111 protein-coding genes and 1 tRNA gene (2 of these 112 cut by a window edge) are annotated in these 114,507 nt (G+C 66.9%); 33 read left to right on the top strand and 79 right to left on the bottom strand.

From position 1 onward, the window contains the following. The 7 genes from pheT to infC all read right to left on the bottom strand — a co-directional run. Positions 1–1,298: the 5' portion of a phenylalanine--tRNA ligase subunit beta gene (pheT, locus tag VZC37_RS19825; protein WP_330434927.1), read on the bottom strand. It extends 1,204 nt beyond the left edge of the window; only the first 1,298 of its 2,502 coding nucleotides appear in the window; it begins with the start codon at positions 1,296–1,298; the stop codon falls past the left edge of the window. Positions 1,299–1,367: 69 nt separating this feature from the next. Beyond that, positions 1,368–2,429 (bottom strand): phenylalanine--tRNA ligase subunit alpha, encoded by a 1,062-nt coding sequence (gene pheS / locus VZC37_RS19820; RefSeq protein WP_330434926.1) that lies wholly within the window; start codon positions 2,427–2,429, stop codon positions 1,368–1,370. Between the two features lie 100 nt (positions 2,430–2,529). After that, the gene (locus tag VZC37_RS19815; protein ID WP_330434924.1) at positions 2,530–3,855 is read right to left on the bottom strand and encodes an acyltransferase family protein; all 1,326 of its coding nucleotides are present in this window, start codon (positions 3,853–3,855) and stop codon (positions 2,530–2,532) included. Between the two features lie 215 nt (positions 3,856–4,070). Beyond that, the gene (locus VZC37_RS19810; protein ID WP_330434922.1) at positions 4,071–4,868 is read right to left on the bottom strand and encodes a TrmH family RNA methyltransferase; all 798 of its coding nucleotides are present in this window, start codon (positions 4,866–4,868) and stop codon (positions 4,071–4,073) included. A 29-nt stretch (positions 4,869–4,897) separates the two neighbouring features. Next, a complete protein-coding gene (gene rplT, locus VZC37_RS19805; RefSeq protein WP_330434919.1) occupies positions 4,898–5,278 on the bottom strand; it encodes a 50S ribosomal protein L20 in 381 nt (126 codons plus the stop codon). A 63-nt stretch (positions 5,279–5,341) separates the two neighbouring features. Beyond that, positions 5,342–5,536, bottom strand: a complete 195-nt coding sequence (gene rpmI / locus VZC37_RS19800) for a 50S ribosomal protein L35 (RefSeq protein ID WP_330434917.1) — start codon at positions 5,534–5,536, stop codon at positions 5,342–5,344. 104 nt (positions 5,537–5,640) lie between these two features. Continuing rightward, the gene (gene infC / locus VZC37_RS19795) at positions 5,641–6,276 is read right to left on the bottom strand and encodes a translation initiation factor IF-3 (protein ID WP_330434988.1); all 636 of its coding nucleotides are present in this window, start codon (positions 6,274–6,276) and stop codon (positions 5,641–5,643) included. A gap of 255 nt (positions 6,277–6,531) precedes the next feature. Here infC and VZC37_RS19790 point away from each other — a divergent pair, with 255 nt between their 5' ends. Beyond that, positions 6,532–6,957 (top strand): DUF1844 domain-containing protein, encoded by a 426-nt coding sequence (locus VZC37_RS19790; protein WP_330434914.1) that lies wholly within the window; start codon positions 6,532–6,534, stop codon positions 6,955–6,957. Between the two features lie 25 nt (positions 6,958–6,982). Beyond that, a complete protein-coding gene (locus VZC37_RS19785; RefSeq protein WP_431309454.1) occupies positions 6,983–7,297 on the top strand; it encodes a PspA domain-containing protein in 315 nt (104 codons plus the stop codon). A 21-nt stretch (positions 7,298–7,318) separates the two neighbouring features. On the opposite strand, the gene VZC37_RS19780 is transcribed toward VZC37_RS19785, so the two are convergent. Then, positions 7,319–7,936, bottom strand: coding sequence for a TetR/AcrR family transcriptional regulator (locus tag VZC37_RS19780; RefSeq protein ID WP_330434912.1), 618 nt, complete (start codon positions 7,934–7,936; stop codon positions 7,319–7,321). 70 nt (positions 7,937–8,006) lie between these two features. Between VZC37_RS19780 and VZC37_RS19775 the strand changes: the two genes are divergently transcribed. Next, positions 8,007–8,339: a hypothetical protein gene (locus VZC37_RS19775; RefSeq protein WP_330434909.1), complete on the top strand. Its 333-nt coding sequence runs from the start codon at positions 8,007–8,009 to the stop codon at positions 8,337–8,339. Between the two features lie 82 nt (positions 8,340–8,421). Further along, positions 8,422–8,676: a hypothetical protein gene (locus VZC37_RS19770; RefSeq protein WP_330434908.1), complete on the top strand. Its 255-nt coding sequence runs from the start codon at positions 8,422–8,424 to the stop codon at positions 8,674–8,676. 220 nt (positions 8,677–8,896) lie between these two features. Here VZC37_RS19770 and uvrA read toward each other — a convergent pair whose 3' ends face one another. Further along, positions 8,897–11,779 (bottom strand): excinuclease ABC subunit UvrA, encoded by a 2,883-nt coding sequence (uvrA, locus tag VZC37_RS19765; RefSeq protein ID WP_330434906.1) that lies wholly within the window; start codon positions 11,777–11,779, stop codon positions 8,897–8,899. A gap of 260 nt (positions 11,780–12,039) precedes the next feature. Between uvrA and VZC37_RS19760 the strand changes: the two genes are divergently transcribed. The 4 genes from VZC37_RS19760 to VZC37_RS19745 all read left to right on the top strand — a co-directional run bounded on the left by VZC37_RS19760 (position 12,040) and on the right by VZC37_RS19745 (position 17,055). Then, positions 12,040–12,723, top strand: a complete 684-nt coding sequence (locus VZC37_RS19760) for an MBL fold metallo-hydrolase (RefSeq protein WP_330434905.1) — start codon at positions 12,040–12,042, stop codon at positions 12,721–12,723. A 122-nt stretch (positions 12,724–12,845) separates the two neighbouring features. Continuing rightward, the gene (locus VZC37_RS19755) at positions 12,846–14,027 is read left to right on the top strand and encodes a DoxX family protein (RefSeq protein ID WP_330434902.1); all 1,182 of its coding nucleotides are present in this window, start codon (positions 12,846–12,848) and stop codon (positions 14,025–14,027) included. A 44-nt stretch (positions 14,028–14,071) separates the two neighbouring features. Next, the gene (locus VZC37_RS19750) at positions 14,072–14,755 is read left to right on the top strand and encodes a hypothetical protein (protein WP_330434900.1); all 684 of its coding nucleotides are present in this window, start codon (positions 14,072–14,074) and stop codon (positions 14,753–14,755) included. Then, positions 14,752–17,055, top strand: a complete 2,304-nt coding sequence (locus VZC37_RS19745) for a HelD family protein (protein ID WP_330434898.1) — start codon at positions 14,752–14,754, stop codon at positions 17,053–17,055. Before VZC37_RS19750 ends, VZC37_RS19745 begins: the two co-directional genes overlap by 4 nt. Positions 17,056–17,083: 28 nt before the next feature. Here VZC37_RS19745 and VZC37_RS19740 read toward each other — a convergent pair whose 3' ends face one another. Together VZC37_RS19740 and uvrB are read right to left on the bottom strand one after the other, a co-directional pair. Further along, a complete protein-coding gene (locus tag VZC37_RS19740; protein ID WP_330434896.1) occupies positions 17,084–17,527 on the bottom strand; it encodes a universal stress protein in 444 nt (147 codons plus the stop codon). Between the two features lie 129 nt (positions 17,528–17,656). Continuing rightward, complete coding sequence (uvrB, locus tag VZC37_RS19735; protein ID WP_330434894.1) at positions 17,657–19,813, bottom strand: excinuclease ABC subunit UvrB; 2,157 nt, start codon at positions 19,811–19,813, stop codon at positions 17,657–17,659. A gap of 71 nt (positions 19,814–19,884) precedes the next feature. Here uvrB and VZC37_RS19730 point away from each other — a divergent pair, with 71 nt between their 5' ends. After that, a complete protein-coding gene (locus VZC37_RS19730; protein ID WP_330434892.1) occupies positions 19,885–20,418 on the top strand; it encodes a ribonuclease FAU-1 family protein in 534 nt (177 codons plus the stop codon). A gap of 4 nt (positions 20,419–20,422) precedes the next feature. On the opposite strand, the gene VZC37_RS19725 is transcribed toward VZC37_RS19730, so the two are convergent. The 5 genes from VZC37_RS19725 to aztD form a co-directional block, all read right to left on the bottom strand. Further along, entirely contained in the window at positions 20,423–20,893 is a 471-nt protein-coding gene (locus VZC37_RS19725) for a hypothetical protein (protein ID WP_330434889.1), read from the bottom strand. Positions 20,894–21,111: 218 nt separating this feature from the next. Further along, positions 21,112–21,630 carry a hypothetical protein gene (locus tag VZC37_RS19720; RefSeq protein ID WP_330434888.1) on the bottom strand — a complete coding sequence of 173 codons (519 nt, stop codon included), beginning with the start codon at positions 21,628–21,630 and terminating at the stop codon, positions 21,112–21,114. Positions 21,631–21,767: 137 nt separating this feature from the next. Next, entirely contained in the window at positions 21,768–22,190 is a 423-nt protein-coding gene (locus tag VZC37_RS19715) for a hypothetical protein (protein WP_330434886.1), read from the bottom strand. Between the two features lie 311 nt (positions 22,191–22,501). After that, on the bottom strand, positions 22,502–23,686 hold the full coding sequence (coaE, locus tag VZC37_RS19710; RefSeq protein WP_330434884.1) for a dephospho-CoA kinase: 1,185 nt from the start codon (positions 23,684–23,686) through the stop codon (positions 22,502–22,504). A 109-nt stretch (positions 23,687–23,795) separates the two neighbouring features. Next, the gene (gene aztD / locus VZC37_RS19705) at positions 23,796–25,034 is read right to left on the bottom strand and encodes a zinc metallochaperone AztD (RefSeq protein WP_330434984.1); all 1,239 of its coding nucleotides are present in this window, start codon (positions 25,032–25,034) and stop codon (positions 23,796–23,798) included. A gap of 103 nt (positions 25,035–25,137) precedes the next feature. On the opposite strand from aztD, the gene VZC37_RS19700 reads away from it, so the two are divergent. Then, positions 25,138–25,623 carry a hypothetical protein gene (locus VZC37_RS19700; RefSeq protein WP_330434882.1) on the top strand — a complete coding sequence of 162 codons (486 nt, stop codon included), beginning with the start codon at positions 25,138–25,140 and terminating at the stop codon, positions 25,621–25,623. A gap of 74 nt (positions 25,624–25,697) precedes the next feature. Here the strand turns inward: VZC37_RS19700 and VZC37_RS19695 are convergent, their stop codons facing one another. After that, positions 25,698–26,117: a hypothetical protein gene (locus VZC37_RS19695; RefSeq protein ID WP_330434880.1), complete on the bottom strand. Its 420-nt coding sequence runs from the start codon at positions 26,115–26,117 to the stop codon at positions 25,698–25,700. Between the two features lie 188 nt (positions 26,118–26,305). Further along, positions 26,306–27,766, bottom strand: coding sequence for a 30S ribosomal protein S1 (gene rpsA / locus VZC37_RS19690; protein ID WP_330434878.1), 1,461 nt, complete (start codon positions 27,764–27,766; stop codon positions 26,306–26,308). A 189-nt stretch (positions 27,767–27,955) separates the two neighbouring features. Here rpsA and VZC37_RS19685 point away from each other — a divergent pair, with 189 nt between their 5' ends. After that, a complete protein-coding gene (locus VZC37_RS19685; protein WP_330434875.1) occupies positions 27,956–28,501 on the top strand; it encodes a 2'-5' RNA ligase family protein in 546 nt (181 codons plus the stop codon). A 66-nt stretch (positions 28,502–28,567) separates the two neighbouring features. Further along, the gene (locus VZC37_RS19680; protein ID WP_330434873.1) at positions 28,568–29,671 is read left to right on the top strand and encodes a methyltransferase domain-containing protein; all 1,104 of its coding nucleotides are present in this window, start codon (positions 28,568–28,570) and stop codon (positions 29,669–29,671) included. Here VZC37_RS19680 and VZC37_RS19675 read toward each other — a convergent pair. Beyond that, positions 29,658–32,591, bottom strand: a complete 2,934-nt coding sequence (locus VZC37_RS19675) for an ATP-binding protein (protein WP_330434872.1) — start codon at positions 32,589–32,591, stop codon at positions 29,658–29,660. The two genes, VZC37_RS19680 and VZC37_RS19675, sit on opposite strands and share 14 nt — an antisense overlap. A 154-nt stretch (positions 32,592–32,745) precedes the next feature. Between VZC37_RS19675 and VZC37_RS19670 the strand changes: the two genes are divergently transcribed. Further along, on the top strand, positions 32,746–33,036 hold the full coding sequence (locus VZC37_RS19670; protein WP_330434870.1) for a hypothetical protein: 291 nt from the start codon (positions 32,746–32,748) through the stop codon (positions 33,034–33,036). Positions 33,037–33,078: 42 nt separating this feature from the next. After that, positions 33,079–33,912 carry a class I SAM-dependent methyltransferase gene (locus VZC37_RS19665; protein ID WP_330434869.1) on the top strand — a complete coding sequence of 278 codons (834 nt, stop codon included), beginning with the start codon at positions 33,079–33,081 and terminating at the stop codon, positions 33,910–33,912. Between the two features lie 92 nt (positions 33,913–34,004). On the opposite strand, the gene VZC37_RS19660 is transcribed toward VZC37_RS19665, so the two are convergent. The 6 genes from VZC37_RS19660 to VZC37_RS19635 all read right to left on the bottom strand — a co-directional run bounded on the left by VZC37_RS19660 (position 34,005) and on the right by VZC37_RS19635 (position 40,881). Further along, positions 34,005–34,778: an amino acid ABC transporter ATP-binding protein gene (locus VZC37_RS19660; protein ID WP_330434867.1), complete on the bottom strand. Its 774-nt coding sequence runs from the start codon at positions 34,776–34,778 to the stop codon at positions 34,005–34,007. Further along, entirely contained in the window at positions 34,765–35,727 is a 963-nt protein-coding gene (locus tag VZC37_RS19655; protein WP_330434864.1) for an amino acid ABC transporter permease, read from the bottom strand. Before VZC37_RS19655 ends, VZC37_RS19660 begins: the two co-directional genes overlap by 14 nt. A 3-nt stretch (positions 35,728–35,730) precedes the next feature. Next, positions 35,731–36,648: an ABC transporter substrate-binding protein gene (locus VZC37_RS19650; RefSeq protein WP_330434862.1), complete on the bottom strand. Its 918-nt coding sequence runs from the start codon at positions 36,646–36,648 to the stop codon at positions 35,731–35,733. Positions 36,649–36,822: 174 nt separating this feature from the next. After that, on the bottom strand, positions 36,823–39,585 hold the full coding sequence (gene polA, locus VZC37_RS19645) for a DNA polymerase I (protein ID WP_431309453.1): 2,763 nt from the start codon (positions 39,583–39,585) through the stop codon (positions 36,823–36,825). A gap of 43 nt (positions 39,586–39,628) precedes the next feature. Then, the gene (locus VZC37_RS19640) at positions 39,629–40,201 is read right to left on the bottom strand and encodes a GNAT family N-acetyltransferase (RefSeq protein ID WP_330434860.1); all 573 of its coding nucleotides are present in this window, start codon (positions 40,199–40,201) and stop codon (positions 39,629–39,631) included. 59 nt (positions 40,202–40,260) lie between these two features. Then, on the bottom strand, positions 40,261–40,881 hold the full coding sequence (locus VZC37_RS19635; protein ID WP_330434858.1) for an ANTAR domain-containing response regulator: 621 nt from the start codon (positions 40,879–40,881) through the stop codon (positions 40,261–40,263). A gap of 140 nt (positions 40,882–41,021) precedes the next feature. Between VZC37_RS19635 and VZC37_RS19630 the strand changes: the two genes are divergently transcribed. Continuing rightward, positions 41,022–41,098: transfer RNA gene (locus tag VZC37_RS19630), tRNA-Leu, on the top strand. Between the two features lie 141 nt (positions 41,099–41,239). Here the strand turns inward: VZC37_RS19630 and VZC37_RS19625 are convergent. The 3 genes from VZC37_RS19625 to VZC37_RS19615 all read right to left on the bottom strand — a co-directional run bounded on the left by VZC37_RS19625 (position 41,240) and on the right by VZC37_RS19615 (position 44,095). After that, positions 41,240–42,154 carry a hypothetical protein gene (locus VZC37_RS19625; RefSeq protein WP_330434856.1) on the bottom strand — a complete coding sequence of 305 codons (915 nt, stop codon included), beginning with the start codon at positions 42,152–42,154 and terminating at the stop codon, positions 41,240–41,242. After that, positions 42,151–42,777, bottom strand: a complete 627-nt coding sequence (locus tag VZC37_RS19620) for a DUF6932 family protein (protein ID WP_330434854.1) — start codon at positions 42,775–42,777, stop codon at positions 42,151–42,153. Before VZC37_RS19620 ends, VZC37_RS19625 begins: the two co-directional genes overlap by 4 nt. A 478-nt stretch (positions 42,778–43,255) precedes the next feature. Continuing rightward, positions 43,256–44,095 (bottom strand): hypothetical protein, encoded by an 840-nt coding sequence (locus tag VZC37_RS19615; RefSeq protein WP_330434852.1) that lies wholly within the window; start codon positions 44,093–44,095, stop codon positions 43,256–43,258. A gap of 137 nt (positions 44,096–44,232) precedes the next feature. Between VZC37_RS19615 and VZC37_RS19610 the strand changes: the two genes are divergently transcribed. After that, positions 44,233–45,099: a hypothetical protein gene (locus VZC37_RS19610; RefSeq protein WP_330434851.1), complete on the top strand. Its 867-nt coding sequence runs from the start codon at positions 44,233–44,235 to the stop codon at positions 45,097–45,099. A gap of 222 nt (positions 45,100–45,321) precedes the next feature. On the opposite strand, the gene VZC37_RS19605 is transcribed toward VZC37_RS19610, so the two are convergent. Next, a complete protein-coding gene (locus tag VZC37_RS19605; RefSeq protein ID WP_330434849.1) occupies positions 45,322–45,849 on the bottom strand; it encodes a hypothetical protein in 528 nt (175 codons plus the stop codon). Continuing rightward, positions 45,846–46,664, bottom strand: coding sequence for a class I SAM-dependent methyltransferase (locus VZC37_RS19600; protein ID WP_330434847.1), 819 nt, complete (start codon positions 46,662–46,664; stop codon positions 45,846–45,848). The genes VZC37_RS19605 and VZC37_RS19600 overlap by 4 nt, the downstream gene beginning before the upstream one ends. Before the next feature lie 196 nt (positions 46,665–46,860). Here VZC37_RS19600 and VZC37_RS19595 point away from each other — a divergent pair, with 196 nt between their 5' ends. Beyond that, the gene (locus tag VZC37_RS19595; protein WP_330434981.1) at positions 46,861–49,338 is read left to right on the top strand and encodes an ATP-binding protein; all 2,478 of its coding nucleotides are present in this window, start codon (positions 46,861–46,863) and stop codon (positions 49,336–49,338) included. Between the two features lie 61 nt (positions 49,339–49,399). Then, positions 49,400–50,035, top strand: coding sequence for a GNAT family N-acetyltransferase (locus tag VZC37_RS19590; RefSeq protein ID WP_330434846.1), 636 nt, complete (start codon positions 49,400–49,402; stop codon positions 50,033–50,035). Here VZC37_RS19590 and VZC37_RS19585 read toward each other — a convergent pair. From VZC37_RS19585 to VZC37_RS19555, 7 genes are all read right to left on the bottom strand, one after another. After that, positions 50,028–51,530 (bottom strand): amino acid permease, encoded by a 1,503-nt coding sequence (locus VZC37_RS19585; RefSeq protein WP_330434844.1) that lies wholly within the window; start codon positions 51,528–51,530, stop codon positions 50,028–50,030. The two genes, VZC37_RS19590 and VZC37_RS19585, sit on opposite strands and share 8 nt — an antisense overlap. Positions 51,531–51,600: 70 nt before the next feature. Next, complete coding sequence (locus VZC37_RS19580; RefSeq protein WP_330434842.1) at positions 51,601–51,819, bottom strand: hypothetical protein; 219 nt, start codon at positions 51,817–51,819, stop codon at positions 51,601–51,603. After that, positions 51,820–53,193, bottom strand: coding sequence for an ammonium transporter (locus VZC37_RS19575; protein ID WP_330434841.1), 1,374 nt, complete (start codon positions 53,191–53,193; stop codon positions 51,820–51,822). It abuts the gene before it with no gap. Between the two features lie 187 nt (positions 53,194–53,380). Then, positions 53,381–54,127, bottom strand: a complete 747-nt coding sequence (locus VZC37_RS19570; protein ID WP_330434840.1) for a succinate dehydrogenase/fumarate reductase iron-sulfur subunit — start codon at positions 54,125–54,127, stop codon at positions 53,381–53,383. 55 nt (positions 54,128–54,182) lie between these two features. After that, the gene (locus VZC37_RS19565) at positions 54,183–56,105 is read right to left on the bottom strand and encodes a fumarate reductase/succinate dehydrogenase flavoprotein subunit (RefSeq protein ID WP_330434838.1); all 1,923 of its coding nucleotides are present in this window, start codon (positions 56,103–56,105) and stop codon (positions 54,183–54,185) included. A gap of 58 nt (positions 56,106–56,163) precedes the next feature. Next, positions 56,164–56,988, bottom strand: a complete 825-nt coding sequence (locus tag VZC37_RS19560; protein WP_330434837.1) for a hypothetical protein — start codon at positions 56,986–56,988, stop codon at positions 56,164–56,166. Next, on the bottom strand, positions 56,985–57,275 hold the full coding sequence (locus VZC37_RS19555) for a hypothetical protein (protein ID WP_330434836.1): 291 nt from the start codon (positions 57,273–57,275) through the stop codon (positions 56,985–56,987). The genes VZC37_RS19560 and VZC37_RS19555 overlap by 4 nt, the downstream gene beginning before the upstream one ends. 280 nt (positions 57,276–57,555) lie before the next feature. Here VZC37_RS19555 and VZC37_RS19550 point away from each other — a divergent pair, with 280 nt between their 5' ends. Next, on the top strand, positions 57,556–60,147 hold the full coding sequence (locus VZC37_RS19550; protein ID WP_330434834.1) for a non-ribosomal peptide synthetase: 2,592 nt from the start codon (positions 57,556–57,558) through the stop codon (positions 60,145–60,147). Between the two features lie 4 nt (positions 60,148–60,151). Here the strand turns inward: VZC37_RS19550 and VZC37_RS19545 are convergent, their stop codons facing one another. Then, positions 60,152–60,928 carry an alpha/beta fold hydrolase gene (locus VZC37_RS19545; protein WP_330434832.1) on the bottom strand — a complete coding sequence of 259 codons (777 nt, stop codon included), beginning with the start codon at positions 60,926–60,928 and terminating at the stop codon, positions 60,152–60,154. Between VZC37_RS19545 and VZC37_RS19540 the strand changes: the two genes are divergently transcribed. Both VZC37_RS19540 and VZC37_RS19535 read left to right on the top strand, forming a co-directional pair. Next, complete coding sequence (locus tag VZC37_RS19540) at positions 60,929–61,570, top strand: MarR family winged helix-turn-helix transcriptional regulator (protein ID WP_431309452.1); 642 nt, start codon at positions 60,929–60,931, stop codon at positions 61,568–61,570. Positions 61,571–61,574: 4 nt separating this feature from the next. Then, positions 61,575–61,997 (top strand): DUF1801 domain-containing protein, encoded by a 423-nt coding sequence (locus VZC37_RS19535; RefSeq protein WP_330434830.1) that lies wholly within the window; start codon positions 61,575–61,577, stop codon positions 61,995–61,997. Between the two features lie 46 nt (positions 61,998–62,043). Here the strand turns inward: VZC37_RS19535 and VZC37_RS19530 are convergent, their stop codons facing one another. Beyond that, positions 62,044–62,820, bottom strand: coding sequence for a glutamine amidotransferase (locus VZC37_RS19530; RefSeq protein ID WP_330434828.1), 777 nt, complete (start codon positions 62,818–62,820; stop codon positions 62,044–62,046). A 249-nt stretch (positions 62,821–63,069) separates the two neighbouring features. Here VZC37_RS19530 and VZC37_RS19525 point away from each other — a divergent pair, with 249 nt between their 5' ends. The 4 genes from VZC37_RS19525 (at position 63,070) to VZC37_RS19510 (ending at position 66,662) form a co-directional block, all read left to right on the top strand. Continuing rightward, positions 63,070–63,213: a hypothetical protein gene (locus tag VZC37_RS19525; RefSeq protein WP_330434825.1), complete on the top strand. Its 144-nt coding sequence runs from the start codon at positions 63,070–63,072 to the stop codon at positions 63,211–63,213. Between the two features lie 102 nt (positions 63,214–63,315). Beyond that, entirely contained in the window at positions 63,316–65,091 is a 1,776-nt protein-coding gene (locus VZC37_RS19520; protein WP_330434823.1) for an ABC transporter ATP-binding protein, read from the top strand. Next, positions 65,088–65,921, top strand: coding sequence for a serine/threonine-protein kinase (locus tag VZC37_RS19515; RefSeq protein WP_330434822.1), 834 nt, complete (start codon positions 65,088–65,090; stop codon positions 65,919–65,921). Before VZC37_RS19520 ends, VZC37_RS19515 begins: the two co-directional genes overlap by 4 nt. Positions 65,922–66,068: 147 nt before the next feature. Then, positions 66,069–66,662 carry a hypothetical protein gene (locus VZC37_RS19510; protein WP_330434820.1) on the top strand — a complete coding sequence of 198 codons (594 nt, stop codon included), beginning with the start codon at positions 66,069–66,071 and terminating at the stop codon, positions 66,660–66,662. Between the two features lie 16 nt (positions 66,663–66,678). Here the strand turns inward: VZC37_RS19510 and VZC37_RS19505 are convergent, their stop codons facing one another. Further along, positions 66,679–67,113, bottom strand: coding sequence for a DoxX family protein (locus VZC37_RS19505; protein WP_330434818.1), 435 nt, complete (start codon positions 67,111–67,113; stop codon positions 66,679–66,681). A gap of 106 nt (positions 67,114–67,219) precedes the next feature. Next, positions 67,220–68,839 carry an SLC13 family permease gene (locus VZC37_RS19500; protein WP_330434817.1) on the bottom strand — a complete coding sequence of 540 codons (1,620 nt, stop codon included), beginning with the start codon at positions 68,837–68,839 and terminating at the stop codon, positions 67,220–67,222. A 105-nt stretch (positions 68,840–68,944) separates the two neighbouring features. On the opposite strand from VZC37_RS19500, the gene VZC37_RS19495 reads away from it, so the two are divergent. Then, positions 68,945–69,445 carry a hemerythrin domain-containing protein gene (locus VZC37_RS19495; RefSeq protein ID WP_330434815.1) on the top strand — a complete coding sequence of 167 codons (501 nt, stop codon included), beginning with the start codon at positions 68,945–68,947 and terminating at the stop codon, positions 69,443–69,445. A 15-nt stretch (positions 69,446–69,460) separates the two neighbouring features. Here the strand turns inward: VZC37_RS19495 and VZC37_RS19490 are convergent, their stop codons facing one another. Further along, on the bottom strand, positions 69,461–70,123 hold the full coding sequence (locus tag VZC37_RS19490; protein ID WP_330434813.1) for a phosphoribosyltransferase: 663 nt from the start codon (positions 70,121–70,123) through the stop codon (positions 69,461–69,463). 136 nt (positions 70,124–70,259) lie between these two features. On the opposite strand from VZC37_RS19490, the gene VZC37_RS19485 reads away from it, so the two are divergent. Continuing rightward, positions 70,260–70,886, top strand: a complete 627-nt coding sequence (locus tag VZC37_RS19485) for a DUF2461 domain-containing protein (RefSeq protein WP_330434812.1) — start codon at positions 70,260–70,262, stop codon at positions 70,884–70,886. A gap of 3 nt (positions 70,887–70,889) precedes the next feature. On the opposite strand, the gene VZC37_RS19480 is transcribed toward VZC37_RS19485, so the two are convergent. After that, positions 70,890–71,297: a YchJ family protein gene (locus VZC37_RS19480; RefSeq protein ID WP_330434811.1), complete on the bottom strand. Its 408-nt coding sequence runs from the start codon at positions 71,295–71,297 to the stop codon at positions 70,890–70,892. A gap of 90 nt (positions 71,298–71,387) precedes the next feature. Here VZC37_RS19480 and VZC37_RS19475 point away from each other — a divergent pair, with 90 nt between their 5' ends. Together VZC37_RS19475 and VZC37_RS19470 are read left to right on the top strand one after the other, a co-directional pair. Next, positions 71,388–72,206, top strand: a complete 819-nt coding sequence (locus VZC37_RS19475; protein ID WP_330434810.1) for an SDR family oxidoreductase — start codon at positions 71,388–71,390, stop codon at positions 72,204–72,206. Positions 72,207–72,380: 174 nt separating this feature from the next. Further along, positions 72,381–74,519, top strand: coding sequence for a glucose PTS transporter subunit IIA (locus VZC37_RS19470; RefSeq protein ID WP_330434809.1), 2,139 nt, complete (start codon positions 72,381–72,383; stop codon positions 74,517–74,519). Between the two features lie 2 nt (positions 74,520–74,521). Here VZC37_RS19470 and VZC37_RS19465 read toward each other — a convergent pair whose 3' ends face one another. Genes VZC37_RS19465 through VZC37_RS19455 form a run of 3 tightly spaced genes read right to left on the bottom strand, consistent with a single transcriptional unit; the run spans position 74,522 to position 76,918 of the window. Next, a complete protein-coding gene (locus tag VZC37_RS19465; protein WP_330434807.1) occupies positions 74,522–75,412 on the bottom strand; it encodes a ferredoxin family protein in 891 nt (296 codons plus the stop codon). Continuing rightward, entirely contained in the window at positions 75,409–76,656 is a 1,248-nt protein-coding gene (locus VZC37_RS19460; RefSeq protein ID WP_330434977.1) for a cupin domain-containing protein, read from the bottom strand. The genes VZC37_RS19465 and VZC37_RS19460 overlap by 4 nt, the downstream gene beginning before the upstream one ends. 10 nt (positions 76,657–76,666) lie before the next feature. Further along, the gene (locus VZC37_RS19455) at positions 76,667–76,918 is read right to left on the bottom strand and encodes a BatC protein (protein ID WP_330434805.1); all 252 of its coding nucleotides are present in this window, start codon (positions 76,916–76,918) and stop codon (positions 76,667–76,669) included. Positions 76,919–77,120: 202 nt separating this feature from the next. Between VZC37_RS19455 and VZC37_RS19450 the strand changes: the two genes are divergently transcribed. After that, the gene (locus VZC37_RS19450) at positions 77,121–78,758 is read left to right on the top strand and encodes an MFS transporter (protein WP_330434803.1); all 1,638 of its coding nucleotides are present in this window, start codon (positions 77,121–77,123) and stop codon (positions 78,756–78,758) included. A 6-nt stretch (positions 78,759–78,764) separates the two neighbouring features. Here the strand turns inward: VZC37_RS19450 and VZC37_RS19445 are convergent, their stop codons facing one another. The 29 genes from VZC37_RS19445 to nadA all read right to left on the bottom strand — a co-directional run bounded on the left by VZC37_RS19445 (position 78,765) and on the right by nadA (position 109,961). Further along, positions 78,765–79,073: an SHOCT domain-containing protein gene (locus VZC37_RS19445; protein ID WP_330434801.1), complete on the bottom strand. Its 309-nt coding sequence runs from the start codon at positions 79,071–79,073 to the stop codon at positions 78,765–78,767. Between the two features lie 63 nt (positions 79,074–79,136). Further along, entirely contained in the window at positions 79,137–79,565 is a 429-nt protein-coding gene (locus VZC37_RS19440; protein ID WP_330434799.1) for a DUF6325 family protein, read from the bottom strand. Positions 79,566–79,676: 111 nt separating this feature from the next. Beyond that, positions 79,677–81,512, bottom strand: a complete 1,836-nt coding sequence (locus tag VZC37_RS19435) for an AMP-dependent synthetase/ligase (RefSeq protein WP_330434797.1) — start codon at positions 81,510–81,512, stop codon at positions 79,677–79,679. A gap of 143 nt (positions 81,513–81,655) precedes the next feature. Then, on the bottom strand, positions 81,656–83,506 hold the full coding sequence (locus tag VZC37_RS19430) for an ABC transporter ATP-binding protein/permease (protein WP_330434795.1): 1,851 nt from the start codon (positions 83,504–83,506) through the stop codon (positions 81,656–81,658). A gap of 96 nt (positions 83,507–83,602) precedes the next feature. Further along, complete coding sequence (locus VZC37_RS19425) at positions 83,603–84,085, bottom strand: hypothetical protein (RefSeq protein WP_330434793.1); 483 nt, start codon at positions 84,083–84,085, stop codon at positions 83,603–83,605. Between the two features lie 75 nt (positions 84,086–84,160). Further along, entirely contained in the window at positions 84,161–85,036 is an 876-nt protein-coding gene (locus VZC37_RS19420; protein ID WP_330434792.1) for an acyl-CoA thioesterase, read from the bottom strand. Between the two features lie 119 nt (positions 85,037–85,155). Further along, a complete protein-coding gene (pyk, locus tag VZC37_RS19415) occupies positions 85,156–86,589 on the bottom strand; it encodes a pyruvate kinase (protein WP_330434790.1) in 1,434 nt (477 codons plus the stop codon). 83 nt (positions 86,590–86,672) lie between these two features. Continuing rightward, positions 86,673–88,178 carry a glutamate synthase subunit beta gene (locus VZC37_RS19410; protein WP_330434789.1) on the bottom strand — a complete coding sequence of 502 codons (1,506 nt, stop codon included), beginning with the start codon at positions 88,176–88,178 and terminating at the stop codon, positions 86,673–86,675. Next, entirely contained in the window at positions 88,171–92,742 is a 4,572-nt protein-coding gene (gltB, locus tag VZC37_RS19405) for a glutamate synthase large subunit (RefSeq protein ID WP_330434788.1), read from the bottom strand. Before gltB ends, VZC37_RS19410 begins: the two co-directional genes overlap by 8 nt. A 211-nt stretch (positions 92,743–92,953) precedes the next feature. Further along, entirely contained in the window at positions 92,954–94,456 is a 1,503-nt protein-coding gene (gene lgt, locus VZC37_RS19400) for a prolipoprotein diacylglyceryl transferase (RefSeq protein WP_330434975.1), read from the bottom strand. A gap of 40 nt (positions 94,457–94,496) precedes the next feature. Further along, positions 94,497–95,321 carry a tryptophan synthase subunit alpha gene (trpA, locus tag VZC37_RS19395; protein WP_330434787.1) on the bottom strand — a complete coding sequence of 275 codons (825 nt, stop codon included), beginning with the start codon at positions 95,319–95,321 and terminating at the stop codon, positions 94,497–94,499. Continuing rightward, entirely contained in the window at positions 95,318–96,637 is a 1,320-nt protein-coding gene (trpB, locus tag VZC37_RS19390) for a tryptophan synthase subunit beta (RefSeq protein WP_330434786.1), read from the bottom strand. The genes trpA and trpB overlap by 4 nt, the downstream gene beginning before the upstream one ends. A gap of 46 nt (positions 96,638–96,683) precedes the next feature. Then, positions 96,684–97,502 (bottom strand): indole-3-glycerol phosphate synthase TrpC, encoded by an 819-nt coding sequence (gene trpC, locus VZC37_RS19385; RefSeq protein WP_330434785.1) that lies wholly within the window; start codon positions 97,500–97,502, stop codon positions 96,684–96,686. Positions 97,503–97,579: 77 nt separating this feature from the next. Continuing rightward, the gene (locus tag VZC37_RS19380) at positions 97,580–98,467 is read right to left on the bottom strand and encodes a TIGR02234 family membrane protein (protein WP_330434783.1); all 888 of its coding nucleotides are present in this window, start codon (positions 98,465–98,467) and stop codon (positions 97,580–97,582) included. After that, complete coding sequence (locus tag VZC37_RS19375) at positions 98,464–100,050, bottom strand: anthranilate synthase component I (RefSeq protein WP_330434782.1); 1,587 nt, start codon at positions 100,048–100,050, stop codon at positions 98,464–98,466. Before VZC37_RS19375 ends, VZC37_RS19380 begins: the two co-directional genes overlap by 4 nt. Next, a complete protein-coding gene (locus tag VZC37_RS19370) occupies positions 100,047–100,226 on the bottom strand; it encodes a tautomerase family protein (RefSeq protein WP_062393159.1) in 180 nt (59 codons plus the stop codon). Before VZC37_RS19370 ends, VZC37_RS19375 begins: the two co-directional genes overlap by 4 nt. 37 nt (positions 100,227–100,263) lie before the next feature. Then, complete coding sequence (gene hisI / locus VZC37_RS19365; RefSeq protein ID WP_330434776.1) at positions 100,264–100,656, bottom strand: phosphoribosyl-AMP cyclohydrolase; 393 nt, start codon at positions 100,654–100,656, stop codon at positions 100,264–100,266. Beyond that, positions 100,656–101,429 carry an imidazole glycerol phosphate synthase subunit HisF gene (hisF, locus tag VZC37_RS19360; protein WP_330434774.1) on the bottom strand — a complete coding sequence of 258 codons (774 nt, stop codon included), beginning with the start codon at positions 101,427–101,429 and terminating at the stop codon, positions 100,656–100,658. Before hisF ends, hisI begins: the two co-directional genes overlap by 1 nt. Continuing rightward, positions 101,426–102,304, bottom strand: coding sequence for an inositol monophosphatase family protein (locus VZC37_RS19355; protein ID WP_431309451.1), 879 nt, complete (start codon positions 102,302–102,304; stop codon positions 101,426–101,428). Before VZC37_RS19355 ends, hisF begins: the two co-directional genes overlap by 4 nt. Positions 102,305–102,318: 14 nt before the next feature. Continuing rightward, the gene (gene priA, locus VZC37_RS19350; protein ID WP_330434772.1) at positions 102,319–103,062 is read right to left on the bottom strand and encodes a bifunctional 1-(5-phosphoribosyl)-5-((5-phosphoribosylamino)methylideneamino)imidazole-4-carboxamide isomerase/phosphoribosylanthranilate isomerase PriA; all 744 of its coding nucleotides are present in this window, start codon (positions 103,060–103,062) and stop codon (positions 102,319–102,321) included. Further along, positions 103,055–103,384, bottom strand: coding sequence for a hypothetical protein (locus VZC37_RS19345; protein ID WP_330434770.1), 330 nt, complete (start codon positions 103,382–103,384; stop codon positions 103,055–103,057). Before VZC37_RS19345 ends, priA begins: the two co-directional genes overlap by 8 nt. Beyond that, entirely contained in the window at positions 103,381–104,025 is a 645-nt protein-coding gene (gene hisH / locus VZC37_RS19340; RefSeq protein WP_330434768.1) for an imidazole glycerol phosphate synthase subunit HisH, read from the bottom strand. Before hisH ends, VZC37_RS19345 begins: the two co-directional genes overlap by 4 nt. After that, positions 104,025–104,651 (bottom strand): imidazoleglycerol-phosphate dehydratase HisB, encoded by a 627-nt coding sequence (gene hisB, locus VZC37_RS19335; RefSeq protein WP_330434766.1) that lies wholly within the window; start codon positions 104,649–104,651, stop codon positions 104,025–104,027. The genes hisH and hisB overlap by 1 nt, the downstream gene beginning before the upstream one ends. Then, on the bottom strand, positions 104,648–105,787 hold the full coding sequence (locus VZC37_RS19330; protein ID WP_330434764.1) for a histidinol-phosphate transaminase: 1,140 nt from the start codon (positions 105,785–105,787) through the stop codon (positions 104,648–104,650). The genes hisB and VZC37_RS19330 overlap by 4 nt, the downstream gene beginning before the upstream one ends. Beyond that, positions 105,784–107,124 carry a histidinol dehydrogenase gene (gene hisD, locus VZC37_RS19325; RefSeq protein ID WP_330434762.1) on the bottom strand — a complete coding sequence of 447 codons (1,341 nt, stop codon included), beginning with the start codon at positions 107,122–107,124 and terminating at the stop codon, positions 105,784–105,786. Before hisD ends, VZC37_RS19330 begins: the two co-directional genes overlap by 4 nt. 101 nt (positions 107,125–107,225) lie before the next feature. Further along, the gene (locus VZC37_RS19320; protein ID WP_330434761.1) at positions 107,226–107,642 is read right to left on the bottom strand and encodes a PIN domain-containing protein; all 417 of its coding nucleotides are present in this window, start codon (positions 107,640–107,642) and stop codon (positions 107,226–107,228) included. Then, positions 107,639–107,875: a DUF6364 family protein gene (locus tag VZC37_RS19315; RefSeq protein WP_330434759.1), complete on the bottom strand. Its 237-nt coding sequence runs from the start codon at positions 107,873–107,875 to the stop codon at positions 107,639–107,641. Before VZC37_RS19315 ends, VZC37_RS19320 begins: the two co-directional genes overlap by 4 nt. 120 nt (positions 107,876–107,995) lie before the next feature. Continuing rightward, the gene (gene nadC / locus VZC37_RS19310) at positions 107,996–108,898 is read right to left on the bottom strand and encodes a carboxylating nicotinate-nucleotide diphosphorylase (RefSeq protein ID WP_330434758.1); all 903 of its coding nucleotides are present in this window, start codon (positions 108,896–108,898) and stop codon (positions 107,996–107,998) included. Beyond that, positions 108,891–109,961: a quinolinate synthase NadA gene (gene nadA / locus VZC37_RS19305; RefSeq protein WP_330434755.1), complete on the bottom strand. Its 1,071-nt coding sequence runs from the start codon at positions 109,959–109,961 to the stop codon at positions 108,891–108,893. Before nadA ends, nadC begins: the two co-directional genes overlap by 8 nt. Positions 109,962–110,216: 255 nt before the next feature. Here nadA and VZC37_RS19300 point away from each other — a divergent pair, with 255 nt between their 5' ends. Together VZC37_RS19300 and VZC37_RS19295 are read left to right on the top strand one after the other, a co-directional pair. Then, positions 110,217–110,819, top strand: coding sequence for a response regulator transcription factor (locus tag VZC37_RS19300; protein ID WP_330434754.1), 603 nt, complete (start codon positions 110,217–110,219; stop codon positions 110,817–110,819). A gap of 67 nt (positions 110,820–110,886) precedes the next feature. Then, on the top strand, positions 110,887–111,603 hold the full coding sequence (locus tag VZC37_RS19295) for an NUDIX hydrolase (RefSeq protein ID WP_330434752.1): 717 nt from the start codon (positions 110,887–110,889) through the stop codon (positions 111,601–111,603). 7 nt (positions 111,604–111,610) lie between these two features. Here the strand turns inward: VZC37_RS19295 and map are convergent, their stop codons facing one another. After that, complete coding sequence (gene map / locus VZC37_RS19290) at positions 111,611–112,372, bottom strand: type I methionyl aminopeptidase (protein ID WP_330434751.1); 762 nt, start codon at positions 112,370–112,372, stop codon at positions 111,611–111,613. Positions 112,373–112,471: 99 nt separating this feature from the next. Between map and VZC37_RS19285 the strand changes: the two genes are divergently transcribed. Then, on the top strand, positions 112,472–112,732 hold the full coding sequence (locus tag VZC37_RS19285) for a helix-turn-helix transcriptional regulator (protein WP_330434750.1): 261 nt from the start codon (positions 112,472–112,474) through the stop codon (positions 112,730–112,732). Between the two features lie 26 nt (positions 112,733–112,758). Here VZC37_RS19285 and VZC37_RS19280 read toward each other — a convergent pair whose 3' ends face one another. The 3 genes in view from VZC37_RS19280 to bioB are tightly spaced (at most 16 nt apart) and all read right to left on the bottom strand, a layout consistent with a single transcriptional unit that may run on beyond the window. Beyond that, positions 112,759–113,394, bottom strand: a complete 636-nt coding sequence (locus tag VZC37_RS19280) for a DUF2567 domain-containing protein (protein ID WP_330434748.1) — start codon at positions 113,392–113,394, stop codon at positions 112,759–112,761. Further along, entirely contained in the window at positions 113,391–113,675 is a 285-nt protein-coding gene (gene bsaP, locus VZC37_RS19275; RefSeq protein ID WP_330434971.1) for a biotin synthase auxiliary protein BsaP, read from the bottom strand. Before bsaP ends, VZC37_RS19280 begins: the two co-directional genes overlap by 4 nt. Positions 113,676–113,691: 16 nt before the next feature. Further along, positions 113,692–114,507, bottom strand: partial view of a biotin synthase BioB gene (gene bioB, locus VZC37_RS19270; RefSeq protein WP_330434746.1) — the 3' portion only. Its footprint extends 225 nt past the window's final position; the window shows 816 of its 1,041 coding nt (coding positions 226–1,041); its start codon lies off the right edge, out of view — the gene reads right to left on this strand; it ends in the stop codon at positions 113,692–113,694.

Here is a 114,507-nt window from a genome sequence, read left to right as displayed (position 1 = left end):
GTGCGGTCCGGTTCGTCGGCAGGGATCAGGATCGGGGCCGGCGCCGCGACCCGCACCTGGGCATCACTCAGCGGCGACGATACGGCGCCACCCGCGATGTCGACGATCAACTGCGCGGCCCGATCCGAGGCCACCGCGGTGATCTGTGGATCGACGGTCCGTTCGAAACGCTTGCTCGCCTCCGACGTCAGCTTGTGCCGCTTCCCCGTGCGGAAGACACGCACCGGGTCGAATGTCGCGGACTCCAGCAACACGGAGGTCGTCACGTCACCGACTTCGGTTGCGGCACCACCCATCACGCCGGCCAGCGCGATAGGCCCGGTCTCGTCGGCGATGACGACATCCTCCGGGTCGAGGATCCGCTCGACATCGTCGAGGGTGGTCAGTTTCTCGCCGGCGCGGGCCGAGCGCACGGTGATCGTCCCGGTCAATTTGTCGGCGTCGAACGCATGCAGCGGCTGGCCGAGTTCGATCATCACGTAGTTGGTGATGTCCACGATCGCCGAGATCGGCCGGATTCCGGCCACCATCAGGCGCTTCTGCATCCACCACGGCGACACGACGGACGGATCGACACCGGTGATGACACGTGCGGTGTAGCGGGTGGCGGACGAGTCGTCGTCGATGGCGACCGGCCACGCGTCACCGGTCGCGACTAGAGGTGGCTCGGAGTGTGCCGGGTCCGCCTGCGCCCCGAAACCGAGACCCAGATCCACGAACGGCACTCCGAAGCTGCCCGCCAGCTCCCGCCCCAGTCCGCGAACCGAGAACGCGTAACCACGGTCAGGGGTGACGTTGACGTCGATCGCGGTGTCGTCGAGGCCCAGGACCTCACGCGCATCGGCGCCGGGCTCGGCGGTGCCCGGCGCGAGCACCAGGATGCCGCTGTGGTCGGTGCCGATCCCCAACTCCGACACCGAACAGATCATGCCGTCGGAGATGCGGCCGTATGTCTTGCGGGAGGCGATCTCGAACGGCCCCGGCAGGACCACGCCCGGAAGCGCCGCGACGATCAGGTCGCCCTCGGCGAAGTTGCGTGCACCGCAGACGATCCCGCGCGGCTCGTCCTCACCCACGGCGACCGTACAGAAGCGGATCGGCTTCTTGAATTCGGTGAGTTCCTCGATTGTCTCGACCCGGCCGATGACCAAAGGCCCGGTGATCGTGGGGAATTCGTCGATGTCCTCGATCTCGAATCCGACCCGGACAAAGGCGTGGTCGATGTCCTCCGCGGTCGCCGACCACTGCGGGTCGCCTTGCCGGAGCACCTCGGTGTACCAGGACTGGGGGGCACGCACGTCAACCAACTACTTTCATCGCTCGAGCTCTTCGCGAATATGGGATTGCGGGAGTGGGCATGTCGGCGGTCAGACCGCCGGGCCGAACGGGACGGTGAATCGGATGTCACCCTCGACCATGTCGCGCATGTCGGAGATGTCGTTGCGGAACTGCAGAGTGCGCTCCAGCCCCATCCCGAAAGCGAATCCCGAGTACACGTCCGGATCGATTCCACTGGCCCGCAGGACATTCGGGTTCACCATGCCGCAGCCGCCCCACTCGACCCAGCCGGGTCCGCCCTTCTTGCCGGGGAACCAGACGTCGACCTCGGCGGAGGGCTCGGTGAACGGGAAGTAGCTGGCCCGCATGCGGGTGGTGGTCTCCGGCCCGAACAGTGCCCGGGCGAACACCTCGAGGGTGCCGCGCAGATTCGCCAAGGTGAGTCCCTTGTCGACTGCCAGTCCTTCGATCTGGTGGAAGACCGGGGTGTGGGTGGCGTCGAGTTCGTCGGTTCGGAAGGTCCGGCCCGGGCACGCGACGTAGATCGGCAGGTCGCGCGTGAGCATGGACCGCACCTGCACCGGCGAGGTGTGGGTCCGCAGCACCTGCCGGGATCCCTCGGGGGCGATGTAGAACGTGTCCTGCATCGACCGGGCCGGGTGATCCGGGAGGAAGTTGAGGGCGTCGAAATTGTGGTGCTCGGTCTCGACCTCCGGTCCCTCGGCGATCTCCCAGCCCATACCGACGAAGACGTCGGCGACCTGTTCGGCGATCACCGTGATCGGGTGGCGGGCGCCGATCCTGCGGCGTGCGCTCGGCAGGGTGACGTCGACGGATTCGGCGACGAGGACCGCGGCGTCGCGCTCGGCGTGCAGCGTTGCGGTGCGGACGTCGAGTGCTGCGCTGACCCGGCCGCGCACCTCGTTGACGAGCTTGCCCGCCGCGGATCGCTGATCCTTCGGAAGGCTGCCGAGGGCGCGGCGCGCCAGCGCGATCGGTGAGCGGTCGCCGAGATGCGCGGTCTTGGCCTGCGCGAGGTCGTCGAGGTCACCGGCCGCCTCGAAGGCCGCGACGGCGGCCGCGGCCGCGGCATCGAGTTCCTGCGGTTCCGGGAACCGGATCTCTGGGGCGTCGTCGGCGGGGGTGGCCACGGTCGGCGGTCTCCTCGGTTGAAAACAGGCGTCTAGGTGCGGCTACAACAGTAGACGAGCGCGTCCCGACGCCACGGCGCAGGTTGACCGCACGCACCGCTCACGGCGACGACCGAACCGCTACCGACCTCGCGATGACGGCTCCGCCGACCGACAGGCCGGCCCAGACCAGCCCGTCGCCGAGGAGCCCGTCGCGCGCCATCATCAGTGTCGCGACACCGGTGACGACGAGCGCCGCGACGACGACGCGGTCACGGGCTCGCCCGGCGTTCCGGCCGACCGGGCCGTCCCACCACAGCAACTCGCGGTTCTCCAGCGGGGAGAGTGCCGCCACGACCGGCACCATCAGCGCGAGCAGCACGACGGTCTGCGTGCCGACGACCACCGTGAACAACACCGGGTGCTGACCCGGGTCTCGAGACAGACCGATCAGCTCGCCGGCGCCGATGAGGAAGGCGAGTACCGGCAGATGCCACAGATACAGGGTCATCGCACCGCGGTTTCCGACGGCCACCCACCACCACACCCGCGCGCGCCCCACGATCGAAGCGAGCATCCGGGCCGCTGCGATGGCGATGCCGCACAGCACGATCGCGTGCCCGGCGAGCAACAGGCTCGGCGGACTCATGTTCGACAGTTCCTGCCCCGGCACCGTCACCAACGACAGCTCATACGGCCCCGCCGCCACCAACATGATGTCGAGAACGAAGAACACCGCGGCGACCGACGCTGCTGCGATCGGCGTCACCAAGCGTTTGGCGTATGCCACACCCAGGATCGCCGGGATCGACCAGACGGTGAGGAACGAGACGTAGCCGATCCCCTGCCAGCCGGTCGCGAACCTGATGACGTCGACCGCAGCCGTCGCGCCCCACGCAAGGCCGAGCGCCCCCACCACGTGCCGCGGCGTCGCGATGCGCTGCAGCGTCGGCACCACCGCGAGCACGAGCAGATAGGCGCCGAGAAACCACAAGAGTTGGACACCGAGGCGAGCGACGACATCGGCAGCCGCGTCGGCACCGAGAGCGACCGCGATGAGGGCCGTGGCGGCCACCGCGAGCAGATACCAGAACACGGGCCGCAGCAGGCGTTGCGCCCGCGTGAGCAGCCAATGCCCGGTGGAGGTCGTGGGTCTCGAGGAGAGCCCATAGGTTGCCGCGGCCGCGCCGGCGAAGAAGAACAGCGGAAGGACCTGCAGTAACCAGGTGACCGCCTGCAGGATCGGGATGTCGGCGAGCAGATTGCCCAGCACGAACCCCTCCGGCTCGACGACGACCGTGAGCATCACCGAATGGCCGGCGATGACGACCACGAGCGATGTCAGCCGGATCAGGTCGATCACCCGGTCGCGGTCACCGGTGAGGGCGTCGAGATCGGTCACCGAAGGCAGTGTTCTGCGGCGCGCGGGCGCGCTGTTGCTGGTCATGGCGCCAAGCCTCGCGTGTTCGGCCCGTTCGGGCCTGAGCACAACTACGCAGAAGCGGTGGGCAAATACCCGCCGACGACGGCTGCCCATCGACGTACCGGGCCCTTCGTGACGCTCGCAAGCTCGCTCCTCAGGGAGCGGGGGGTGCAACGGCAGGGAGGAGGCTCGCTCCTCAGGGAGCAGGGGCGCGAGGGTGCGCGTCTGGTCGCTGCCTGTTATGCCTCGCTGTGCCGGCGCGCACTCGCGTACAGGCAGATGGCCGCTGCCGCAGCCAGATTCAGGCTCTCCGCTCGACCTCGGATGGGGATGGCGACACGATTGTCGGCGTCGGCGGCGACGTCGTCGGGCAACCCGTGCGCCTCGTTGCCGAACAGCCATCCGGTCCGGTCGGAGAGGACGTCGTCGGCATCATCGAGGGAGAGTTCGCCGTCGGCGGCTGTGGCCAAGAGGGTGATCCCGGCTGCCCTGATGGCCTGCAGCCCGGCGGCGACGTCCCGGTGCCGGACCACCGGAACGTGGAAGAGGCTGCCCGCGGAGGCCCGTACGCACTTCGCGTTGTGCGGATCGACCGCGTCACCGAGCAGGATCATCGCGTCGGCGCCCATCGCGTCGGCGCAGCGGATGAGGGTGCCCAGATTGCCGGGCTCCCGCGGCTCGACCGCGATCGAGAGCAGCCATGGCTCGTTCTCGAGCACCGACGACAGCGGCTGGTCGAGGAGCTCGCAGATCGCGAAGATCCCGGGTGCCGTGGTCGATTCGGACAGCTTCGCCACGGCACGTTCGGAGAGCACCTCGACCGGGACATCGGATGCGCGCGCCTCGTCGAGCACCGATGCGTGCCGCGACAGGTCGGCCTCCCGGACGAGCAGGCGCTGCGCACGGCCGGTCTCCAATGCGGCGGTCACCGAGTTGGACCCCTCGACGAGGAACCGCCCTTCGGCTCGGCGGACCGTCGCGCGGTGCAGCTTTGCATACGACACGACCCGCGACGAACGTTCGGAGAGAACTTCCATCGCGGGTCGTGTGCGGTCTGATCCGTCGATCAGGCGGCCGGGGCGTTGATGTCGCCCGGCAGCGCCTTGCGGGCCACCTCGACCAGGCCGGTGAAGGCCTCCGGGTCGGTGACGGCGATGTCGGCGAGGACCTTGCGGTCCACCTCGACACCGGCAGCCTTGAGGCCCTGGATGAAGCGGTTGTAGGTGATGTCGTTGGCGCGGGCCGCGGCGTTGATACGCGCGATCCACAGCTTGCGGAACTCACCCTTGCGGGCGCGGCGGTCCCGGTAGGCGTAGGTCATCGAGTGGAGCTGCTGCTCCTTCGCCTTGCGGTACAGACGCGAACGCTGTCCGCGGTAGCCCTTCGATGCCTCGAGGGTCGAACGACGCTTCTTCTGGGCGTTCACCGCCCTTTTCACGCGTGCCATGTGTCAGTCCTTTGTTCGTCAGATGTCAGTGGTCGACCGTCGCCGGGGATGTCCCGGTGGGGGTCACTTGTTCAGCAGTCGCTTGATGCGCGGGGCGTCGTTCTCGCTCACGACGGTAGTGCCGTCGAGACGGCGGGTGCGCCGCGACGACTTGTGCTCCAACAGGTGGCGACGGTTGGCCTTCTGGCGAACGATCTTGCCGCTGCCGGTGACCTTGAATCGCTTCGCGGTGCCCTTGTGGGTCTTGCTCTTCGGCATGTTCTTCCTTCATTCGGGCGAGCGAGTGCACACCCGTGGTCGGACGGGCGTGCGTCTCGCGCGCTGGTGGTCAGTTGCGCCGGTCGGGCAGTGTGCCGTTCCGGTTACTGGCTGGTCTGTTCGTCTCTGGCCGCAGTCTTGCCGCCGCGATCGCGGCTCTGCTGCTGCGCCTTCTGGCGGGTCTTCGCGCCCTTGTGCGGTGCCAACACCATGGTCATGTTGCGGCCGTCCTGCTTGGCCGAGGTCTCGATGAATCCGTAGTCGGCGACGTCGTTTCCGAGGCGCTGCAGCAACCGGAATCCCAATTCGGGGCGGGACTGTTCGCGGCCGCGGAACATGATGGTCACCTTCACCTTGGACCCTGCTTCGAGGAACCGGATGACGTGACCCTTCTTGGTCTCGTAATCATGGTCGTCGATCTTCGGGCGGAGCTTCTGCTCCTTGATGACGGTCATCTGCTGGTTGCGACGCGATTCGCGCTGCTTCTGGGCGGCTTCGTACTTGAACTTGCCGTAGTCCATGATCTTGCACACGGGTGGCCGTGCGTCGGGCGCGACCTCGACCAGGTCCAGGTCGGCCTCGTAGGCCAAGCGAAGCGCATCTTCAACACGCACGATGCCCACCTGCTCCGAGTTCGGTCCGACGAGTCGGACCTCTGGGACGCGGATGCGCTCGTTGATGCGGGTCTCAGTGCTGATGGGGCCTCCTTGATCAGTTCTTCTCTGGTGACCGCCAGGAATTGTGACTGGGTGGCAGGGGGCCGCTCTCAGCAGAAGAGCCCCGGGACGCTGGTGGCATCCGCAGGGCTCCGTTACCGACCGGTTCGCCGACACACATGTCGAACCGACATGTCCGTGCTGCTCAGAGGCGTCGCGACTGTCGGCGTGAACCGGACCGTCCAACTGCGGTGAACCCGCGTCGTGACGGTGGGAGCGGAACTCCACTTGCGACCCCGGCGCAAACCGGGGCGGTCGTACTGTGGGAGTCTAACAGCCATGACCGAGAACTCCTATTCGTCACCTGCGCAGATGCCCGATACGGGTGCCGCGGCCGGCGATGACGGAGTGCCCGGTCTGGAGCAGACCGATATTGACAACATTCGCGATCTCGGCGATATTCCGGCGATCGAGGTCATCACCCGGGCGATCGTGATGTTGATGAGCGCGTCGGCGGAGAAGCTCGGTCTGGCCGAGGGCGCCACCGACGACGACATCGACCTCGACGAGGCACGCCGCCTGATCACCGCCCTCGCCGGCCTGGTCGACGCGTCGCGCCCCGACCTCGGAGTGCATGCCGCACCCATCCGGGACGGGCTCAAGCAGCTCCAGTTGGCCTTTCGTGACGCCAGCGCATACCCGGACGAGCCAGGCGAAGGTCCCGGCGAGAAGTACACCGGCCCGGTTCGAGATCGTCGCCGCTGACATCTCACCGACGTACGCTGGAGGGGTGACCAGCCAGACACCGCAGGACCCGGATCCGAACGTCGTCGAGGGTGAGATCGTGCCCGATCCGACGCCGCAGGGCGCGTCGACGCCACCGGGGTACATCCCGCCGGTCACCGACCCCCATTACTCCGAGACCGGCATCCCCACCTTCGACTTCGTCCGCGACAAGATCGAGAACCGGATTTCTACCGCGATCGGCAGCGAAGAACTCGCGCATGCGAGCCCGGAGGGCCAGAAGGTCGACGAGATGATGCGCAAACGCGACGAAGCGGCTCGCAAGAAGCTCGAGGAGATCAGGAAGTCGATGGGCAAGTAGCCCCGTCGGCGAGCGGTCTCGTCAGTCCGCCAGCAGCTCCCGGGCCACCATGTCCACGGTCCACTCGGCGATGCGGCCAGTCGACCACCCGCGCACCGCGAGGTGGTCCCAGAGTTCGAAGCTCATCGCCAGTGAGCACACGTCGAGCGCCTCCTGCAGCGTGAGACCGGCGCGCAGCACACCCGGCGGCCATGCCGAGAGCACGCGCCGTCGTCCGGCGTCACCACGGGACAAGCCCTCCCGGTAGGCGTCGGCGAGCTCCGGACTGGTGCGCGCGCCTTCATGCAAGATCCTCACGAGGTCAGCCGCACGGTCGTACATGCGCGCCTCGAAGTCCACCATCGCCTCGATCTGGCGGCGTGGACTCTCGGCAGCCGACAACTCGGCGACGAGGGTCGCGACATCCGCTTCGTCGTCGGCGGTGTCGGTCAACGCCATCGCCAACCCGGCCTTGTTGCCGAACACGGCGTACACAGTCGGTTCGGCCACCCCCGCCGCCTTCGCAATCGCCTTGAGCGTGGTGCCATTCCAGCCACCTTCGGCGAAGAGTTGCCGCGCAGCAGCGATCAGACGTGCCCTCGTCTCGGCCGCCTGCGCGGCCCGCGTCGGCGATCTATATGCCCGTTTCCCTTGCGCCATTCAGATGACCTCACCTATATTCATTGAGTCTTACTCATCCAATTCTACTCACACCCATCCGGGAGTCCTCATGCGGAACATCAATCGTGCCGGATTCGGCCTGGCCGTCGGCGGACTCCTGGTCTGCATCGGCGGACCTATGCACCCCAGGGGATCGATGGATTCACTTGACGCACACATGATCACGATGCTGGAGAGCCCGGTGTGGGTGGTGTCGCACGTCATCGCGATGGTCGGGACGGCCCTGATCGCGGTGTCTCTGATCGTCCTGTCACGGTCGCTCGAACCCCGCACGCTCCGACCGTTCGTCGCGGTGACGGCGGTCGGAGCGTGTCTCGCCGCGGTCGAATACCCTCCCCCACATCCTGGCGGTCACCGAACTGGATCTGCTGCGTGCCGGTGAACATGCGCCCATCACCCGGACCCATGAGCTGATCGCCGCGGTATCGGGCCCGGTCTTCGGGTTCGGCACCGCACTGCTGGCAGTGGCCTTCGCGGTGACGGCCACCCGTCGCCGACCGCTCTGGTGGTTGATCGCGATCCCTGCCGTCCTCGGTGGCGCGGCCGCGGGATCGGCGGTTCCGTTCGTGCTCGTCACCCGCGATGTCGACATGACCGTGCTGTTCCCCGGCGTGGCCGGGATGGCGATCTGGTTCGTGGTCGTCGGGATCGTCCTCGCGCGTCGCAGCGACAAGGCCACCACCCCGCCGCCGGTCCACGCGGACTTGGCCGTGGCCTGACCACGGAAAGTTCTTCGGCCAGAACGTGATCGCGCCGAGGTCGGCTATGGCGTGGGGCCCTTCGTGACGCTCGCAAGCTCGCTCCTCAGGGAACGGCGTGACCCTCCCCCGCCGACGTTTATGTCCGTCCGCATCACCGCAGAGCGTGCCCAACTGGATTATCCACTCGACGGCGACGAGGCGTGATGCTTGCGACCATCAGCGGCCGTATCGGGCGGGTCTAGCCTGCTGAGGCGACCGACTGGTCGACGTCGAGGATGTTCGCCAGGAACTTGCCGGTGTGACTCATCGGTTCGAGCGCGATGTCCTCGGGGGTGCCCTCGGCGACGACGAGACCACCGCCGGTACCGCCCTCGGGTCCCATATCGATGATCCAGTCGGCGGTCTTGATGACGTCGAGGTTGTGCTCGATGACGATGACGGTGTTGCCCTTGTCGACCAGGCCGTTGATGACGGCGAGCAGCTTCTTGATGTCCTCGAAATGCAGTCCCGTGGTGGGCTCGTCGAGGATGTACACCGTGCGACCGGTCGACCGCTTCTGCAGCTCGGCCGCGAGCTTCACGCGCTGCGCCTCGCCGCCCGACAAGGTCGGCGCGGGCTGGCCGAGCCGCACATACCCGAGCCCGACGTCGACGAGGGTCTTGAGATACCGATGGATCGACGTCACCGGTTCGAAGAACTCGGCGGCCTCCTCGATCGGCATGTCCAGCACCTCGGAGATGGTCTTGCCCTTGTAGTGCACCTCGAGCGTCTCGCGGTTGTAGCGCGCGCCGTGGCACACCTCGCACGGGACGTACACGTCCGGGAGGAAGTTCATCTCGATCTTGATCGTGCCCTCGCCGGTGCACGCCTCGCACCGGCCGCCCTTGACGTTGAACGAGAACCTGCCCGGCTGATAGCCCCGCACCTTCGCCTCGGTGGTCGCCGCGAACAAGGTACGGATCTTGTCGAACACACCCGTGTAGGTCGCCGGGTTCGACCGCGGGGTACGTCCGATCGGCGACTGATCGACCTGCACCAGCTTGTCGAGCTGATCAAGACCCTTCACCCGGGTGTGGCGGCCCGGCACCTGTCGCGCGCCGTTGAGTTTGTTGGCCAGCACGGTGGCGAGGATGTCGTTGACCAGCGTGGACTTACCCGAACCGGACACCCCGGTCACCGCGGTCAGCACGCCGAGCGGGAAACCGACCTCGATCCCCCGCAGATTGTGTTCCCGCGCGCCGACGACCGTCAGCTGCTTCTTGCGCGAGATGGGCCGACGGATCGCCGGGATCGGCAGTTCGTCACGGCCGGCGAGGTAGGCGCCCGTCAACGACCGACGGTTCTTCAGCAGATCCTTATAGCTACCGCTGTGCACCACCTCGCCCCCGTGCTCACCGGCCCGGGGACCGATGTCGACGATCCAGTCGGCGGCCCGGATGGTGTCCTCGTCGTGCTCGACGACGATCAGTGTGTTGCCCAGATCCCGGAGGCGCGTAAGGGTTTCGATGAGGCGACGGTTGTCGCGCTGATGCAGCCCGATGGACGGCTCGTCCAGAACGTACAGCACGCCGGCGAGCCCTGAACCGATCTGCGTCGCCAGCCGGATGCGCTGCGCCTCACCGCCCGACAACGATCCCGCGGCGCGTGCCAGCGACAGGTACTCCAGCCCGACGTCGAGCAGGAAGGTGATGCGCGCCTGCACCTCCTTGAGCACGCGGCCGGCGATCGCCGCCTGCCGCTCGTCGAGCTTGAGGCCGTTCAGGTAGTCGGCGCATTCGGCCACCGACAGCGCACACACCTGCGCGATCGACATCGCGCCGTATGTCGGATGGTCGAGAGTGACCGACAGGATCTCCGGCCGCAGCCGCGCACCCTGACACGCCGGGCACGGGACATCGCGCATGTATCCCTCGTAGCGCTCCTTCATCTGCTCCGACTCGGTCTGGTCCATCCGGCGGGCGAGGAACGACAGGACGCCCTCGAACTCGGTGTAGTAGGACCGGGTGCGGCCGTAGCGATTGCGGAACTTGACGTGGACCTGGTGATCGCTGCCGTTGAGGATCGCGTTGCGCGCCTTGGCCGGCAGCTTCTTCCACGGCGTGTCCACGGAGAAGCCCATCTGGTCGGCGAGACCGCCCATCAAGCGCAGGAAGTAGTCGGCGTTGTGGCCGCCGGACCAGGGCGCGATCGCACCGTCGGTCAGCGACAGCTCCGGGTCCGGGACGACGAGGTCCTCGTCGACCTCTTTGCGAATCCCGAGACCGTCGCACTCCGGGCACGCACCGTAGGGCGAGTTGAACGAGAACGACCGCGGTTCGAGATCGTCGATGGCGATGGGATGTCCGTTGGGGCAGGCCATCCGCTCGGAGAAGCGTCGTTCGCGGTGCGGGTCGTCTTCCTCGAGGTCCACGAAATCGAGGACCACGATGCCGTCGGCCAGGCGCAGGGCGGTCTCGATGGAGTCGGTGAGTCGCTGCTTGGCGGTCGGCTTCACCGCAAGCCGGTCGACGACGACCTCGATGTCGTGCTTCTCCTGCTTCTTGAGCTTGGGCGGATCGGTCAGCTGGTGGACCACACCGTCGATGCGCGCGCGGGAGAAGCCCTGCGTCTGCAGCTCGGCGAACAGGTCGACGAACTCGCCCTTGCGAGTGCGGACAACCGGGGCGAGAACCTGGAAACGGACACCCGCTTCCATCTCGAGCACCTGGTCGACGATCTGCTGGGGGGTCTGCTTGGCGATCAGCTCACCGCACTCCGGGCAGTGGGCGCGGCCGGCGCGGGCGTAGAGCAAGCGCAGGTAGTCGTAGACCTCGGTGATGGTGCCGACAGTCGACCTGGGGTTGCGGTTGGTCGACTTCTGGTCGATCGACACCGCCGGCGACAGGCCTTCGATGAAGTCGACGTCCGGCTTGTCCATCTGTCCGAGGAACTGGCGCGCATAGGCAGACAACGATTCGACGTAGCGTCGCTGCCCTTCGGCGAAAATCGTGTCGAAGGCCAGCGACGACTTCCCCGAACCCGACAACCCGGTGAAGACGATCAAACTGTCGCGCGGCAGATCGACGTCGATCCCTCGTAGGTTGTGTTCTCGGGCGCCGCGCACGATCAGACGGTCAACCACTGGCAAATCCTCGTTCGTTTCGCTGTCCGGCTGACGCCGGGATGCTGGCAGGTGAGCAGTGTGGATGCGTTCGGCCGACTGGGCTGGACCGCTCCGCGCGTACCTTATCGGCGGCCCCCGACAAGATTCTGCTGAGCAGACAAGTCTGGTGCAGAGCACACGAGATCGTCGCGACGGCCGTCGACCACTGCTCCACGATACTCGTGCTCGGTTACCGTCGATCGTCGCCGACCGTCACGGGTGTCACCTAGCCTGGCGTCATGAGCACTCAGGACGTCTCGGTCACCGACACCTACACCGGCGATCTCTCGGAGTCGCCGAACCCGCAGCGCCGGACCCTCGACACGGCAACGATCGTGAAGATGTCGGTCGGGCCGATGGACAACAACGTCTACGTCGTCACCTGCAGCAACACCGGCAAGCAGCTCATCATCGACGCCGCGAACGACGGCGATCGGGTGCTCGCGCTCGTGGACCTGCTTCCGGGCGAACCGGCCATGATCTTCACCACCCACCAGCACCCCGACCACTGGCAGGCGCTGGAGCAGGTCGCCGGGAAACTCGGCATCCCCACCACGACGGGGCGTCTCGACGCCGACCCGCTCCCGGTCACACCGGCTCGACTGATCGACGACGGCGACACCATCGACGTGGGCGACCTCACGTTCGACGCCATCCATCTGGTCGGCCACACACCGGGATCCATTGCCCTCGCACTGCGCGACGGGGACACGGTGCACCTGTTCACCGGGGACTGCCTGTTCCCCGGCGGCGTCGGCAAGACCTGGCAACCCGGGGACTTCGACACCCTCCTCGCGGACGTGACGTCGAAGCTCTTCGACCGCTACCCCGATTCGACGGTCGTCTATCCCGGCCACGGCACCGACACCACGCTCGGCGCCGAACGTCCCGCGCTCACCGAGTGGCGCGAGCGGGGCTGGTGACGGTTCGCGAAGCCCGCGAACAGGGCATCTGCGGGCTCCGGCGGTGACCGGTAACCTCGATAAGGTTCACCGCTCAAGCCTATGGGGGTGAGCATCCGCGTCATGTCACGAGGAGGCCGTCAGTGTTGATCCGCCGAATTGCCCGACCCATGCTCGCCACCGCGTTCGTTGCCTCCGGCATCGACGCCTTGCGAAGTCCCAAAGCCAAGGCGGAGACAGCGCGTGGTTTCGTCGACAAGTCTGTCGAGGCGCTGCCCGACGACGTCACGACCAAGGTCCCCACGGACCCCGAGACCCTCGTCCGTATCAATGGTGCCGTGCAGGTCGGCGGCGGAATCCTGTTGGCAACGGGGAAGTTTCCCCGCATCGCCGCCCTTGCTCTCGCCGGCTCAACGGTTCCGACGACGATCGCCGGCCACGCCTTCTGGGAGGAGACCGACCCGGAGCGACGCGCCCAGCAGAAGACCCAGTTCTTCAAGAACGTGAGTCTCGTCGGCGGACTTCTGATCGCCGCAGTCGACACCGAGGGCAAACCATCGCTGGCCTGGCGCGGTCGGCGCAAGGCCGCCGATGCGAGCCACGCGATCGCTGCCGCCATCCCGATCGGCGCCGCAACGTCCGGATCGACCTGGGAGGCACTGGCCGAACGCTCTCAGGAGGGCGCGCACGCGATCGGTGAACGCTCGGCGGAGGCCGCTGAGGTGATCAAGAACCGGGCGCCCGAGATCGCCGACGCCGCGCGCGAATACTCCAGCGAGGCAGCCGAAGTCATCAAGCACCGAGCACCTGAGATCGCCGAGGCCGCGCGCGGCTATTCCACCGAGGCAGCCGACTACGTCCGGCACCGTGCGCCGGAGCTGGCCCAGGCTGCACAGAAGCGCTCCGCGGACTTCGCCGAGGCCGCGCAGAAGCGCTCGGCCGACTTCGCCGACGCCGCCCAGAAGCAGTCCGACAAGGCCGGCAAGGCATCCAAGGCTGCGCAGAAGCGGACCGACAAGGCCGCCAAGGTTGCCCAGAAGCAGGCCAAGGTCGCGCAGAAACAGGCAAAGGTCGCGCAGAAGCGCGCCGAGGAACTGGCCGCCGAGGCGCAGAAGCGCTCGAGCAAGGCTGCCGACCGCATCAAGGATCGTGCTCCCGAACTGGCCGACGCTGCCCGGGAGCGGTCCACCGATGCCGCGGAGCGGATCAAGAACCGCGCCCCGGAACTGGTCGACGACGTCAACGCCCTCGCCGACACCGCACGCACCAAGGCCGCCGAAAGCGCCGAGGAGGGCCGACGTCGCTGGCGAGAGGTCCGCTCATAGCTCCTGCATCCGATACCCACCGGTCGGGTGCCCCGGATCGTCGCATGACACCCGCCCTCCCCGCCCACGACTATCCGTGGACGGCATCGGATCCTGTCGAGGATCTGATGCCGAGGCCGGAGACGATCGAGGGGCGCCGACTGGTGATCGGTGTGGGTTCCAACGCGTCCGCGGACGTCATGCGCGCCAAGCTGGCGACCGTGGCCACCGGGGAGCCGGGGCCGCCGATGATGCGGGTGTCGTTGGCACATCTGGCTGTCGGGCACTCCGCGCATGTCTCGGCCCGCGGGTACGTTCCCGCTGCCCCCTACCGCGCTCCTGGTGAGATTCTGGACGCCGTCGGCGCATGGCTCACCGAGGAGGAGGCGACGATGCTCGACCACACCGAGCCGAACTACCGTCGGATCGAGCTGTCCGCGGACGAGTATCCGTTCTTCTCGGCTGATAGCGCCCCGGACTCCTTCTCGCTGTACGCACCGCGTCACGGTGTGCTCACCGATCCGGATTCGACCACACCGGTCCCGCTCGGATCGCAGTCCGAGGTCATCGAGTGGCTTGCCGCCCGTCTGCCCGACCGTGCCCTGCACGGATCGGCAGACGAGGTGTGCCGGCGGCTCGGCGAGCCCCGGATCGGAGCACGGGTGTCGGCATCGATGCAGTCGGCCGGCCTGGCCCGACCGTCAGGCCTCCCTTCCCCCGAGCACGAGACAGGACCCTTGTCACGGTGAGTTCGACAGAGACCGACGTCGACACCCGCATCACCGAGGAACAGGAACACCTCGACCTCGTGTATGCGCGCCTCGACCGTATGCGCGCCAACACCCGCCGCCGCCTGTCATCGACGTTGCGGGAGAGCGGCGGCACCCCGCAGGCCCGCTCGGAACGCGAGTCCTACGAGCGGATGTACACCGAGGATCTGGCGAAGTTCGATGCGGCCGAACACAATCTGTACTTCGGTCGGCTCGACCTGGAGGACGGTGAAGTCCGACGGATCGGCCGTATCGGCGTCCTCGACGACGACGCCGCCGACACCACTCTCCTGTTGGACTGGCGGGCTCCGCTGTCCCGGCCGTTCTATCTCGCGACGCCTGCCGCGCCCGAGGACGTGGATCGCCGACGGCACGTCCGCACCCGGAGTCGACGGGTCCGCGAGGTCAACGACGAGTACCTCACGCTCGGCGACGCATCGCCCGATGACGTCGGGCATGGGGACGTGGTGAACGAGAACGCTCTGGTGGCGGCGTTGAACGCGGCGCGTACCGGCGAGATGACCGACATCGTCGAAACCATCCAGCGCGAGCAGGATCTGATCATCCGCTCGACCCATCGCGGTGTGACGGTGATCCAGGGCGGGCCGGGAACCGGCAAGACCGCGGTCGCTCTCCACCGGGCCGCGTACCTGCTGTACACCCATCGAGACATCTTGTCGCGCAGCGGAATCCTCATCATCGGACCGAACGACGACTTCCTCACCTACATCGGCCAGGTGCTCCCGTCGCTGGGCGAGTCGGGGGTGCTGCTGTCGACGATCGGCGACCTGTTCCCGGGCGTGCACGCCACCGCTGCCGAGGACCGGCAGGCCGCCGCGATCAAGGGCGACCTCCGGATGGTCGATCTGCTGAAGCGGGCAGTCCGCGCCCGCCAGTCGCTGCCGAAGCGTCCGGAGCCGGTGGAGTTCGACACCTATCAGGTGATGATCGACTCCGAGCTGATCAAGGAGGCCCGGGCCAAGGCCCGCAGCACCCGCAAGGCACACAACCTGGCCCAGCCGGCGTTCGTGCGCGCAGCCCTCGATGGTCTGGCGCGTGCGCACGCCCGCACCATCGGGTCGAGCCTGCTCGACGGGTCTCAGCTGTTGAGTGGCGCCGACATCGCCGACATCCGCGACGAGATGGGTCAGGACCCGGAGATCCGGCGGGCGCTGCTGCGCTTCTGGCCGACGCTGGGCCCGCAGGAGATGTTGCGCGACCTCTACGCCGACCCGGCCGCGGTGCGCAAGGCCAGTCCCGGCTGGTCCGATGCTGATCGGGCTGCGCTACAGCGTGATCCGAATGCTCTACCGGATGGCAGCGACTTCTCCCCCGCCGACGTCCCGTTGCTGGACGAGCTCGCCGAGCTGATCGGCTACGGCACCGACGACGCCGAGCGCGCGGAACGGGAACGCTGGCGTCGGCAGCTCGCGGACGCGCAGGATGCATTGGACATCCTCACCGGATCGGCACCTCAGGATCTCGAGGACGAGCTCGATCCGGAGATCCTGATGGCCTATGACCTCATCGACGCCGAACAGCTCGCCGCCCGGCAGACGGAGACGCAGCGGCTGACCACGGCCGAACGCGCCCATGGCGACCGGAACTGGGCCTTCGGCCACGTGATCGTCGACGAGGCGCAGGAACTGTCGGCCATGGCCTGGCGGATGGTGATGCGTCGCATCCCGAACCGCTGGATGACGATCATCGGCGACACCGCGCAGACGGGAGATCTCGCCGGTACCCGCTCCTGGGGTGACGTGTTGAGCCCATACGTCGCCGAGCGGTGGCAGCTGCGTGAGCTGACGGTGAACTACCGGACGCCGACGGAGATCATGACGTTCGCGACCCGGGTGCTGAGCCGGATCAGCCCGACGATGTCGTCGCCGACATCGTTGCGGAGCAACGGCATCGAGCCGGTGGCCGTGCGCGCCGATCCGACCACCCGGGCGAAGGTCACACTGCGGGCCGCAACCCGCCCGGACCTCGCCGGGTTGACCGCTGTCATCGTCCCGCACCGCCACTATGCGGAGATGTTGTCGGCCGTTGCCGACATCGATTCGCCGCCACGGATTCTCACGGTGAGCGCCTGTAAGGGCCTGGAGTTCGACAACACGGTGGTCGTCGAACCCGCGGCCATCGTCGCCGACTCTCCGTTGGGCTATTCGGATCTGTACGTCGCCCTCACCCGCGCGACACAGCGTCTCACGGTGATCCACTCCGACGACCTGCCCGACGAACTGGCGGATATGACGGGCGAAGCCCCCGACGCCTGGTGAGACGTCGAGGGCTTCGGACCTCGGACGGTCAGGTCGTGTGCACGATGAGGACGTCGCACGCGGATTTGCGTGCCACGTCCGCGGGCACCGAACCGAGCAAGCGGCCGGCGATCGAGTTCAGTCCCCGGTTGCCGACGACGAGCAGGTCAGCCTTCGAGTCGGTGACGAGTTGGAGCAATGCGTCCACCGGTGCGCCCTTGATCGAGCGCGGGTCGACGTTGGCCGCTCCCGCCTTGACGGCCCGTTCCTTGGCCGTACGCAGGATCTCCTCGGTCGGCGAGGAACCCATCACCTGGTAGGCCTCGTCCTTGAGGACATCGGCGGCGCCACCGGCGCCGCGGTCATTCGGAAAGTAGGCACAAGCGATCACCAGCGACGCCGAGTCACCGGCGATTGCCCCCGCGCGATCGACCGCCTTGAGCGATGACTCGGAGCCATCGGTGCCGACGACGATCGTCTGATATGCGCTCATCCATCCTCCACGTGTCAGTCCGCCCCGACATTGACGAGGCAGGTGTCATCCCCACACTGTAGAACCCCTGATCCGGCAGACTAGTTCGAGTCGGACCGGTTTGTCCGCTGTTCGTGGGGATCGGCACATTTACTTGATCCCGGCGGCGTCCATTCCGCGCAATTCCTTCTTCAGGTCCGCTATCTCGTCACGTAACCGGCCGGCCAACTCGAACTGGAGGTCGCGGGCCGCCGACATCATCTGATCGGTCAGCTGCGACACCAGGTCGGCGAGCTCGGCACGCGGCATCGCCGCCGTGTCGCGTTTCTCGATGACGCCTGCGCTGCCCGCCTTGGACACCTCGCCCTGGGCGCGCCGGCCGCGACTGGCGTTGCGGCCGGAGCCGCCCACCTTGACGGCCTCGTCCTCGGCCTCCCGATACACCTGATCGAGGATGTCGGCGATCTTCTTGCGCAACGGTTTCGGGTCGATACCCATCTCCGTGTTGTAGGCGATCTGCTTCTCGCGGCGGCGTTCGGTCTCGTCGATCGCGTTGCGCATCGAGTCGGTGATCTTGTCGGCGTACATGTGCACCTGTCCGGACACGTTGCGGGCCGCACGACCGATCGTCTGGATCAGCGACGTCGTCGACCGCAGGAAGCCCTCCTTGTCCGCGTCGAGGATCGCCACCAGCGACACCTCGGGCAGGTCCAGACCCTCGCGGAGCAGGTTGATGCCGACCAGCACGTCGTACTCGCCGGACCGCAACTGCCGGAGCAACTCCACCCGGCGCAACGTGTCGACCTCGGAGTGTAGATAGCGGACGCGGATCCCCAACTCCAGCAGGTAGTCGGTGAGGTCCTCGGCCATCTTCTTGGTGAGGGTGGTGACCAGTACACGCTCGTCACGCTCGGTCCGTTCCCGGATCTCGTGGACGAGGTCGTCGATCTGCCCCTTCGTCGGTTTCACGATCACCTCGGGATCGATGAGACCGGTCGGGCGAATCACCTGTTCGACGAACTCGCCGTTGGACTGGCCGAGTTCGTAGGGGCCGGGGGTGGCCGACAGATAGACGGTCTGCCCGATGCGGTCGACGAACTCGTCCCAGGTGAGCGGCCGGTTGTCGACAGCCGAGGGCAGGCGGAAGCCGTAGTCGACGAGGTTGCGCTTACGGGACATATCGCCCTCGTACATGCCGCCGATCTGCGGCACCGTCACGTGTGATTCGTCGATTACCAGCAGGAAATCTTCGGGGAAGTAGTCGATAAGGGTTGCCGGCGCACTTCCCGCGGCACGCCCGTCGATGTGGCGCGAGTAGTTCTCGATGCCGGAGCAGAAGCCGACCTGACGCATCATTTCCAGGTCGTAGCTGGTGCGCATCCGCAGCCGCTGCGCTTCGAGAAGCTTGCCCTTGCCCTCGAGTTCGGCGAGGCGCGCCTCGAGTTCCTCCTCGATGCTCGTCATCGCCCGTTCCATCCGCTCCGGGCCGGCGACGTAATGGGTGGCCGGGAAGATCCGCAGCGAATCGACCTGGCGCACAACGTCACCGGTGAGCGGATGCAGGTAGTAGAGAGATTCGACCTCGTCGCCGAAGAACTCGATCCGGACCGCGAGTTCCTCGTAGGACGGGATGATCTCCACCGTGTCGCCGCGCACCCGGAAGCTGCCGCGGGTGAACGCGGTGTCGTTGCGGGTGTACTGGACGTCGACGAGCAGCCTCAGCAGCGCATCGCGGTCGATCTCCTGGCCGATACCGACCTCAACGGAACGGTCGAGATAGGACTGCGGTGTGCCGAGGCCGTAGATGCACGATACGGACGCGACCACCACGACGTCGCGGCGCGACAGCAGGCTGGACGTCGCCGAGTGCCGGAGCCGTTCGACATCGTCGTTGATCGACGAGTCCTTCTCGATGTAGGTGTCCGTCTGCGCGATGTACGCCTCGGGTTGGTAGTAGTCGTAGTACGAGACGAAGTACTCGACGGCGTTGTTGGGGAGCATCTCCCGCAATTCGTTGGCGAGCTGCGCCGCGAGGGTCTTGTTGGGGGCCATCACCAGAGTGGGACGCTGGATCTTCTCGATCAGCCAGGCGGTGGTGGCGGATTTGCCGGTGCCGGTGGCGCCGAGCAGGACGATGTCCTTCTCCCCCGCGGTGATACGTCGCTCGAGGTCGGTGATCGCGGTGGGCTGGTCTCCGGCAGGCTCGTATTCGCTGACGACCTGGAAGTTCCCCTCGGTGCGCTCGATCTCCCCGATGGGCCGGAACTCGGAATGCGCGAGGACCGGGCGTTCTGCTGCAAAAGCCATAGTGCCAGGGTAAACGCGGGCTGTGACAAGTATGTTCCGTCGCCTGCCAGGGCAGCTACTACTGTTCGGCTATGGCCGACTCCGCACACCCGCCGAAACGTGAGACCTTCGACGTGCCGGCCATGACGAACACCGACAACAAGGGCTACGTGCGGCCAGTGGAGCGCTACGAGGAAACCGAGCGCGGTCTGTACATGTCGCGCACCGCCGACCATCCACGGTTCTCGCACCTGGAATCGTGGTTGCTGCCGACGCTGGGCCTGCGGGCGAACATCTTCCACTACCAGGGCGGCTATCGCGACGGACAGCGGCTCTATCTGGACGTGGGTCGGTTCCAGGGTCCGGACGAGCACGGCCGATGGCATGCGGAGGATTGGTATCTCGACCTGGTCGACGTGCCCGGCGAACCACTACAGCTCCTCGACGTCGACGAACTGTTCGACGCCCGCGTGGCCGGCCTGCTGGGCGGTGCCGAATGCGAGGCGGCGGTCGCCATCGCGATGCGCGCGCTGGTCGGGGCAGCCGAACACGGCCACGACGTACAGGCGTGGCTGGATGAGTCAGCCGGCGGGCCGGTCTTCTTCCTCGACCGACCCGTCCGCTGAATCGTCAGTAGATCGGGAAGACGAAGCAGGCTCCCGCGCGGATGAAGTCGGGCAGCTGAACACCGGTGCCGACCATGACCGTCCGCTTCTTGGTGACGCCGTCGAGCGTGGCGGTGAGAACCGTGCGCCCGGGCGTGGTGGGCCGCCAGACCGGGCGCACCGCGATACCCGTCGGCTTCGCGTTGTAGATGGTTGTCGTCTGACCGTTGATGGTCGACGTGACCTTCAGGTTCGACTTCGACTTGCGCGGACTGTGCACGATGACGTCGAGCTTGTAGGCGCAGCCGGCGCCGTAGATGTTGTAGTTCATCGAACCGCTGGCCGACGACCCGTACCCGGCGGGCGTGTCGATGGCGATTCCCTGTAGTGCCGCGTCGGCCGGCCCCGCGGCACCAATTCCCGCCGCCGTGACCGCACTAAAGGCGATTGCACCCGCAACGATCCGCATCCGATTCCGACTACCCCGACCGGCCATGACCTGCTCCACTTCTCACGTCTTCCCTGTTCACTTCGCACCCCAGACGGGGCTGCGAAGGGAAACGTTAGCAGCGTCAAACATGAAATATGACACATTTGGAGACATTCGTACTCAGTTCGTTCCCGCTGACTGTTGCGGCTGGTCGGACAGCAAACGGGGCGCTGCGGACTGGTGTCCGCAGCGCCCCGTTGGCGTTGGTTCAGGTGATCAGATCGTCACGGAAGGACGACGATGCAGGCACCCGCCCACGGAAGGTCGACCTGGAGAGACCCATTCAGGAACGAGAAGTCGGGAGCCGTGATTCCGGTACCGACCGTAGCGGTCATCGAATCGGAGCTCTCCTCGTACTCATCAACGTTGGGAGTGGTGGGATCGTCCTCGGAAATGACCTGAGTGGCAGTGATCTCGTAGACCCCTGGCGCGCCAGGCGTCCAAGAGGTCGACGCGGTGTCGCCAGTCGGAACTTCGCTTCCGAGACTGGAGGCCGTACCACCTTCAGGGGTAACAGTGAATGCGACTGGAATCGATGCGGACGCATTGTCCACGGAAGCTTCGACGTCATATTCACAGTTCGATCCGTAGCGATCAGCGACCGAGCCATAGCCCGAAGGAGTGGTGATCTCGATCCCGGTCACCGCCGCATTCGCAGGCGCGGCCATGAGAAGGCCTGCTGCTCCGACACCGACGAATGCCGCTCCGGCGCCGAGTGCGCGGCGGGTCTTGCTTACAGCCATGTGCTGCTCCTTGTTCGTTGTTTTTCGATCACGATCCCCGCGATTGCGATCCGGAATCGGTTATGCCACAGACTAGTGACAACGGCAACCGCTAGGAACGCCGGCCGGCGACTTGCCGTGACGAATTCACCCCGCGGTCAGACCGGGAGCGTGAAGCAGAGACTTCCGGTGAATACGCCCATACCGACATTGAGTTCTAGCGGGATCGGGTAAAAGGTGCCGCCCTGGCCCGCCCGGACTGTGTACTCGCCCGGGAAAAAGAACGTGTGCAGGAGGGTGGCCGTCCCGTCTTCCTGCGGCTCGACAGTCCTGGTGGTAGGCGAGCCGACACCCGTGATCTCGAATGTCACCGGCCCGGGCCCATCGATCTCAGCCACCAGCCCAATTGGGCATTGTGTGGCCACGACGTCGCTGGAGATGTAGTTGTTCAGGTTCGTGGGCGCGACTCTCACATTGGTCACGGCGGCGCCCGCGGGTGCCGCATTCACCGCCCCCGCGACTCCCGCGACAGCCATCGCGCAGGCGGCGACCGCCACCTTCCCCCTGGTCTTCAGAACCATGACGACTCCCTTGGCTAGAACTGATCGGCTTCACGCTAGCAAAGCGTGGTCCGGATCACAGCCCCCGAAAACAGACTCGCTCCGCGGAGCGTCAGAGTTCATCCGAATGTGCGAACGCCCCCTTCGATACGCTCGCTCGTTCCTCGCTCGCTACTCAGGGGACGGGTAAACGCTCACTCGTTCCTCGCTCGCTACTCAGGGAACGGGGGACGGGCCGCTCGTTCCTCGCTCGCTACTCAGGGAACGGGAAACCTACTCAGGGAACGCGGAAACGGCCGCTCGCGGGGAGTCGTCCGGTCACGGCACAGGCGTCAGCGGTTGAGCTTCCACTCCGAAACCCGCCGATAGGCGTCGTCGAACCACGGCTCCTTGGCCGAGACGTACCGCCCGAGATCGCCGTCGGCGTCGGCCAACGCCTGCCGCTTGACCTTGGCGTACTCGTCGCGGGCCGACTCGTCGGCGCGGAGCCAGTCGCGGAAGTCGAGCGCGAATTGCTGTCCGGGCGAACCCGCGGCCCGCAGGTGCACGTTGACCGCCCGTGCGGGATCGGCCGAACCGTGCAGCCGCTTACCCCAGAGGCCGGCGTCGACGGTTCCGGTCGCCGGGTCTGCTTTGGGACGGTCGCCGTCGATGCCACCGACACGGGGGAAGCCCCCGTCGGCGAGGGTGTCGGCCAACGCATCGGCGACGTCGAGGTCCGCGACGGTGACCTGGAGGTCGATGGTCGGTTTCGCAGCGAGACCGGGAATCGCGGTGGAACCGGTGTGGTCGACGGCCGATGCCTTGTCGCCGACGATCGCCCACAATCTGTTCACCAGCCGGGCGCCCTCGGCCTCCCAGCCGGGGTCGGGATCAGCCAGTATGAGGGGACCTCGCAGCACGGTCCGCGACCGGATGTTCTGCTCGAACGGGATCAGCCGGTCATCCCACAGTGCGGCGGCGGCCGCGGCGAGGTCGTCCGGCGTGCCCGAGTTGTCCAGCCAGACATCGGCCACCGCGCGCCGCTCGTCATCGCTCGCCTGCGCGGCGATGCGGGCGCGGGCGTCGCTCTCGGGCATCCCCCGCGCCGACGTCAACCGCTGCACGCGGGTCTCGGCGTCGGCGTGCACGATCACGACGAGGTGGAAGAAGGGCGCCATCTTGCTCTCCACCAGCAGCGGGATGTCCTGGACGACGATCGCGTCGTCGGGTGCCGCATCGAGCATCTCCTGCGTCCGCTTCCCGACGAGCGGATGAGTGATCGAGTTGAGCTTCTGACGGCTCTCGTCGTCGACGAAGGCCTTGGCGGCCAGGGCGGGGCGATCGAGGCTGCCGTCGTCGGTGAGGATGTCGTCGCCGAATGCCTCCACCAGTGCCGCCAACCCCGGCGTCCCCGGTTCGACGACCTCGCGGGCGATCTTGTCGGCGTCGATGTGATACCCGCCGCGGTCGATGAACGTCTTCGCCACTGTCGATTTGCCGGCCCCGATGCCGCCGGACAGCCCCAGTCTGATCACGCCCTCAGTCTCGCAAATCGACGGCAGCCACGTTCTCGCCACCTCGTTCCGTTCCCGCTGCACCGTTCGATGCAGCGGGAACGAAAGGAGTCCGCAAGAGCGAGCAGGATCAGCCGGTGACGCCGGTGAGCTCGATCGTCGGCTGCGACAGGTCCGCCTGTGCGACCTCCTCACCGGTGGTCACGTTCACCGCGGTCACCGTCTGGGCGTTCGGGTCGGTGACGTAGGCGACGTCGCCCTGCACGTGGACGTTCGGCATCGGAGACTGCCACTCGTCCGGCTCGGTCCACGCGTCGATCACGGGAATCGACCGGATCTGCTCGGCGCTGACCGGGTCGTAGACGTAGAGCGAACCGTCGGTCCCGAGGATCACGGCCTCCCCGCCTGGCCCGCGCTCGATCGAGCGGAAGCTGTAGCTGGACGGGAACGGCACGATGCGCAGCTCGCCGGTGCGGGTGTCGGTGAGGGTGAACTGGTTCGGTCGTTCCAGTTCGGCGTTCTCGTCGACCTTGTAGTCGCCGAGCACGATCGGGGATTCCTCGGAGCCGGCCTGGTTGCCGATCCGGCCGTAGCCGTCGGGACTCTGCACCTTCTGGATCTCGTTGCCGCGCACGATGAGGATGCCGTCCTGGCACCCGAACGTGAGCACACCGTCGGCAGCCGCGGCCTCGCCATGTACGCCGGGGCACTGATCGTTGCTCGCGATCTCGTTGCGCTCCGAGTCGAGGATCGCGATCCCGCTGCGCTCCTCCTCGTTACCCCGGGTGACCACCAGGCTCCCGTCCTCGCGGAACACGGCGACGCCGTGGTGCGGTTCCGGCACGGTGAACTCGGTGGACTCGGCGTTGCCGCGCAACAACTCCGCGGGCTCGACGATGTCGACCTCGCCGGTGCCGTCGCTGAACAGGGTGATCCGCGAGTCATGTGGCACCACGTGACCGGGCTCCTCACCGCCGAAGGTCATGTCGGTCATCGTTGGCTCAGAGGTGTAGTAGTGCCCGTGGTCGCCGTGCTGCCGGGTCCACGTACCCATGTCGAGGACGCGGAACCCGCCGGTCTCCGACACGAACACGTTGCGCCCGTTGTCGGCGGTATTGAGGCGGATGAACCCCTCGGTGGGGATGTCGGCGACCTGCTCGAGATTCTCGGCGTCCAGGACAAGGATCCCGCCGTCGTAGCTGAGCGCCAGACGCGGTGTCGCGCTCTGCTGTTCGACCGGCCCTTCGGAGGGAGCCGCGGGGCTGCTGGAGGTGGATTCGCCGGTGTCGGAGCCGCAGCCGACCAGAGCGATCGCCGCTGCTGTGGTGAGCGCGACGGTGGATGTCAGTTTTGTCCGTGAAAAGTGCACGCCGGACAGTGAACTCACTGATGAAAATCATTGTCAAATAACAATGAGTGCATGGAACACACAAAGCGTTGACCACCTCCGACGTGACTGACACGCTCGGCACATGACCACACCGCCCAGCCGACTCCGTCACCGCACGCAGCGGTCAGTGATACCGGCGCCGGCCGAGGCGGTGTGGGAGCGGGTCGCCGGCATGGACGGCATCAACGACGAACTGATGCCGTACATGCGGATGGTGCTGCCCTGGCGGCACCGGGGAAAGACGCTGTCCGACATCGAGGTCGGCATGACGGTGGGCAAGGTGCCGTTGCTGTTCGGCGGAATCCTGCCGCTGGACTACGACGACCTGACCATCGTCGAGTTAGAGCCCGGAAGCGGTTTCCGCGAAGAGTCTTCGATGGCATCGATGAAGGTCTGGCACCATGCCAGACGGCTGACCGCCCTGTCAGAGCAGAGCACCGAGGTGATCGACGACCTGGCGTTCCGCCCTCGACTCCCCCTGCGCCCGCTCACGCCGGTGCTGGTGTGGTTCATCGGCCATCTCTTCCGTCACCGGCACCGGAAACTCATGGCGCACTTCGCCGGCTGAGCCGATCCCGGAACGCGACGACTCCCCGGCTCGACGTGAGCCGGGGAGTTCTCGTGTCGACTACGTGCGCTAAGTCAGGAACCTGTGTTGGGCACGCAGATCTCTGAGGAGCCCAGATCGATGACATGAGCGTCAAAGACAACCGGTGCCATGTCCGACGATGCGGCCTGAAGGGCCCGAACCTCGTAGTCGCCCGGCCCTGGCGGCGTCCAGGTGGTGGACACCATTGCGCCATTCGGGGTGAATTCGCCCAGCTCCATCCAAGCTCCCCCACTCTCCCGCCACTCCAACGAGACGGGATCGGTGTTGTTCAAACCCGTAACGGTGGCAGTGAGGGTGTACTCGCACGCCAGGGACGGCCCCGCAGCCGTTATCTCGTCAATATCCGCCGTCGCCGGAGCGGACACCGCCAAGGTCGATGCAGTAGTGCACGCAATCGCCGCCAGTGCCATGGAGGTCCGACGCAGACAACGCCGACCCACGATCTCAGTCATCATCTCTCCTTGGTTGTGGATGCCGTAGAAATTTCACGACAGTCACGACAGTAACAATGCAGGAGTGATTCAGATCACATTTGCCGGTTTTATGTCACCTGAGGCGCAGTGCGACAGTATCCGCACAACAACACCTCCCCGGCTCGATGACGAGTCCGGGGAGGTGTTGTTTGCGGTTGGCGAACCTATCAGGCGTTGCCCGACAGCTTCTCGCGGAGCGCGGCGAGCTGCTCGTCGCTGGCCAGCGAGCCACCCGATGCGGCCGGAGCGCTGGCGGCGCTGCGGCTCTCGGATGCCGACGAGTAGTCCGACGGGGCGTTGGCGGCCTCGGCGGCGGCAGCGGCGAACTTCTCCATCTGAGCGGTGTGCATCTTGTGGCGACGCTCGGCCTCGGCGTACCGGGCCTCCCATGCCTCACGCTGCTGCTCGAAGCCCTCGAGCCACTCGTTGGTCTCCGCGTCGAAGCCCTCGGGGAAGATGTAGTTGCCCTGCTCGTCGTAGCTGTCGGCCATGCCGTACTTCGACGGGTCGAACTCTTCGGTGTAGTCCTCGTTGGCCTGCTTGAGGCTCAGCGAGATCCGGCGACGCTCGAGGTCGATGTCGATGACCTTGACCATCGCGTCGTCACCGACGGAGACGACCTGATCCGGCACCTCGACGTGGCGCTCGGCCAGCTCGGAGATGTGGACCAGACCCTCGATGCCCTCGTCGACACGGACGAACGCACCGAACGGCACGAGCTTGGTGACCTTGCCCGGAACGATCTGACCGATCGCGTGGGTGCGGGCGAACTGACGCCACGGATCTTCCTGGGTGGCCTTCAGCGACAGCGACACGCGCTCGCGGTCCAGGTCGACGTCGAGGACCTCGACGGTGACCTCGTCGCCCACGGCGACAACCTCGGACGGGTGATCGATGTGCTTCCAGGACAGCTCCGAGACGTGGACCAGACCGTCGACGCCGCCGAGATCGACGAACGCACCGAAGTTGACGATCGAGGACACGACGCCCTTGCGGACCTGGCCCTTCTGCAGCTGGTGCAGGAACTCGCTGCGGACCTCGGACTGGGTCTGCTCGAGCCATGCGCGGCGCGACAGGACCACGTTGTTGCGGTTCTTGTCGAGCTCGATGATCTTGGCCTCGATCTCCTTGCCGATGTACGGCTGCAGATCGCGGACGCGGCGCATCTCCACCAGCGACGCCGGGAGGAAGCCACGCAGGCCGATGTCCAGGATCAGGCCGCCCTTGACGACCTCGATGACGGTGCCCTTGACGGCCTCGTCCTTCTCCTTGAGCTCCTCGATGGTGCCCCACGCACGCTCGTACTGAGCGCGCTTCTTGGACAGGATCAGGCGGCCTTCCTTGTCCTCCTTGGTGAGGACCAGGGCCTCGACCTCGTCACCGACGTTGACGACCTCGTTGGGGTCGACGTCGTGCTTGATCGACAGTTCGCGGGAAGGGATGACGCCTTCGGTCTTGTAACCGATGTCGAGCAGAACCTCGTCCCGATCGACCTTGACGATGGTGCCTTCCACGATGTCGCCATCGTTGAAGTACTTGATCGTGGAGTCGATGGCGGCGAGGAAGTCCTCCGCCGAGCCGATGTCATTGACGGCTACTTGCGGCGAGGTGATCGTGGGGGACGACATATGTTGAGAGGCTCCGGACAGGTGTGTAGTAGGTACAGTTTTTTTCAGTGTGGATCGGCACGAACCGTCGGGCGGATGTCCACCTGCGAAGGCATGCTGAACCGCGCGTTATAGAGCCCACGCGCGTGAGCAAGCGTACTCCAGGGCCGTTGTGCTGGGCAAATGCCGTCCACCGAGGAGATGAGGCACGTGGTCCATTCGATCGAACTTCTGCTCGACGAGACCGCTGACCAGCGAGTACGCGACGAATGGGCGTCCCTCGCCGATGCCGGGCTGCCGCATCAGGGCTCGATCCGATCCTCCAGCAATCGTCCACATGTCACGCTGATCGCCGCGCAGCATCTGACCCCGGGAGTCGATGAGGCCCTGGCCCCGACGAGTCTACGGCTGCCGATCGCGATGACGCTCGGCGCGCCGATCCTGTTCGGGCCGCACCGTCGCACCACCCTCGCACGGCTGGTGGTCCCGTCGACCGAACTGCTGTCCGTGCACGCCCAGACCGCGCGGCTCGCCGGTGATCACGTCGGCGACGACGAGTCCGCGATGATGCCGCACAGCGCACCGGGCCGGTGGACTCCCCACGTGACGCTCGCACGTCGACTCGACCCGGAGCAATTGCGGGAGGCGCTGACTGTGCTCGACGGCAGGGCGCTCATCACCGGCGAGTTCGTCGGCATTCGACACTGGGACAGCGACGCCAAGGTCGAGACGCTGCTCGCCGGCCGCGCATGCTGAGCGGCCGAGAATGGTCGGTAGCCGCGTGAGAGTGATCTGAGAGATGCCCGGCGCATCGTTTCGGGCATGACCACAGAAACGCCCTCCCCCACGTCCGCATCGACTGCCCCCAGCGCCGACGCCTTCGCCGAACGGTTGTTCACCGCCGCACTCGCCACCGTCGAAACCATGAGCATCTACCTGGGCGACCGCCTGGGTTGGTACACCGCCCTGGTCGAGCACGGTCCTCTCACCGTCGACGAACTCGCCGACCGGACCGGCACGAGCCTCCGGTACGCCCGGGAGTGGCTCGAGATGCAGGCCGCCTACAGCATTCTCGACGCCGATCTGTCGGCCGACCCGATCCGATTCGGCATCTCACCGGGTGTCGCCGAAGTCCTCACCGACACGAACAGCCTCGCCTATCTGGGAGCGTTGCCGAGAATGAACGCGGCCGCCTTCGCCAAGCTCCCGGAGTTGCTGGACGCCTACCGCACCGGCGGCGGGGTCAGTTGGGAGGAGCTGGGCGTGGATGCACGCGAGTCCCAGGCCGCGCTCAACCGACCGTGGTTCGACCGTGAACTCGCACCGGCACTCGCCAAGGTCGAGCACCTGCACGAGCGGCTGTCGCATCCGGGCGCGGTGATCGCCGACATCGGCTTCGGTGGCGGCTATTCGACGATCGCCCTCGCCAAGGCGTACCCGGAGGCCCGCTTCGTCGGACTCGACGTCGACCAGGCATCCGTGGAGATGGCACGACGCAACGCCGCCGCGGCGGGCGTCGACGGCCGAGTGCGCTTTGTGCTCGCCGATGGCGCCGAGGCTGCGGCGAGCGGTCCGTTCGACGCGGCGTTCGCGTTCGAATGCATCCACGACATGCCGCGGCCGGTCGAGGTGCTCGCCGCGGCTCGGGCGGCGCTCGCACCGGGTGCAACGATGGTCGTCATGGACGAGGCGGTGTCCGACGAGTTCGCCGGTCCGGCAGACGATCTCGACAAGCTGATGTACGGCTTCTCGCTGTTCGTCTGTCTCCCCGACGGGATGAGTTCACCGCCGTCCGTGGCGACCGGCACCGTGATGCGTCCGTCGACGCTGCGGAGCTACGCCACCGAGGCGGGCTTCGGCCGGGTCGACGTGCTGCCGATCGAGGACTTCGCGTTCTTCCGGTTCTACGAACTCATCCCGGACTGAGTGCGGCGAGCGCCGACGCGACCACGTCGGACGCCGAGCGGGCGGCGCCGCGTTTCATCAGGGTCTCGAGCACCTCGTCACCGAGGTCGGCACGTAAACCTCGGAGCGCGGCGTCGAGTCGCTGGGCGTCGGTTCCGTACGCCCCGGCCCCGGTGATCTCGTCTGATCGTCGGATCGCCCCGAGCAGTTCCGCGGCGGCGTCGCCGCGATCGAGTCGGATCAGCACGTCGACGACGGTTCGCAGCGACACCCACTGATGTGTCCAGTTGCCGGCGTCGCGCCAGTGGCAGAGGACGTCGGAGAACAGTCGTGCGGCTATCTCGGGTTGGCCACTGCGGGCTTCGATCGACGCCCGCGACACCAGGGCGACACCCAGCAGGTATCGATCGCCGTTGCGCTGAGCCCCGGCGATGGCGTCGTCGAGCAGATCGGCGGCCGATGCGGGATCGGTGTCGAGGATGCACTCACCGGCGCAGTATCGGGCCCAGGCCGCGACCGTGATCTCCCCCGCGGCCGCACAGGTGTCGGCGATCCGCAGGGATGCCTGGTGGGCGGCAGTCCCTTCGCCCCGATATGAATCCATCAGGAGCACGCACAGGTCGGCCATTCGTCCGGCGCCCGGCATGTCCGCGTCGTTCGCCGCGCCGCGGAAGTTCTCCGCACACCGATACATCATGTCCAGATCGCCCTGGAACAGACCCACTTCGACCGACATCATGTGGAGGTAGACGGCCACGGCGGGTGCCGGCCGACAGGACAGACCCGTGCGCACATGGTCCTTTGCCGCCGACAGGTCGCCGTCGAAGCGGGCTCCTGCCGCGGCGATCGCCCAGGCTGCGCCGGAACCGTCAGCCTTGTCAGCGGCGGAATCGCGGGCAGCGCGCACACGCCGCGACCACTCGGTGACCTCGGTGCTCATCGTCAGTTCGAGGTACGGAATGACGCCCTGCAGCAGCCGCTCCCCCAACGCCGGATCGTGGTCACACGCGTGGTCGACGGCCTGGCGCACGTCGTCGAGGTGGGTTGCCACAACGGTGGCGGCCTCCACATGCCCGGGACCGAAGAGTTCCCGACCGAGGGGCGCGATGCGGTCGGCCGTCAACTGCGCGTGGGCCGCTCGGGTCGACGCCAGACCACCACGATCCGCGAGTTCCTGGATGCCGAAGACTCGCAAGGTCTCCAACATCCGATAGTCCGTGCCGTCGGCCGACAACATCGAGGTGTCGACCAGTTCGGCGATGGCGTCGGCCACGTCGACACGGTCCATCACACCGCTCATGTCCGCCAGTGTTTCCGCGTCGTCGAGGTCGAACCGCGACGGGAAGACGGCAATCGTGTCGAACAGGATTCGCGCCGGATCGGTGAGGAGCGTGTAGGACCAGTCCACCAGCGCGTGCAGGCTCCGATGCCGCGGGTCACCGCCGCGGGCACTGCGCAGAATGCGGAACCGCCATTGCAGCCGATCCACCAGCGCCGCGGGCGGGATCGCGCGGGTCTTGGTGGCGGCGAGTTCGACGCCCAACGGCAAACCGTCGAGCCGCCGGCAGATCTCGGCCACCGCCGCGTGGTTGCCGTCGGTGAGTTCGAAACCGTTGTCTCGCGCCGCCGCACGCGCGCAGAACAGTCGCACGGCGGGCGCTTGGGCGGTTTCGGCCGGCGACGCGTCGGGCGATGGCACGGCGAGCGGGTCGAGCACCCACACCTGTTCGACGTCCACCCCCAGCGGGACCCGCGATGTCGCGACCACCGCGACGTCGCGACATCGCGCGGTGACCGCCCGCGCCACGTCGGCCGCGGCGTCGGCGACGTGTTCGCAATTGTCGAGGATCAGCAATCCGGCACGGGTCGACAGGGATTCGACCAGAGCGTCCAGCGCGGTGAGGTCGCGGCGTGGGGCACTCTGCGTCGCCGATGCCACGCTGTGGACCACGTCGTCGGCGGTCTGGACACCGGCCAGCTCCGCCGTCCACACCGTCTCCCGGTGACGTCCGAGTTCCCGGACGAGCGCGGTCTTACCCACCCCGCCGGGGCCGAGAACGGTCACCAGCGCGCCGGGTCGTAGTCGGGCCGCGAGGTCGGCGAGTTCGGCTGTCCGTCCGATGATCCGCTGCTCGACGGGTCGTGCGGCGACGCGGCGCGGGCGCTCCGGAGGGTGTTCGCCGGCGAGGATCTCTTCGTGCAGTGCTCGCACGCTCGCCGCGGGTTCGGTTCCCAGGTCTGTCGACAATCGTTGCCGGAGTTGGCGATACACTTCGAGCGCATCGGCGGGACGGTCCGCCTGCCACAGGGCCTGCATCCGGAGCAGGTGGACACTCTCGCGGTACGGGTGTTCGGCGGCGACACCATCGAGCCTGCTCGCCGCATCCACCGGGTTCCCGGACCGCAGCAACGCCTCCGCACTCGCTTCGGCGAGGCGTGCTCGAACCTGCTCGAGCGCCTCGACATCCGCGCGGGCCCAGGGCTCGTCGGCGAACTCACCGTAGGGCGTGCCGCGCCAGAGCTGTTCGGCCGCGTCGAACGACGCGAGCGCGGCGATCGGGTCGGCATCGGCCACCGCGCAGCCTGCCCGGAAGCGATCCATGTACAGCAGGGAGTCGAGGTCGGCGCGATCGACCTTCAGCGAGTAGCCGGGAGCGGCGGTCACGATCCGCAACCGCTCACCGGCACCCCGGTCGCGGAGTTGGGCCCGAAGCCGGAAGACCAGGTTGTGCAACGCGGATTCGGGATTCGCGGGCAACGTGCGGGGCCAGAGGATCTCGGCGAGCCAGTCGACGTCGGCTGCGGCGTTGGCGTGGGAGGCGAGCGCGGCGAGCAGACACCGGAGCCGCGGACTGCCGAACTGATCGGCACGCGCGTCTGCTCGCGCCGGTACATCGACCGGACCCAGGAGCAGCAGGCTGACCACGCGAGATTCTATCATCGCGGGCGTGGGGAAAGTGGGGACGAATCCGTGGCGCGAGTACCACCGAAGGCGACTGAGGTACGGCGTGTGGATTCTGTTGATCACCGCCACCGTCTCACTCGCTTTCGGTCTGTACGGGCTGTCGTATGACTCTTCCTGTGGCGGGGAGACGATGACCACCGAGGATCGGTGTCTCGACAACGCCGACGGCGGAGAAGAACTCATCACGCCGTCCGAGTTTCCTCCGATCCCGGACCCATCGGTCGATGCTGCTGCTCTCGGGCCGGGCGACAAGATCCCGATGATCTCGTTTCCCGATGTCGGTCGGACGATGGACGAACAGGCCGCCGCCAACCGCCGATCTGCCGAGGCGCTGATCTGGATCGGGTTGGCCATCTGGTCCGTGGCCGCCTGCTACGGACTGTGGCGCCTCGCGCGATGGGGTCGTCCGCAGCGAATCTGACCGTGGGCGCGCCTATCACGAGCCGTCGTTAGACTTGCCGGCATGAGCGAGGAGTCCGGCGAACCGACCCATCGCCCGCCTCGCGTACTCGGTCCCGTCGACTCGACGACCAGCGATCGCGCGAATCGCTGGTGGTGGGATCACGACGCCGAGAACTACCACGCCGAACACGGTTCATTCCTGGGCGCGCACGCTGCCGGCGGTGACTTCGTCTGGTGTCCCGAGGGCCTGCGGGAGGCCGACATCGGTCTGCTCGGCGACATCGCCGGCCGCGACATCGTCGAAGTGGGCTGCGGGTCGGCTCCGTGTGCGCGGTGGCTGGCGGCGCACGGCGCGCGAGCGGTCGGCGTCGATCTGTCGCGTCGCATGCTCGGCGTCGGGATCGCGGCGATGGATGCCGACGGGCGGCGGGTACCGCTGGTACAGGCGACCGCGGAGGCGTTGCCGTTCGCTGACGCTTCGTTCGACATCGCGTGTTCGTCGTTCGGGGCCGTGCCGTTCGTCGCCGACTCGGCCCATGTGATGGCCGAGGTAGCGCGGGTGCTGCGGCCCGGCGGCCGGTGGGTGTTCGCAGTGAACCATCCGATGCGGTGGATGTTCCTCGACGACCCGGGACCCGACGGCCTGATCGTCCAGATCCCCTACTTCGACCGCACCCCGTACACCGAGGTCGACGCGTCCGGCGCCATCACCTACGTCGAACACCACCGTACGATCGGCGACCGGGTCCGTGAGATCCGTTCCGCCGGGCTGATACTCGATGACATCGTCGAACCCGAATGGCCGGAGGGCTTCGATCAGGTGTGGGGGCAGTGGAGTCCGTTCCGTGGCCAGTACTTTCCGGGAACGGCCATCTTCTGCTGCACCAAGCCCTGACCTCTCCCCAGGATTCGCCCCAGGTGACCGTACGCATCACCGCTCAGCGTGTCCGACTGGATTATCCAGTCGACGACGCTGAGCGGTGATGTCTACAACAGCTTCGACAAGAATCCCTGCGTCCGCTCGTGTTGCGGGTTTGCGAGGACCTCGCGGGGATCGCCCTTCTCCACGACGATGCCGCCGTCCATGAACGCCAGTTGGTCGGCGACCTCACGGGCGAAGCCCATCTCGTGGGTGACCACGACCATCGTCATGCCGCTGGCGGCGAGTTCACGCATCACGCTGAGCACCTCGCCGACCAGCTCGGGATCGAGCGCCGACGTCGGCTCGTCGAACAGCATCAGCTTCGGCTCCATCGCCAGCGCACGAGCGATGGCGACACGCTGTTGCTGGCCGCCGGACAGCTGCGCGGGGTAGGTGTCGGCCTTGTCGGCGAGGCCGACCCGGTCGAGCAGTGACCGCGCCCGCTCGGTGGCGTCGGCCTTGCTCTGCTTCTTCACCTGGGTCGGCGCCTCGATCACGTTCTCCAGTGCTGTCCGGTGCGGGAACAGGTTGAAATGTTGGAACACCATGCCGATGTCACGGCGCTGCTTGGCCGCGTCCTTCGGGCTCATCTCGTGGAGTTTGTCGCCGCGTTCGCGGTAGCCGATGAGATCGCCGTCGACGTAGAGCCGTCCGGCGTTGACCACCTCGAGGTGATTGACACACCGCAGGAAGGTCGACTTGCCGGAGCCCGACGGGCCGATCAGGCACAGCACCTCGCCGCGCCCGACCTGCAGCGTGATGCCCTTCAGCACCTGCAGCGAGCCGAAGTTCTTGCACACCCGGTCGGCCTCGACCATGGGGCGTTCAGCGACGCTCATCGCTCTCCCCCTCTGCAATCGCCGTGTTCGGTTTGGCCGCTAGGGCTTTCAGCTGCCGGGCGGTCATCTGCCGACTGGCGCCCTTCGAGTAGTAGCGCTCCAGGTAGTACTGGCCGACCATCAGGATGCTGGTGATCGCCAGATACCAGCTGGACGCCACCAACAGCAGCGGGATGGGCTCGAAGTTGACCCCGGAGATGTCCCGCGCACGTCCGTAGAGCTCTCCGGTGAACGGCACCGCCGCCACAAGGCTGGTGGTCTTCAGCATGCTGATGACCTCGTTGCCCGTCGGCGGGATGATGACCCGCATCGCCTGCGGCAACACCGTGCGTCGCATCGCCAGCGACCACGACATCCCGAGCGCGACCGACGCCTCCATCTGCCCTTCACCGACCGATGACACACCCGCACGCACGATCTCGGCCATGTAGGCGGCCTCGTTCAGCGCGAGACCGATCATCGCGAAGATGAACGCCGAATACAGCGCCTGCATGTCGAAGTGCGCGAACTGCACGACGAACGGGATGCCGAGGTCGATCTGCTTGTAGATGGACGGGAACAGACCCCAGAACACCAGCTGGACGTACACGGGTGTGCCGCGGAAGACCCACAGGTACACCCACGACGTGTAACGCAGCACCGGGTTCGACGACAGGCGCATCACCGCGAGGACCACGCCCAACACGATCGCGATGATCATCGCCAGCACCGTCAGCACCAGCGTGTACCACATGCCGGACAGAATCCGGGTGTCGAACAGGTACCGCGCGTAGGTGTCCCACGCGTAGGCGCTGTTCGTCGCGGCGCCGTAGACGAACAGCACCACGAGGACCAGCACCACCGCTGCCGCCGCCCACTGGCCGGGATGGCGCAGGGGTACCGCCTTGATGGGTTCGGGCTCGTTGGTTCGGTCTTCGTGTCCGGTCGAACCGGTGGGTGGAGCCGTCACGCGTCAGCTGACCGCACCGTTGATGACCGATGTCGGGATGGTCCCGGCCTCCAGGCCCCAGTGTTCGGCAATAGCCTGGTACTGGCCGTTGTCGATGAGGTACTGGACCGCCTGCTGCAGAGCAGGTCCGAGCGCAGAGCCCTTCTGCACCGGGTAGCCGTAGGGAGCCGAATCGAACACGCCACCCGCGGGCTCGAGGTCGCCGTTGGACCGCTTGATGGCGTAGGCGGTGACCGGGGAGTCGGCGGACATGGCATCCACCCGACCCAGCATCAGCGCGTTGGTCGCCTCGTCCTGGCTGTCATAGCGCACCTTGTCGATCGCAGGCTGTCCGGCGTCGACGCAGGCCTGGCTCTTCGCCGGGATCTCGTCGGTGTCCTCGTAGGTGGTCGACTGCACGGCCACGCGCTTGCCGCAGGCGTTGTTCGGGTCGATACCCGCGCCGACCTGCTGGGCCCACTGGACACCCGCGCTGTAGTAGGTCACGAAGTCGACCTGCTGCTCACGTTCCTTGGTGTCGGTGAACGACGACATGCCGACGTTGTACGTCCCCTGCTGGACCGACGGAATGATGGTGTCGAACTGGGCTTCTCGATACTGCGGGGTCAACCCGAGCACACTCGCGACGGCGTTCATCACGTCCACGTCGAAGCCGATGATGTTGCCGTCGCGATCCTTGAACTCGTTCGGTGCGTACGGCACGTTCACGCCGACGATCAGCTGCCCGGATTCGCGGATCGGCGCGGGCACCACATCGGCGATCTCGGCCACCGGATCGACCGCCACGCTGGTCGGCGAGATGTCGGCGCCGGCGCCGCCCTCGCTCTCCTCGTTGTTCGAACATCCGGCCAACGCGAGGACCAGGATCGCGAAGAGTGCGGTGAGCACCCCGAACGGTCGCGACGATCGCAGAAAACGCATCAGAAACCCCATCTTTCGCTTCCCCCACACACATGTGCATGAGCGGGTGTGCGCACACCGAGAGACGCCGGGCGGCAGTCATCGACGCACTCGTTGAACAGTAGTGGCTCCGGCGCCAACGCACCGGGCGGTTACGAGAGATTTACGCCATGGCAAGCGGGACGCGAAGGATCGTCAATGCGCGGCGTCGTCCCAGGACCTGCCGAAACCGACCGAAACCTCCAGCGGCACCGACAAACTGATCGCGTTGCCCATTTCTTCGCGGACCACCTTCTCGGCCGTCTCGCGCTCGCCCGCTGCCACCTCGACGACGAGTTCGTCGTGCACCTGCAGCAGCATCCGCGACCGCAGACCTTCGTCGCGCAGCCGCGCGTACACGTTGATCATCGCCACCTTGATGATGTCGGCGGCGGTGCCCTGAATGGGAGCGTTGAGCGCCATCCGCTCGGCGGCCTGCCTGCGCTGCCAGTTGTCGCTGTTCAGGTCGGGCAGGTAGCGGCGCCGCCCGAACAGCGTCGCCGTGTACTCGTTGCGGCGTGCCTCGTCGACGACGTTGTGGAGATAGTCGCGGACACCGCCGAACCGGGCGAAGTAGGCCTCCATCTGTTCCTTGGCCTCGTCGCGGCTGATCTTGAGCTGGGCGGCGAGACCGAACGCGCTCAACCCGTAGGCGAGGCCGTACGACATCGCCTTCACCCGATGACGCATCTCGGTGGTGACCTCGTCGATCGGCACGCCGAACGCGCGCGACCCGACGAAATTGTGCAGATCCTCGCCGGTGTTGAACGCCTCGATCAGGCCCGCGTCCTCCGACAGATGCGCCATGATCCGCATCTCGATCTGGCTGTAGTCGGCGGTCATCAGACACTCGTAGGCGGTGTCGCCGGCCGCCGGGCCGCCGGCGCCGGCCACCACGAATCCCTCGCGGATCTGGCGGCCGGCCTGGGTGCGCACCGGGATGTTCTGCAGGTTGGGTTCGGTCGACGACAGGCGTCCGGTCGCCGCGATGGTCTGGTTGAAGGTGGTGTGCACACGCCCGTCGTCGGCGACCGACTTCAGCAGGCCGTCGACGGTGACCTTCAACCTGGTCGCGTCCCGGTGCTCGAGCAGATGCGCGAGGAACGGGTGCTCGGTCTTCTCGTACAGACCCTGCAGCGCATCGGCGTCGGTGGTGTAGCCGGTCTTGGTCTTCTTCGTCTTCGGCATGTCGAGCTTGTCGAAGAGGACGGTCTGCAGCTGTTTGGGCGAGCCCAGGTTGATCTGTTCGCCGATCACCTCGTATGCGGCGTCGGCCGCGGTCCGGATGCGTTGGGAGAAGTCGGCTTCCAGCTCCCCGAAGTGGTCGACGTCCACGGCGATCCCGGCGGCCTCGAGTTCGGCGAGCACGAACGACAGCGGCAGCTCCATCTCGGTGAGCAACGGCAGCGAGTCGATGCGTTCGAGTTCGGTGTCGAGGGTGTCGGCGAGCTCGGCCACCGCGCGGGCCTCGAGCATCTGCTGCTCCGCGTGCTTGGCGTCGCCACCATCGTCGTCGAGCAGTGACATCTGGCCGTCGTCGGGCGCGGTGTCGTCGCGCAGTTCGCGGCGGAGATACCGCAGCGCGAGATCGTCGAGGTTGAAGGTGCGCTGACCCGGGCGCACGAGGTAGGCGGCCAGCGACGTGTCGCTGGTGACCCCGGCGAGGGTCCAGCCGCGGGCCCGCAGGGCGTGGACCGCCCACTTCGCCTCGTGCAGCGCCTTCGGTCGTTGCGGGTCGGCCAGCCACGCGGCCAGCGCCTGCTCGTCGTCGGCGTTCACCGACGGTACGTCGATATAGGCGGAGGTCTCGTCGGCCGCGGCGATGGCCAGGCCGGTCGCATCGGCGCCGACGACGACGTGCGGGGAGGTCACCGCGACGCCGCTGCGGCCGGTGGTCGTGTGCTCATCGAGCCAGGCACGCACCTCTCCCGGCGCCAGGACGGTGCCGTCGAGGTCGAAGCCCGACTCCGCCTCGGGTTCCACCGATGTCAACGTCGAGAACAGCCGGTCCCGCAGGACACGGAACTCCAGGTCGTCGAACAGTTGATGGATGCGGTCGCGATCCCAACCGACCATCGCGAGATCGTCCGGTCCCGACGGCAACTGCATGTCCCGGACCAGCTCGGTGAGCTGCCGATTCGTCTGCACCGACGCGAGGTGGGTACGCAACGCGTCGCCGACCTTCCCGCGGACCTCGTCGACGTGATCGACCAGCGACGCGAGGGAACCGTACTCGCGGATCCACTTGGAGGCGGTCTTCTCCCCGACTCCCGGGATGCCCGGCAGGTTGTCGCTCGGGTCGCCGCGCAGAGCGGCGTAGTCGGGATACTGCGCCGGCGTCAGCCCGTACTTCTTCTCCACCTCGGCGGGTGTGAAGCGGGTCAGGTCGGACACCCCCTTGCGGGGGTACAGCACAGTGACCGAGTCGTCGACGAGTTGGAGCGAGTCCCGATCCCCCGTGACGATCACCACGCGGTACCCCAGCGCCTCGGCCTGCGTGGCCAGGGTGGCGATGATGTCGTCGGCCTCGTACCCCTCGATGGCCATCACCGGCACACCGAGCGCGTCGAGAACTTCCTTGGTCAGGTCGACCTGCCCGTTGAACTCGTCCGGCGACTTGGACCGCTGCGCCTTGTACTCGGGGAACATCTCCGACCGGAAGGTCTTGCGGGACACGTCGAAGGCGGCCGCGATGTGGGTGGGCTCCTCGTCGCGCAGCAGATTGATCAGCATCGAGGTGAACCCGTAGACCGCGTTGGTGGTCTGACCGGTCGCGGTCTTGAAGTTTTCGGCAGGTAGCGCAAAGAACGCGCGGTAGGCCAACGAGTGCCCGTCGAGCAGCATCAGCAGTGGGCGTTCGGACGCGCTGCCGCCCGGTGACTTCTTCGCGGGGGCGGTGGGACTCTTCGCGGGACTCACCCCAGTGAGTCTAGTGACCCGACCCGACAGGATCGGCCGGGCGTCAGCCCTGCCGATACATCGGCCACACCGTCGGCCCACCGCGGGGAAGGGTGATCTCGCCGGTCACGGTGAACCCGAATCGCTCGTAGAGCGGGACGTTGGCCTCGTTGGAGCTCTCCAGGTAGGCGGGGGCGTCGACGCGCTCGAGCCCGGCCTCCAGGAGGGCGGTCCCGACGCCCATGCCGCGCACCGGGGCACCGACCTGTCCCAGATACCAGTGCGGTTCTTTGGGACGGTGCTTGGTGAACTCCTGCTCGAGCATCTGGCCCAGCGGCATACGACCACGCAGTGCACGAGCGAATCCCACCATCGAGCCGATCTGGCTGGCCGCAGAGATCTTGTGCCCCGGTGGATCCCAGACGGCGGCACCCACCGCCACCCCGTCGCGCATCGCGACGTCGACCGACGACGAGTCGCCGTGCACCCAGCGCAGCAGGGTGCCGAAGATCAGCTTGTGGTGCCGGGTGTCGGGCTGCAGCCAGACCGTCACCGGGTCCTCGGCGAAGGCCTGGGCGAGGACTGCGGCCACCAGGTCGCGGTCGTGCGAACTCGTCACGGTGATGGTGGGGGCCATGGGTCCCACGGTATTCGTCGACGACCCGTCGGAGAAGCGGTCTCCTCCGGGGTGCGATGTCAGCCGGCGGGCCCCAGGGTTTCCACGACGACCTGCGCGACGGCCTTCATCGTCGTCCGCCGATCCATCGCCGCGCGCTGAATCCACTTGAATGCCTCGGGTTCGGTCATCGACTGCTTCTCCATCAGCAGCCCCTTGGCCCGTTCGACCAGTTTGCGCGTTTCGAGACGTTCGGTGATCGTCGCGACCTCCTTCTCGAGCGCGACGACCTCGTGGTATCGGCTGACCGCCACCTCGATCGCGGGCACCAGGTCGGCCTTTGTGAACGGTTTCACCAGGTATGCCATCGCGCCGGCGTCGCGGGCCCGCTCGATGAACTCACGCTGGCTGAACGCGGTCAGCATCACCACCGCGGCGAGCTTCTTCTGCGCGATCTCCGACGCGGCGTCGATGCCGTCGCGGACGGGCATCTTCACGTCCATGATCACCAGATCCGGCGACAGACTTTCGGTGAGTTCGACCGCCACCTGACCGTTCGGCGCCTCGCCGACCACCTCGTAGCCTTCTTCGCGGAGCATCTCGATCAGATCCATCCGGATCAACGAGTCGTCCTCCGCCACGAGCACCCGGTGCGTCGTCTGTTCGCCGGTCTGAGCCGCAGCCCTGTCTGCCACCGTCACATCCCCTCCTCGGAACGCTCTACCCCTGACCAGCACATCCAACGGAGCTGATGCGAGCAGAGTACCGGTTGCCTGGTGCGCGGGCTGATCATCTAGAGTGGACTGTCGCGGCTCCCGCAGCACGTCGGCGCACCGCGGATGCCCTCGTAGCCCAATTGGCAGAGGCAACGGATTCAAAACCCGTCCAGTGTGAGTTCGAGTCTCACCGAGGGCACCACGAAACCCCTTTCCGGGGGCTTCGTCGCGCACAAGCCGTGCGTACGCTGATGCACCTGTAATCGCGGGCATAGCTGTAGGCACCAGACATGAAGAATCCGCCACTCCTGGCAGTTGGCACGGTGGCGCAGTTGTTGGCTATCTACGAAGTTTGACGAGCATTCGCCGCACTATCTTCCGGCAAAATCTCGTCACTTCCAAGCTGACGAACAAACGTCCACTTCTCATCAGTTCGTTCACCGAACTTGTCCTCCGCGCGCGAGTAGCGCACGCGTAATCGCAGATACTCCCCGATTCGCAATTGACCCACGATCGACGCCGGCACCTCAGTTATCTCGGGGCGAGTCTTCGCTACTTTGAGGCGCACTTTTCCTGCGCCGTCGAGTGCGTCCACCGCACCGGCTAGTGAGACTTCGGAGACCTTCGGTACCCGCTCGAACAGCGCACGGGCATTGCTGCGTCCCCGTTCGCTAACCCGCGATACACGGCGACCACCCGATGACTCCAAAAGGTCCAATTCCAACTCGGCGTCAGCATCATCGAGTGACGCGGCAAGCTGACGCACACGATCATGCAATCCGCGCTGATTGGCAGTCTGGGCAGGCAACTGTTGCGGACGCTGCTCAAGGGTGTCGTGCAGGTCTAGCACTCGCCGAACGGTCGCTTCCAGCACCTCTGGCAAGACGTGCATCTCGCCGCCCGCGACGGTCGGAGCGGCTGGTCGCACGTGCATTACCAAGCTGCCCTCGCTCAACTGGCCCACACCTATGCGCAGCTCATCATCCAAGACGCCACTCGGCGCCGCAGCGGTGATCTCGTTCTGCAGTTTGATGAGCACGTCGGCAGCTTTGGCGTCGAGTTCTGCGGCGTGGAATCGCGTACCGATCAAACGCACGTCCAAGAACGGCGACAGCACTGCGCTCGGATCGAACTGTTGCAGACCTTCCAGCAACGATCGCCGCATGTACGACGAGGGGGACTCGTCGTCAAGCTCGAAGAAGTCGTCAGCTACCTCGGCGCCTTCAAAGGCTTCGGGATACAGATCGCGCAAGTTCACGGGATCATCACCTCCAGGTAGCCGCGCCGTGTCTCACATTCTTCCACTGTCGGCGCTTCGCGTACCGCGTCATCGAGTCGGCATCGCTGCCAGAAGTCATCCATCTTGCCCCTGACCTCGAAGTATGCAGCATCAACAGCACGCAGGCCACCTGCGCTGAAGATGCCCGGCACCGGGCGCCACTCGATCGGAAACACTTCAACGTCAAATCGGCGCTTGATTGACCCACGGTCTTGGGTAAGCCGTTTCAGGCCCTTGGTGCGCACTCGCTCCGCGACGACTCCGTTGACCACAGGACTGACGTCAATGTCAGCCGGATCTAGCTTGCCGGAAGCGTAGCTTCCCGCGATCCAAACGGACTTGAGCAAATCGTCTGCATCGTCTGCGCCATCAATCAGCAGCTGCCATTCCACGAGGTAGCGGAGAAGCGAATCGAACAGCTTCCGTCGAGTCGTACTGCTGTCGAACTCTCGACTGTGGACAAAGCGATCGGCAAACTCCGGCAGTGTGCACCGGTAGCGGCCTGGGGGCAGGTGACCATCCTCACTCAATGACGGAATCACCTCCGTTTCATACCAGACCCTCAGGTATGCGCATACATGGCGCGCGTCATTCGAACGCATATTCGCATGCGTCTCCGACATCCTCGGTCAACCGCTGCCGCACCTCATGTGCCCGGCCCTCACTCCTCCGGCCACCGTCGATTCGATGCCCGCCACGCAACGTCTTGCCGGGCGATCGGCACCCGTGCTCGGCAATTTCGGCAGATCGGATCAATCCCAGACCGTCAAGGAATACGGCCCGCGTACTCGATGATCAGCGCAGCCGGCAACTTTCTGGCCCACCGTATACAGCAGGAAGAGTATTACTGAAAATCTAATTTGCTCCATGTAATTCAGAGTTCTGATCTCGCAGCCCGGCCAACTCTGCAGCCGACCCTCCGTCGGTCCCGACTCGCGAGTCAACGGGCAACTATCGTCGATCCGTCGAGGCTCTGTGCATCGCCACTCCTTGCCTGGACTCCCTCGCCGCAACTGTCACAGGCTGCGTTCCGCGCCACCACAATCGATTACCGCTACACGATAGGCGGTACCAGACGGGTCAAGCGGAATCGTCCCCTGCCCGTTGGGACTGCAGGAGCAATCGAACCGAATCAGCGTCGAGCTCCTGCCAGCCTTCGCCGAACTCCTCGCTGCCAGGGTCAGGCAACTGCGTATCGACGGGAGCCACCATCACCCTGCCGGTCTCGATGAACGGCTCATCACCAACGACCACTTCGCGAGAGAACACGTCCTGATCCAACTGGATAAGCCCCCGCGCGCTCAACCACCGGACGAAGTTCAGCGTCATGACGGTCGTCTCTAGGAGTCGACAGATAAGCGGAGCCGCCGCGCGAAAACGCTCGCGCACTCCCCATGGCTCGACCGCTGCCAGCCGTTCCGAGTCTGCATGAACGACATCGCCATACAGCCAAGCGAACGCCAGCACATTGTCGGAGACGTTCGTGATCGGTTCAGAGCCATCCACTGCCCACCGCTGACTCATGTACGCCTGCGCGTCCTCAGAGTTCGAGTCGAACCGCGACCACTGCGCACTGAACTCGCTGACAAACTGATCGATCTGGTCGGTCGATTTGCCACGCAAGAACCACTTGATCGCCTTCAGCGCCTTGGGACCGTATGCATCTTCATCATTGAGGATGAGCGGACGCAGGCGCGCCGCCGCCGACTCGACCTGTTCCTCGGGCGGCAATTCCTGTGTGAGCGTTGCTTCGCCATCGGAACCGACCATGACCTTCCAAGTCACTGAGCCAATTTTGCTGCACAGCTCGCGATCCTGCGCGAGCGAGTGCGCCTCAACTCGGCGGGCACGAACCACAAACGCCTCGATCCATCCACGGTGGCGCTCGTTCAGTTCGTCATCGCCCCGCGGTGTTCCCATGTCCTGAGAATATCCAGCCCGCCGAGTGTCACCGGGAATCGCGATGATCTGCAGTGGCCTCACGCGACACGCACGTGCACTTGCCGAGAGCGCTCGAACAACTGCGCAGCGTGCGGTACTCGTAGAGCGTGCTCGATGTGATCCTCAGGGTTGGCCCATTCCTCGCCGGAAGCGCCGCGCTCATCGCACTGATCGTCAGTGCGACCACGACAGCACGTCTTCGTCGACAGGAGGAACTGCTACGGGAGGCCGCCGATTCGACGGAGCCACCACACCGCGCGGCGCTCGACGATCTGCACCGTTGGGTCCTCGCCCGCATCCTGGCCCGACAGGTGTGCGGGTGGTGGCGGTTCACATGGCCCTGGCTCGTCTGGGCAGGGATGGTCGCAGTATCCGCCCAGTCGAGCTATTTACTCGCCGAACGCCTCAGCAGGTCACAACCCACCCCACCGAGTGAAGTCCTCGGAGTCTTTACCGGCGACCACGGCCCGTTCGCGATCATGGCGGTGGTGATCTGGCCGATTCTGTTCATGCCCGTCTTCACCTCGCTGGAATGGTCATTGACCCAGCGGGCGTCCATCATCCGGCGCTTCTACCTGACCGGGACCGTGTACCGGCCCGAGCCGTTCCGAGAGTGGGGAAACTTCCCCCGAGGCTCCACGCAATGGAGAACCGTCGGTAAGACCCTGCGCGCGATGATGCCAGCATTCGCAGCGTTTTCGGCTGGGGTGTTCCTCGGCAGTGCGGTGTTTCGTCGACTGCATCCGGACGTCGTGCCGCAGGACCACCCCGGCCTCATGAACCTGAGCGGGTGGGCAATCTTCGCGATGGCCTTCGCAATCACCGCAGTCATGATCATCGTGTCATCGGTGGCCCTCGACGTTGAGGACGCCGCCAGCGAGCCGTCGACCCATCCGCCCAGCGCTTTCGTGCTGCCGCGCAGACGACTCCGCCGACCACGCCGTGAAAACAGATTGACGACAAACGAGCGGGAATCGGATTGAATACGAACTACACGCCGAGATCAGTCACCGCAGGTCGCAACACCCACTCGACCTATCGCCACAGCACCGCGAAGCGCGCTCTGAGAGTTCAAGTCTCACCGAGGGCACCACAAACCCCTGGTAACAGGGGTTTCCTTATGTTTCGAAGCGGCCGGCGGAGCGGACGCACCATTCGCGTCCGCTCCGCAGCAAGGCCGAATTGTGGCCTCCCTCTCGCCAGCTCTAATACCTCCCGGTGACCACGTTGGTCACTTGCACTCGCGAGTTGCAGTCCCCGTCCACGAAACGGACCCGGACGAAGATCTCGTCGGTACCGTCGCGGTCCTCGTTGAGGATGCTGCTCGGCACCACCATCTCCCGGAGATACTCGAGTCCTCGGTTGGAGGCCCGCAGGAAGCCCTCGGTGCCCACCGAGGTGCCCGGGAAGTTCCGGTCGTAGAGGTACTGTTCCTTGCCGTCGTCGCCGAGGACGACATAATGCATTCCGCCGCAACCCCTGTCATTGATATGGGTGACGAATCCGACAGCATCGGGCTGCTGCATCGGATACACGCCGTACACGATGATGCGGTTCTTGCCCGCTCCGGTGATGTTCGAATCGACGATCGACAGCGTGGCGCCCGGGGTTCGAGCCGGTGCCGCGGCTGCCTGTGGCGCCGCGATCTGAGTGGCGAGTCCGAGTCCGGCTGCCAGGGTGAGTGCCGCTCCGATCCGGGAGATCGCGCTTCGGTGTGAGACGCGGGTCCTCATGACCGCACCCCCTCGACGATGCGGTACTCCCAGTCGATCTCGATCCCGCCGGCCGTCGGGCGCTGACGAGATGTCGCGAGTTCGATCAGGTCGGCACGGAGGGCCTCCCGCCCCTGTTCGTCGAGTTTCGCGGCGGCACTGAACGTCGGTCCGTAGTAGCCGAGGAACAGGTCGGCGAACGCGGTCGCGTCGGCGAATCGCACGGTCAGGGTGGCGCAGCGCGAGCTGATCGAGCACACCCGGTCGCCGAACAGGCCTTCGACATAGTCCTGCGATCCCCACAGGGTGGCGGGTCGGGCGCCGGCCGGCGGCGACACGTGTCGGCCCACGGTGGCGAGCATGCCGCCGACGAAGCCTTCGGCAGTCCAGCTGGTGACCACGATCCGGCCGGCCGGTGAGACGACGCGGGTGAGTTCCCGCGCAGCCTGCTCGTGGTCGGCGGCGAACATGATGCCGATCGTCGAGATGCCGACATCGAACGCTCCGTTACCGAAGGGGAGCACCTCGGCCGGCGCTTCGATGAAATCGACATCGACGTGCTCGGCCGCCGCACGGTCACGGGCGATGTCGAGCAGCGCGGGCACATAATCGATGGCGGTGACGGCTGCGCCCTGCCGAGCGGCGGCGAGGGCAGCGTGGCCCGTGCCGGTCGCGATGTCGAGCACACGCTCGCTGGGCACGACCGCCGCGGCCGCGACGGTCGCCTCGTTGACCGGGACGGTGAGCGCCGCGATTCGGTTGTAATCGCCACTGCTCCATACCTGTTGCTGTTTGGCACGAAGCGCGACGGGATCGCCGATGGTTGATGTTGTCATTGTTGGTCCTTCTGTTCGGGGACATCGATGTCCCTGCCGATGACCGGCGGACTGCCGGTACGCCTCTACGATCGGTCTCGCGCAGGCCCGCGATCATCGGGAGAAACTGCCCATCTTCGGGTTGTCGTCCGGTCGTGTGCATGGGCAGAGATACCTAGGTGTCGACACCCCAGACCCCTACACTCATGGGGTGCAAATGTTGGAGCGAGCCGACCAGTTGACGCAGATCAACGCGGCAATCGGCGCGCTCCCGACCGGCTCGGCGTTCTCCATCGCCGGTGAGAGCGGGGCAGGCAAGACGACCTTGGTCGGGCAGGTCTGCGCTGCCGCCTCCGACGTCCGAGTTCTCCGTGTCAGCTGCGATCCACTCGACATCCCGCGTCCCCTGGGCCCGATCAAAGATCTCGGAATCGGCCTCACTCCGGCCATGCTCGCCGAAGTGTGTGAGGCCACCTTCGCCTTTCTGAGCACCGAGCCCACAGTGCTGGTCGTGGAAGACCTGCACTGGGTTGACGCGGCCACCGGCGACGTGCTCCGTTTCCTCTGCCGCCGAATCGAGTCCATGCCGGTGGTCCTCCTGCTCACCCACCGAGAACTCGACGCGCAGGCGCCGGCCCGAGCGCTGCTAGCCGAGGACGTGGCGCGCGTCGAACTGCCACCCCTGAGCATCGCCGCGATCTCGGAGCTGGTGCGGGGCACCGGACTCGATCCGATTCAGGTCCACGCCGCGACCCGGGGCAACCCGTACTTCGCCACCGAGATCGCCCGGGACCCAGACCTGCCTATCCCGTCCACAGTGCGTGATGCGGTGCTGGCGCGGACCACCAAGGTCACCGCGGCCGATTTCGAGGTCCTACAACTCATCGCCGCCTCTCCGGATCGTGTCGCCGACACCGCCCTCCCCGCGCTGCATGTCGACTTCCCGACCGTGCGACGGCTGATGACGACCGGATTGCTGGAATGGGGACCGGGCGGAGTCCTGTTCCGGCACGAGATCGCCCGCCGCGCCGTCGAATCGACGATCCCGCCGGGTGGAGTCAGACACCTACACGCTCGCCTGCTGGACGCCCTGGAGCAGTTGGACGGGGTGGACGCATCGGTGCTGACACATCACGCCGTCGCAGCGCGCGATTCCGACCGCGCGTTCCGTCATGCCAGGGCGGCCGCCGAGGACGCGGTGCGCGGCGGGGCGCACACGGAGGCCGTCGCGTTCTACGAGATCGCCCTCGAACACCAACGCTCGGCTTCCACGCGCGAACGCGCAGAGCTCCTGCTGGCACTGGCCAACGAGCAGTACATGGTGAGCAGACTGCCCGAGGCGATCGCAACCGTGAACGCCAGCTTTCCCCTGTGGACCGAGCTCGACGACGCATCCGGGCTCGCGACGGCGCATACCGCCGTCGGCGTCTACGAGTACTACAGCGCGCAACGCCGTCGCGCCGAAACACATCTCACCCGCGCATCGCAGATCGCACACGAGAAAGGGGCCTTGGCGGAGTACGGCCACGCCCAGGTACAACTCGCCTTCCTCGCCTTCATGCGTGGCGACGAGGCCCACACGCAGGACCGACTGGCCGAATCCATCACTGCCCCAGGCGAGTTGATGCGTCTGTGGAATCTGGTCGTCGCCGACGCAGCCGCACTGGCCAGAGGCGACAACGCAGCTCGCACAAGGCTATTCGCTCACATGGAATCGGCTCGGGCATACGGCTTCGATGAGTTGGCATCGACCGTGTACTCACAGGTGGCCAGTCTCGACGTGGAGCAGGGGCGCTACCGTGCGGCCGTCGGTGTTCTGGACGTGGGCCTGCCGTTCACCGTCGAACGTGACATCCAGATCTGTCGACACTGGCAGACCGCTGTCCGCAGTCGGCTTCACCTCACACGGGGCCACTGGAGCGGAGCCCTCGAGGACGCGGACGCAGTCATCGACGCCAACGGCATGCCGATCGCGACGTTGTGGCCGCATCTGGTGAAGGCGCTCGTTCCGCTGCGGTGCGGCGCCGCTTTCGACGACGCCGAGGTCGAGGATGCGTGGGCGCTCTCCGAGCAGATCGACGAACCGCTCCGGCGGCTGGCGGTGCTGACTGCACTCGCCGAGATCAGCTGGATGACGGGTCATGCGGACCGACGGGTCCTCGACGCAGACACACTCGACGGTGACGGCGCCGAATGGGGCGCGGGTGGCCTGGCCGTATGGCGCCGGCGTCTCGGGCTGGCGACCGCGACCGGTGTCATCGCCGAACCGTACCGACTGTCCCTCGACGGACGGCACGCCGACGCCGCTCAATGGTGGTATGACGCGGGAGACCCGTTCTCAGCAGCCATGAGCTGGCTGGACTCCGACGAGCCGGCGCGAGGCGTGACGATCCTCGACGGCCTCGGCGCACTGGGAACCGCCGACCGTGCGCGCGCCATGCTCCGCGAACGTGGCGGCACTGATCTCCCCCAACGTCCTCGGCGTGCCACCCGAGCGAATCCCGGTGGACTCACGAATCGCCAGCTGGAAGTGGCCAGACTGGTCGCGGAGGGACTGTCGAACGCCGAAATCGCCACACGCTTGTACATTTCGCCGAAGACTGCCGACCATCATGTCTCCGCTGTGCTGACGAAGCTGGGGTTGTCGTCGCGACGTGAGGTGCTCGCGCAGGGCGCAGAGCTGGGCTTGCGTTAGCCGACGGCGTTGAGACAGCTCTGAGAGCGGGCTGAGAGATCCGGATGTGAGCGTGTTCGGCATGACACTGATTCACAACCCCGACAACATGCACAACCCACACAACGCTGACCACACCGCCGTCCCCGTCGACGTCGCCCCGACGACCGACCTGGCCACCGCCGGCGCGCTCCTGACGCAAGCCTTCGTCGACGACCCGGTGATGGTGTGGATGCAGCCGGACACCCGACGTCAGGCCGTCCTTTTCGACATCGTGCTGAAATACCTCCACGGACCGCAGGCCTGCCTGGACCTTGCGACCCACGACGGTCGCCCGGTGGGCGTTGCGGCCTGGGACCCGCCGGGCCACCGGATCTCCGCACGCAATCACGTGGCGTCCACGATCGCCATGGCCCGGGCGTTGGGGCCGCGGACACGACGCGGGATCGCCATGGAGCTGGCATTCGCGAAGCACCGACCGAAGGCGCCACATTGGTATCTCGGTCAGATCGGAGCGCCCGAACGCGGACAAGGCATCGGCACCACACTTCTGGAGGCCCGGCTCGCCGAGATCGAGGGCCCGGCCTACCTGGAGAGTTCCAATGAGCTCAACATCCCCCTGTACGAGCGCTTCGGCTTCCAGGTGACGGGCGAGATCACGTTGCCCTTCGACGGGCCACGGGTGTGGCCCATGTACCGGCCGAGCTCGGTCAGCTGATCAGCTCGGCGTCATGGTGGGCGGACGCCGCGGACGTGGGTGACAGATCCGCGGTGCGCAGATCCACTGTCGGCGAGTGGGTGATCAGTTTGTGGCCCCACCAGAGCCCGAGGAACACGATCAGCGCGCCATAGGCGGTGAGCCACAGTTCCAGATCCGCGGCGGTGCCGTCGCGGATGGCGCCGAGGTTCTGGCCGGCGATCACGAGGATGCACATGCCGAGCGCGATGACCGGCCCGGCGGGATACAGCCACGCCTTGTAGGGAAGCTCGTCGAGCGGACGCCCCTGCAGGTTCCAGGCACGCCGGAAGCGGTAGTGGGCCCAGGCGATACCCATCCAGGTGACGAAACCGGCCACCGACGACGCGGTCACCAGCCATACGTATGCCCGCCCGTCGCCCACCCTGCTGGCCAGGAAGCAGAGCGCTCCGATCGCGGCGGTCGCGGCCACCGCCATGATCGGGACTCCGGTGCGGGTGACCCGGCTGAACAGGCGTGGGGCGCTGCCCTGCACGGACAGCCCGTACAGCGCGCGGGTCGCGGCGAACAGACTGGCGTTGCCCGCGGACAGGATCGCGATCAGGATCACCGCGTTCATCATCGACGCAGCGACGGCAATGCCCGCCTCGGAGAACACGAGGGTGAACGGGGCGATCGCGATGTTCTCCTCGGAGGCATTGAGCAGGTTCGGATCGTTGTACGGGATAAGGAATGCGATGATGGTGAGTGTGCCGACGTAGAACAGCAGGATCCGGACGAACACGGTCCGTACGGCACGCGGGATCGCCTTCTTCGGCTCCAGCGCCTCGCCCGCGGCGACCGCGATCATCTCGGTGCCCTGGAAGGCGAATCCCGCGATCAGGAACACCGACAGCATGCCGAGCGGGAAGTCGACGAACGGCGCCTCGTCGATGGTCCAGTTGCTGAAGCCCGGCGAGGGTTGGTCGCCGACGACACCGAACACGAGCAGCGTGCCGACGATGAGGAAGATCACCACGGCGATCACCTTGATGGAGGCGAACCAGAACTCGGCTTCGCCGAACGCCTTGACCGCGAACAGGTTCAGCGCCAGCAGTCCACCGAGGAAGACCACCGACCAGATCCACGACGGTACGTCGGGCAGCCAGAATTTCATGATCAGGCCGGCCGCGACGACTTCGGCGGCCAGGGTGATCGACCAGTTGAACCAGTAATTCCATCCGGCCGCGAAGCCGAATGATTCACTCACGAACCGCTTTCCGTACTCCTCGAAAGGGTTACTGCACGGGATGTACGCCGACATCTCGCCCAAGCTCTGCATGAGGAAGAAGACCATGCACCCCATGAGGAGGTAGGCGGTGATGGCGCCACCCGGACCGGCGTCGGCGATGGTGGCGCCCGATGCCACGAACAGACCGGTCCCGATGGCACCGCCGAGGGCGAGCATGCTGATGTGACGCGTTTGCAGTCCCTTGCGCAGGGACTCGTCGGGGGTGATCCCCAGAGGACTGGACACCCGCAGATTTTAGCGGGTGTCCAGCAACTCGGCCCGGCGATCGCCATCATCGGCCGACGGCGGGTCCCCCTCAGTACACCGGCGGTTCACCTTCGGCCGCAGGGCCTTTCTCGATCGGCGTGTGCTCGATGATGGATTTGTAGGCGCGGTTCTCGTGGCGCACCATCGCGACGAAGAATCCGACGAAGAGCACGACCGCCAGCAGGAAGACGATCCAGACGCCCACCGAGAATCCACCGAAGGTGAACACCACGCCGGGGTCGTCGTAGGAGTCGATGGGGCTGAACATCTACTTCACCTCTTCTTTCGGAACCGCCACCGCGTCGGCGTCGGCTTCGTCGGTCGGTACGGCGACGATGTCGCCGGTGTCTCCGCGCATGAGGGTCACCGGAATGCCCTCGGGGTACGGCGTCGCCGGAACCTCACTGAGGTCGAGACCCTGTTCTTCCACCTCAGGCGGAATGCGCAATAGTCCGGCCTTCTTCAACGCCAGGGACACCAGGTAGGCCGGGATGAAGCCGAGCGCGGCGAAGACCGCGGCCCCGACGAGCTGACCCCACAGCGAGATCGACGGATTCCCGTCGGTGTTGGGGTAGCCGGCCAGGAAGATGCCGGCCATCGTCAGCGAGTAAAGGCCGATGCCACCATGCACCGACACGGCACCCACCACGTCGTCGATCTTGAACTTCTCCAGCAGTTTTCCGATGAACGGGATCAGTGCGCCCGCCCCCAACGCGATGAGGAATGCCAGGGCCGGGTGATACAGATCCAGGCCGGCGGCCACGCCGATCACTCCGGCGAGACCACCCGAGATCGTCCAGAACGGTTCTCCCCGAGACGTCATGTAGGCGCCGATGATGCCGCCGGCGAGACCCATCAGGGTGTTGAAGGCGAAGGCGGACAGCGTGGTCGGGCTGCCGTAGATGGTGGCGTAGCCCTCGTTGCTGTAGATGACGCAACCCATCAGGAACCCGAAGAAGCCGGTGAAGATCAGGAACAGTCCGAGCATCGTGAGCGGCAGGTTGTGCGGCCGGATGGTGACCGGGGTTCCGTCGGGCAGGAACCGGCCCCGACGTGGCCCGAGGTTGATCAGGATGCCGAGGGCGGCGAATCCGGCGATCATGTGGACGCAACCGGCCGCCCCGACGTCGTGGAAGCCGAGCTCGGTGAGCATCCAGCCTGCGCCGTGCCAGCCCCATGCCGCGCCGATGATCCAGACGACCGAACCGACGAGGACGGTGAGCACCAGGAAGGCGCTGGTGCGGATGCGTTCGAGCACGGCGCCGGACATGATCGAACCGGTGGTGGCGGCGAACAGTGCAAATGCACCCCAGAAGATGCCGCTCGCGGAGTCCGCGGTGTTCGGCCCCATGTTGTCGCTCCACGGCAACGCGGCCTGCGCGGCGTCTGTCATCTCGATGAACCCGCTGGGCATCGCGTTGTACAGGAACCAGCCGACGAAGAAGAACGAGGCGATGATGGTCGCGAAGGCGAGCAGATTCTTCATCGCCGTGGCGAGTACGTTCTTGGAGCGTGACGCACCGATCTCGTAGGCGAGGAAGCCCGCGTGGATCAGCATCATCAGGGCGATGGACATCCAGTAGAAAAATTCGTTGTTGACCGACCCCATCGTGGTGATGGCGTCCTCGACGTCTGGTGGCACGGGCAGACCTCCGCTGGCAGGAGTGTTTCGCAACAGTGTTCGGCGCGCACTATCGGTGTACGCAGATTTGACCTTAAGTTAGCGAACGTTTCGTCGCGTTCCTCGATGGTTAATGCGACGTAAATCGCTGGCCGTCGCCTGCAAGGTCAGCTGCAGCAGCGGTGATCTTCTTTGCCAGTGTGATGCGCTAGCGGCGAAAGAGTTTGTTGCCCAGCCACACCAACGGGTCGTAGCGGCGATCCACCACGCGTTCTTTCATCGGGATCAACGCGTTGTCGGTGATCTTGATGTGCTCCGGGCACACGTCGGTACAGCACTTGGTGATGTTGCACAGTCCCAGGCCGTGTTCGGCCTGTGCGGAATCGCGCCGCTCCGCCACGTCGAGCGGGTGCATGTCGAGCTCGGCCACCCGCATGAGGTAGCGCGGGCCGGCGAAGTTCTCCTTGTTCTCCTCGTGATCGCGGATCACGTGGCAGGTGTCCTGACAGAGGAAGCACTCGATGCACTTGCGGAACTCCTGCGACCGCGCCACATCGACCTGCTTCATCCGGTACTCCCCCGGCTTCAGTCCTTCGGGAGGCGTGAACGACTGGATCTCGCGGGCCTTCGCGTAGTTGAACGAGACGTCGGTGACCAGGTCGCGGATCACCGGGAATGTCCGCATCGGGGTCACCGTGATCACCTCGTCCTCGGCGAAGGTCGACATCCGGGTCATGCACAGCAGTTTGGGTCGCCCGTTGACCTCTGCCGAACAGGATCCGCACTTGCCGGCCTTGCAGTTCCAGCGCACGGCGAGGTCGGGTGTCTGGGTTGCCTGTAGCCGGTGGATGATGTCGAGCACCACCTCGCCGTCGTTGGCGAGCACGGTGTAGTCCCGGAGTTCGCCGGAATCATTGTCACCTCGCCAGACCCGGAACTTCGCGTCGTAGCCCATCTGCTCTCCTTGTCGCGGTCAGCTCTCCCTGTCGCGGTCAGCTATCCCCGTCGCGTCAGCTCTCGCCCCCGGCGTCGGGGTGCCCGGCGATCTCACCGGCGGTGTAGTACTTCTCGATTTCGGGGAAGTCGAACAGCTCCAACAGATCCGGACGCATCGGGACCTGTTCCTCGGTGACCACCGAGACCTCCGGGACGGGTGAATCGTCATCTCTGTCGGCGGTACAGACCAACAGGGTGTTGCGCCAGTTCGAGTCCATCGACGGGTGGTCGTCGCGGGTGTGACCGCCGCGGCTCTCGGTACGCAGCAGCGCCGCCTTGGCGACACATTCGCAGACCAGCAACATGTTTCGCAGGTCGAGCGCCAGGTGCCAGCCGGGATTGAACTGGCGATGACCTTCCACCTGCACGGAACCCAATCGGCCGCGCAGGTCCTCGAGGACGGTGATGGCCTCCTGTACCTCGGACTCTTTTCGGATGATGCCCACCAGGTCGTTCATCGATTGTTGGAGGTCGGTGTAGAGGCCGTAGGGATTCTCCGGCGTGCCGTCGGAGACCGGCCCGAAGGGCGCCAACGCGAACGCCGCGGCCCGCTCGATGGCGTCGGCGGCGATCGCGGGCCGGTCCGGCAGCGACCCGACGTAGGACGCCGCTCCGAGGCCGGCCCGCCGCCCGAACACGAGCAGGTCCGACAATGAGTTGCCGCCCAACCGATTCGAGCCGTGCATGCCGCCGGAGCATTCGCCGGCGGCGAACAGGCCGGGCACGCTCGATGCCGCCGTGTCCGGATCGACCTCGATCCCACCCATCACGTAGTGGCAGGTGGGTCCGACCTCCATGGGTTCGGCGGTGATGTCGACGTCGGCGAGTTCCTTGAACTGGTGATGCATCGAGGGCAGCCTGCGCATGATCTCGTCGGCGGGCAGGCGGGAGGCGATGTCGAGGTAGACACCGCCGTGCTCGGTGCCGCGACCGGCCTTGACCTCTTCGTTGATCGCGCGGGCGACCTCGTCACGGGGCAGCAGATCCGGGGTGCGGCGGGCGCTGTCGTTGTCGGCGAGCCATTTGTCGGCCTCGTCCTCGGATTCGGCGTACTGCCCCTTGAAGACCGGCGGGATGTAGTCGAACATGAACCGCTTGCCCTCGGTGTTCTTCAGGACCCCGCCGTCGCCGCGCACGCCCTCGGTCACCAGGATGCCCTTGACGCTGGGCGGCCACACCATCCCGGTCGGATGGAACTGAACGAACTCCATGTTGATGAGGCTCGCTCCGGCACGCAACGCCAAGGCGTGGCCGTCGCCGGTGTACTCCCAGGAGTTCGACGTCACCTTGAACGACTTGCCGATACCTCCGGTCGCGAGCACCACCGCCGGCGATTCGAAGACGACGAATCTGCCGGACTCGCGCCAGTAACCGAATGCCCCGGAGATCTTATCGCCGTCTTTGAGCAGTTCGGTGATGGTGCATTCGGCGAACACCTTGATGCGCGACTCGTAGTCGCCGGTCGCGGCGTGATCCTCCTGCTGCAACGAGACGATCTTCTGTTGCATGGTCCGGATCAGTTCCAGGCCGGTCCGGTCGCCGACGTGCGCCAGCCTCGGGTAGGTGTGGCCACCGAAGTTGCGCTGGGCGATTCGTCCGTCGTCGGTGCGATCGAACAGCGCGCCATAGGTTTCCAGCTCCCAGACCCGGTCCGGCGCCTCCTTGGCGTGGAGTTCGGCCATCCGCCAGTTGTTGAGGAACTTGCCGCCACGCATCGTGTCCTTGAAATGCGTCTGCCAGTTGTCCTTCGAGTTGGCGTTGCCCATCGACGCAGCGCATCCGCCCTCGGCCATCACGGTGTGGGCCTTGCCGAACAGCGACTTGCAGACCACCGCGACCGAGTAGCCCTTCTCCCGAGCCTCGATGACCGCTCGCAGACCCGCACCACCGGCTCCGATGACGACGACGTCGTACTTGTGGCGTTCCGGTTCGGTCATCTAGCGGAAGCTCCCAACGTGAAATCGATTGTGCGACAGAAAGTACAAAGGCATCAGATCAGCCCACGAATCTCAGGTCGGAGATCGTGTTGCTGGCGACGAGCATGACGTAGAAGTCGGTGAGCATCAATGTGCCGAGGGTGATCCAGGCGAACTGCATGTGCCGGGTGTTGAGCTTGGAGACCTGAGTCCAGATCCAGTATCGGATCGGATGTGCCGAGAAGTGTTTCAGCCGGCCGCCGGTCACATGCCGACATGAATGACACGACAGCGTGTACGCCCACAAGAGGGTCACGTTCACCACGAGGATCACGTTGCCCAGACCGAATCCGAAGCCCCCGCCCTCACCGTGGAACGCGAGAATCGCGTCGTAGGTGTTGATCAACGAGATGATCACGGCCGCATAGAAGAAGTAACGGTGCGCGTTCTGGATGATCAGCGGAAGTCGGGTCTCCCCGGTGTACCGGCCGTGCGGTTCGGCCACCGCGCAGGCCGGCGGCGACAGCCAGATCGAACGGTAATAGGCCTTGCGGTAGTAGTAGCAGGTCACGCGGAAGCCGAGGAGCAGCGGCAGGATCAGGAAATTGAGGGGAATCCACATCGGGAGTTCCGGGAACGGTGTCCCGAAGTGACTCGATCCCGGCACGCACGACTCACTGAGACACGGCGAGTAGAACGGGGTCAGATAGTGATACTCCTCGACCCAATAGGCACTGCGGACGAACGCACGGACCGTCGCGTAGACGATGAAGGTCGCCAGCCCGAGGGTCGTCAGCAGCGGCGACAGCCACCATCTGTCCACTCGAAGGGTTCGCGCCAGGATGCGCGCCCGTCCCGGAGAGAAAACCCCGGTAGCCTCCCGCTCAGACGCGGGGGCGCTCACTTCGTTCGCTCACGCGAATGGAAGCCCAGCCCTTCATCCTGCGCACCGAGCCAGGCCGCCTCGTCCGACTTGCTGTCGGGTACATAGACGACGTCATCCTTGTTGACCGTCCTACGAAGGGGCGGTGGTGCGTGCTCGAAGTCGTGCAGGTCGATCTCGAGCCGGTCGAGGTCGTTGGTCATCCGACGAACGGCGTCGACGTCCCCGTACAGCGACTTCAACGTCTCGATGTGATGCCGCAGCGCTCCGATGTTGCGATGAAGATCCTTCATCTCGGCCGTCATCATGGCGTTCCCTCCAAGGCTGTGTGATATGCACCACAGTACTGGCAGGGACCTTCCAGTCAACGTCTTTGACCGAACGTGTCCGCCCCGCACAGGACCGGTCGCCGACCGCGCGGTCGGCCCGTCAACCCCATCCGATATAGGTTGAGGGAGAGTTCCATGCCCGTCTCGAACGGTCGTGGTCGACGACGACGGCGTCGATGACGGGCTGGTCGCAGCGCGGTCGCCGCCCCACAGCCCGGAGCCGCCCGCCCACAGCCCCAGGTCTCCCGGAGGAGGTCCGATGAGTAGTTCCGATGAGATGGTGCCAGCGCAGCCGCACACGCCCACGCCAGGTGACCCCGCGAGTTCAACAGCCGCCGCGCGGTGGCGTGAGATCGCGTCCACGCATACCGACGAAGTCGCGATCTGCACGCCGGAGTCGTCGATCACCTTCGGCCGGGCCGCGGCCCTCGTCGAGGCCCAGGCACGCGCGATCGCCGCGTTCATCGACGATCCGGCCCGGCCGGTCGCCGTCGACATCGAGTGCGACGTCGACTCGGTGGTGGCGATGCTGTCCGTCGTGTGCTCGGGCCACCCCCTCGTGCCGCTGGACCCGTTTCTACCGGCCGACCGCCGGGCGCACATCCTCCGCCTCAGCGACGCGATCCACCTGGGACCCGGCGACATCGCTGCCCTCCCGCCCGCGGCCGCACCGGCACCCGAACCGGCCCCCGAGGATCCGGCGGTGCTGATCTTCACCTCCGGGTCGACGGGAACGCCGAAGGGCGTCGTGTTGTCGCAGAAGATGCAACCCAACCACGCCCAGGACGGCCGCGACTTCATGGAACTGGGTCGGGGTGACCGGGCCGCGGTACTCCTACCGCTGAGCTTCGGCGGCGGGCTCGACGGGATGTCGATGAGTCTGTTGAACGGCGCAACGATGCACCTGTGGGACGTGCGCCGACGGACCGCCGTCGGGCTGCGGGACTGGCTCGACGCCGAGCAGGTCACCACAGTGCATTGCACCCCGTCGCTGCTGCGGTCCTGGCTGGGCGAACTTGCAGGAGAGAACACGGTGGACAGCGTCCGCTTGCTGAGTACGTGTGGCGAACCGTCCTACGGCGGCGACATCGAACTGTTCCGGACGAAACTGGCGCCCCAGGGAACGTTCTGCGTGTGGGCGGGCGCCTCCGAGGTCGGCGATCTGGCATTCAACGTGTTCGGCCCGGACCGGGAGGTACCGACGGGCGTCCTCGGCGCCGGTCGTCCCGCCACCGACAAGCAGATTCGCGTCATCGACGAGAACGACTACGACGTGGCAGCCGGTTCCATCGGTGAGGTCATCGTGGAGTCCGCACACATCGCGCTGCGCTATCACGGGGATCCCGAGATGACCGCGCGCCGGTTCAGTCGCATCGACGATGGCCGGACGCGTTACCGCACCGGGGATCTGGGACGCTTCGACGAATCCGGCCGGCTCCAGCTCCTCGGCCGCGGAGACGACGCCATCAAGATCCGCGGATATCTCGTCGAACCGCTCGAGGTCGAGGCCGCGGTCCGCGAGCTTCCCTGGACGGTCGACGCCGCGGTCACCGCAGACCGCGACGCCGCCCGCCTCGCCGCGTACATCGCGATCGATCCGGCCAAGTGGAGCCCGTCAACGGCGGAGATCCGTAAGGAGCTCGGGAAGTCGTTGGCGGCGTGGATGATTCCGCAGGACATCGTGGTCGTCGCGGAGATCCCCCGCAACGAACGCGGAAAAGTCGACCGGGCGGCGCTGCCGACCCCGCCCCCGCCGTCCACGCCGGAACCACCTCGGGGTCTCACGGAGCGCGGGCTGCACATGCTGTGGTGCGAGGTCCTGGGCCTCGAATCGGTCGGTCGCAATGACGACTTCTTCGCGCTCGGCGGCGACTCGCTCGCCGCGGCCACGATGGTCACGGAGGTGCGCGAGCATCTGCAGGTCGAGGTCACCACGGCGATGCTGAACGAGGGCCCCACGATCGCGGAGTTCGCCGCGTCGATCGAGACGGCCAGTAAGGAACGGTCGAAGAACGCCACCGGAGCGACGATCGTCCAGTTACGTCCGGGCACCGGCCGGCCGATTTTCCTGATCGCCGGCGCCGGCAGCCTCGGGACCAGCCTGACCCCGCTCGCACGCGCCCTCGACACGGATCGCCCCGTAGTCGCCATCCAGGCGCGCGGCATCGAGAAGCGTGCTCGCGCAGATCGATCCGTACGAAAGGCGGCGGCGCGAGCGGTCTCCGACATCCGATCTGTCCAGCCGGACGGCCCGTACCAGATCGGTGGGTACTCGCTGGGCGGATTCCTGGCGGTGGAGGCCGCGGCACAGCTCGCCCGCGACGGACAGGCCTGCGACGAGGTGATCGTGCTCGACTCGGTGATCGACCCGATCCTTGCCGATCGGTTGCGAGCGGGTCGGTTCGGATTGCTGTCCCGGCTGCCGTTCCGGCGGAGTTCGCTGAGCAGCGCCGACGAGGTCCTGCCGGATCGAACCGGTGACGAGAACCCGACTCCCAAGGCCCCGCTCCCGGCGCGGGTGCTGCAGCAGGTCGGGCAGCGGGTGCTCGTCCATCTGTCCGGACTCGTCCGCCTACCCCCGGTGTTGCAGTGGGTGGTGTTCTTCAACCTCGGGACCCGCATGATCCGCCGTCACCGTCCGAGCCCGTATTCGGGTGCGATCACAGTGGTGCGGGCCCGCACCAACACCGACGGACCCGAACTCTGGGGATTCTTCACCACCGGTCCGGTGCGGACCGTCGACATCGACGCCGATCACAATTCGATGATTCGGGTGCCGCACGTGAGCCAGACCGCTGGTGCGATGGAATCGGTCCTCGGCAAGACGCCGGCGGCGTCGGGTGTGGGCTGACCGGTCAATGCAGAGCCCGTCCCTGGTCACGTAGCCCTTCGTCGAGCGCGTTGCGAACGACACCGGCCAGTTCGTCGGACGGTGACATCGGAAGCGTGTGATGGGTTCCCGCGGACAGCATCACCACTGATGCGGCCGGCATGAGGTCGGCAACGCGGTCGGCAATTCGTGGCGGGCGGTGAACTCGGCTCCCCGGTGCGAGCACGACGGTGACCCGGTGACCATTCAGTCCCGCGAGGTCCGTTCGGCCGGGCCGGCGGGGAACGACCGTCCGAGATGACGGAAACCCCTCGGCACCCGACGCGACGAGCTCGACCCAATCGGCGTCGAGCGCTGCGCCATCGGTTTCCCAACCGAGAAACCTGCGTTCTCGACGTTCGTTGGGGCGCAGCAGAATCGGTAATGCGTGCATCAGGTACCGCGGGCTGATTCCGGCGAAGCACGAGTTGGGATCGAGCAGGATCAGCCGACCCACCCGCTCAGGGAAGCGCACCGCGTAGGCGAGCGCGAGCATCGCTCCGTACGAGTGGGCCACCACATCCACCCGCTCACATGATGTTTCGGTGAGAACGGTGTTCACCCACGCACACAGATCATCGACGGTCCGGAGGCGGTCGCCCGTGTTGCGACTCCGGCCGGGGTCCCCGATCAGGTCCGGCGCGACGAATCGGTGACCGGTTCCGCCGATCCGTTCGATCAACGCGGTCCAGGCCATCGACGTCGCCCCGCCGCCATGAAGGAGCAGGACCGGCGGGCCGTCGGGCGGACCGGTGACGGTCACATGCGTGATGCCGAACCGGTCGGCGGCCTGTCGACTGGTCGTGTCATCAGGCCAGCGTCGGAGCAGCCGCCCGTAGGCGTTCGAGAATCGCCGGCCGAGGTCGGTGCCAGGAAAATCCGCGAGTGCGAGCTTGTTCGCCACACATTTATCTCAACAGTTGAGTATCTTGATTGTCAAGATAAATCGAAGGGAATCCTCGTCATGCCCGACCGTCGGTCGAACATCGATCTCGTCCATCAGATCCGCGCACTCAGCATCCGCGTCAACCTTCTCGGCGCGGAGTTCGCCCGGCAGATCGGGATGCACCCGACCGACGTGCGTGCGCTGATAGCCCTACTCGACGCGCAGCGCCACGGCCAGGTGGCGACGCCGGGATGGCTCGGTGCCGAACTGCATCTCAACAGCGCCACGGTGACGGCACTCGTCGATCGCCTCGAGCAGGCCGGACTCGTGGCGCGCGAGAGGGACCCGGCCGATCGGCGGCGCGTGGTCCTGACCGTGACGGACAAGGCATCCGATCTGGGCTGGCAGTTTTTTGGCCCGGTCATCGACCGAACACTTGACGTTCTGGACAGCTACCCACAGGACGAACTCGACGTGATCCGATCCTTCATCGGCCGGATGAATGCGGCAGTAGGGTGAGTTCATGGCGATCAAGACCCAGCCCACCGACGCCTCGGTCCCCGAGTTCCTCGACTCCGCATCCCCTGCCCGCCGCGTGGACGAAGGACATCAGATCGACGAGATCATGCGGGCCGAGACCGGCGTCGAGGGGGTGATGTGGGGGCCGTCGATCGTCGGATACGGCACCTACCGGTATGTGTCGCCGTCGAAAACCTCTCGGACACAGGGCGACTGGCCCAAGGTGGGATTCTCGCCCCGCAAGTCGGCGATATCGTTCTACGGACTGAAGGACCTGCCGGACGGCGCCGCCCTCCTCCCCGAGCTCGGCAGCTACACGGAGGGGGCGGGCTGCGTCTACGTGAAGCGGTTGGATCAGATCGACCTCACAGTGCTTCGTCGGCTCATCCGCATCGCTTTCAGTCGGGGCGACGACCCGCTCCCCTGACCATTGCTGCGGCGCCGTTCGGGGGGTCAGGTCGGACGCCGAGACGTCAGCGCAATCCGGTCTCACCTGATCTCGGGCGACGATAGCGCTGAACGAACCTGGCCAGGATCGCCGCGGGGTACCGCGCGTCACGTGCATGTGCCGCGACCTTCAACGAATCCGCCTCCTCCGGCGCGAAGTAACCGAAGTCGCGGTAGACGTCGATCCTCGTCGCAAGGCCGGCGGCATCGAGTTCGGGGTGGAACTGTGTGGCGTAGACGTTCTCGCCCACCCGAAACGCCTGGGCCGGACATGTGGGCGAGAACGCCAGACGCACAGCGGTCTCCGGCAACGTCGACGCGGCCTCCTTGTGACCGCCATACGCGTCGAAGGAATCGGGCACGTCGACGAACAACGGATCGGCCCGGCCGTCGGGCGTCAGCGTGATTCCCACCGCCCCCACCGGCTCGCCGTACGTCCGGTCAATCCGCGCCCCGATCACCGATCCCAGCGTGCCCACGCCGTAACAGCAACCGAGAAAAGGAAAGTCGGCGTCGACGACCCGAGACATCAGGTCAAGCAATTCGTTCTCGACCCGCCGCTGGGTCTCGGTCTTGGTCGGCGTCGGATCGCTGACGTTGAACGGCCCACCTCCGAGGATGATGCCCGACCAGTCGTCGAGGTCGACGTGACCGAGCTCCTGCCGAGACACGTTGAGCGTACGCAGATCTGTTGCTGCGAGACCACCGAGACGCAGGACCGAACGCTCCTCGTCGTCGGCCGCCTGCGGTTCGGCTCGGATCGACAGCAGCAGAAACGGCAGGTGGGTTCGTGTGTTCTCCATGAGCCTCTCGCCGTCGGGACCACATCCGGTGTGATCCACGCCTGCACTGTCGTCGACAAACCAGCACCTTACCGATGCCCGTGGTTGGTCGGCAGGCGAAGCCGTCACGAGCCCTGGCGCACATGAAGATTTACTCATGATCGGTTCATGGTGACCTCATGGCATCCGGCGAGAGTACTCAGTAACTCCGAAATCGGGGTTCCGGTCGCGACGATGTGGCCGGGTACAGATGAACAGAGAGGTCTCGACATGTCCCACTCCGCCATCTTCAGCGCTCTGCAGCCGGCTCTGCGGGGATGCAACGTGATCACGTCGACCGATGATCGTCGCCGGCTTCGCTGCCCGCGTCCGCGTCCGCGTCATCGTCGTCGGTTCGTCACCACCACCGACTGACGCACCCAGGCGTGACATCCGGGAGGTGGCAGTTCGACACCACCTCCCGGATCGTCGCTCGAGTTCGCATCCCTTCCGTTCGAATCCACGAAACGAGGCCTGGTGACCACCGACAAACGCTCGCGTGTGGCCGCGCTGCTACGTCCGACCGCCGACGACACCCCGTTGATCGAGCTCTCCGCACAAATGACGCTGGTCGAGGTCTTCCGCGCCTTCTGGCCACGCCTGCGCCCGCTGCGATGGTGGCTGTTGCTCAGTCTCGGGCTACTGGTGGCAGCACCGCTCATCGCGGTCGCCGAGATCCGGTTGTTTCAGTCGTTGGTCGACACCGTGCTGGTCCCAGCGGATTTCGCCCCCATGCTGTGGATCGGTGCCGCCTTCATCGGTCTCAACATTCTGGCGGCCGTCATCGACGGCTGCGACGACTACCTCGGGACATGGATCTCGCAGAAGTTTCTCACCGGGCTTCGCCGCGACACGTTCGCCCACGTGTTGGCCCTACCACCCCATCGCCTCGACCAACGCCGGTTGGGCGACGTCATCAGTCGGCTCACGTCGGACATCAGCACCGTGGAATCGTTCATGGTCAGCCAATTGACCCGCGGCGTCGGACTGCTGTGCACGCTGGTCGTCTACATCTGCGCCTTGTTCTGGATGCAATGGCAGCTGGCACTCGCATCCATGATCGTCATCCCGTTCTTCTGGTGGGCGGCGAAGCGGTTTGCCGACTACACCAAGACCGTGTCGCGAGAACGTCGGCGGCGAGCGGGTTCACTCACCGCTATCACCGAGGAGAGCGTCGGAAACGCAAGCCTGGTACAGGGTTACGGCGCCGAGGACCGGGCGATCGCCGATTACGACCGGCAGAACATCGCGATCATGGAGGCCGAGCTGACCGGCAGCCGGATTCGTGCGCTGTTCCTACCGATGGTCGGCCTGCTGGAACTGGTCGGCATCCTCGTGGTGATCGGGCTCGGTGTCTGGGCGCTGTCGACCGGCCGGCTGACGCTGGGCGGTGTCCTGGCATTCCTCACCCTGCTCGGTAGTTGCTATCGGCCGATTCGTGGTCTCGGCGACCTGCTCCCAGGCCTGTTCTCGGCCAGCGCCGGCGTGGAGCGTGTGCGGGAGCTCCTCGACGAGCCCGCCGTCACCGACCCGCCGTCGGCCCGCACCCTGCCCCGACCCGTGACAGGCATATCGATCGACAACGTCAGCGCGCGATATCCCGGTCGTGACCGGGACTCGATCAGCGACGTCGACCTCGACATCGCTGCGGGGGAACGGCTCGCCATCGTCGGGCCCAGCGGCTCGGGTAAGACCACCATCGCCCGACTGCTGACCGGCACCCTGACCGCATCGTCCGGCACGGTGCGACTCGGCGGACACGACGTCACCACCCTGACGCGGGCATCCATCAGATCCGCGGTCACCACCGTGGCACAGGAGACGCTACTCATCGACGCCACCATCGCTGACAACATCGCATTCGCCCGGCCCGGCGCCACCCGAGACGAGATCGAACACGCTGCGCGTCGCGCCGGCGCCCACGAGTTCATCACCGAACTGCCCGCGGGATACGACACCCGCGTCGGACAGCGCGCACGCATGTTGTCCGGCGGACAACGCCAACGACTCAGTCTCGCCCGGGCGTTTCTGCACGGCGGCGACCTGATGATCCTCGACGAACCGACCACTGGACTCGACCCCCGAGCCACACACCACCTGATGTCAACGCTCGCCCGGGAGCGCGACCGCACGTGGGTCGTGCTGACCCATGACCCGCTTGTGCTCGAGTACGTCGACCGCGTCGTCTCGCTCGGGTCGGTGTCGAGCTCGAGCACGCCCACCGTCGACCCTTCGATGAGTGGCGTCCGATGAGATGGCGGCGCACCATTGCGGAGGATCCGACCCCGTTCTACGACGGCATCGAGTTGCTGTCCTTGATGGCCACCGGCAAACGGACCAGCACCTGGGACGCGTTCGACACCGTCCGTGGCACCCGATGCATCGTGAAGGTCATCCGGCATCATCGTCGCGACGACCACGATGTCCGGCAATCGGTGCTCCGTGAAAGCGCGGTACTCGCCGAGCTCGATCATCCGCACATCGTCCGCGGGTACGGGCTGCTCGCCGACGGCACGCAGCCGAACCAGCCCCTGGGGTTCGCCATGCAGACGATGCCGGGCGCCACCCTCGACGCGGTCATCGACAACGGTCGACTGAGCGTTGCCGACACCGTGCAGCTGGGCATCCAGCTGTCCTCCGCTCTGCAATACCTGCATCGCCACAAGTGGATTCACCTGGATGTGAAACCGGCGAACGTGATCGTGCACGGCGGCCAGGCGGCCCTGATCGACCTCGGCATCGTGGCACGTCAGGGTGAACACCGCACCGGGTCGGGGACGCGGGGTTACCTGTCTCCCGAGCAGGCAGACGGCCGCCCCCTCACATCGCAGGCCGACACGTTCGCGCTCGGAATCACCCTGCTGGAGGGACTTTCGGGCGAGATGCCGTTCGGCGACGAATCGATCTGGAGGTCTCGACGACGTATACCGGTGTGGCACAGACGTATGCCGACCCGACCACAAGGCTTGCCGACGCATCGCGCGCCTGAGCTCGCCGGTCTCCTGTCCGCCATGATGCACCTCGACCCGGTGCACCGGCCCACGATGTCCGAGGTGTCGCAACGACTACGAGGACTGGCCTGATCCGACGGACCGAGTTCTCGTTCTTGCTATTGCAAGTTCAGGACTAACGAAATTTATGTGTCCGAATTCTCGATCTCGAACAAGATCCGCTGATAGCGTCCGAATTGTTATGAGATAGATCACACTCAATGGAGAGGACTGTGCCAAATGCAAGTACGAGCGTGGGCGATGAGTGCCACCGCGGCGGCCGCGGTGGTCGCTGCTACGGCAGCCTCCGCAGGGTCGGCGGGCGCATGGGGTAACGACCCGGGCGGCGAGAATGTCGGCTCGGGATTCATCACGAATGGCGAGATCGCCATCTTCCTCGAGAACAACACCGGCGAGACGATCGACTGCGGTATATACGTGTATCCCGCCGATCAGGTGGCGAACGTGGTCACCGGCGCGGCACTCAAGAACATCGCATTCGCCGCGTATGCGATGAACGATCAACTGCCACTGAACGATGCCCTCGCGTTTGCGGACACCGTGCTACCGCCGACGAGCGCAGCACTGTTCAACGAGCAACGGACCGTTGGCGCCGGGGCCAGCGACGTGGTCGAGTTCACGCCCACGACCGTGGCCGCGTCCTACGCCGGCTACGTCCAATGCGAGAGCCCGGACACCGTCGGCAATTCCAGCACCGAGGACGAGGACTTCTCCGGCTTCCGCATCGGCCCCGAGTCGAACGGCGGTGGGGAGCCGGGTGATCCAGACAAGCCCAACCCGTGGGGCAGCGTGGAGGACATCTTCTCGTCCTGACCCGTCCCGACCCTCATCAGCGGTCGTCGCGGGGTTCCGCTCTGCGGCCGTCAGTGCCGGCGAAGATCGCCCAGATCACCAGCACGGGTTGAAAGAACAGGCGCGTCAGGCGTTCCGCGTCGGTGTCGAGGCCGAATGCGTCGATGTGCTCGACGTATTGATGGATGTTGCCCGGGAACACGGCCACGAAGAACGCGGCCACGACCCACGAGACGAGTCTCCGGTATCGCGGGAGCGCGATGAGCGCGATCGCCAGCCCGATCTCGACCGCACCCGAGGCGAGGACGACGAAGTCCTTGTCGAACGGAACCCAGTCGGGCACCTGCGCCTGGAACTCGTCCCGCTGCGCGGTCAGATGGCCGATGCCGGCAATCGCCAGGATCACGCCGAGCGCGATGCGGGCGAACGCCCGGAGTCGAGGTTGGCGAGTGGTGTTCGGTGTCAACAGCATTGGTCCCCCCGGCAGTTCGTGACAGCCACGACGGATCAGTCGCAGCCCGCCACCAACGCTAGCCGGATCTTCTGTTGTGCACAACAACGTTGCGCACAACAGAAAGTCAGTACGATATTCCGAGGGACCACGCGAACAACGTGTACGCCGCCGCCGTGATGAGCACGATGCCGATCAGGTTGAGCCAGATGCCACCACGGATCATCTGGCCGATCGTGACGTAGCCGCTGGCGTATGCCACGGCATTGGGCGGAGTGGCGACGGGCAGCATGAACGCACAGGTCGCCGCCAAGGCCACCGGCACGGTCAAGACCAATGGGTCCAGACTCATCCCCATCGCGACGCCTCCGGCGACGGGCAGGAACGTCGCCGCGGTGGCCGTGTTGCTGGTGATCTCGGTCAGGAAGATGATCGCGGCGGTGGCCACGATGATCATCACGATCACCGGCACCGCATCGAGTCCGCCCGCGACCTCGCCGATCCAGTCCGTCAAGCCGCTCTCGTCGAACTGTTCGGACAGCGCGAGGCCGCCACCGAACAGCAGCAACACCCCCCACGGCAGCTTGACCGCAGTCTCCCAGTCGAGCAGGCGCACGCCGGGCTTCACACCGCTGGGCAGCAGGAACAGCAGTACCGCCGCGGTCATGGCGATCCCGGTGTCGGAGATCGGCGGGTCCTCGTCCCAGATCAGCGGGACCGCGATCCACGAGGTCGCGGCCAGCGCAAAGATCGCGGCCACCCGGATCTCGCCCTGCGACATCGGGCCGAGCGCGTCGAGCTCGTCGCGGATGAGCCGCCGGCCGTCGGGGATGTCGTCGATCTCGGGCTTGAACAGCACGTGGGTCAGCAGGAACCACGTGATCAGCAGGAACACCACCGCCAGCGGCACGCCCGCGATCATCCACTCGAGAAACCCGATGTCGATGCCCTCGCCCTCGAGATATCCGACGAGCAGGGTGTTGGGCGGCGTCCCGATGATCGTGCCCAGCGAACCGATCGACGCGGCGTAGGCGATGCCGAGCATGAGCGCGGTACCGAAATTGCTCTTGATGACCGCCTTGGTGATCTCCTCGTCCGCGTCGACGTCGTCCGACCGCGCCGACTCCTCCGCGGCGGCGCGCGCCCCGGTCTCCTTTCCGAGGTCGAGCACCAGCACCAGCACCGATACCCCGATCGGGATCATCATGACGGCGGTGGCAGTGTTGGACACCCACATCGACAGGAACCCGGTGGCGATCATGAACCCGGCGATCACCATCGTCGGTTTGGTGCCCATGGCACTCACGGTGAGCAATGCGATGCGACGGTGCAGATTCCATCGCTGCATCGCCAGGGCGATCAGGAAGCCGCCCATGAACAGGAAGATGATGTTGTTTCCGTAGGACGCGCCGACGTCGTTGACCGACACCTCCGAGTCGAACACCGGGAAGATGACCAGCGGCAACAGGGCGGTCGCCGGGATGGGGATGGCCTCGGTCATCCACCACACGCCCATGAGTACGGCCGTGGCGGCGGTCAGTCGTGCCGGATGGTCCACATCCGAGGGCAGGATCGCGTAGACGACTGCGGCGAGCGCGATTCCCGCACCGAGGCCGATCCACTGCCGTCGCCGCCTGCCCGGCTTGACGGTCTCGGCGCGTTCGCCTGCCGATTTCTGGTCGACCTCGTCGTAATCCTGCGGCCCCGACCGGGAACCGTTGCGTGGACTGCCTCCGGCCTGCGCCATGCGAACCTCCTCGTATTGGCCCACCATGACATGTTTCATTCGGCGTGCGGTGCGGAATTACCACAACTCCGGATTGCCCAGCCCACCGATCCCAGGAGTCCTGTCATGTCCACCGACGCAATCGTGCTGCTCCGCGACGACCACAAGTCCATCCGCAAACTCTTCCGCGACTTCGAGAAGGCCGGCCCGAACGCCGTCAAACGCAAGGGTCAGATCGCCGACAAGATCATCACGGCGCTGACCGTGCACACCTACATCGAGAACGAGGGAATGTATCCCCAAGTCCGCGACCGCGTCCCGGAGTTGGAAAGCGACGTACTCGAGTCCTACGAGGAGCACCACGTCGCCGATCTGCTTGTCATGGAACTCGTGACGATGTCCCCGGACGCCGAGCGTTTCGACGCCAAGATGACGGTGCTGATCGAGAACGTCGAGCACCACATCCAGGAAGAGGAAGACGAGTGGTTTCCCAAAGTGCTTGAGGCACTTGGTCGCAAACAACTCCGGGAGATCGGCGAGCATCTTCTGGAATTGAAGGAGAAGGCGCCGACCAGCCCCGCGCAGCCGTCGGCGCTCAAGAAGACGCTCGACGCAATCGTGAAGTGACCCCGACGATCCGACTCACCGACAACGCGGGTGACTCAACATATCCCGGACCTCGGCGTCGCTGAGCGGCTCATAGTCGTCGTACGCCGCGCACACCCCCCGAAAGGACTCGACGACGGTCGGGCAGATCACGCGATCGGCCTCGGGGAACTGCTGTTCGACGCCGGGCGGACCGACCGGGACGGCGACGGCGACAGCAGCCGGTCCGAGTTGCCGTAGGGCGCGGACGGCGGCACGCATCGTCGCACCGGTCGCGATCCCGTCGTCGACGATGATGACCGTCGCGCCGCTGATGTCGACGGGTTCGCACGCACCTCGATAGATGTCCGCGCGGCGCTCGAGCTCGGCCGTCTCGTCGTGCACCAAGGCATTCCACTCGCTGTCGGTGATCCCGGTGCCCTTGATCACCTCGTCGTTGAGCACCACCACCCCACCGCTCGCGATGGCACCGGCGGCCAGCTCAGGCTGATCGGGCACGCCGACCTTGCGAACGAGGAAGACGTCGAGCGGGACGTCGAGGTGTTCGGCGACCTGCCGGGCCACCGGCACCCCGCCCCGGGGAAGAGCCAGGACTACTACCCGTCCGCTCTCCCGGCAGCGTTCGACGTGGTCGGCCAGAATGCGACCGGCGTGCACCCGGTTGCGGTAGTGACGGCCGGCGAATATGTGGTCGCTCATGACAACCTCATCTCCCATGACGATGACGGGCGACCGGTTGTCTGTGGCCGCAAGACGATGACATCCAGTGCTACCCCGGTCCGCATCCCGCCAAACACCCCACAATCGGCCGCCGGGTCCGGCGTAGGGTCTGAGCATGGCGTTCACCGGATTCCCCGAGGCTGCGCTGGACTTCTACGACGACCTCGAGATCGACAACAGCAAGGTGTTCTGGGAGAAGCACAAAGAGGTGTATCGCACGGCCGTCGCCGGACCGATGCGCGAACTCACCGACGACCTGGCCGACGAGTTCGGCCAGGCCAAGATCTTCCGGCCCTACCGCGATGTCCGTTTCGCCAAGGACAAGACGCCCTACAAGACCCACCAGGGCGCGTTCGTCGGCGTCGGCCCGTCGACCGGGTACTACGTGCAGATCAGTGCCCCCGGTGTGATGGTCGCCGCGGGCTTCTACGAGGCGTCAGCCGAGCGCTTGGCCGCCATCCGGACCGCGATCGACGAGAACATCCACGGCGCGGAACTCGAACAACTCGTCAAGAAGTACGCGTCGGCCGGGTGGGAGATCGGCGGCGGCACCCTGAAAACCGCACCACGCGGGTGGTCCGCCGATCACCCCCGCATCGAACTCCTGCGCCACAAGTCACTGACCATCTCCCGCGACTACGGGTTCGACGACCTGATCCACACACCGGCACTCGTGAATCGCATCCGCGAGGACTGGCGAGCCGCCACACCCCTCATCGACTGGGTGAGCCGCCACGGCTGATGGTCACGTGGTGACCCCGTCGACGTACACCCACCTGCCGTCCCGCTTTTCGAACCTGCTGTGTTGGCGCATCGCCTCCCGCCCACCGGGGGTGCGGAAGTGGGCGGTGAAGACCACCTCGCCGGTCGTGTCGAACGGTGTTCCGCCGGAGGTCGACTCGACGTCCAGGCGATACCACGCCGTGTCGTCGTCGAGGACGAGCTGTCGCGGTCGGGTCCTCGGGTGCCAGCTGTCGAGGATGTAGTCGCGGTCGCCCGTCGCGAAGGCGGTGAACCGTGATCGCATGAGGGCCTCGGCCGTCGCGGCCCGGCGCTGCCCCGCCAGGATCGGCCCGCAACACTCCCCGAACGTCAACCCCGAGGTACACGGGCATCGCCGCGTGTCGTCCGACTCATCGGTCACATCACCCATGGTCGCGAGGATAGGCCCTCCGATGGTTGACCGAACCGGCCCACTCGCGCAGAGTCTGCGGTGACCGTCAGGCGAAGCGAAGGAGACCCCATGGGCCGCAGTGTCGTGGTGATCATCGGAACCGGCGGGATGGGCATGGCCATCGCCCGGCGCCAGGGCGGCGGACGCACGGTGCTGCTCGCCGATGTCGACCAAGCGGCCCTCGACGCCAACGTATCCACCCTGACGGCAGAGGGATTCGACGCGGCCGGCCGCCATGTCGACGTCACGTCGTCGGAGTCCGTTGCCGCATTGGCCGACCATGCCGTCTCGCTCGGCGCGGTCGAGCAGGTGGTCCACACCGCCGGCCTCTCCCCCGTTCAGGCGCCGGTCGAGGCGATCCTGCGTGTGGACCTGCTGGGGGTGGCACTCGTGCTCGACGCCTTCGGCGCCGTGGTGGCCGAAGGCGGCGCCGGTGTCGTGATCGCCAGCATGGCCGGTCACATCTACCCGCCGCTGGCCGCCGAGCATGCGGCGGCGTTGGCGTCCGCCGAGACCGCGGATCTGTTGGCCCTCGACTTCCTGCCGTCGCTGACCACGGCGCCCGGGAGTGCGTACGCGGTGGCCAAACAGGCCAACCACCACCGGGTCCGCGCCGCCGCAGCGACCTGGGGTCGTCGCCGCGCGCGGATCAACAGCATCAGCCCGGGCGTGATCGCCACGGCCATGGGTCAGGCAGAGCTCGCCGGCGAGAGCGGCGAGGCGATGCGCGGGATGATCGCGATGTCCGGCACGGGTCGGGTGGGGACCGCCGCCGACATCGCCGATGCGACGGCATTTCTGCTGAGCCCGTCGGCTTCGTTCATCACCGGCACCGACCTGTTGGTGGACGGCGGTGCCGTCGCGGCCATCTCGGTCCCGCAGAGATGAACTAACGGTTCACTCCGGGTCACCGTTCGTCATCGGCTCGCTGATCCGCGCACGCGGCTGCGGAATGCGGGATAGCATCCGAGACACCGTCGTCGGCGGAACGCTGCCCTGGTGTCTGTGGCCAGCGGCGTTCGGACGATGCGCACAACTCCAGACGGATAGTTAGGGAGATGCATGTCTACCAATTCGGCATCGGAGATCGTCGCCGGCGTAGGTGGCGCCGGCAACATCGAGAGCCTGACACATTGCGCTACGCGCTTGCGCTTCCAATTGCACGACGCCTCGGGAGTCGAACAGGCGACGCTGGAGTCCATCGACGGTGTCCTGGGCGCCGTCCCGCAGGCGGGTGACCGCTACCAGATCGTCATCGGCGGCGCTGTACAGACCGTCTACAACGAGATCATGGCGTTGCCGGAGATGGCCAACGCCGGCGGCGACGCGGCAGCCATCAAGGCGGCCGCCCGCGCGAAGGGCCCGCGCGGCAAGAACGCCTGGCTCGACTCGCTGTTCGAGTACCTGTCGGACTCGTTCCGACCGATCCTCGGCGCCCTGCTCGGTGCCTCGCTGTTCATCACGTTCATGTCGTTGATGAGCACGCTCGACGTGATCGGCAACTGGGCTGACCCGCGTACCGAGTTGTCGCCGTCCTGGCAGTTCGTCAACCTGTGCTGGCAGTGCGTGTTCGTCTTCCTGCCGTTGATGATCGCCTACAACGCCTCCAAGAAGCTCGACGCGGACCCGTGGGTCGGGTTCGCCATCATGGCCGTCCTCATGTTGCCGGGATTCACCGCGCTCATGGACGTCGCCGAGACCCACTCGATCTTCGGATTCGAGGTGCAGACGGTCGACATCTTCGGGGTGCCGCTGACCGTGTTCGACTACAGCTCTCAGGTCTTCCCGCCGTTGTTGATGGCGGCGGTCCTCGGCCCGCTGTACAAGTACCTCAAGAAGCTCATCCCCGACAACGTCCAGCTGATCTTCGTGCCGTTCCTGGCGATGCTGATCATGATCCCGCTGACGGCGTTCCTCATCGGCCCGATCGGCGTCTACGTCGGTGCCGGTCTCGCGGATGTCCTGAAGTCCATCAACGACTTCTCACCGTTCATCTTCGCCATCGTGATCCCGCTGGCGTACCCGTTCATGGTGCCGCTGGGTCTGCACTGGCCGATCAACGCGATCATGCTGCTGAACATCCAGACGATCGGCTACGACTTCATCCAGGGACCGATGGGTGCGTGGAACTTCGCCTGCTTCGGCGCGACCGCCGGTGTGCTGCTCATCGCCTGGCGAGAACGTGACATGCAGATGCGTCAGACGTCGACCGGCGCGCTGGCCGCCGGTTTGCTCGGCGGCATCTCCGAGCCGTCGCTCTACGGCATCCATCTGCGATTCAAACGAATATATCCGCGCATGCTGGTGGGCTGTTTCGTCGGCGGTCTCATCATCGGCATCGGTGGCGGCGTCACCACCAACGCCTTCGTGTTCACCTCGCTGCTGACGATCCCCGCGTTCGACAGCATCGTGCTGTACGGCATCGCGGTGGCCGCAGCATTCGTGGTCGCGATGGCGCTCGTCGTCATGTCCGGCTACCGGACCCCTGAACAGCAGGCCCAGTTCGAGGCCGCGCGAGACGCCGGCCTGGAGTCGCCGGGGGCCATCCCGCTCGACGACTCCGCGGACGGGGTCGCGGCCGCCGCGGCAGCCGCCGCCGTGCCGTCGGGAGGTGGTGGCACCGCCACGGCCGTCGCCGCCGCACCCGAGACCACGACGGCAGACCTGGCGACCGAGAAGGTCGCCGCCGAGGATGCGGGCGCACCGACCGAGCAAGGCGCAATCACCCGGATCGGCGCCCCGCTGGAGGGCACCGTCGTCGCGCTGTCCGAGGTTCCGGACCCGGTCTTCGCCGGCGGCACGATGGGCGGCGGCGTCGCGATCGAACCGTCGGGCGACACGGTCTACGCGCCGGCCAACGGTATGGTCGTCGCCGCGCAACCGACCGGCCACGCCTTCGGTCTGGTACTCGACGGCGGCATCGAACTGCTGATCCACGTCGGTATCGACACCGTTCAGCTCAAGGGCGAGGGCTTCGACGTGAAGGTCAAGGCCGGGCAGAAGGTGGAAGCGGGCACACCGCTGGTGACCTTCGACCGGTCGGTCATCGACAAGGCCGGGTATCCGATCATCACGCCGGTGGTGGTGATGAACACCAAGAAGTTCGCGTCGGTGGAACAGATCGCCGAGGGTGCGACGTCTGTCGGTGACCCGGTGATCGCCGTGGAGGCAAAGCCGAAGCCGAAGCCGACGGCCGGCTGACGTCAGGTCGAGGGACCCTCGATCGACACGAGGACGAACTGTCGCACCCGACCGGCGACGGACGCGTTGCAGGTCGAGTGCAGCGGATCGGACATGTGCTCGGCGAGGGTCACCTCGATCGGTCCACGCGGGCCGTCGAGCACCACGTGGATGCGGTGTTCGCCACGCTGCACGTCCAGCGGTTCGAGCGCGTCGATCCGGTCGTCGCCGGTGGCGCGGCGCACGAAGTACTGCGCGGCCTGCACCGCGTGCGGTAGTGAGGTACGACCCCGCAGCAGCGCGTTGTCGAGCCTACCCTCGGTGTAGAGGCGGATGATCTCCGCCGGATCATCAGCGGAATCGACTGCGCCATAACACAATCCGTGCGGCAGCACGAGCATCGTGGCAGCGAACCGGTCGCCGCCCAGGTGGGAGCATTCCCACGTCCACTCCGGGTAGGCGGCTGCGATCGCCGCGGTGGCGGCGCGGCCACGGACCGCGCAACACTGATCGTGCTTGCCGTGTGCGCACACCGCGACGACCGGGTCGGTGATGAGTTCGCCGTCGGAACCGTCGAGGGCCAGATCGAGGTAGCCCTCGGCCGATGTCACCTCCCCGCCGTACACGGCCTCGGTTCCCGGTCGTGCGTCGACGATGAACCACCGCCACCGTGGCGTCGTCGGACGTCGCCCGGGGCGTCGGATCGCGACGATGCGCATCGCCTCGGTCTCGACGCGGCGGACGACGGCGCGTCCCAGTGCCGGGTCGATGATCTTCGGCGACTGCAGGAACGCCGACGGCCCCCAGGCGCCGCACAATTCGAGAAGTACCCACCGAAACCCCGCCGAGGCGGTGCCGTACATCGGGTCGTCGCGATCGCGGGCCTGATCGCTGCACGGACGCAGGTCCGTCATCCGCGCCCGCCCGGCGACACGTGCCCCGCGCCCTCATCGTCCACCGGCACAACGACCGCTTCGCGCAACAGCCTGCGCAGCAGGACCGTACCGTCGGCGGTGTCGAGTCCCGGCAGCGAATCCGGCCGGACGGGGTGCCCGGTCCGGATGATGTCGAGTGCGTCCGCGCAGGAAGCGGGAAAGGTGATGGTCCGGTCGGCGAGGATCAGTTCGACGCGTGCTGGCCGGCGACGCAGGGACCCGATGAGTCCGGTGCGCCACGCGACGGTCGTGGTCGCATCGATGTCGGCGATCGCGTCGAGGGTCGCCAGCGGCGGTACCGCGACCGGTCTGGTGCGTTCGGCGTGGTCTCGGGCCATCCGCGTGGCGACGCCGTCGGCGAGATCGTCTGAGCCGGTGCGCATCACGTCGACGATAGACGACATCACCTTGGCTGCGATGGCGGAGGTCTGATCGGCATCGGCCAGGTCGAGGGCGAGGGGCAACGACTGACGCATGGCGGCATCGTCGCCGAGTTCCTCGACGACGGCCTTCAGGACGTCGTGGGCGGTGACGGGTGCGACGCCCACCGTCAGGTGAATCGACGTCTCTCCCATGGCGCGTGCCGAATGCACCCAGCCGCGCGGCAGATACAGGGCGTCCCCGGGCATCAGTACCGTGTCCAGAAACGCTGGTTGCTGCGCTCGGTCGTCGATGGCAGCCCGGTGCTCCGTCCACGGCTGGCCGGTCAGGGGGTCGGGATGCACCGGCTCATGCACGAGCCAGCGCTTTCGACCCGAGATCTGCAGGACGAAGACGTCATGGACGTCGTAGTGCGGGTCGAAACCGCGGTTGTCCGGTGGGGTGATGTAGGCGTTGGCCTGCACCGGATGGCCGATGTCGTCGACGAGTCCGCGCACGAAGTCGATCACCGGCGGCCACAGGCGGTGCAGCCCCTGGAGCACGATCGTCGAGCCGTCGGCGAACCGCGACAAGACCTTTGCGGAGTCGACCTGATCGGTGACCTCCGCTCCGAAGCCACCGGATCCCAGGTAGCAGTCCCGGGCCAGCAGGCTGCCGTCCTTGGCCATCCTGATGAATGGTGCGCGGACGCCACGTTCGGTCAGCAGTTCGTCGACGGCCTCCGGTGACAGCAGGTCGTCGAAGTCCCGCGGGAGCGATGCCGAGCGGCTGAGCAGCGGACGCCGACCCCAGTGTTCGCGGGCGAACACGTCGGCATCCGTCGAGATGCAGCGGCTCAGCATCGCGTCGCGCTCACGCGGTTCCGTCGGCCCCTCCGTCGTGGCCGTCCGGATTCGAGCCGCCATCTGCGGGCCCTTCGCCATCAGCGGTGCCGTCGGCACCACCGTCGTGTCCGTCCGGGTTCGAGCCACCGTCGGCCGGTCCTTCGCCGGCGTCCGCGGTGCCGTCGGCGCCACCGTCATGCCCACCGGGGTTCGAGCCGCCGTCGGCGACCCCTTCCCCGCCGGCGTCGGAGGTGGTGATGTCGTCGTCGTCGAGTGCCATCGGTCATCCTTTCCTCTGAGGAGCCATGCGGGATGCGACTCCCCTTCCACTATGGGCACAACGGCATCGGCCCGCCGCGGATTCGACAGACTGTTCATCCGCCGCGCGGGTGCGACGCTGCCGTCACCCGTTTCGGATGATTCCCCGCCGCCGGCGCCGGCAAACATTCGGTCCGCGTGTTTTCGCGCGTACCGTTACGTCGATGAGAAAGTGGAGTGTCCTGCTCATCCTGTGCGCCGCACAGTTCATCATGGTGCTGGACACGACCGTCATGAATGTGTCGGTCTCGAGTGTCGTCGCCGATCTCGACACGACCCTCACCCAGGTCCAACTGGCGATCACCCTCTACACCCTCGTCATGGGGTCGTTCATGCTGTTCGGTGGTCGACTCGGCGATCTGTTCGGCCGCCGACGGGTGTTCGCGGTCGGTCTCCTCGTCTATGGCACCGGTTCGCTCATCACCGCGTTCAGTCCGAACATCGGTGTGCTGCTGTTCGGTTGGTCGTTCGTCGAGGGGGCCGGGGCGGTGCTCGTGATGCCCGCGATCATCTCGCTGACCGCGGCCAACTACGACGGCCGAGACCGGGCGACCGCGTACAGCGCGCTGGGTGGAATCGCTGCGGCGGGCGCGGCCGCGGGCCCGCTCATCGGCGGGTGGGTCACCGAGACGTTCACCTGGCGTGTGGTTTTCGCCGCCGAGACGGTGGTCTGCATCATCGTCATCGCCTGTGTGCGGGTGATTGCGGATACCAGGCCGTCTGACTCCCGCCGCCTCGACTGGGGCGGTACCGCACTGTCGGCGCTCGGCCTCGGCCTGATCGTCATCGCCCTGTTGCAGGCGGGCAGTTGGGGTTTCATCCGACCGTCGGGCGCCCTCACCATCGCCGGCACCGAGATCACCCCGTTCGGATTCTCGGTGGTGCCGTTCATGATCGCCGCCGGGATCTTCGTCCTGATCGGGTTCGTAGGCTGGGAGAATCGAGTCATCGACCGCGGGGGCACACCGCTGATGCACCCGAAGCTCCTGCGGACGCTGCATCTGCGGAACGGTCTGGTGATGCTGATCGCGCAGCAGACCATCATCGGCGGCATGTTCTTCATCATCCCGATCTACCTGCAGTACGTGCTGCTCAAGGACGCCTTCGACACAGGTCTCACGTTGGCGCCCATGTCTATCGCGATGCTGATCGCCGCGTTCGCCAGTCCGAAACTGGCTGCGACACAGTCGCCGCGACGAATGGTGACGATCGGACTGATCCTGGTCATCGCCGGCTCGTGCACGTTGGTGAGCACCATCGACCCGCAATTGGAGAGCGTGCCGTTCGCGATCGGGATGGCGGTGTTCGGTGCCGGGTTCGGTTTCATCGCGTCGCAACTCGGCAACGTCATCATGTCGTCGGCGAGCGAACGCGACCGCGGCGAGGCGGGTGGGCTGCAGGGCACCGCCCAGAACATCGGTACGTCGGTGGGTGTCGCGATGCTCGGCGCGTTGTTGGTGGCCTCCTTGAGCGCCGGTTTCAATCAGGCGGCGCAGTCCGATCCAAACCTGTCGGCGCAGACCAAGAGTCGCATCGCCGAGGCCTCCGAAGACGGCATCGAGATCATCAGCATGGACCAGCTGGAATCCGTCGCCGAGGAGAACGCGATCCCCGAGGCGGAGGTGCAGACGCTGGTCGACGGCTACGTGGACGCCCAGATCACCGCGATCAAGGGCTCCATCTTGTTGGTGATCTTCCTGGGCGCGATCGGCCTGGTGATAGCGCGACGGCTGCCGCGGATTCCGGGCGCCGAGCTCGGCGATCCGGATTCCGACGGCAGCCGCCGTACGCAGGATGCGTGAGGTGGTTCAGCTTCCGAGGATCTTCGCCTTCTGCGCCGCGAACTCCTGCTCGGTCAGAATGCCCTGCTGATACAGCGCCCCGAGTTCCTTGAGTTGTGCGATGGGATCCTGCGCGGGCGCCGCCGCAGCCGGTGCGGGAGCAGGGGGCGGCGGCGGAGGTGCGGGCGCCGCAGCCGGTTGTGCGTACCGCTGCTGATTGTCGTATTCCTGCTGCGCCCAACGGTTGGCCTGCCGCCGTGAGACGCGGTTGCTGACCGATGTGGCGGTGCCGGCGATAACCGCGGTACGTGCGGCCGCGCGGATGAGTCCGGGCATGGTGTTCTCCTTCGTGGATGTCGGTGGTGAAGGCGGAGCGGCCGTACGTGCCGCCCCGTCGGATCAGGCTTCCGCGGCCTCGAGGGCTTCGACGAAGGCGTCCATCGGGATCCGGCCCGACGCCACCATCTGCGCGCCGTTGCGGCGCAGGGCCGACGCGAACGGCGCCGCCCAGGCGTTCTCGTAGACGAGGATCGCCGCGGCGGTGCCCGGCTCGAGCACCGATGCGGCCTCGGCGAGATCGTCGTCGCCGATCAGCGAGCTCGCGGCGCCGTCGAGAACCTCGAAATCCACTCCCAGCTGGTCGAGTTCGAGCTCTACCAGCGTTCCGTCCTCACCCTTCTGGACGAAGGCGAGATCGATGATGCGGATGATTCCCCGGTCGACGAGCTCGACGAGGTACGGGATCGCCTCCCCGGTCGGCTGCTGACCGCTCCACTCCAGCACTATGTAATCGATGGGTCCGATGTCCTGAACGACTTCTTCGGTCATGACGGCTTCCTCGCTGCGTCGCGATTGACAAGGTGGTGGCCGATCGGCGCATGACGCAATGCACGACCGTCCCGACACGATCGTAGTGGGAACCGACGAAACCTGGTGCGCTTACCGGAGGTCCACCACCTCGTCGTCCGGGGCGTCGTCGTAGAGCTTGGTGATCTGCTCGGCGTACTTCGTCGCGATCGGCTTGCGCCGCAACTTCATCGTCGGGGTCAGCTCGTCGCCGCCCGGGTCCCAGGCGACCGGCACGATGGTGAACCGCTTGACCTGCTCGACCCGCGACAGCTTCTTGTTGCCCTCCCGAACCGCACCGGTGATCTCGTCGACGACCTCGCGACGGCTCGACAGGGTCGCCATATCCGCGTCGGGGATGTTGAGCATCTTCGCCCGGGCCGCAGCCGCGTCGGGGTCGAGCACGACCAGCGCCGAGATGTACGGCTTGCCGTCGCCGATCGCCACGACCTGGCCGATCAACGAGGACGCAGCCTTCATCGCGTTCTCGATGTTGGTGGGCGACATGTTCTTGCCCGACTCGTTGATGATCAGTTCCTTCTTGCGGTCGACGATGGTGACGTTGCCCTCGTCGTCGATCGTGGCGATGTCGCCGGTGGCCAGCCAACCGTCGGCGTCGATGGTCTCCGCCGTCTTGTCGGGCTGTTTGCGGTACCCGCGCATCACCACCGGACCGCGGATGAGTAGCTCACCGTCCTCGCCGAGCTTCGCCTCGACACCGGCGACGGTCTTGCCGACCGTGCCGATCTTCAGGTTCTCCGACGTCGTCATGGTGGACACACCCGTGGTCTCCGACATCCCCCACACCTCGAGGACGGGGATGCCGAGTCCGAGGAAGAACTCCAGGACCTCCGCCGGAATCGCGGCGGCACCCGAGCCGGCGAAGGTCACCTGATCCATCCCGATCGCGGTCCGCACCTTGTGCAGGACGAGCTTGTCGGCCAGCCCGTGCTGCAGCGCGTCCACTCGGCCGGGTGCGCGGCCCTCGAGCTGTGCACGCGCAGCGGCGGCACCCGCGCCGAGTGCCCACGCCGCGAGATTCTTCTTGACCGGGCTCGACTCCTCCGACATCTTGACCTCGATGCCGGCGCGGATCTTCTGCCACACACGCGGGACACCGAAGAAGAAGGTCGGACGCACCTCGGGCAGCGCGGCGGCGATCTCCCGGGGATCGGGCACCGTCGTGATCTGGATACCGCGCACCATGTTGGCGGCGTGGGAGGAGACCCGGTCGGCGATGTGCGCGGCCGGGAGATAGGAGATGACGCGGTCGTCGAAGCCTGCCTCGACGTGCTTCTCCAGTGCCGCGAGCTCGGCGATGATGTTGCGGTGGGTGATCTCGACGCCCTTGGGTGGACCGGTGGTCCCGGACGTGTAGATCAGCGTCGCGAGGTCGTCGGGCTGCACGGCTTTCCATGCCGCCTCGAAGTCGAAACCGTCGGGAGCGGCGTACTGTTCGAGATCGGCCAGTGACATCGCGTCACCCGGCGACCCGTCGACGACGATCGTGGTGGTCACGTTGGTGTTGGCCGCCTGGATGGCGGGCAGGAACACCTGCTCGGTGACGACCACGGTGTTCTCGGCGTTGCCGAACAGGTACTCGATCTGGTCGGGCGCACTGGTGTTGTAGATCGAGAACGGGATGGCCCCCAGATGCAGCGCCGCGGTGTCCACGAGGTGGAACTCCGGACGGTTGGTCAGCATGATGCCGACGGTGTCGCCGTGTCCGACACCGAGCGCGGCCAGTCCGCGGGCTATCGTCTCGACTCGTTTCCCGTATTCGGCCCAGGTGATCTCCTGGATGCCGCCGACCGTGCGCAGCGCGATCGCGCCGGGACGGATGGTGATCGACTGCTGGAACGCCTCGGGGAGCGTCCCGACCTGTGCGCCGCTCTCGTGCGGAAAGGTGATCAGTTCTGTCTGCGTCATGACCGGTGTCCTCGCTAGTCCCGTCTCAGTGGTCGGGATCACAGTACCCAGCGCGCAGCCCTCTGAACAGGCTTCGGAGAGATTGGTAATCGGGAAGTAAAAATCGGTCGTCAGCGCGACGTTCTGCCGTCACGCACGCGTTGTCAGACGCTCACCGGGCGGGTCTCCCACGCACCTCCGCCGGTCAACTCGAGAACCTCGGTGTGGTGCTGGTCGGTGGTGCTGCGATGGCTGACCGACACCAGGATCATCTCGGGCAGTTCCTCGCGGATCAGGGTGTAGAGCGAGTACTCGAGCCCTTCGTCGACCGCGGACGTGGCCTCGTCCATGAACACCACCTCGGGGCGGGTCAGCAGGATGCGCGCGAACGCGACCCGCTGCTGCTCCCCCGGCGACAGCACCTTCGACCAGTCCTCCTCCTCGTCGAGGCGATCCACCAAGTGCGGCAGGAAGACCCGTTGGAGTGCAGATCGGATGGCCTCGTCGCCGACGTCATCGGGAGCCGACGGGTAGGCGACCGCGGTCCGCAGATCGCCGAGCGGGATGTAGGGGATCTGGGAGAGGAAGAGGGTGCGCCGTCCGAGCGGGCGGTCGACCTCTCCGTCGGCGAAGGGCCACATTTCCGCGATTCCGCGCAGCAGGGTGGTCTTGCCGGAGCCCGATCCGCCCTTGATCACGAGCGCGTCGCCGGGCGACATCGACAGCGACAGCGACCGGACCAGCTGACGGTCATCGGGGGTGGCGATGTCCACATTCTGCAAGGCGAAACGCCGATCGGCCTCCTCAGTGGGAATCCGATCGAGTTCGCGCGATTTGTTGTTCGCGTCATGCAAGCCGTCGAGTCGGATCAGTGCCGCACGCAGTTCGGTGAACTCGTCATAAGACTCTCGGAAGAACGACAACGAGTCATGCATGTTGCCGAAGGCAGTCGATGACTGCATCACCGCCCCGAGGGTGATCTCCCCTGAGATGAATCGAGGCGCCTGCACGATCAGCGGAAACACCACGGCCGTCTGGTTCACCGTGAGGTTCCACCCATTGAACTTCAGGGTCCGGAAGACGATCCGCCAGAAGTTACGGATGACCTCAGCGAACCGGGAGAGCAAGCCTGCCCGTTCCACACCCTCACCGCGGTAGAACGCGACGTTCTCGGCGCCATCTCGGATACGGACGAGCGCGTAGCGGAAGTTCGCCGTCAGGCGCTCGTTCAAGAAGTTCAGGCGGATCAGCGGGCGGCCGATGTAGAACGCGATCACCGTCGTCACCAGCACGTAGCTGAGAACGATCCACATCATCGCCCGGGGAAACGTGACGCCCAGAATCGTCAAGGGACCAGAGAGATCCCAGAGGATCTTGGTGAACGAGACGATCGAAACGACAGCGGAGACGGCACCGAATGCCAACGTCCGCGAGTAGGTCACGAACCTGGTGATGTCCGTCTCGATGCGCTGGTCGGGGTTGTCGATGTTGGCGTCGCCGACGAAACGGTTGCGGTAGTACGCCTGGCCCTCGAGCCAGTCGGCGGTCAACCTCTCGGTCATCCAAGTGCGCCAACGGATATCGAACGCCTGGCCGGCGTAGAAGTCGACGAGAGAGCGAACCACATGCAGTGTTGCCAGGATGCCGAAGATACCGATCGCCCGCCAGAACGCGGACGCCGCAGCATCGCGCGCCTCGACATCACCCTGCGCAAGCCCTTCGGCGATCAACTGCATCGCCGTGTACATGTCGTTGTACTGATAGGACAGCAGGACATTGAAGCGCACGCTCAGCAGCGTCAGCAGCAGGAGCCCCGCGAGAATCGTCCACGTCAGCCACTTCCCGGATCCGGTGAAGAATCCCTGCGACAAACGCCAGAACTGCCGTCCCCAGTTCGTGAATCGCGCAACCAGGACGCAGATCAGCAGTCCGACCGCAGCCGAGATTCCGAAGGCGATCGCCAACCAGGTCGCCGACGCGAGCCACTCACTGCCCCAGTCGATGCTCTCGTCCACGCGTCCCCCTCCATGCACACCACGGCGTCAGCCGACGATCGAAGATCGCCGAAGTGTAACCCGTGGGCCGGCTTCACACCCGGCAACTCCACGGGGTCATGGCAACGGGCGTAGAACCACTCCCTGGGCGAGAGCCGATTCGGAGACCGTCTCCTGGAAGACATCTCCGATGCGGACAACATATCCCCCACGCGCGGACGGCACTTCGTCGGCGCTGAACGACATCTCGCAGCGACCGTCCTCGGTGCGCCGCGGACCCAGCTCCGTCGTGGCGAGATCTTCGCCGGTCTCGTCGTAGATGCGGACCGCGCTACCCGGGGTGATCTGACCGGGGTCGGCAGGACACACGACAACGCCCTGTGCGGTGAACATCGCGGCGTTGACGGAGCCGATCCCGAGCGCGACGAAAGCGACGGCGGCCAGCGCCAAGCCCGCGACGGCGCTGACGATGATGATCGGCGAACGGGTGCGACGCTGCCAGGTGCGTTGCGGCCGCATGGGTCCCGAGGGCAGCCAGTACGCGGGCGGCGCGGGCGCATGGTGCGCGCCGTCGGGCCGGGGTGGCTCGGCGGAGGTCATGGCGACCAGTGTGCCATTGGCGACGAGATGTACCGGTGGCCGTGCTCTCGACGAGCTACGCGACCACCGGACACGTCACTTCTTCGGCGGGAAGTACTTGATGAGCGCTTCCTGGACGACCGAGGTCGCGAGGGTGCCGTCACGCATCCAGAAGCGTCCGGACCCCATGCCGCGGGAGCCGGAGGCCACCGGGGACCGGGTGGCGTAGAGCATCCAGTCGTCGAACCGGAACTCGCGGTGGAACCACATCGAGTGATTGACGGTGGCGGCGAACAGCCGGTCGATCCCCCAGGACAGTCCGTGGGTGGTGATGATCGAGTCGAGCACGGTGGTGTCCGAGGCGTAGCACATCGCCGCGACGTGCAGGATCGGGTCGTCGGGCATGGCGCCGTCGGTCCTCATCCACACCCGGTTGTCCTTGAGCTTCTCCCCCGCGTCGCGCATCTTCCACGTCGGGTCGTTGGCGAACCGGATGTCGATCGGGTGCAGGGCGTTCACGAACGTGGCGATCCGATCCTCGTAGCCTTTGAAGTGTTCGCCCAGCGGCGGCAACTCCTCCGGGTACGGGACCTGTGGGATCTCGACCGCGTGCTCGAGTCCGGCCGCATTGTCCTGGAACGCGACGAGCATGGTGAACACCTCGGCGCCGTCCTGCATCGCCGTCACCTGGCGGTTCGCGAACGCCTTGCCATCGCGGTACCGGGCGACGTGGTACTCCATCGGCTTGTTGACGTCGCCGCCGCGGATGAAATGCGCGTGCAGCGCGTGCACCGGCGGGGCACCCCGGGTGAGCGTGCGTGACGCGGCCACCACCCCCTGCCCCAGTAGCTGTCCACCGAACGTCCGGGCCGTCTTCTGCTCGGGGTGCTGCCCGATGAAGAGGTCGTCGTCGCGTTGTTCGACGTCGAGCAGAGCGAGCAGCTTGCCGAGGTCCTCGGATTGTGCGGTCATGAGAGCACACCCTATGTGTTCGGGGTGCGGGGTCTCGATACGCCTCCTCGCTGCCGCTCGTCGGCTACTCGACCAGCGGAAGGGGGCTCTCGGTGGCTACTCGCCCAGCGGGAGGTGGGTCAGTGGTCCTGTTCGCCGATGCGGTGCACGTGGATCATGTTGGTGGAACCGACGGTTCCCGGGGGTGCACCGGCCACGATCACCACGACGTCGCCTTCGTCGAGTCGCCCGATCTTCAGCAGTTGGTGGTCGACCTGGTCGATCATGTGGTCGGTCGTGTCGACGTGATTGACGATGAACGTCTCGGTGCCCCAACTCAATGCGAGCTGGCTACGCACCTCCTGCATCGGGGTGAACGCGAGCAGCGGCAGGCGGGAGTGCAGGCGCGCCAAACGCCGGACGGTGTCACCGGATTGGGTGAACGCCACCAGCGCCTTGACCTCGAGCCGTTCCCCGATGTCGCGGGCGGCGTAGGAGATGATGCCGCGTTTGGTGCGCGGCACATGTGAGAGCGGCGGCACGTCTCGGGGACCGGATTCCACCGCGTGGCAGATCTTGTTCATCGTGCGGACCGCGTCGATCGGCCAACTGCCGATCGAGGTCTCGCCCGAGAGCATCACGGCATCGGCGCCGTCGAGCACCGCGTTGGCGACGTCGGAGGCCTCGGCGCGCGTCGGACGCGAGTTCTCGATCATCGACTCCAGCATCTGGGTCGCGACGATGACGGGCTTGGCGTTCTCGCGCGCCATCTGGATTGCCCGCTTCTGCACCAGCGGGACCTGCTCCAGGGGCAGTTCCACGCCCAGGTCGCCGCGGGCGACCATGATCGCGTCGAACGCCAGCACGATCGCCTCGAGATTGTCGATGGCCTCCGGCTTCTCCAGCTTCGCGATCACCGGCACCCGGCGGCCCACCCGATCCATCACCTCGTGGACGAGCTCGATGTCGGCCGGGCTGCGGACGAACGAGAGGGCGATCATGTCCACACCCAGCTTCAACGCGAACTCCAGATCGGCGATGTCCTTCTCGGACAAAGCCGGCACCGAGACGCTCATCCCGGGCAGCGACAATCCCTTGTTGTTGCTGACCGGGCCACCTTCGGTGACCCGGCAGACCACGTCGTTGCCGTCGACAGCGGTCGCGGTCAGCCCGACCTTGCCGTCGTCGACGAGCAGGCGGTCACCGACGGAGGCGTCCTCCGCGAGCTGCTTGTAGGTGGTGGATACCCGGTCCTGGGTGCCCTCGACGTCGTCGACGGTGATGCGTACCTCGTCACCGGTCTCCCACATCACCTGGCCGTTGAGCGCTCCGTCATCGCGGAACTTGCCCAGTCGGATCTTGGGTCCCTGCAGGTCGGCGAGCACACCCACGGCCTTGCCGGCGGCATCACTGGCCTTCCGGACCCGGGCATAGATCTCGCGATGGACCTCATGGCTGCCGTGGCTCATGTTCATCCGGGCCACATCCATGCCCGCTTCGACGAGCTCTTTGAGTTTCTCGTCCGAGCTCGTGGCCGGACCAAGGGTGCAGACGATTTTTGTTCGACGTGTCACTTCAGCCACTCTAGTCCGGTTGCCACGCCATCTCTATCCCGGCGACGATTGGTCACCTGAGCGCCACGTCGGATTCGAAATGGTCACCGCACCGACAGCGGCAGGGCTGCGGGGCGGACCGGCGACGGCAGGTCTGATCCACCCATCAGGAACTCGTCGACGGCCCGCGCCGTCGACCGCCCCTCGGCGATCGCCCACACCACGAGGGAGGCACCGCGGTGCGCATCGCCACAGACGAACACGCCGGGCGCGTCGGTCTGCCAGTCGCTTCCGCACGACAACACTCCCCTGCGGTTGGGCTCCAACGACAGATCGTCGAGCAGCGGACCACCGCGGACACCGGCGAATCCGATCGCGAAAAGCGCCATGTCACAAGGGATCTCGAACTCGTCACCGACGGGTGTGACCACGCGCCGACCATCGGGCTCACGGGAGACCTGCACCTCGGCGAGCACCATCATGGTCACGTTGCCGTCACTGTCGCCGACGAACCGCTGCACCGCCACCTCGTACTTGCGCACGCCGCCTTCGGCATGCGCCGACGATGTCCGCATCACGAGCGGCCAGGTGGGCCACGGCGACCGGTCATCGTCGCGGTCCTCCGGGAGGGCCGGGTTGTAGTCGAGTTGCACCACCGAAGCCGCTCCCTGGCGGTGCGCGGTACCCAGGCAGTCAGCACCGGTGTCGCCGCCGCCGATGATCACGACATGCTTGCCGGCTGCGGTGATCGGTGACAGGCCGTCACCCTCACATTCCTTGTTCGCGGGCACGAGGTGCTCCATCGCGAGGTACACACCGTTGAGGTCGCGGCCGGGCACCGGGTTGTCGCGGGCCTCCATCGCTCCGATCGCCAACACCACGGCGTCGTGCCGCGACTGCAGTTCGTCCACCGACAGGTCGACGCCGACGTCGCAGCTCGTGACGAATTCCGTGCCCTCGGCACGCATCTGCGCGACGCGGCGATCGACGTCGGACTTGGGCAGTTTGTACTCGGGAATGCCGTAGCGCAGCAGTCCGCCGAGCCGGTCGTCACGCTCGTAGACCGTCACCTCGTGTCCTGCGCGGGTGAGCTGCTGGGCGGCGGCGAGGCCGGCCGGCCCCGAACCGACCACGCCGACCGATTTGCCCGTGGTGGCGGCGGGCGGCTCGGGACCGATGATCCCTTCGGCCCACGATTCGTAGGCGATGGTCTTCTCGACGCGTTTGATGGTGACACTGCCGCCGGTGGTGGCCTCCGAGATGGACAGCACGCACGCCGCCTCACACGGCGCCGGGCACACCAGGCCGGTGAACTCGGGGAAGTTGTTGGTCGCGTGCAGTCGTGCGCTCGCCGCGTCCCATCGCCCTCGGCGCACCAGGTCGTTCCATTCCGGGATCAGATTGCCGAGTGGGCAGCCGGCGGTGCCCGAGTGACAGAACGGGATGCCGCAATCCATACAGCGGCGGGCCTGCTCGGAGACCTCGGTCAACTCCAGCATCGGGTTGTCGGGATGGGCGTACACGTCGCCCCAGTCCTGCACCCGCTCCCCCACCGGCCGGTACTTGGACTCCTTCTTCCCGACTTCCAGAAATCCGCGTGGGTCAGCCACGTGCCGCCTCCATGATCGCTGAATCGACGTCGCGCCCTTCGGCTTCCGCCATCCGGGCGGCGTCGAGAACTCGTTTGTAGTCGCTCGGCATCACCTTGGTGAAGGCCAGGCATCGGCGTGGCCAGTCGGCGAGCATCGACGCGCCGATGGCCGATCCGGTCAGCTCGGTATGGGTGGCGATGGTGTCGTGCAGGAACTGCAGATCGTCCGGGTCGGGACGGAGGAGTTCGACCATCGCCGTGTTCACCTTGCCCGGGTCGAGGTCGTACACGTACGCGATGCCGCCGGACATACCGGCTGCGAAGTTGCGGCCCGTCGGTCCGAGGATCACCACGCGACCGCCGGTCATGTATTCGCAGGCATGGTCACCGACGCCCTCGACCACCGCGGTGGCACCCGAGTTGCGGACCGAGAAGCGTTCGCCGACCCGTCCTCGCAGGTACACCTTCCCGGAGGTCGCGCCGTAGAGGATGGTGTTGCCCGCGATCACCTGGTCCTCGGCGATGAACCACGCGTCCGGATTCGGTGCGACGATGATCTTTCCGCCGCACAACCCCTTACCGACATAGTCGTTGGTGTCACCGGAGAGCTTGATGGTGACGCCCGGCGGCAGGAACGCACCGAGCGACTGGCCGGCCGAACCGGTCAACTGAACGGTGATGGTGTCCTCGGCCAGGCCCTCGGCCCCGTAGCGGCGGGTGACTTCGGCGCCGAGCAACGTGCCGACCGTCCGGTTCACGTTGCGCACCGGCAGTTCCAGCGTCACCGGATGCGCGTCTTCGAGGGCGCCCTCGGCGAGCTGGATGAACGTCTGGTCGAGGGCACGGTCGAGGCCGTGGTCCTGGCCGCGGAGGCGCCGCGTCGGACCCTTGTCCTCGAACTTGCGGAAGATCGGCGTGAGGTCGAGGCCCTTGCTCTTCCAGTGCGCCACCGCATCGTCGGTGTGCAGTCGCTGCGACTGCCCGATCGCTTCGTCGAGAGTGCGATAACCCAACTGCGCCAGATACTTCCGAACATCCTCGGCGATAAACCGGAAGAAGTTGACCAGGTGCTCGGCCTGGCCGGTGAACCGCGACCGCAGCACCGGGTTCTGGGTGGCGACGCCCACCGGGCATGTGTCGAGGTGGCAGACGCGCATCATGATGCATCCGGCGACGATGAGCGGCGCGGTCGAGAAGCCGTACTCCTCGGCCCCCAGCAGCGCCGCCATGATGACGTCGCGCCCGGTGCGCAGCGCACCGTCGCACTGCACGGTGATGCGGTCGCGCAGACCGTTGAGCATCAGGGTCTGTTGCGCATCGGCGAGGCCGATCTCCCACGGTGTGCCGGCATGTTTGAGTGACGTCAACGGCGATGCACCCGTTCCGCCGTCGTGGCCGGAGATGAGGACGACGTCGGCGTGCGCCTTGGACACGCCGGTGGCCACGGTGCCGACCCCGACGGCACTCACCAACTTGACGTGGATACGCGCGTCCTTGTTCGCGTTCTTGAGGTCGTGGATGAGTTGGGCGAGGTCCTCGATGGAGTAGATGTCGTGGTGTGGCGGCGGGGAGATCAGCGCGACACCCGGTGTGGAATGACGCGTCTTGGCAATCCACGGATACACCTTGTACGCCGGGAGTTGGCCGCCCTCACCGGGTTTCGCGCCCTGCGCCATCTTGATCTGGATGTCGGTTGCGTTGGTCAGGTAGTCGCTGGTGACGCCGAACCGACCCGATGCGACCTGTTTGACCGCGCTTCGCCGTTCCGGGTCGTAGAGGCGGTCGACGTCCTCGCCGCCCTCGCCGGAGTTGGAGCGCCCGCCGATCCGGTTCATCGCGATCGCGATCGTCTCGTGCGCCTCCGCCGAGATCGACCCGTAGCTCATCGCGCCGGTGTTGAACCGGGTCATGATGGCCTCGACCGGTTCGACCTCCTCGAGCGGGATCGGGTCCCGGGCTGCCAGGTCGAAGTCGAACAGGCCGCGCAACGTGCCGCCCTCGCGGGAGAGCTTGTCGACCTCGTCGGAGTACTTCTGGAAGATCTCCGCCTGACCGGTCTTGGTTGCGTGCTGCAGCAGGAAGATCGTCTCCGGGGTGAACAGGTGCAGTTCGCCCTCGCGGCGGTACTGGTACTCGCCGCCGACATCGAGCCGGCGGTAGACCTGCTCGGTCGGATTCTCCGGGAACGCGCGGTGGTGGCGGATCCGCACCTCTTCGGCGAGTTCGTCGAGGCCCACGCCTTCGATCCGGGAGACGGTGCGGGTGAAGTACTCCTTGACGACCGCCGAGGACAGTCCGACCGCCTCGAACGCCTGCGCGCCGGTGTAGGAGCTGATGGTGGAGATGCCCATCTTGCTCATCACCTTGAGCACCCCCTTGCCGAGCGCCTCGAGATAGTTGCGCGCGGCCTTCGACGGTGTGACACCGATCAGTTCGCCCTCGCCGATGAGATCGTCGATGGTCTCGAGCGCCAGATAGGGATTGACCGCGGCGGCACCGAAACCGATGAGCAGCGCGATGTGGTGGACCTCGCGGGCGTCGCCGGACTCGATGACGAGGGCGACCTTGGTCCGTTCCTTGGTCCGGACCAGGTGGTGATGAACGGCCGACGTCGCGAGAAGCGACGGGATCGGCGCATGCTCACGGTTGGTGTGGCGGTCGGAGATGACGAGCGTGGTGTGCCCTTCGGCGATGGCCTGGCTCGCTCGCATCCGCAGATCCTCGAGCGCGTCGGCGAGACCCTGACCGCCCTCGGCGACCTCGTAGAGGCCGTGCAGCACCTTCGCCGACAGACCCGGGTTGTCGCCGTCGTCGTTGATGTGGACGAGCTTCGCGAGATCGTCGTTGCCGATGACCGGCCAGTGCAGCAGGATCTGGCGGCAGGAAGCCGCGGTCGGCGCCAGCAGATTCTGCTCAGGACCCATCACACGTGCCATCGAGGTCACGATCTCCTCGCGGATGGCGTCCAGTGGCGGGTTGGTGACCTGCGCGAACAGTTCGACGAAGTAGTCGTAGAGCAGGCGGGAACGCTTGGACAGCACCGCAACCGGGGTGTCGGTGCCCATCGACCCGAGCGGTTCGTACCCGGCCGCCGCCATCGGGGTGAGCAGGACGCGTAGGTCCTCCTCGGTGTAGCCGAACGACAGCTGCCGGCGCACCACGGTGTTGTGGTTGGGCTTGTAGACGGGGCGCGCGGGGAGCGTCGCGATGTCGAGCAGGCCGGCATGCAGCCACTCGTCGTAGGGCTCGGCGTGGATCAGGTCGGCCTTGATCTCCTCGTCGGGGATGATGCGTCCCTGCTGGGTGTCGACGAGGAACATACGACCGGGCTCGAGCCGGCCCTTCGCGACCACGTCGTCGACGGGGATGTCGAGGACGCCGGACTCGGAGGCGAGGATGACCCGACCGTCGCGGGTCTGCCACCACCGACCGGGACGCAGGCCGTTGCGGTCGAGCACTGCCCCGACCACCGTGCCGTCGGTGAAGGTGACGCACGCGGGTCCGTCCCACGCCTCCATCAGCGATGCGTTGAACTGCAGGAACGCCCGCCGCTTCGGATCCATCACCGGGACGTTCTCCCACGCCTCGGGGACCATCAGCATCACGGCGTGGTGCACGCTGCGCCCGCCGAGGTGCAGCAGCTCGAGCACCTCGTCCAGCGACGCGGAGTCCGATGCGTCGGGTGTGCAGATCGGGAAGGCGCGTTTGAGGTCGCCGGGGATGAGATCGGTCTCCAGCAGGGCTTCGCGGGCACGCATGCGGTTGCGGTTGCCGCGCACGGTGTTGATCTCCCCGTTGTGTGCGACGAACCGGAACGGGTGTGCCAGCGGCCACGAGGGGAAGGTGTTGGTCGAGAAGCGTGAGTGCACGATCGCGATCGCGCTGTGGCAGCGGTCATCGCGCAGGTCGTCGTAGTAGAGCGGCAGCTGCATCGTCGTGAGCATGCCCTTGTAGACCATCGTGCGGCTCGACAGCGACGGGAAGTACAGACCGGTGCCTGCCTCCTCGATCTCCGGTGTCAGACGCTCGGCCTGCTTGCGGAACGGATAGATGAAGCGGTCGAGGTCGAGTCCTCCGATCCGACGCTCGCCGTCGGCCGGGTCGACGGTGACGAACAGCTGCATCATGTAGGGCATACAGCCGAGCGCGGTCTCACCGACGTCGGCGCCCTCGACATCGACGGGCAATTCGCGCCATCCGAGGATGGTGATCCCCTCGTCGTCGGCGAGTGCGGTCACCCGCTCGATCGCCCGTTCGCGCAAGGCCGGGTCGGCCGGGAGGAAGCAGTTGCCGGCCGCATACGTGTTCTCGCCGGCCGACGTCGGCGCGGGCAGGTCGAAATCGACCACGGCGCGGAGCAGTTCGTCGGGGAGCTGGATGAGGATGCCGGCGCCGTCGCCGCTGTTCACCTCGGCGCCTGCGGCACCACGATGTTCCAGGTTCTCCAGGGCGAGGAGACCGTCGGCGACGATCGAATGCGAACGTCGACCGTACACGTCGGTGACCATGGCGACGCCGCACGAATCGACTTCTGCGGCGGGGTCGTAGAGCCCCTGCTTGGCCGGCAACGCTGAAAACAACATCTCGAACCTCCACTCGACTCGCTGGCGAATCGCAAATGCTCGATTGTCCTCAGGGACAACGCTGGCCCGTGGAGCAATGTCGGTGGCTGTAGTCGGATGGGCTGATCCGGCGCACCGTGATTCACCACTCTATCCGACGGAATCGGGCAATGCCGTCTACTGCGAGGCGATCGATACCGGAGGTGGTGTGATTCCGGTGACGTGCGTGGCGCTACTTGCGGTCGGCGTCGTCGGGGGTGCTGTCGGCGTCGTCGGGGGTTCCGTCGGTGACATCGGAGGTTCCGTCGGCGTCATCCGGGGTTCCGTCGGCGTCATCCGGGGTTCCGTCGGCGTCATCCGGGGTTCCGTCGGCGTCATCCGGGGTTCCGTCGGCGACATCGGGGGTTCCGTCGGCGACATCGGGGGTTCCGTCGGCGACATCGGGGGTTCCGTCGGCGTCATCCGGGGTGCTGTCGGCGACATCCGGGGTTCCGTCGACGACATCCGGGGTTCCGTCGGTGTCATCCGGGGTTCCGTCGGCGACATCCGAGGTTCCGTCGGCGACATCGGGGGTTCCGTCGGCGGCGTCGTCGGAGGTGTCGGATTCGAGCACCCACGCATCGGAGGAACTCGACGATTCGAGAGGTTCACCCGCCGCGTCGCGTGGGGTGTGGCGGGCGATCGCGGCGGCCAGTGCCGCCTCCGCGGCACTCGAGTTCCGTCCGGCGGCCTGCGCCTCGGCCTCGACGTCGTGATCGGGTCCGTCCTCGCGGTCATCGACGTAACCGACCGCGCCGAGCGCTTCCAGTTCCGCCGCACGCTCCGGGTGATAGATTGCGAGCCCCTGCTCACGACCCCGCGGGGCGAGCACGAAGTAGGCTGCCGCGCAGGCGAAGACCACCACGGCCGTGAACACGTTGATGCGGGTGCCGAAGATGTGGGTCGCCGGGTCGGTGCGCATCAGTTCGATGCCGAAGCGTCCGACGCAGTAGCCGGCCACATACAGGGCGAACAGCCGACCGTGCCCGATCCGGAATCGCCGGTCCACCAGTACCAGGACGATCACCACGAAAATGTTCCACAACATCTCGTAGAGGAATGTCGGGTGGACGACCGCGACGACGACACCGTTGGATGTGCCCGCGATCAGGCCCGGATCGGCGAACCCGCTGGAGTCGACGCGTTCGTAGATCTCCAGACCCCACGGCAGCGTGGTCTCGCCGCCGTAGAGTTCCTGGTTGAAGTAGTTGCCGAGCCGGCCGATCGCCTGTGCGAGCAGGATGGCCGGGGCGAGCGCGTCGCCGAACGGCGGCAGTTTGATGCCGTGCCGACGTGCCCCGATCCACGCGCCGAGTGCGCCGAAGAGCACCGCGCCCCAGATACCGAGACCGCCGTCCCAGATCTTGAGCGCATCGATCGGCTCCTTGGGACCGTCACCGAAGTAGGTCTGCCAATCCGTGGCGACGTGATACAGCCGACCGCCGATCAAACCGAACGGCACCGCCCAGATCGCGACGTCGAGGACCTCGCCCTCCTGGCCTCCGCGGGCCTTCCAGCGACGATTGCCCCAGAAGACGGCGACGATGATGCCGGCGATGATGCACAGGGCATACGCGCGGATCGGGAACGGACCCAGATTCCAGACCCCTTCGGGAGGGCTGGGAATGTAGGCCAGGATGGTCGCAGTCGAATGTGTCGTTCCGTCGATCGTCGGCCCAGCAAGGGGTGTCGGCACCGTCACGCTGCCACCCTAGCCGACCGGGAGACCTCGGAGATCAGGGTGCCGCCGGCGCCGGTGAGCGAACACCGTCAGCGAGTTCGGCGACCAGCGAAGCCAATGCGTCGGTGCCGGTCTTGGCGGCGCTCACCAGCGCGGACCCCACGATGACCCCGTCGGCATAGCCCGCGATCTGCGCCGCCTGGGCGCCGCTGCGGACGCCAAGTCCCACGCCGATCGGGATGTCGGAGTGAGCGCGAACCCGGGCGCACAGTTCCGGTGCGGCGTCGGAGACGGCATCACGTGCTCCGGTGACACCCATGGTGGACGCGGCGTAGATGAAGCCTCGCGAGACGTCGACGGTCATCGCCAGACGTTCCTCGGTCGACGACGGCGCGACCAGGTAGATGCGGTCCAGGTCGTGCTCGTCCGACGCCGCATGCCAGGCGGCGCCTTCTTCGGGGATGAGGTTCGGGGTGATCATGCCCGCTCCGCCGGCGTTGGAGAGATCACGCGCGAACCGATCGACGCCATACTGCAGCACCGGGTTCCAGTAGCTCATCACCACGGCCTGACCGCCCGCGTCGGCGATCGCCGCGACGGCGGTGAAGACGTCGCGCACCCGAACACCGTTGCTCAGCGCGGTGTCGGCGGCCTCCTGGATGGTCGGGCCGTCCATCACCGGGTCGGAATACGGCACGCCGACCTCGATGATGTCGCAGCCGGCGGAAACCATCGTCCGGAAGAAGTCGACGGACTCGTCGACCGTCGGGTATCCGACCGGCAGATAGCCGATGAGGGCGCTGTGGCCTTCATCGCGGCACCGCGCGAAAGTCGGCCCCAGCCGTGACGGCGCCGTCGTGGCGATCGGCGCGGCGCTCATGTCGTCTCCCCTGTCTGCTCGCCTCCGGCCGCAGCCTCGTCCTGTGACGGCGGCTTGTCGAACAGGTGGAACCAACGGGCCGCGGTGTCGACGTCCTTGTCTCCGCGGCCGGACAGACTGACGACGATGATCGCGCCCTCGCCCAGTTCCTGACCCAGCTTCAGCGCGCCGGCGACCGCGTGTGCGGACTCGATGGCCGGGATGATGCCCTCGCGCCGACTCAACAGGGCCAGCGCATCCATGGCCTCGGAGTCCGTGATCGGCCGATACTCGGCTCGGCCGGTGTCCTTGAGATAGGCATGCTCGGGGCCGACGCCGGGATAGTCGAGTCCGGCCGAGATCGAGTGCGACTCGATCGTCTGGCCGTCTTCGTCCTGCAGCAGATAGGAGTAGGCACCCTGGAAGGCGCCGGGCGTGCCGCCGGTGAATGTGGCTGCGTGCCTTCCGGTCTCGACACCGTCACCGGCAGCCTCGTACCCCACCAATCGCACGTCGGGGTCGTCGATGAACGGGTGGAAGATGCCGATCGCGTTGGAGCCGCCGCCCACGCACGCCGTGACGGCGTCGGGCAGACGTCCGGCCTGCTCGACGATCTGGACGCGCGCCTCGAGACCGACGACGCGCTGCAGATCACGCACCATCGCCGGGAACGGGTGCGGCCCGGCGGCCGTGCCGAAGCAGTAATAGGTGTTGTGCGCGTTGGTGACCCAGTCGCGCATCGCCTCGTTGATGGCGTCCTTGAGGGTGGCCGAACCGTTGTCGACGGCGATCACCTCGGCGCCGAGCAACCGCATCCGGGCGACGTTGAGCGCCTGGCGGTCGGTGTCGACGCGACCCATGTAGACGACGCACTCGAGGCCGAGCAGTGCGCAGGCCGTCGCCGTCGCGACACCGTGCTGACCGGCCCCGGTCTCGGCGATGACGCGCGACTTGCCCATCCGTTGCGCGAGCAGCGCCTGACCGAGGACATTGTTGATCTTGTGCGAACCAGTGTGGTTGAGGTCCTCGCGCTTGAGGAAGATGCGGGCGCCGCCGGCCGCCTCACGCAGCCGCACGGCCTCGTACAGCGGCGACGGCCGTCCGGTGTAGTCGCGCTGCAACCGGTCGAGTTCGGCGAGGAAGTCGTCGTCGGCGCGGACCTTCTCGTAGGTGGTGGTGACCTCATCGATCACGGCCATCAATGCCTCCGGGACATGCCGGCCGCCGTAGACGCCGAAATGACCACCCTGGTCGGGTTCGATGGAGGTGCGGGACGCAAGGCCGGCGCTCGCAGCCGGGTAGGTGCTGATGCCTGAGCTGTCGGTGTTCGCGGTCACGGTTCTCTCGTCGTCGCTATCGGGTTCGGGGGACGGAGAACGGCCGTCAGCGAACCGGTTTCGGGCAGGACGGGTGCGTACCCGCGGTGACCAGCTCGGAGACCGCGGCGCGCGGGTCACCGCTGGTGACCAGCCCTTCGCCGACCAGAACCGCGTCGGCGCCGGCGCCCGCGTAGGCGAGCAGGTCGGCGGTGCCGCGCACTCCGGACTCGGCCACCCGGATCACCTGGGTGGGCAGACCGGGCGCGATCCTGGCGAAGCAGTCGCGGTCCACCTCGAGGGTCTTGAGGTTGCGGGCGTTGACGCCGACCACCGATGCACCCGCTTCCAGGGCGCGGTCGGCTTCCTCCTCGGTGTGCACCTCGACCAGGGCGGTCATGCCGAGGCTCTCGGTGCGGTCGAGCAGGGCGGCCAGAACGTTCTGCTCGAGGGCGGCGACGATCAGCAGGATGACGTCGGCGCCGTGGGCCCGCGCCTCGTGGATCTGATACGGACCGACGATGAAGTCCTTGCGCAACACCGGGATGTTCACCGCGGCGCGCACGCTGTCCAGGTCGGCCAGCGACCCGCGGAAGCGACGCTCCTCGGTGAGCACGCTGATGATGCGCGCACCGCCGGCCTCGTAGGCACTCGCGAGCTCGGCGGGATCACCGATCGCGGCCAGATCCCCGCGAGACGGGCTCGCGCGCTTGACCTCGGCGATCACACCGATGCCGGGCTGACGCAGGGCGGCCATCGCGTCCTTGGCCTCGGGGGCCTTGGCCGAGGCGGCCTTCACGGACGCATAGTCGACGACGGCCTCACGCGCGGCAACGTCGGCTCTCACTCCCTCGATGATGGAGTCGAGGACAGTCGGCGTACTCACGCAGTGGCCCCCTTTCGGTGTTCGTGTGTTCTCAGCGTAGACCGGCGCCGGATCTGGGCTGTGTTCGGGTTGGCCGATCAGGCACCGTGTTCGCGGCGCGGTTCCGGGTCATCGGGTGTGGTGTCCGGGCTGGAGGAATCGTAGACGTCGGTGGGATCGATTCCGGTGTCCAATGCGTCCCACATCATGCGTTCGTTGGTGGTGGGCTGTTCGTTACCGTCGGCAGCGGTCGGCGTCGCGGCGGTGGCGCTGTCGGCAGCCCCGTTGGGGCCGGACCCGGTCGCGTGAGCCCCGGTCGTGTGGGCCCCGTGTGCGTCGGTCGCGTCCGCGTCCGAACGGGTGGCTTTGCGTCGCTCGTGCTCGGCGAAGATCTGGCGCTCGAGTTCCGCACGTCGCGCACCAGGTGTCTGGTACTTCGACGACATCCCGGAGGCGCCGCCGGCGACCCGCAGGAGCAGGAACCCGGCCATCACGGCGCACACCGCGCCCACGAGGACGACCGCGGCGGCCCATGAGTTGGTCGTGATGAGCAAGGGCTGGAACCGCCCGGGGATCTCGGCGGCCTCGGCGGCATACGCCGATTCGGCCCCGTCGATGATCAACGACAGCGCCGGGATCGCCGACAACACGCCGCCGGCGGCGATGAGGATGGCGAGCAGCCGCAGACCCCACCCGCGGATCGAGAAGGCGGCGAGGATGGCGGCGAGCAGGACCAGTGCGAGAGGGGTCAGCCATGGACTCCAGTCGGCGCCCTTGACCTCGAAGGTGCGCGGCGGTGCCAGTCCGTCGGAGGCGAGCACCCGGCACCAGACCAGCCGCGACGCCGACCACAGGGCCAGCGCCGAGGCCGCCAGCAGAACCGCGGCGAGCATCTGACGTCGGCGCAGGTAGGACTTCGTGGCGGCTTCGGAGACCGGCGGGGACGCCACGGATCCCGATGCGGACGGATCGTCTGGCGCGGTCATCGCGTCGCCGCCGATTCGTCGGCCGAACCGACCCGTCGCATGGTGCCTGCCGCGGCCACGGCGTTGAGCACGGCGGTGGCCTTGTTGCGGGCCTCGTTGTACTCGTACTCGGGTTCACTGTCGGCGACGACCCCACCGCCGGCCTGTACGAATGCGCGTCCGTCGGCCATCAGCGCGGTCCGGATCGCGATGGCTGTGTCCGCGTCCCCGGCGAAGTCGAGGTAGCCGACGATGCCGCCGTACAGGCCACGGCGGGTGAGTTCGTGCTCGTCGATCAGTTCCATGGCCCGCACCTTCGGCGCTCCGGTGAGGGTGCCCGCCGGGAAGCAGGCGGTGACGGCGTCGAGCGCATGCTTGTCGTCGCGCAGCGTGCCGGAGACGGTCGACACCAGATGCATGACGTGGCTGTAGCGCTCGACGTGCCGGTAGTCGCTGACCTTCACGGTCCCGGGCCGGCACACCCGCCCGAGATCGTTGCGGCCCAGGTCGACGAGCATCAGGTGCTCGGCGTTCTCCTTGTCGTCCTCGACGAGGCCCTTGGCGAGGAGTTGATCCTCCTCTTCGGTGGCGCCACGCCACCGGGTACCCGCGATCGGGTGGGTGGTCGCGATCCCGTCCTGGACAGTGACCAGCGCCTCGGGGCTGCTGCCGACGATGGTGAACGGCCCGCCACCGACCGGACCCGTACCCAGCGCGCCGGGCATGCGCAGCAGATACATGTACGGGCTCGGATTGGATGCCCGCAGCACCCGGTAGACGTCGATCGGGTCGGCGTCGGTCGCCATCTCGAAGCGCTGCGACGGGACGATTTGGAACGCCTCGCCGGCCTCGATGTCGCCGACGAGGTCGGTCACGATGTCGCTGTACTCGGCCAGGGTGCGCTGAGCCGAGTAATCGGGCGCCGGCCGGTCGAAGTGGGACACGGTCGACGGGGCCGGTGCGGCGAGCGCGTCGGTCATGCGGTCGAGTCGGGCGACCGCGTCGGCGTAGGCCTCCTCGACGCGGTCGTCGGAGCCGTCCCAGTTGACCGCGTTGGCGATGAGGGTGATGGTGCCCTCGTGGTGGTCGACCGCGGCGAGATCGGTCGCCAGCAGCATCATCATGTCGGGCAGTCCCAGGTCGTCGACGGTCGTCTCCGGGAGACGTTCCAGCCGCCGCACCATGTCGTAGGTGAAGAATCCGACGAACCCACCGGTCAGTGGCGGCATGTCGGGAAAGGGGTCGGTGGCGAGCAGTTCCAGCGACTCGGCGAGGACCTGCAGCGGGTCGCCGCCCACCGGTGCACCGTTGGGCACCTCACCCCACCAGCGGGCCTGACCGTCGACGACGGTCAGGGCCGACGGCGAGCGCGCGCCGATGAACGACCACCGTGACCACGAGCGCCCGTTCTCCGCCGATTCGAGGAGGAACGTTCCCTCGCGGTCGCCGGCCAGCTTGCGGTAGGCCGACAACGGTGTCTCGGAGTCGGCCAGCACCTTTCGGGTCACCGGGACCACCCGGTGGTCGGCCGCGAGGTCGAGGAACTCCTCGAGCGAGGTCTGGCCGGCGTGGGTGCCGGGCGCACTCTTTCCGGCGGCACTCATCCCAGCGGCTCGCCGCCGACGCCCCACTGCTGGCGGGGCACCTCGGTGATGGTCACCCACACCGAGTCCGGGTTCTTCCCGGTCGCCTTGGCATAGGCGTCGGTCACCGCCGCGATGGTCTCGCGCTTGACCCGGTCGGAGAGGCCGGGTGTCTGCGAGATCTGGATGAGGGGCATGTGCGCCGTCACCGCCTTTCTGGTCGTGGGCCGGACTTCATTCTCGCGCGTCGCCCGGGTTGGACCCGATACCCGGGGGTGAGTCGCCGGTGACCGGCAACAACGAGGGCGTGTCGAAGCAGCTGTGGCTTCCGGTATGGCACGCCGCGCCGGTCTGGTCGACGACGAGCAGAACCGTGTCGCCGTCGCAGTCCAGACGGACGTCGTGGACGTACTGGGTGTGGCCGCTGGTCTCGCCCTTCACCCAGTACTGCTGTCGCGACCGCGAGTAGTAGGTGGCCCGGCGGGTGGTCAGGGTCTGTTCCAGGGCGGCGTCGTCCATCCACGCCATCATCAGCACCGTCCCGGTGCCGCGTTCCTGCGCGACGGCGGCGAACAGTCCGTCCTCGTTGCGTTTGAGGCGGGCGGCGAGTTCGGGGTCGAGGGCCATCAGCGCACCGTGATCCCCTCGGCCGCCATCGCCGCCTTGACGTCTCCGATGGTGAGTTCGCCGAAGTGGAAGACCGAGGCAGCGAGCACGGCGTCGGCCCCGGCCTGCACGGCCGGAGCGAAGTCGGCGACCGCGCCGGCGCCACCGCTGGCGATGACCGGGACGTCGACGGCCGCCCGGACCGCGGTGAGCATCCGCAGGTCGAAACCCTGCTTGGTGCCGTCGGCGTCCATCGAGTTGAGCAGGATCTCCCCCACCCCCAGCTCCTGGCCCCGAACGGCCCACTCGACCGCATCGATGCCGGTACCGCGACGACCGCCGTGCGTGGTGACCTCCCACCCGGACGCGGTGGGCGACTCGCCCTCGGGCACGGTCCGCGCATCCACGGACAGCACGATGCACTGCGATCCGAAACGTCGGCTCATCTCGGCGAGCACTTCCGGTCGCGCGATGGCCGCGGTGTTGACGCCGACCTTGTCGGCGCCGGCCCGCAGCATCGTGTCGACATCGTCGACGGTGCGGATACCGCCGCCGACGGTGAGCGGGATGAAGATCTGGTCGGCGGTGCGTTTGACGACGTCGATCATCGTCGCGCGACCGGAACTCGACGCCGTGACGTCGAGGAAGGTGAGTTCGTCGGCGCCTTCGGCGTCATAGCGGGCGGCCAGCTCGACGGGGTCACCCGCATCGCGCAGGTTCTGGAAGTTGACACCCTTCACCACGCGACCGGCGTCGACGTCGAGACAAGGGATGACGCGTACGGCCACCGTCATGGTCGCCCTCCTGCCGCCTCGGCTGCACCGGGATGTGTTGGCGCGGTGTCCCATTCGTCGCCGACGACGTCACCGATGACCGCCATCAGCTCCTCGTGCAACCCGGGTGCGCCACATACGAGCGATGTCGACGTCGCGGTCCACGGCGTTCCGCCGAGGTCGGTGGCCACACCGCCCGCGGCCCGCACCAGCGCCGCCCCGGCCGCGTTGTCCCAGGCATGCCGGCCGAATGCGACGGCGCCGCCGAACACACCGGCGGCGGTGTAGGCCATGTCGACGCCGGTGCTGCCGGTCATCCGCAGCCGCGCGATCCGTGAGCTGAGCGCACGCACCACGTCGACACGTCGGGCGCCGGCGTAGCGACCCTGCGATGCGGCGTTGAACGGACCGTACGCGATGACCCCGGACTTGAGGTCGAGGGAATCCAGCGGGGGCACCGGCCGGCCGTCGACGAGCAGCGGACCGTCGACATGTCCGGCGAATCGGCGGCCCAGCAGCGGTAGCCAGGTCAGTCCCAGCACGGGTTCGCCGTCGACGAGGAGGCCGAGGAGGATCGCGGCCAGCGGCATACCGGTCGAATAGTTGTAGGTGCCGTCCACCGGGTCGAGCACCCACACCGTGCCCTCGGTGACCGACGGGCCGCCGAACTCTTCGCCGTGGACCGGAATCCCGGTACGTTCGACCAGTTCGGCGGCGATGCGGCGTTCGAGGTCGAGGTCGACCTGGGTGGCGAAGTCGGTGGCGCCCTTCGCCACGGCGCTGGGCGCCCCGAGGCCGGCGACGAAGTCGTCGACGGCGGAGTCGAGGATGTCACCCGCGGTCTGGAGCAGTTCGGTGTGATTCATCAGTGCCTGGTTCATCGGGGCGCGGTTCATGGGGGCACGGTCCGTCACGACGCGGCGACGGCGGCGAGCGCGTCGGGCAACGTGAAGCGGCCGGCGTAGAGGGCCTTGCCGACGATGGCGCCCTCCACTCCCCGATCCACGAGGCCGGCGATCGCCACCAGGTCGTCGAGCGCGGACACACCTCCGGACGCGACGATGGGCGCCGATGTGGCGGCGGCGACCTCGGCGAGCAGGTCGAGGTTGGGTCCGCCGAGGGTTCCGTCCTTGGACACGTCGGTGACGACGTATCGGGCGCAGCCGTCGCGGTCGAGGCGCTCGAGCACCTCCCACAGGTCTCCGCCGTCGGTGACCCACCCACGCCCGCGCAGCCGGTACGACTCGCCGTCGCGGATGACGTCGAGGCCCACCGCGATCCGGTCTCCGTGGCGGTCGATGGCGCGTGCGCACCAGTCGGGGTTCTCCAGGGCGGCGGTTCCGAGGTTCACCCGTGCGCATCCGGTCGCCAGTGCGGCGGCCAGCGAGTCGTCGTCGCGGATGCCGCCGGAGAGTTCGACCTTCACGTCGAGTTCCCCGACCACGCCCGCCAGCAGCTCACGGTTGTTGCCACGACCGAACGCCGCGTCGAGGTCGACCAGATGAATCCACTCGGCGCCGTCGGTCTGCCAGGCCAGTGCCGCGTCGCGGGGTGAGCCGTAGGACGTCTCGGTGCCCGCCGCGCCCTGCACGAGGCGAACGGCCTGGCCGTCGGCGACGTCGACGGCCGGAAGGAGTTCAAGGGTGTTACCCATCGGTGGGAGTGTTCCTGTCTGTCGGTTCGACCTGGTGGGTGCCGGGTTCGTGGGGCGGTGGCGACTGCCGTGCTGCGTCCTCCTCGGCTGCACGGGCGGCGAGTATCTCCCGTTCGGCGGTCGAGATCATCCGGCGAGACACCGTACCGATCGCGGCGAGCATCGCCAACACGGCGATCAGCGCCACGACGAGGCCCGCGACCGGTGACCACTGCGCCACCAGCAGGATGATCGGGATCGACACCACCAGCACCAGCACGCCCGCGCCCAGTGAGAAGAGCACGAGCCTGCCGAAGGAGAATCGCGGCCCGCCGACGGTCATGTCAGCGACCGCACCCAGTTCCGGAGCAGGTGGGCCCCGGCGTCGCCGGATTTCTCCGGATGGAACTGGGTGGCGGCGAGGACGCCGTTCTCCACCGCGGCCAAGAACGGTCCGCCGTGGTGGGACCAGGTGAGTTTCGGTGCCGCCAAGGGCGTTCCGTCGTTGTCCATGTCCCAGCTCTGTGCAGCGTAGGAGTGCACGAAGTAGAAGCGGGTGTCGGCGTCGAGGCCGTCGAACAGGACCGATTCGGCCGGGGCATCCACGGTGTTCCACCCCATGTGTGGCAGTACGGGTGCGGGCAGCCGACTGACCGTGCCCGGCCACTCGCCGCAGCCGTCGGCCTCGACACCGAACTCGACGCCGCGTTCGAACAGGATCTGCATGCCCACGCAGATCCCGAGGACGGGGCGTCCGCCGGCGAGGCGGTGGTCGATGATGCGTTCGCCCTTGACCGCGGTCAGGCCTTCCATGCAGGCGGCGAAGGCACCGACGCCGGGGACGACCAGGCCGTCGCACTCGACCGCGGTGTTGCGGTCGTCGGTGACGGTGACGTCGGCGCCCGCGCGCTCGAGCGCACGCTGCGCCGAGCGGAGGTTGCCGGAGCCGTAGTCGAGGATGGTGACCGCGGGAGCGCCCGCCATCAGAGGGCTCCCTTCGTCGACGGCACGCCGTCCACCCGCGGGTCGCGTTCGGTGGCGGCGCGCAATGCCCGTGCGACGGCCTTGAACTCGGCCTCGGTGATGTGGTGCTGGTCGCGGCCGTAAAGCACGCGCACGTGCAGCGCGATCCGTGCGTTCAGCGCGATCGACTCGAAGACGTGGCGGTTGATCACCGTCGAGTACGGCACGCCGGGATACCCACCGATGACCGCGGTGAGCAGGTGTTCGGGTTCGCCGGTGTGCACGCAGTAGGGCCGCCCGGAGACGTCGACGACGGCGTGCGCGAGGGTCTCGTCCATCGGGATGAAGCAGTCGCCGAAGCGGCGGATGCCCTTCTTGTCGCCGAGGGCCTGCCCGAGCGCCTGGCCGAGGACGATGGCGGTGTCCTCGATGGTGTGGTGCCCCTCCACCTCGACGTCACCGGTGGCCTCGACGGTGAGGTCGAAACTGCCGTGCTGACCGAACGCGGTCAGCATGTGGTCGAAGAACGCGATGCCCGTGGAGATCTGGGTGACGCCGGTGCCGTCGAGGTTGAGTTCGACGGTGATCGACGACTCCTTGGTGGTGCGTTCGACGCGCGCGATGCGGGGTGCGGTCGTGGTGGTCACTGAGTCTTCTCCAGGTCGGTTGCGGCCAGGGTGCGGCTGACGTCGAGGAAGGCGTCGTTCTCGGTTGCCAGTCCGATGGTGACACGCAGATGTCCGGCGATTCCGACGTCGCGGATCAACACGCCGTCGTCGAGGTAGCGCTGCCAGGTGGCCGGCGCGTCCCGGAATCGGCCGAACAGCAGGAAGTTCGCGTCGGAGTCGATCACCCGGTACCCGAGCGCGTCGAGTTCGGCGGCCACCCGTTTGCGTTCGGCGATGATCGCGGCCACGCCGGCCAGGGTGTCGTCGCGGTGGCGGAGCGCGGCGCGCGCGGCCGCCTGCGTGAGCACCGACAGGTGATACGGGAGCCGCACGAGCTGTAGCGCATCCACGATCGCCGGCGACGCCGCGAGATACCCGAGCCGGCCGCCGGCGAACGCGAAGGCCTTGCTCATGGTGCGGCTGACGACGACCTTCGTCGGGTACTCGTCGATGAGTTCGACCGCACTGGGCTGTTCGGAGAACTCGCCGTAGGCCTCGTCGACGATCACGATGCCGGGTGCCACCTCGACGATGGCACGCAGCTCGTCGTTGCCGATCGATCCGCCGGTGGGATTGTTCGGCGAGGTCACGAAGACGACGTCGGGCCGCCGGTTGGTCACCTCGGCGACCGCGTAGTCGACGTCGAGTGAGAAGTCGGACGCCCGCACCGCGTGCAGCCAGGTGGTGTCGGTGCCGTCGGAGATGATCGGGTGCATCGAATACGACGGCACGAACCCGAGTGCGCTGCGCCCCGGGCCGGCGAACGCCTGCAGCAACTGCTGCAGGATTTCGTTCGAACCGTTTGCCGCCCAGAGGTTTTCCGTGGTGAGCTGCACCCCTGTCGCCTCGGTGAGGTACTCGGCGAGGTCGGCGCGCAACGCCACTGCGTCGCGGTCGGGGTAGCGGTGCAATTCCGCGGCGGCCGCGCGCGCCGAATCCGCGACGTCGGCGATCAACGCCTCCGACGGCGGATGCGGGTTCTCGTTGGTGTTGAGCACCACGGCGACCTTGAGTTGCGGTGCACCGTACGGACTCTTGCCCCGCAGGTTGTCGCGCAACGGCAGGTCGTCGATGGTCACGCCGAGCCCGGGGACCACGGTCTGCGGAGTGCTCACGCCGGTCCCCCGACGAATCGCTGACGCACGGCATCACCGTGTCCCGGAAGGTCTTCCGCGTCGGCGAGGGTCACGACGTGGTCGGCGACGTCGCGCAGGGCGGCTTCGTCGTAGTCGATGACGTGGACACCCTTGAGGAAGGTCTGCACCGACAGCCCGGATGCGAACCGCGCCGAACCCGACGTCGGCAGAACGTGATTGGACCCGGCGCAGTAGTCGCCGAGGCTCACCGGGGCGTACGGGCCGACGAAGATCGCGCCGGCGTTGTGCACGCGGTCGGCGACCGCGGCGGCATCCCGGGTCTGGATCTCGAGGTGTTCGGCGGCGTAGGCGTCGACGACGGCGAGACCGGCTACGAGGTCGTCCACGAGCACGATCCCGGACTGCTTGCCCGACAGCGCGGTGGTCACGCGTTCACGGTGCTTGGTGGCGGCCACCTGCTCGTCGAGTGCCGCGTCGACCGCGTCGGCCAGTGCGGCGCTGTCGGTGACGAGGACCGATGCGGCGAGGACGTCGTGCTCGGCCTGGCTGATCAGGTCGGAGGCGAGGATGCCGGCATCCGCGCTGTCGTCGGCGAGGATGGCGATCTCGGTGGGGCCGGCCTCGGAGTCGATGCCGACCACGCCGCGGCAGAGGCGTTTGGCGGCGGTGACGTAGATGTTGCCGGGTCCGGTGATGAGATCGACCGGATCGAGCACCGATCCGGGCTGATCGGCGGCCTCGGTGTCGACACCGCCGTAGGTGAGCAGCGCGACAGCCTGGGCACCACCGACCGCCCACACCTCGTCGACGTCGAGCAGCGCACATGCGGCGAGGATCGTCGGGTGCGGCCACCCGCCGAACTCCTTCTGCGGCGGCGAGGCGATGACGAGGGAACCGACCCGCGCTTCCTGCGCCGGGACCACGTTCATGATCACCGACGACGGGTAGACGGCGTTGCCGCCCGGGACGTACAGGCCGACCCGACGGACCGGTATCCATTTCTCGCTGACGACGCCGCCGTCGACCACCTGGGTGCGGGTGGTCTCCCGACGCTGGTCGGCGTGCACCGTGCGGGCCCGCGCGATCGATTCCCGCAACGCGTCGGCCACCGCCGGGTCAAGCCGGTCGAGCGCATCGGCGATCACGGCCGCCGGTACGCGCACCGAGGTCGGGCGCACGCCGTCGAACTTCTCGCCGTAGCCGAGTGCGGCGTCCGTGCCCCCGTCGGCGACCGCATGGACCACCGGCGCCACCGTGTCGAGGACGGCGTTGACATCGGTGCCCCCGCGCGGCAACGCACGTCGCAGTTCTGCGAGCGTCGGCGTGGCACCGCGCAGGTCGGTTCGGGCGAGCATGTTCTCTCCTGGTGAGCTGGGGTTCCCCTTCAGGATATGGGGTGGCGCCACCCGGTTTCGAATCCGGTCGGGGGCGTGGCGAACCGGTGTGGGGAACTCAGTTACCCGAACGGGTTCTGGACGCGGACGCCGGCGATCGTCTGGCCGGCGTTGAGGTCCTCGCTCCAGATCACCCGACATTCCATCTGCGCCGCACTGCGGATCACCATCGCGTCCCAGAACGAGATCTTGGCGGTGTCTGCGATCTCCGCTGCGGCAAGGACATCGGAGGCCAACGGCGAGTGAACAGGCCACCGACTCAGCACCCGAAGCCGTTCTTGCGCAGCTTGTGGATGGACCGGGACGGCGATCTTGCGGGTGACGTTGACGTAGAACTCCTGAAGGATCTGCACGCTGAGCACGCCCCGTCTCGCCCTCCCGAGTTCGGCCACCAGCTCCACGGCCCGGTCATGACGTTGATCACCGCCGGAGTCATAGGCGTAGAGGAGCACGTTCGTGTCGACGAACTCCCGGGTCATCGGGAGTGCAGTTCGTCGCGATCCCACGCGACGTCGCCGACCTCGAAGGCGCCGTCGGCCATTCGGGAAACTTCGCGTCCCCAGGCGGCGTCGTAGCCCTCCGAACCACCCGTCAGATGTTCCACCAGCTCCGCGACCAGCGCGGACACGGACGTGTCCCGCTCGGCTGCGATGATCTTGGCCTTTCGCACCAGCTCCTCGGGCAGCGACAGCGTGATGTTCCGGTTGGCCACGTGATCCAGCGTAGCACTGGTTCACAGGCTGCTCCCGAGCGTGCGAAACGCGCACCGTCCAACCAGAAGCGCAGGTTGCTGAGTGCGCGTCTGGGTGGAGGGTGCGCGCAAGCGCGGGTGTCAGGGCGCGGGGATGTCCAGGCCGAGGTCGAGAGCGGCGACGGAGTGGGTGAGCGCGCCGACGGCGACATAGTCGACGCCGGTCCGGGCGTAATCGCCGGCGACATCCAGGGTCAACCCGCCCGAGCTCTCGAGCTTTGTCTGCGGTGAGCGTGCGTTGCGTCGCTGCACCGCCATCTGGGTCTCCCAGAGCGCGAAGTTGTCGAGCAGGACGAGTTGCGGTTCGAGCGCCAGCACCTCGTCGAGCTGGGCCAACGAATCCACCTCGACCTCGACCGGGAGTCCGGGCGCGCTCGCACGGACCGCGGACAGTGCCGCACTCACCGACCCGGCTGCCGCGACGTGGTTGTCCTTGATCAGCGCGGCATCGCCCAGCCCGAGGCGGTGGTTGACGCCCCCGCCCGCACGGACCGCGTATTTCTGCAGGTAACGCAGGCCAGGCAGGGTCTTGCGGGAATCACGCACCTTGGTGTCGGTGCCGTCGACGGCGTCGACCCAGAGCGCGGTGGCGGTCGCGATGCCGGACAGGTGGCAGATCAGGTTCAGGGCGGTCCGTTCGGCGGTGAGCAGCGCGCCGGTCGGCGCGTGGACGCCCAGGACGACGTCGCCGGGGCCCACGCCGGCGCCGTCGTCGACCGCGGCGGTCACCGTGTAACCGCCGGCTCCGATGACCTCGTCGAGCACCGCGAGAACCACCGGCACCCCGGCGATCACGCCGTGTCCGCGACTGACGATCGCCGCGTCGGTCACGGCGTCGGCGGGCACGGTGGCGGCGGTGGTGACGTCGGGGCCGTACCGGAGGTCCTCGTCGAGGGCGGTCCGGATCAGCGTGCGGACCTCGTCGGTGACGGCAAGGTCGAGCTCCGCCGCTGCCCCGACCTGGCCGACGAAACCGTCACTCACCGGAACCCGGGTTACCGATCGCGATCATCCGCTCGACGCTCTTGCGGGCACGTTCCGCGACGTCGTCGGCGACGAACACCTCGTCACGCCCCTCGCGCAGCGACCGCAGCAGGGCGGCCGGGGTGATCATCTTCATGTACGGGCAGGACGCACGGTCGTTGACGGCCTGGAAGTCGACGCCGGGGGCGGCCTTGCGCAGTTGGTGCAGCATGCCGATCTCGGTGGCGACGAGCACCTGCTTGGCGCCGGTCTCGCGGGCCGCGTCGAGCATCCCGCCGGTGGACAGGATCTTCACCTTCTCCTCCGGCACCGCACCCTCCCCGGCCAGGTAGAGGGCCGAGGTCGCACAACCGCATTCCGGGTGGATGAAGAGGTCGGCGTCGGGATGGCTGCTCGCCTGGTCGGCGAGTTCGTCGCCGTTGATGCCGGCGTGAACGTGGCATTCGCCCGCCCAGATGTGGATGTTGTCGCGTCCGGTCTCCCGTTTCACATGCGCGCCGAGGAACTGATCCGGCAGGAACAGCACCTCCCGATCGGGATCGATCGAGGCGACCACGTCGACCGCGTTGGACGACGTGCAGCAGATGTCGGTGAGGCCCTTCACCTCGGCGGTGGTGTTCACGTACGAGACCACGACGGCGTCAGGGTGATCGGACTTCCAGTCCCGCAGTTCGTCGGCGGTGATCGAGTCGGCGAGCGAACATCCGGCGCGCTCGTCCGGGATCAGCACCCGCTTGTCCGGGCTGAGGATCTTGGCGGTCTCGGCCATGAAGTGCACGCCGCAGAAGATGATCTCGTCCGCGTCGACCTCGGCGGCGATCCGGGACAACGCCAGCGAGTCACCGACATGGTCGGCGACATCCTGGATGGCCGGCAATTGGTAGTTGTGCGCCAGCAGGGTCGCGTTGCGGGCGCGCGCGAGCCGGCGCACCTCGTCGGCCCATTCCGGCGTGGGCTCCACCCCGGAGTATCCGCCCGGACCATCGGTCCACTCGACGTCCATCAGACCCGCTGTGACGGTTGCTGTGTCGGTCACGGCCGGGCGGTCGCTGGTGATGCTCATCGGACACTCCTCACGCGTCTGGCTCGGAGCGGGCTGGCTCCGGCGCCTGAAGTTTTCGACTGGTGATCGAAAACTGTGTCCATCGTAACACCGGGCCGATCTGCGCCATTCCCGTCGGCAATTCGAGTAGTCGACTACTCGTTACCCCGGCGCGCCTGAAACCTAGCGTCATCGATGTACCCACACATCCGTCCGGGTCGGGTCGACATCGGCGAGCCGAACCCGGGGGCCGTAAAGCAGATTGCGAGCAGCGCGATGACCGTTTCACCGTTCGACGCACAACCCACCTCGCCGCGTCCCGCCGGCCCACTGGGGGCAGCACCCGGCGCGAGCCGGCGCGCGGAGGCCGCCGCACAGCGCCGGGAGGCCGCACTCGCCCGCCTCGCCGCGCGACGGATGCCGCTGCCCGGTCAGCCCGGGGCGCCCACATCCGCGCCGCCGACCCACGGGCACCCGGCCACCGTGCGCCGGCCCCTCGACGACCCCCGCGCGCGCGGCCACATGCACCTGGTCACTCCTGTCGCCACCACCCGCCCCGGCCCGCCGGCACCGGCGCGGCCGGCGCCTGCTTTCGGCGGCGCCCGCCCGGCACAGCCCCCGGCAGCCGAGGCATCGTCGCCAGTGGTGCGTCGCCGCCCCGGACTCACCGATCGCGAGATCCAGGTGCTGCGGACATGGTTGCTCACCGATTCGAAGATCGCCGTCGCCGAGGAACTGACGATCTCGATCGGCACCGTCAACACCCACCTGACCCGAATCCGCGCCAAGTACACGGCTGTCGACCGGACCGCTCGGACCAAGGCCGCACTCGCCGCGCGCGCCATCCAGGACGGGATCATGTCGCTCGACGAATTGTGAGCGCAGCGGCGGTGTGGCGCACCGCGGCGGCCCGAGGATCGTGGCCGGTCACCCTACAATCGACGCCATGCCGACGCCCCCGCCGAGTTCGCCCGCAGCCGCCGGGACATCGGACGTGGAGGTCGAGACGCTGACCGCCGTGTTCCAGGTGCGGGAGATGACCGCGGATACGGACCCGGTGCTGTGTGTGCTTCTCGGACACGACGCCGACGGACCGTGGGCGCTGCCCGGTGGCGCCGTGGCGGCCGACGCGACGCTGGAGACCAGCGCGCGACGGGCCGTCGCCGATTCGGTCGCGATCGCGAACATCGCCCATCTCGAACAGTTGGCCGTGTTCTCCGATCCACACCGGCTCCCGGGCACCCGCACCATCGCGTCGACCTACCTGGCGCTGGTCCCCAGCGATGTGCCGACCGAACTACCGCACGCCAGCGCATGGCATCCGGTCGACGCCCTGCCCACCCTGGCATTCGACCACGCAGAGATCGTCGAGGCCGCGCGGCATCGGCTCGCAGCGAAGCTGTCCTACACCAACATCGCGTTCGCACTCGCCCCGAGCCGATTCCCCATGTCCCAACTGTCGGAGATCTATTGCGCAGCATTGGGTTACGCGGTCGACACGACCAATCTGTTGCGCATCCTGAGTCGCCGGGCCGTCGTGGTCGCCACCGGCACCGTCGGCAAGACCGGCCGATCCGGGGGCCGTCCGCCGGCGCTGTACGCGTTCGCCGACACACAACTCCGCGTGACCGACGAGTTCGCGACCCTGCGGCCGCCGATGTGACCGTGGTTCAGGCGGTGAGGACCTCGGCGAGGGTGTCGGTGACGGCGATCGTGTGCTCGCTGTGCGCGGTGCGGGAACCGTCGGCCGACCGGATCGTCCAGCCGTCCGGGTCGTAGACGATGTCCGAGGTGCTGTGCGCCAGCCACGGTTCCAGCGCCAGGGTCAGACCGGGCCGCAACCGCATGCCGGTCCCCCGATGCCCCTGGTTGGACACGTGCGGATCCTCGTGCATCGTCCGACCCAGGCCATGCCCGCCGAACATGGTGTTGACCGGGAAGCCCCGCTCGGTGCAGATCGCGCCGATCGCGGCCGAGATGTCGCCGAGCCGATTGCCGGGTCGCGCGGCATCGATGCCGGCGGCCAACGCCAGCCGCGTCGTCTCGACCAGGAAGGCGTCGTCGTCGCGCGCGGAACCGACGATCACCGTTCGGGCCGAGTCGGCGACCCACCCATCGATCGCCACGGCGATGTCCATACTCAGCACGTCCCCGTCGGCAAGCACCTCGTCGTGCGGAAGGCCATGCAGCACAGCGTCGTTGAGGGACAGGCAGATCACGTTCCGGAACGGCCCACGGCCGAAGGACGGCGCGTAGTCCCAGTAGCACGACACCGCCCCGCGTCGCTCGATCAGCTCGCGTGCCCGCATCTCGAGGTCGAGCAGGTTGACGCCCGGCTCGGCGCGCGCCGACAGGTCGTCGAGGAGTTCGGCGATGAATCGTCCGGTCACCCGCATGGCAGCAACCTCGTCGCGACTCTTCAGTTCGATCACGATGCCCTTTCCGCTGTGGCGGTATTTAAATACCGCATTCCGCCTCACGGTACGCGACGGAACCGGTATTTTCATACCGGTCCGGGTTAGGGTTGGTGCATGGTGCGTGCCCCGTTGACTCCCGAACAGATCGCCGCCGGCCGACGACTCGGCGGTGTGCTGCGGGAATGCCGTGCCGACCGGACGGTCGCCGACGTCGCCGACCGCGCGGGGATCTCGCCGGAGACGTTGCGCAAGATCGAGAGCGGCAGGTTGCTGACGCCGTCGTTCGCGACGGTCGTCGCGTTGGCCCGATCGCTCGAGGTGCCGGTCGAGATGCTCGCCGACGTCGTCGTCGGCAGCCCGGTCGAGACCGGCTGAGCAGGTCTCGACTGCGGAGGTGCCGGTCAGCCGGCCGCGGCCGGTTCGTGCATCTCGTCGAGGTCACCGACCCCCAGATCGGCGGTGCGCGACGCCAGCGCCGCACCCAGATAGAACAGGGCCGCGGCCAGCGGGGCGCAGACGAACAGGACCCAGCCGCCACCGAACCCGCCGCGTACGGCTCCGTCGAGCCAGAGGTCCGGGACGACGTAGAAGGTCGATCCCACCGGCATCGCCCGCGGATCGTCGAATCGCCAGTCGGCCATCCAGGTGCCGGCGACGGCCGCCACGATCGAGCCGGCCACCGTCGCCACCGCGACGACGACGAATCCGACCGGCCCGCGCCAGGCACGACATGCGATCCAGCCGATGAGCACCGCGATGATGCCGTACCCGAACAACAGCAGCGCGAAGGTGCCGACCGCCGCGAACTCCGAACCGAAGGCGGTGGCGGGCACGATCGCCGAGTCCGCGGACACGACCCGGCCGGTCAAGGCCGGCGTCACCACTGCCCACAGCACCCCGACGACGACGCCGAGCAGGACGATCGCGCCAGCCACCGCGGCCAGCGCGGCGACCGGTCGGTCGACCGAGTGCCGCCGCGAGGTGGCCGCGACCGGCTCGTCGGGGATGACCGGCGCGCTCGGCGCCGGGTCGCTCACCGTTGTCCCAGTTCGGTCGAGTCGACCGTTCCATGACGCGAACAGCGCGCACCCCAGCCGTCGGGGCGCACCTGCACCACCATCCGCCGGCCGCACTGGCCGCAGAACCGCGGCGGTTCGAGGCCCATCCGAGCCGCGGTCGGGACGGCGTCGGCCGCCTGGAGTTCGAGTTCCAGGCCGGTGTAGACGCCGAACCGGCACGGCTGGGCGAGCGGGCCGGGGATCTCGGGCGCGACGGCTGACGAGGCCAGGGCGGGCGCGGGGTCCGGTGTCGTCGACATGGTCACGTGTTCGAGCCTAGAGGCTGTCGTTGAGTGCCTTGATCGGCATCGACAGATCGGTCAGCAGATCGAGGTCCTGCTCGGCCGGACGCCCCAGGGTGGTCAGGTAGTTGCCGACGATGACCGCGTTGATCCCGCCGAGGATGCCCTGCTTGGCACCGAGGTCGCCGAGGGTGATCTCTCGGCCACCGGCGAAACGCAGGATCGTGCGGGGCAGAGCGAGCCGGAACGCCGCGACCGACTTGAGTGCCTCGGACGCCGGCAGGACATCGAGATCACCGAACGGGGTGCCCGGCCGCGGGTTCAGGAAGTTCAGCGGGACCTCGTCGGGTTCGAGGGACGCGAGGTCGGCGGCGAACTCGGCGCGCTGTTCGAGGCTCTCCCCCATGCCGAGGATGCCGCCGCAGCACACCTCCATGCCGGCGTCGCGAACCATCCGCAGCGTGTCCCATCGCTCCTCCCACGTGTGCGTGGTGACGACGTTCGGGAAGTGGCTGCGCGCGGTCTCCAGGTTGTGGTTGTAGCGATGCACACCCATGTCCTTGAGCTGGTCGACCTGCTCCTGGGTGAGCATGCCGAGGCTGCAGGCGATCTGGATGTCGACCTCGTTGCGGATCGCTTCGATGCCGGCGGCGACCTGGCTGAGCAGTCGCTTGTCCGGGCCGCGGACGGCCGCGACGATGCAGAACTCGGTGGCGCCGGTCTTGGCGGTCTGCTTGGCCGCTTCCACCAGTGACGGGATGTCGATCCAGGCGCTGCGCACCGGCGATTCGAACAGCCCCGACTGCGAACAGAAGTGGCAGTCCTCGGGGCAGCCGCCGGTCTTCAACGA

The organism is Gordonia sesuvii, from assembly GCF_036350415.1.
Lineage (GTDB): Bacteria > Actinomycetota > Actinomycetes > Mycobacteriales > Mycobacteriaceae > Gordonia > Gordonia sesuvii.
This window is presented reverse-complemented; position numbering and strand designations above follow the sequence as displayed.

Excerpts from the sequence above, each read along its gene's own strand:
- VZC37_RS19815 (WP_330434924.1), bottom strand. The coding sequence starts at position 3,855 with ATGACCAGCAACAGCGCGCCCGCGCGCCGCAGAACACTGCCTTCGGTG.
- VZC37_RS19810 (WP_330434922.1), bottom strand. The coding sequence starts at position 4,868 with ATGGAAGTTCTCTCCGAACGTTCGTCGCGGGTCGTGTCGTATGCAAAG.
- rplT (WP_330434919.1), bottom strand. The coding sequence starts at position 5,278 with ATGGCACGCGTGAAAAGGGCGGTGAACGCCCAGAAGAAGCGTCGTTCG.
- rpmI (WP_330434917.1), bottom strand. The coding sequence starts at position 5,536 with ATGCCGAAGAGCAAGACCCACAAGGGCACCGCGAAGCGATTCAAGGTC.
- VZC37_RS19790 (WP_330434914.1), top strand. The coding sequence starts at position 6,532 with ATGACCGAGAACTCCTATTCGTCACCTGCGCAGATGCCCGATACGGGT.
- VZC37_RS19780 (WP_330434912.1), bottom strand. The coding sequence starts at position 7,936 with ATGGCGCAAGGGAAACGGGCATATAGATCGCCGACGCGGGCCGCGCAG.
- VZC37_RS19775 (WP_330434909.1), top strand. The coding sequence starts at position 8,007 with ATGCGGAACATCAATCGTGCCGGATTCGGCCTGGCCGTCGGCGGACTC.
- VZC37_RS19760 (WP_330434905.1), top strand. The coding sequence starts at position 12,040 with ATGAGCACTCAGGACGTCTCGGTCACCGACACCTACACCGGCGATCTC.
- VZC37_RS19750 (WP_330434900.1), top strand. The coding sequence starts at position 14,072 with ATGACACCCGCCCTCCCCGCCCACGACTATCCGTGGACGGCATCGGAT.
- VZC37_RS19740 (WP_330434896.1), bottom strand. The coding sequence starts at position 17,527 with ATGAGCGCATATCAGACGATCGTCGTCGGCACCGATGGCTCCGAGTCA.
- uvrB (WP_330434894.1), bottom strand. The coding sequence starts at position 19,813 with ATGGCTTTTGCAGCAGAACGCCCGGTCCTCGCGCATTCCGAGTTCCGG.
- VZC37_RS19730 (WP_330434892.1), top strand. The coding sequence starts at position 19,885 with ATGGCCGACTCCGCACACCCGCCGAAACGTGAGACCTTCGACGTGCCG.
- VZC37_RS19725 (WP_330434889.1), bottom strand. The coding sequence starts at position 20,893 with ATGGCCGGTCGGGGTAGTCGGAATCGGATGCGGATCGTTGCGGGTGCA.
- VZC37_RS19720 (WP_330434888.1), bottom strand. The coding sequence starts at position 21,630 with ATGGCTGTAAGCAAGACCCGCCGCGCACTCGGCGCCGGAGCGGCATTC.
- VZC37_RS19715 (WP_330434886.1), bottom strand. The coding sequence starts at position 22,190 with ATGGTTCTGAAGACCAGGGGGAAGGTGGCGGTCGCCGCCTGCGCGATG.
- VZC37_RS19700 (WP_330434882.1), top strand. The coding sequence starts at position 25,138 with ATGACCACACCGCCCAGCCGACTCCGTCACCGCACGCAGCGGTCAGTG.
- VZC37_RS19695 (WP_330434880.1), bottom strand. The coding sequence starts at position 26,117 with ATGACTGAGATCGTGGGTCGGCGTTGTCTGCGTCGGACCTCCATGGCA.
- rpsA (WP_330434878.1), bottom strand. The coding sequence starts at position 27,766 with ATGTCGTCCCCCACGATCACCTCGCCGCAAGTAGCCGTCAATGACATC.
- VZC37_RS19680 (WP_330434873.1), top strand. The coding sequence starts at position 28,568 with ATGACCACAGAAACGCCCTCCCCCACGTCCGCATCGACTGCCCCCAGC.
- VZC37_RS19675 (WP_330434872.1), bottom strand. The coding sequence starts at position 32,591 with ATGATAGAATCTCGCGTGGTCAGCCTGCTGCTCCTGGGTCCGGTCGAT.
- VZC37_RS19670 (WP_330434870.1), top strand. The coding sequence starts at position 32,746 with ATGACCACCGAGGATCGGTGTCTCGACAACGCCGACGGCGGAGAAGAA.
- VZC37_RS19665 (WP_330434869.1), top strand. The coding sequence starts at position 33,079 with ATGAGCGAGGAGTCCGGCGAACCGACCCATCGCCCGCCTCGCGTACTC.
- VZC37_RS19660 (WP_330434867.1), bottom strand. The coding sequence starts at position 34,778 with ATGAGCGTCGCTGAACGCCCCATGGTCGAGGCCGACCGGGTGTGCAAG.
- VZC37_RS19650 (WP_330434862.1), bottom strand. The coding sequence starts at position 36,648 with ATGCGTTTTCTGCGATCGTCGCGACCGTTCGGGGTGCTCACCGCACTC.
- VZC37_RS19640 (WP_330434860.1), bottom strand. The coding sequence starts at position 40,201 with ATGGCCCCCACCATCACCGTGACGAGTTCGCACGACCGCGACCTGGTG.
- VZC37_RS19620 (WP_330434854.1), bottom strand. The coding sequence starts at position 42,777 with ATGCGTTCGAATGACGCGCGCCATGTATGCGCATACCTGAGGGTCTGG.
- VZC37_RS19615 (WP_330434852.1), bottom strand. The coding sequence starts at position 44,095 with ATGGGAACACCGCGGGGCGATGACGAACTGAACGAGCGCCACCGTGGA.
- VZC37_RS19605 (WP_330434849.1), bottom strand. The coding sequence starts at position 45,849 with ATGAGGACCCGCGTCTCACACCGAAGCGCGATCTCCCGGATCGGAGCG.
- VZC37_RS19600 (WP_330434847.1), bottom strand. The coding sequence starts at position 46,664 with ATGACAACATCAACCATCGGCGATCCCGTCGCGCTTCGTGCCAAACAG.
- VZC37_RS19595 (WP_330434981.1), top strand. The coding sequence starts at position 46,861 with ATGTTGGAGCGAGCCGACCAGTTGACGCAGATCAACGCGGCAATCGGC.
- VZC37_RS19590 (WP_330434846.1), top strand. The coding sequence starts at position 49,400 with ATGACACTGATTCACAACCCCGACAACATGCACAACCCACACAACGCT.
- VZC37_RS19580 (WP_330434842.1), bottom strand. The coding sequence starts at position 51,819 with ATGTTCAGCCCCATCGACTCCTACGACGACCCCGGCGTGGTGTTCACC.
- VZC37_RS19570 (WP_330434840.1), bottom strand. The coding sequence starts at position 54,127 with ATGGGCTACGACGCGAAGTTCCGGGTCTGGCGAGGTGACAATGATTCC.
- VZC37_RS19565 (WP_330434838.1), bottom strand. The coding sequence starts at position 56,105 with ATGACCGAACCGGAACGCCACAAGTACGACGTCGTCGTCATCGGAGCC.
- VZC37_RS19555 (WP_330434836.1), bottom strand. The coding sequence starts at position 57,275 with ATGATGACGGCCGAGATGAAGGATCTTCATCGCAACATCGGAGCGCTG.
- VZC37_RS19550 (WP_330434834.1), top strand. The coding sequence starts at position 57,556 with ATGAGTAGTTCCGATGAGATGGTGCCAGCGCAGCCGCACACGCCCACG.
- VZC37_RS19540 (WP_431309452.1), top strand. The coding sequence starts at position 60,929 with ATGCGTGATGCCGAACCGGTCGGCGGCCTGTCGACTGGTCGTGTCATC.
- VZC37_RS19535 (WP_330434830.1), top strand. The coding sequence starts at position 61,575 with ATGGCGATCAAGACCCAGCCCACCGACGCCTCGGTCCCCGAGTTCCTC.
- VZC37_RS19530 (WP_330434828.1), bottom strand. The coding sequence starts at position 62,820 with ATGGAGAACACACGAACCCACCTGCCGTTTCTGCTGCTGTCGATCCGA.
- VZC37_RS19525 (WP_330434825.1), top strand. The coding sequence starts at position 63,070 with ATGTCCCACTCCGCCATCTTCAGCGCTCTGCAGCCGGCTCTGCGGGGA.
- VZC37_RS19515 (WP_330434822.1), top strand. The coding sequence starts at position 65,088 with ATGAGATGGCGGCGCACCATTGCGGAGGATCCGACCCCGTTCTACGAC.
- VZC37_RS19510 (WP_330434820.1), top strand. The coding sequence starts at position 66,069 with ATGCAAGTACGAGCGTGGGCGATGAGTGCCACCGCGGCGGCCGCGGTG.
- VZC37_RS19505 (WP_330434818.1), bottom strand. The coding sequence starts at position 67,113 with ATGCTGTTGACACCGAACACCACTCGCCAACCTCGACTCCGGGCGTTC.
- VZC37_RS19500 (WP_330434817.1), bottom strand. The coding sequence starts at position 68,839 with ATGGCGCAGGCCGGAGGCAGTCCACGCAACGGTTCCCGGTCGGGGCCG.
- VZC37_RS19495 (WP_330434815.1), top strand. The coding sequence starts at position 68,945 with ATGTCCACCGACGCAATCGTGCTGCTCCGCGACGACCACAAGTCCATC.
- VZC37_RS19490 (WP_330434813.1), bottom strand. The coding sequence starts at position 70,123 with ATGAGCGACCACATATTCGCCGGCCGTCACTACCGCAACCGGGTGCAC.
- VZC37_RS19485 (WP_330434812.1), top strand. The coding sequence starts at position 70,260 with ATGGCGTTCACCGGATTCCCCGAGGCTGCGCTGGACTTCTACGACGAC.
- VZC37_RS19480 (WP_330434811.1), bottom strand. The coding sequence starts at position 71,297 with ATGGGTGATGTGACCGATGAGTCGGACGACACGCGGCGATGCCCGTGT.
- VZC37_RS19475 (WP_330434810.1), top strand. The coding sequence starts at position 71,388 with ATGGGCCGCAGTGTCGTGGTGATCATCGGAACCGGCGGGATGGGCATG.
- VZC37_RS19470 (WP_330434809.1), top strand. The coding sequence starts at position 72,381 with ATGTCTACCAATTCGGCATCGGAGATCGTCGCCGGCGTAGGTGGCGCC.
- VZC37_RS19465 (WP_330434807.1), bottom strand. The coding sequence starts at position 75,412 with ATGACGGACCTGCGTCCGTGCAGCGATCAGGCCCGCGATCGCGACGAC.
- VZC37_RS19460 (WP_330434977.1), bottom strand. The coding sequence starts at position 76,656 with ATGCTGAGCCGCTGCATCTCGACGGATGCCGACGTGTTCGCCCGCGAA.
- VZC37_RS19455 (WP_330434805.1), bottom strand. The coding sequence starts at position 76,918 with ATGGCACTCGACGACGACGACATCACCACCTCCGACGCCGGCGGGGAA.
- VZC37_RS19450 (WP_330434803.1), top strand. The coding sequence starts at position 77,121 with ATGAGAAAGTGGAGTGTCCTGCTCATCCTGTGCGCCGCACAGTTCATC.
- VZC37_RS19445 (WP_330434801.1), bottom strand. The coding sequence starts at position 79,073 with ATGCCCGGACTCATCCGCGCGGCCGCACGTACCGCGGTTATCGCCGGC.
- VZC37_RS19440 (WP_330434799.1), bottom strand. The coding sequence starts at position 79,565 with ATGACCGAAGAAGTCGTTCAGGACATCGGACCCATCGATTACATAGTG.
- VZC37_RS19435 (WP_330434797.1), bottom strand. The coding sequence starts at position 81,512 with ATGACGCAGACAGAACTGATCACCTTTCCGCACGAGAGCGGCGCACAG.
- VZC37_RS19425 (WP_330434793.1), bottom strand. The coding sequence starts at position 84,085 with ATGACCTCCGCCGAGCCACCCCGGCCCGACGGCGCGCACCATGCGCCC.
- VZC37_RS19420 (WP_330434792.1), bottom strand. The coding sequence starts at position 85,036 with ATGACCGCACAATCCGAGGACCTCGGCAAGCTGCTCGCTCTGCTCGAC.
- gltB (WP_330434788.1), bottom strand. The coding sequence starts at position 92,742 with ATGTTGTTTTCAGCGTTGCCGGCCAAGCAGGGGCTCTACGACCCCGCC.
- trpA (WP_330434787.1), bottom strand. The coding sequence starts at position 95,321 with ATGAGCGCCGCGCCGATCGCCACGACGGCGCCGTCACGGCTGGGGCCG.
- VZC37_RS19380 (WP_330434783.1), bottom strand. The coding sequence starts at position 98,467 with ATGACCGCGCCAGACGATCCGTCCGCATCGGGATCCGTGGCGTCCCCG.
- VZC37_RS19375 (WP_330434782.1), bottom strand. The coding sequence starts at position 100,050 with ATGAGTGCCGCCGGAAAGAGTGCGCCCGGCACCCACGCCGGCCAGACC.
- VZC37_RS19370 (WP_062393159.1), bottom strand. The coding sequence starts at position 100,226 with ATGCCCCTCATCCAGATCTCGCAGACACCCGGCCTCTCCGACCGGGTC.
- hisI (WP_330434776.1), bottom strand. The coding sequence starts at position 100,656 with ATGGCCCTCGACCCCGAACTCGCCGCCCGCCTCAAACGCAACGAGGAC.
- hisF (WP_330434774.1), bottom strand. The coding sequence starts at position 101,429 with ATGACGGTGGCCGTACGCGTCATCCCTTGTCTCGACGTCGACGCCGGT.
- VZC37_RS19355 (WP_431309451.1), bottom strand. The coding sequence starts at position 102,304 with ATGAACCGCGCCCCGATGAACCAGGCACTGATGAATCACACCGAACTG.
- priA (WP_330434772.1), bottom strand. The coding sequence starts at position 103,062 with ATGGGTAACACCCTTGAACTCCTTCCGGCCGTCGACGTCGCCGACGGC.
- VZC37_RS19345 (WP_330434770.1), bottom strand. The coding sequence starts at position 103,384 with ATGACCGTCGGCGGGCCGCGATTCTCCTTCGGCAGGCTCGTGCTCTTC.
- hisH (WP_330434768.1), bottom strand. The coding sequence starts at position 104,025 with ATGGCGGGCGCTCCCGCGGTCACCATCCTCGACTACGGCTCCGGCAAC.
- hisD (WP_330434762.1), bottom strand. The coding sequence starts at position 107,124 with ATGCTCGCCCGAACCGACCTGCGCGGTGCCACGCCGACGCTCGCAGAA.
- VZC37_RS19320 (WP_330434761.1), bottom strand. The coding sequence starts at position 107,642 with ATGACCCGGGAGTTCGTCGACACGAACGTGCTCCTCTACGCCTATGAC.
- nadA (WP_330434755.1), bottom strand. The coding sequence starts at position 109,961 with ATGAGCATCACCAGCGACCGCCCGGCCGTGACCGACACAGCAACCGTC.
- VZC37_RS19300 (WP_330434754.1), top strand. The coding sequence starts at position 110,217 with ATGACCGTTTCACCGTTCGACGCACAACCCACCTCGCCGCGTCCCGCC.
- VZC37_RS19295 (WP_330434752.1), top strand. The coding sequence starts at position 110,887 with ATGCCGACGCCCCCGCCGAGTTCGCCCGCAGCCGCCGGGACATCGGAC.
- VZC37_RS19285 (WP_330434750.1), top strand. The coding sequence starts at position 112,472 with ATGGTGCGTGCCCCGTTGACTCCCGAACAGATCGCCGCCGGCCGACGA.
- bsaP (WP_330434971.1), bottom strand. The coding sequence starts at position 113,675 with ATGTCGACGACACCGGACCCCGCGCCCGCCCTGGCCTCGTCAGCCGTC.